This window comes from Streptomyces sp. NBC_01352, from assembly GCF_036237295.1.
GTDB lineage: Bacteria > Actinomycetota > Actinomycetes > Streptomycetales > Streptomycetaceae > Streptomyces > Streptomyces plumbiresistens.
In genome coordinates this window covers 4,575,552-4,689,517 of the sequence record NZ_CP108354.1, presented here as the reverse complement: position 1 = coordinate 4,689,517, position 113,966 = coordinate 4,575,552, and the positions used below count along the sequence as shown (strand labels likewise).

Sequence of the window (113,966 nt, the reverse complement as noted above, 5' to 3'; positions counted from 1 at the left end):
CCGTCGCTCGATGATCGTCCCGGCCATGCTGGGCCACACGATCGCGGTGCACAACGGCAAGACCCACATTCCGGTGTTTGTCACCGAGTCGATGGTCGGCCACAAGCTCGGCGAGTTCTCGCCGACGCGCACCTTCCGGGGTCACGTCAAGGACGACCGGAAGTCGAAGCGCCGCTAACGCGGGGTGGAATGACCATGACAGACACTGGAAGGACAACCATGGAAGCCAGGGCCCAGGCGCGGTACATCCGCGTTACGCCCATGAAGGCCCGCCGCGTGGTGGACCTTATCCGTGGCATGGACGCCACGGAGGCTCAGGCGGTCCTGCGTTTCGCCCCGCAGGCCGCGAGCGTGCCGGTCGGCAAGGTGCTTGACAGCGCCATTGCCAACGCCGCACACAACTACGACCACACCGACGCCGGCAGCCTCGTCATCTCCGAGGCGTATGTCGACGAGGGTCCGACCCTGAAGCGGTTCCGTCCGCGTGCCCAGGGCCGCGCCTACCGGATCCGCAAGCGGACCAGCCACATCACTGTGGTCGTCAGCAGCAAGGAAGGAACCCGGTAATGGGCCAGAAGGTTAACCCGCATGGGTTCCGGCTCGGCATCACCACGGACTTCAAGTCCCGTTGGTACGCCGACAAGCTGTACAAGGACTACGTCAAGGAAGACGTCGCCATCCGTCGGATGATGACGTCCGGCATGGAGCGCGCCGGCATCTCCAAGGTGGAGATCGAGCGCACCCGTGACCGCGTCCGTGTGGACATCCACACGGCCCGTCCGGGCATCGTCATCGGCCGCCGTGGCGCCGAGGCCGACCGCATCCGCGGTGACCTCGAGAAGCTCACGGGCAAGCAGGTCCAGCTGAACATCCTCGAGGTCAAGAGCCCCGAGACCGACGCTCAGCTGGTTGCCCAGGCCGTTGCCGAGCAGCTCTCCTCCCGCGTCTCCTTCCGTCGCGCCATGCGTAAGAGCATGCAGGGCACGATGAAGGCCGGCGCCAAGGGCATCAAGATCCAGTGCGGTGGCCGCCTCGGTGGCGCCGAGATGTCCCGTTCGGAGTTCTACCGCGAGGGCCGTGTGCCCCTGCACACGCTCCGCGCGAACGTGGACTACGGCTTCTTCGAGGCCAAGACGACCTTCGGCCGCATCGGCGTGAAGGTCTGGATCTACAAGGGCGACGTCAAGAACATCGCCGAGGTCCGCGCCGAGAACGCTGCTGCCCGCGCCGGCAACCGCCCGGCCCGTGGTGGCGGCGGCGCCGACCGCCCGGCCCGTGGTGGCCGTGGCGGCGAGCGTGGCGGTCGCGGTCGCAAGCCGCAGCAGGCTCCCGCCGCCGAGGCCCCCAAGGCCGAGGCTCCGGCGGCTGCCGCTCCGGCTGAGAGCACCGGAACGGAGGCCTGACCGAAATGCTGATCCCCCGACGGGTCAAGCACCGCAAGCAGCACCACCCGAAGCGCCGTGGCCAGGCCAAGGGCGGTACGACGGTCGCGTTCGGCGAGTACGGCATTCAGGCCCTCACGCCGGCGTACGTGACCAACCGCCAGATCGAGGCGGCCCGTATCGCGATGACCCGCCACATCAAGCGTGGTGGCAAGGTCTGGATCAACATCTACCCGGACCGCCCGCTCACGAAGAAGCCTGCCGAGACCCGCATGGGTTCCGGTAAGGGTTCGCCGGAGTGGTGGATCGCGAACGTGCACCCGGGCCGGGTCATGTTCGAGCTGTCCTACCCCAACGAGAAGATCGCCCGTGAGGCCCTGACTCGCGCAGCCCACAAGCTGCCGATGAAGTGCCGGATCGTCAAGCGCGAGGCAGGTGAAGCGTGATGTCGGCCGGTACCAAGGCGTCCGAGCTGCGCGAACTGGGTGACGAGGAGCTTCTCGCGAAGCTCCGCGAAGCCAAGGAAGAGCTGTTCAACCTCCGCTTCCAGGCGGCGACGGGTCAGCTCGAGAACCACGGTCGGCTGAAGGCCGTCCGTAAGGACATCGCGCGGATCTACACCCTGATGCGTGAGCGCGAGCTGGGCATCGAGACGGTGGAGAGCGCCTGATGAGTGAGAACAACGTGACTGAGCAGACTGCAGAGGCCCGCGGCTTCCGCAAGACCCGTGAGGGTCTCGTCGTCAGCGACAAGATGGACAAGACCGTCGTCGTCGCCGTCGAGGACCGCGTCAAGCACGCGCTGTACGGCAAGGTCATCCGCCGTACGAACAAGCTCAAGGCGCACGACGAGCAGAACGCTGCCGGCGTCGGCGACCGCGTCCTCCTGATGGAGACGCGTCCGCTGTCCGCCACGAAGCGCTGGCGCATCGTCGAGATCCTCGAGAAGGCCAAGTAATTCTCCTGCGGGCAAACTCGCAGGACAGTTCCGCCAGGCTCCGGGAGCCGCTCGCTGAGCGGCTCCCGGGGAACCGGCAGACAAACAGGAGATAGACGTGATCCAGCAGGAGTCGCGACTGCGTGTCGCCGACAACACTGGTGCGAAGGAAATCCTTTGCATCCGTGTGCTCGGTGGCTCCGGTCGCCGCTACGCGGGCATCGGTGACGTCATCGTCGCCACCGTCAAGGACGCGATCCCCGGTGGCAACGTGAAGAAGGGTGACGTCATCAAGGCGGTCATCGTTCGCACCGTCAAGGAGCGCCGCCGTCCGGACGGCTCGTACATCCGCTTCGACGAGAACGCCGCCGTCATTCTCAAGAACGACGGCGACCCTCGCGGCACCCGTATCTTCGGCCCGGTGGGTCGTGAGCTGCGCGAGAAGAAGTTCATGAAGATCATCTCGCTCGCGCCGGAGGTGCTGTAAGCATGAAGATCAAGAAGGGCGACCTGGTCCAGGTCATCACCGGTAAGGACAAGGGCAAGCAGGGCAAGGTCATCGCGGCCTTCCCCCGTGAGGACCGTGTCCTGGTCGAGGGTGTCAACCGGGTCAAGAAGCACACCAAGGCCGGCCCGACCGCCAAGGGTTCGCAGGCCGGTGGCATCGTCACGACCGAGGCCCCTGTTCACGTGAGCAACGTTCAGCTCGTCGTGGAGAAGGACGGCAACAAGGTCGTCACGCGTGTCGGTTACCGCTTCGACGAAGAGGGCAACAAGGTTCGCGTTGCCAAGCGGACGGGTGAGGACATCTGATGACGACCACCACCACTCCGCGTCTGAAGACGAAGTACCGCGAGGAGATCGCGGGCAAGCTGCGTGACGAGTTCAAGTACGAGAACGTCATGCAGATCCCCGGTCTCGTCAAGATCGTGGTCAACATGGGTGTCGGCGACGCCGCCCGTGACTCGAAGCTCATGGACGGTGCCGTCCGTGACCTGACCACCATCACCGGTCAGAAGCCGGCCATCACCAAGGCCCGCAAGTCCATCGCGCAGTTCAAGCTGCGTGAGGGTCAGCCGATCGGTGCCCACGTCACGCTTCGTGGCGACCGCATGTGGGAGTTCCTGGACCGCACCCTGTCGCTGGCGCTCCCGCGCATCCGCGACTTCCGCGGCCTGTCTCCCAAGCAGTTCGACGGTCGTGGCAACTACACCTTCGGTCTCACCGAGCAGGTCATGTTCCACGAGATCGACCAGGACAAGATCGACCGCGTCCGGGGTATGGACATCACCGTGGTCACCACGGCGACCAACGACGCTGAGGGCCGTGCGCTCCTTCGTCACCTCGGCTTCCCCTTCAAGGAGGCGTGAGCGAGATGGCGAAGAAGGCTCTGATTGCCAAGGCTGCTCGTAAGCCCAAGTTCGGAGTACGTGGCTACACGCGCTGCCAGCGCTGTGGTCGTCCGCACTCCGTGTACCGCAAGTTCGGCCTGTGCCGCGTGTGCCTTCGTGAGATGGCTCACCGTGGCGAGCTGCCGGGCGTGACCAAGAGCTCCTGGTAGTCCCGTACTTCGGGATTTCAGGAACTCTCGGTAAGTAAAGGGCGGTGTCAGGCGCCCACCCCTTCGTGGCTTAGGCTAGGAGGGTTGGGCGCTTGGACGCCCATACGACTTACTACGCCGTAGGTCCACCGCGCCGCACCCGCCCCGTCTCGGATCGGGGAGAGGGATGGCGCACCAGGAAACCCCGGCGAGAGAGGCCGAAGGCCAATTCATGACCATGACTGATCCGATCGCAGACATGCTTACGCGTCTGCGGAACGCGAACTCGGCATACCACGACTCCGTGACGATGCCGGCATCGAAGATCAAGTCGCACATCGCGGAGATCCTCCAGCAGGAGGGCTTCATCACGGGCTGGAAGATCGAGGACGCCGAGGTCGGCAAGAACCTCGTCCTCGAGCTGAAGTTCGGCCCGAACCGTGAGCGCTCCATCGCGGGCATCAAGCGGATCTCCAAGCCCGGTCTCCGGGTGTACGCGAAGTCCACCAACCTGCCGAAGGTGCTGGGCGGCCTGGGCGTGGCGATCATCTCCACGTCGCACGGGCTCCTCACCGACAAGCAGGCCGGCAAGAAGGGCGTAGGCGGAGAAGTTCTCGCCTACGTCTGGTAGCGGAAGGGAACGGAGGAAACAGCTATGTCGCGCATTGGCAAGCTCCCCATCACGGTTCCCGCCGGCGTGGACGTCACCATCGACGGCCGTACGGTTTCGGTCAAGGGCCCCAAGGGTTCTTTGAGCCACACCGTCGCTGCGCCGATCGACATCGCCAAGGGTGAGGACGGCGTGCTCAACGTCACCCGCCCCAACGACGAGCGTCAGAACAAGGCCCTGCACGGCCTGTCCCGCACGCTGGTGGCGAACATGATCACCGGCGTGACCCAGGGTTACGTGAAGAAGCTCGAGATCAGCGGTGTCGGTTACCGCGTACAGGCCAAGGGATCGAACCTCGAGTTCGCTCTGGGCTACAGCCACCCGATCACCGTCGAGGCGCCCGAGGGAATCACCTTCAAGGTGGAGAACCCGACCCGCTTCCAGGTCGAGGGCATCGACAAGCAGAAGGTCGGCGAGGTTGCGGCCAACATCCGCAAGCTGCGCAAGCCCGACCCGTACAAGGCCAAGGGTGTCAAGTACGAGGGCGAAGTCATCCGCCGCAAGGTCGGAAAGGCGGGTAAGTAAGCCATGGCATACGGACAGAAGATCCTCAAGGGCGACGCCTACAAGCGCGCCGCGATCAAGCGCCGCCACATCCGGATCCGCAAGTCGATCAACGGTACGGCGGAGCGTCCTCGTCTGGTCGTGACCCGCTCGAACCGCCACATCGTTGCCCAGGTGATCGACGACCTCAAGGGTCACACCCTTGCGTCGGCGTCCACCCTGGACACCTCGATCCGCGGAGCGGAGGGCGACAAGTCCACGCAGGCCAAGCAGGTCGGCGCCCTGGTCGCCGAGCGCGCCAAGGCCGCCGGTGTCGAGGCTGTCGTATTCGACCGTGGTGGCAACCAGTACGCCGGGCGCATCGCTGCCCTGGCGGACGCCGCCCGCGAAGCCGGGCTCAAGTTCTGAGCCGCTTCCGTAGCTAGCGGAAAGAGAGAGGTAATCCAATGGCTGGACCCCAGCGCCGTGGAAGCGGTGCCGGTGGCGGCGAGCGGCGGGACCGGAAGGGTCGCGACGGTGGCGCTTCTGCTGCCGAGAAGACCGCGTACGTTGAGCGCGTTGTCGCGATCAACCGCGTCGCCAAGGTTGTGAAGGGTGGTCGTCGCTTCAGCTTCACCGCGCTGGTCGTGGTGGGCGATGGTGACGGCACCGTGGGTGTCGGTTACGGCAAGGCCAAGGAGGTGCCGGCCGCCATCGCCAAGGGTGTTGAGGAGGCCAAGAAGCACTTCTTCAAGGTCCCCCGTATCCAGGGCACCATCCCGCACCCGATCACGGGTGAGAAGGCTGCCGGCGTCGTGCTGCTCAAGCCCGCGTCTCCGGGTACCGGCGTTATCGCCGGTGGTCCGGTGCGTGCCGTGCTCGAGTGCGCCGGTATCCACGACATCCTGTCGAAGTCGCTCGGCTCGTCGAACGCGATCAACATCGTGCACGCGACCGTGGCGGCCCTGAAGGGCCTGCAGCGTCCCGAGGAGGTCGCGGCCCGCCGCGGTCTGCCGCTCGAGGACGTCGCTCCCGCGGCTCTGCTGCGTGCGCGTGCCGGGGCTGGTGCTGCGTAATGGCTCAGCTCAAGATCACGCAGACGAAGTCGTACATCGGCAGCAAGCAGAACCACCGTGACACCCTGCGCTCCCTTGGTCTCAAGGGGATCAACACGCAGGTCGTCAAGGAGGATCGTCCCGAGTTCCGCGGCATGGTGCACACCGTCCGCCACCTCGTGACGGTCGAGGAGGTCGACTGATCATGGCGGAGAACAACCCGCTCAAGATCCACAACCTCCGTCCCGCCCCGGGCGCCAAGACCGCCAAGACCCGTGTGGGTCGTGGTGAGGCGTCGAAGGGTAAGACGGCCGGTCGTGGTACCAAGGGCACGAAGGCCCGTTACCAGGTTCCGGAGCGCTTCGAGGGTGGCCAGATGCCCCTCCACATGCGTCTCCCGAAGCTCAAGGGCTTCAAGAACCCGTTCAAGACCGAGTACCAGGTCGTGAACCTCGACAAGCTGGGCGAGCTGTACCCGGAGGGTGGCGAGGTCACCGTCGAGGGTCTCGTCGCCAAGGGTGCCGTTCGCAAGAACAGCCTCGTCAAGGTCCTCGGCCAGGGCGAGATCTCCGTGGCGCTGCAGGTGACGGTCGACGCCGTCTCCGGCTCCGCCAAGGAGAAGATCACCGCTGCCGGCGGTACCGTCACCGAGCTCGTCTGATTCCCTCGGACGTCTCGCTGACTTGAACGACCCCGACCGGGGATACCTCTTTTGTGGGTATCCCCGGCCGAAAAAGGCCCGCCGATATTTCGGCGGGCCTTTTTCATATGAGGCGCGTCATGAGGTGCGTCATGAGACGTGTCACCGCACGCGTCTCCGCACAGTTCGGCCGCTTTCGTAGAGGTGATTCATGCGAAATGCGGCGGTGTGTGAGGAAGAGACGATTCCCGGCCGTGGCGGAGCGCCGGTCCCGGGCGGCCGTCGTCGGGTTCGTCCGCTTCTTGCAAGGGGGTCGGCACTGTTAGAGTCCTGTGGTCCATCCATAGCTAGTGGTGACAGGTGTCTGTCTCCCTCAGCACTGTTGGGCGACCGTCTACTGGCTTTCAAGGCCTTGTCAACGACTAGCCTCCCTGCTCTGCGTGCGGGGGGCGCAGGAGGCTCCGTGCTCACCGCGTTCGCCCGGGCGTTCAGGACGCCCGACCTGCGCAAGAAGCTGCTCTTCACGCTCGGCATCATCGTGGTCTACCGAGTCGGCACGCATGTACCGATCCCGGGTGTCGACTACAAGAACGTACAGACCTGCATCGACCAGGCCAGCGCGAACCAGGGTCTGTTCGGGCTGGTCAACATGTTCAGTGGTGGCGCGCTGCTGCAGATCACGATTTTTGCGCTCGGCATCATGCCGTACATCACGGCGAGCATCATCCTGCAGCTGTTGACCGTCGTGATTCCGCGCCTGGAGGCCCTCAAGAAAGAGGGACAGGCGGGTACCGCGAAGATCACGCAGTACACCCGTTATCTGACGGTGGCGCTCGCCGTCCTGCAGGGCACCGGCCTGGTGGCCACCGCCCGCAGCGGTGCGCTCTTCAGCGGTTGCCCGGTCGCGACCGACATCGTGCCGGACCGCTCGATCTTCTCCACGATGACCATGGTCATCACCATGACCGCCGGCACCGCCGTCGTCATGTGGCTCGGTGAGCTCATCACCGACCGCGGTATCGGCAACGGCATGTCGATCCTGATGTTCATCTCGATCGCCGCGACCTTCCCGTCCGCGCTGTGGGCCATCAAGCAGCAGGGCTCGCTGGCCGGCGGCTGGATCGAGTTCGGCACGGTGATCCTGGTCGGCCTGGTCATGGTCGGCCTGGTGGTCTTCGTCGAGCAGGCCCAGCGCCGTATCCCGGTGCAATACGCGAAGCGGATGATCGGCCGCCGTTCCTACGGCGGTACCTCGACCTACATTCCGCTGAAGGTCAACCAGGCGGGTGTGATCCCGGTCATCTTCGCGTCGTCGCTGCTCTACATCCCGGCGTTGATCGTGCAGTTCTCCAACTCCAGTGCCGGTTGGGCGACCTGGATCGAGAAGAACCTCGCGGATACGGCGGCCACGCCGCACATCATCCTGTACTTCTTCCTCATCGTGTTCTTCGCCTTCTTCTACGTGGCTATCTCGTTCAACCCCGAGGAAGTCGCCGACAACATGAAGAAGTATGGTGGCTTCATCCCGGGCATCCGGGCTGGCCGACCGACCGCTGAGTACCTGTCCTACGTACTCAACCGGATCACCTGGCCGGGTTCGCTGTACTTGGGGCTGATCGCTCTCGTGCCGACGATGGCGTTGGCTGGTTTCGGGGCAAACCAGAACTTCCCGTTCGGCGGGACCAGCATCCTGATCATCGTGGGTGTGGGTCTCGAGACGGTGAAGCAGATCGAGAGTCAGCTTCAGCAGCGCAATTACGAAGGGTTCCTCCGCTGATGCGTATCGTCCTCGTCGGGCCGCCGGGTGCCGGTAAGGGAACGCAGGCCGCGTTCCTCGCCCAGAACCTGTCGATCCCGCACATCTCCACGGGCGACCTGTTCCGGGCCAACATCAGCCAGCAGACGGAACTCGGCAAACTGGCGAAGTCCTACATGGACGCGGGCAACCTGGTCCCTGACGAGGTCACCATCGGGATGGCCAAGGACCGCATGGAGAAGCCGGACGCCGAGAACGGCTTCCTTCTCGACGGCTTCCCGCGGAACGTGTCGCAGGCCGAGGCGCTGGACGAGATGCTGCAGGACGAGGACATGAAGCTCGACGGGGTCCTGGACCTCGAGGTCCCCGAGGAAGAGGTCGTCAAGCGCATCGCCGGCCGTCGTATCTGCCGTAACGACTCGGCGCACGTCTTCCACGTGACGTACAAGGCGCCGAAGCAGGACGGCGTCTGTGACGTCTGCGGCGGCGAGCTCTACCAGCGCGACGACGACTCCGAGGAGACCGTCCGCAAGCGGCTGGAGGTCTACCACACGCAGACCGAGCCGATCATCGACTACTACAAGGCGCAGGGCCTGGTGGTCACGATCTCGGCGCTCGGCAAGGTGGAGGACGTCACCGCGCGGGCCATGGAGGCCCTGAAGCGCGAGGACGCCGCGTAGCCGTTCTCCGTACATCCTTCTTCGTACGTGTCGCCGTAGCCGCGGTTCCCTTCCCAGGGGGCCGCGGCTGCTGCGTGGGTGCACGTATCGTTGAAGGCGCCCGTCACACCTCCGGTCCGAGAAAGGCCCCCGCCCCCATGGTGCAGATCAAGACCCCCGAGCAGATCGCCAAGATGCGTGAGGCGGGGCTGGTCGTGGCCGCCATCCACGCGGCGACGCGTGAGGCCGCGGTGCCCGGGGCCACGACGAAGGACCTGGACCAGGTCGCGCGCAAGGTGCTCGCGGAGCACAACGCGAAGCCGAACTTCCTCGGATACGGCGGCTTTCCCGCGACGATCTGCACCTCGGTGAACGAGGTCGTGGTCCACGGCATCCCGTCCGACGAGGTCGTCCTCAAGGACGGCGACATCATCTCCATCGACTGCGGCGCGATCATCGACGGCTGGCACGGCGACGCCGCGTACACCGCCTTCGTGGGCTCCGGGCACGCTCCGGAGCTGATCGAGCTCTCCCGGGTGACCGAGGAGTCGATGTGGGCCGGCATCGCGGCCATGAAGCAGGGAAACCGGCTCGTGGACGTCTCCAAGGCCATCGAGACGTACATCCGGCGCCAGCCGAAGGCCGGCGGCGGTCGCTACGGCATCATCGAGGACTACGGCGGCCACGGCATCGGCACCGAGATGCACATGGACCCGCACCTGCTGAACTACGTCGACCGGCGCCGCGGCAAGGGCCCCAAGCTGGTCCCCGGCTTCTGCCTCGCCATCGAGCCGATGGTCTCCCTGGGCACCCCGAAGACGGAGGTCCTCCAGGACGACTGGACGGTCATCACCACCGACGGCACCTGGTCCTCCCACTGGGAGCACTCCGTCGCCCTCACGGAGCAGGGACCGCTGGTCCTGACGGCCCCGGACGGCGGCAGGGCGAAGCTCGCGGAGCACGGGATCACGGCGGCGCCGGACCCACTGGCCTGAGCGCGTTCCGGGATGCAGGGTCCTGTCTTCCCAGGCCGACGCGTGCTTAGAGATCTCCGGCTCGGGGCAGACTCTCTCGATTCGTCATTCCGGGTGCGCTGACGTAGACTGACTCGTCGGCTCTCGTGCACCCGCATGTCCGCATGCGCCCGTAAGGGACGCAAAGGGAGTCGATCAAGGTAGTCGATTCGAAGGGCGAAGCGTGGCCAAGAAGCAAGGTGCCATCGAGATCGAGGGCACTGTCGTCGAGTCTCTTCCGAACGCCATGTTCAAGGTCGAGCTCCAGAACGGCCACCAGGTCCTGGCGCACATCAGCGGCAAGATGCGTATGCACTACATCCGTATCCTCCCTGACGACCGGGTCGTGGTGGAGTTGTCTCCGTACGACCTGACGCGTGGCCGGATCGTCTACCGGTACAAGTAGATCTTGCCTTTGCCCCGTTCCGGCGGGGTGGTGGCACTGACCCGGAGAACCTCACCCCATGAAGGTCAAGCCGAGCGTCAAGAAGATCTGCGACAAGTGCAGGGTGATCCGCCGTCACGGTCGGGTCATGGTCATCTGCGAGAACCCGCGCCACAAGCAGCGCCAGGGCTGACGCACGACCCACCCTCTGCTCTCCGCAGAACTTCGCGCGACGCGAGCTGAACATGTTCATACGCAGGACCCAGGCATCGCGAGCGATCGCCTGATACCCCCGGTTCGGAGGCCGGGGACCCAGTTCGTACCTCGTACGGCGGCTGGGAGCAGGTTCTGTGGAAGACCTCCGAAGATCAACTGGAGCCATTGAATGGCACGCGTTTCCGGTGTTGACATCCCGCGCGAAAAGCGTGTGGAGGTCGCCCTGACCTACGTGTTCGGCATCGGCCGGACCCTTTCCCAGCTCACGCTGGCCGAGACCGGCATCAACCCGAACACCCGGGTTCGCGACCTCTCCGAGGAGGAGCTGGTCGCGATCCGCGAGTACGTCGACAACAACATCAAGACCGAGGGTGACCTCCGTCGCGAGGTCCAGGCCGACATCCGCCGCAAGGTGGAGATCGGCTGCTACCAGGGTCTGCGTCACCGTCGCGGTCTGCCTGTCCGCGGTCAGCGCACCAGCACGAACGCCCGCACCCGCAAGGGCCCGCGTCGCGCCATCGCCGGTAAGAAGAAGCCGGGCAAGAAGTAGTCCTCAGCGGACGCTTGAACAAGCGGTCTTCGCTGTAGGACCGACCACCTCCCGTAGGAGTTATAGATGCCCCCCAAGGGTCGTCAGGGCGCTGCCAAGAAGGTGCGCCGCAAGGAAAAGAAGAACGTCGCTCACGGCCACGCGCACATCAAGAGCACGTTCAACAACACGATCGTCTCGATCACGGACCCCTCGGGCAACGTGATCTCCTGGGCCTCCGCCGGCCACGTCGGCTTCAAGGGCTCGCGCAAGTCGACGCCCTTCGCCGCGCAGATGGCCGCCGAGTCGGCCGCCCGCCGCGCGCAGGAGCACGGCATGCGCAAGGTCGACGTCTTCGTGAAGGGCCCGGGCTCCGGTCGCGAGACCGCGATCCGCTCCCTCCAGGCCACTGGCCTCGAGGTCGGCTCCATCCAGGACGTCACCCCCACCCCGCACAACGGCTGCCGTCCGCCCAAGCGCCGCCGCGTCTGAGGCTCGGTCGTCTTGAGGTTGCGGGCGGTACGGCTCTTCGGAGGCGTGCCGCCCGTACCCTTGCAGAAGTAACAACATCGGGCTCCGCCCGGTGAGCAGGGCGTCAAATAGCGGGCGCCCCTGACTGAAGGATCCCCACATGCTGATTGCTCAGCGTCCGTCCTTGACCGAAGAGGTCGTCGACGAGTTCCGCTCCCGGTTCGTGATCGAGCCGCTGGAGCCGGGCTTCGGCTACACCCTCGGCAACTCCCTGCGTCGTACGCTCCTCTCCTCGATCCCGGGTGCGGCGGTCACGTCCATCCGTATCGACGGCGTTCTGCACGAGTTCACCACCGTGCCGGGCGTCAAGGAGGACGTCACCGACCTGATCCTCAACATCAAGCAGCTGGTCGTCTCCTCGGAGCACGACGAGCCGGTCGTGATGTACCTGCGCAAGCAGGGCCCGGGTCTGGTCACCGCCGCCGACATCGCGCCCCCGGCCGGTGTCGAGGTGCACAACCCCGACCTCGTCCTCGCCACGCTCAACGGCAAGGGCAAGCTGGAGATGGAACTGACGGTCGAGCGTGGCCGCGGTTACGTCTCCGCCGTGCAGAACAAGCAGGTCGGTCAGGAGATCGGGCGTATCCCGGTCGACTCGATCTACTCGCCGGTTCTCAAGGTCACCTACAAGGTCGAGGCGACCCGTGTCGAGCAGCGCACCGACTTCGACAAGCTGATCGTCGACGTCGAGACCAAGCAGGCCATGCGTCCGCGTGACGCCATGGCGTCGGCCGGCAAGACCCTGGTCGAGCTGTTCGGTCTGGCCCGTGAGCTCAACATCGACGCCGAGGGCATCGACATGGGCCCGTCCCCCACGGACGCCGCCCTTGCCGCTGATCTCGCCCTGCCGATCGAGGAGCTCGAGCTCACCGTTCGGTCGTACAACTGCCTCAAGCGCGAGGGCATCCACTCCGTGGGTGAGCTCGTGGCGCGTTCCGAGGCGGACCTGCTCGACATCCGCAACTTCGGTGCGAAGTCGATCGACGAGGTCAAGGCGAAGCTGGCCGGCATGGGCCTGGCCCTGAAGGACAGCCCGCCCGGATTCGACCCGACCGCCGCCGCCGACGCCTTCGGCGCCGACGACGACGTGGACGCGGGCTTCGTGGAGACCGAGCAGTACTGATCGGCACCACCTCCGGGGGTCTCGCTGAGGCCCCCGGATCTTCGACGGGCGACCGCCCGCTCGGATACTGACCCCGGTACCTGATACGGCCGGGGCAGACACCTAGGAGAAACACCATGCCGAAGCCCACCAAGGGTGCCCGTCTGGGCGGCAGTGCCGCGCACGAGAAGCTGCTTCTCGCGAACCTCGCGAAGTCGCTGTTCGAGCACGGCCGTATCACCACCACCGAGGCGAAGGCGCGCAAGCTGCGTCCGTACGCCGAGCGTCTGGTCACCAAGGCGAAGAAGGGCGACCTTCACAACCGTCGTCAGGTGCTCCAGGTGATCACGGACAAGAGCATCGTGCACACGCTCTTCACCGAGATCGGCCCGCGCTACGAGAACCGCCCGGGTGGCTACACCCGCATCACCAAGATCGGTAACCGCCGTGGCGACAACGCGCCCATGGCTGTCATCGAGCTGGTCGAGGCGCTGACGGTCGCGCAGCAGGCGACCGGCGAGGCCGAGGCCGCCACCCAGCGTGCCGCCAAGGACGCCGAGGCCGCCACCGAGGCTCCGGCCGCCGAGGAGACCAAGGTCGACGTGACCAAGGCCGACGAGGCTGTCGAGGACGCGGCTCCGGCCGAGGAGTCCAAGGACGCCTGAGGTCGAACCCTCGCGTTGAGCGGGTCCGCCCCCTGCGGGGCGGGCCCGCTTTCACGTTTTTTCAAAGGGATGCAGCGCTGAGAGGATCTAGGGGTGAGTGACGAAGTACAGCCCGGGTTCGTACGGGTGCGTTTGGACCTCTCGTACGACGGGACCGCGTTCTCCGGGTGGGCCAAGCAGGCCGGGGGCCGGCGGACCGTACAGGGGGAGATCGAGGACGCGCTGCGGACGGTGACGCGGTCGCGCGACACGGTGTTCGAGCTGACCGTGGCCGGGCGCACCGATGCCGGGGTGCATGCCCGGGGCCAGGTCGCCCACGTCGATCTGCCTCGGGAGGTCTGGGCCGAGCAGCACGGGAAGCTGCTCAAGCGGCTCGCCGGGCGGCTCTCCAAGGACGTACGGGTGTGGGCCCTGCGGGAGGCGCCCAGCGGCTTCAACGCGCGCTTCTCCGCGGTCTGGCGGCGGTACGCCTATCGCGTGACCGACAACCCCGGAGGCGTCGACCCCCTGCTGCGGAGCCACGTGCTCTGGCACGACTGGCCCCTCGACGTCGGCGCGATGAACGAGGCCGCGGAGCGGCTCCTCGGGGAGCACGACTTCGCCGCCTACTGCAAGAAGCGCGAAGGCGCGACCACCATTCGTACGCTCCAGCAGCTGAGCCTGGAGCGCGGGGCCGACGGGATCATCACCGCCACGGTCCGCGCCGACGCCTTCTGCCACAACATGGTGCGGTCGCTGATCGGCGCGCTGCTGTTCGTGGGGGACGGGCACCGGCCGCCCGACTGGCCGGGCAAGGTGCTGGCCGCAGGCGTACGGGACTCCGCCGTGCACGTCGTACGGCCGCACGGGCTGACGCTGGAGGAAGTCGGCTACCCGGCCGACGAGTTGCTGGCCGCGCGGAACATCGAGGCGCGGAACCGGCGGTCTCTGCCGTCGGGGGGCGGGTGCTGCGGCTAGCGTGACCGGCGGCCCAGGCGCGCAGGTGGCTGCGCGCCTGCGTCACTCGTTGGCCGCCTCCGAAGCCTGGGCCTCGCCGCGTCGACGGATCTGGCGGAACGTGAACTCGCCGAGGTCGTCGCCGGTGGTGAAGACGGCGGTGTCCTTCGTCGTCACGTCCTTGCCGTTGGTGAAGCCGGCGATCGTGAAGTAGGCGTAGCGGCCGTAGGAGTTGGTGGTCGAGCGGCAGACCGCGGAGTTGCAGAACTCCTTGACGCCGTCGCCGGCCAGGGACGCGACGATGCTCTTGGTGTCGGCGTCCTTCTTGGCCTTGAGCGCCTGTGCCTCGGTGTCGAAGACCGCCACGCCGACCGTGACCGCGACGCCGTCCTTGGTGTAGGTGACGCGCATCAGGCGGGTGCAGTCGTTGTCGTTGAGGACCTTCACAAGGGTGCCCTTGGCCGCCGCGGCGCAGTTCTTGGTGTCGGCCGTCGCGCCCTTCTTGTAGACGGTCGTGCCCATGGTCAGCTGCGTGCCCGGGAACAGGATGTTCGGGCCGATCGGGGCCGTGTCCTTGTTCTTGCTGGACACGAACTCCTTCGGGTCCAGCGGCGGCGGGGCGCTGGTCGGCTCGAACGACGGCTCCGCGGTCCCGGTCCCGCTCGGAATGTCGGCACTGTTGGGAAGAGTGGACGGCCGGCCCGATCCCTCGGGGTCGCCGTCCGCCGACACCACGGCCATCGCCACGGCCGTGCCGATCGCCAGCGTGGCCAGTGCGCCGCCGCCGATGAACAGCAGCCGGCGCCGCTTGGCGCGCGTCTCGGAGGCCTCGGCGAGCGCTGCCCAGTCCGGGGCGCCGCCGGAGTCGCCGCCGTTCCACGGCTGCTGGGATTGCGGTGTCCAGGGATCCCACTGGGACTGGGGTCCCCCCTGCTGCCCATAGCTCATGAGCCGCATCTTAGACGGCGGAAGCGGTGCGCCGGTCCGCCTCAAGGGGCTCTGGAACACCAGGCGTTCGCTCGGCGGGCGAGCACAAAGGCGACATCTCCGGGTGGTTGGTGCGAAGGGTGACCCGGGAGTGGGGGATGCTGTCGGTGCCGGTACTTGGCGCCCTCGCGGCGCGTACGGCCCGCTGACCTCGGACGGCGGGATGGGCGACGCCATCGTCGCCCGGGCCGCGCGCCCCCGGGCGACGGCTGTGTCTGTGTGCCCTGCGTCTCCATGACGGCTCCTGATGTCCGATCGGTGCAGGGCATTCCAGGGTTGCGTCACGCTGTGTGCGCAGGCGTTCACGGTGGCGCACCACGGGAGGACCCGGGGGTGTGGGGGGCGGGTAGAATCGGTTCGGACGGCTGCAGTCGCCTCGTTTTGACCCGTACGGGCCAGCGCAGGTATCCTGCTTCTTCGTTGTGTATTGGCTTGCTCATTCTCACGGGACGGGCCCTTACACCGGTCCACCGGGCCGATGACCAGCGACCCCACGCACGCGGTATGCGTCGCCGCCGTGGGCCCAGGCTGTCGTGATCGTTTCGGTGACCTTGTTTAGGACCATTCACTCGAAGCGAAGGCTACGAACCGTGCGTACGTACAGCCCCAAGCCCGGCGATGTGACGCGCCAGTGGCACGTCATCGACGCTCAGGACGTTGTCCTGGGTCGTCTCGCCACCACCGCCGCCACGCTTCTGCGGGGCAAGCACAAGCCGATCTACGCCCCTCACGTCGACACCGGTGACTTCGTCATCATCATCAACGCCGACAAGGTGCACCTCTCCGGCAACAAGCGGACCCAGAAGATGGCCTACCGCCACTCGGGCTACCCGGGTGGTCTGCGCTCCGTCCGTTACGACGAGCTGCTCGACAAGAACCCCGAGAAGGCCGTCGAGAAGGCCATCAAGGGCATGCTCCCCAAGAACACTCTGGGCCGTCAGATGCTCTCGAAGCTGAAGGTCTACAAGGGTGACCAGCACCCGCACGCCGCCCAGCAGCCGGTGCCGTTCGAGATCACCCAGGTCGCGCAGTAAGTCCGGCCACCCCTAAGACCGAACAGAATCTGAGGAGAATCGTGGCCGAGACCACCGTTGAGCAGCCGGTCGAAGAGACCGAGACCGAGCTCGTCGACATTGACAGCTACACCACCGAGTCCGAGGTCCCCGTCGAGGGTGAGTACACCTCGGAGTCCCTCGCCGGCCGCTTCGGCGACCCGCAGCCGGCCGCCGGCCTGGGCCGTCGCAAGAACGCCATCGCCCGCGTCCGGATCGTCCCGGGCTCCGGCAAGTGGAAGATCAACGGTCGCACCCTTGAGGACTACTTCCCCAACAAGGTGCACCAGCAGGAAGTCAACGAGCCCTTCAAGGTGCTCGAGCTCGAAGGCCGCTACGACGTCATCGCCCGCATCGCGGGTGGCGGTGTCTCCGGTCAGGCCGGTGCGCTCCGTCTCGGTGTCGCCCGCGCGCTGAACGAGGCCGACGTGGACAACAACCGCGGCGCCCTCAAGAAGGCCGGCTTCCTCCGTCGCGACGACCGTGCGGTCGAGCGCAAGAAGGCCGGTCTCAAGAAGGCCCGCAAGGCCCCGCAGTACAGCAAGCGCTAAGCTTCGCTGCCTGCTCGTACTCGCGGTACTACCAGCAGTACGCAGTACGTCCGAACGCCCCGGCGGCACGCCACAGTGCCGTCGGGGCGTTCGTTTATCACAGCCATGGGCGTATAACGGCACAAGACGTTCAAGGGCTTGTGTGATCGCGTGATCTCCGAAAGTGACGCTTTATCCAGGAGGACAAGTGGGACGACTCTTCGGCACGGACGGCGTGCGCGGTGTCGCCAACGCGGATCTGACGGCCGAGATGGCGCTCGGCCTCTCCGTGGCCGCGGCGCACGTACTGGCCGAGGCGGGCACCTTCGAGGGCCATCGGCCGACGGCCGTGGTCGGACGGGACCCGCGCGCGTCCGGGGAGTTCCTGGAGGCCGCGGTGGTCGCGGGCCTCGCCAGCGCGGGCGTCGACGTCCTGAAGGTGGGCGTGCTGCCCACCCCGGCGGTCGCCTACCTCACGGCCGAGCTCGGCGCCGACCTCGGTGTCATGCTCTCCGCCAGCCACAACGCCATGCCCGACAACGGCGTGAAGTTCCTCGCCCGCGGCGGGCACAAGCTCGACGACGAGCTGGAGGAGCGGATCGAGGCCGTCTACGAGGAGCACCGCACCGGCGCCCCCTGGGACCGGCCGACGGGCTCGGGCGTGGGGCGCGTGCGGACGTACGACGAAGGGGCCGAGAAGTACGTCTCCCACCTCGTCGGCGTTCTCCCGAACCGGCTCGACGGGCTGAAGATCGTCCTCGACGAGGCGCACGGCGCGGCCGCCCAGGTCTCGCCCGAGGCGTTCACCCGGGCCGGCGCCGAGGTCATCACCATCGGTGCCGATCCCACCGGGCTCAACATCAACGAGGGCTGTGGCTCCACCCACCTCGGCCTCCTCAAGGCCGCGGTCCTCGAACACGGTGCCGCGTTCGGCATCGCGCACGACGGGGACGCGGACCGGTGCCTCGCCGTCGACCACACCGGTGAGGAGGTGGACGGCGACCAGATCATGGCCGTACTCGCGCTTGCGATGCGGGAGCGTTCCGCACTGCGCTCCGGCACCGTTGTCGCGACGGTCATGTCGAACCTCGGGTTCAAGCTGGCGCTGGAGCGGGAGGGGCTGAAGCTCGTCCAGACGGCGGTGGGGGACCGGTATGTGCTCGAGGAGATGAAGGAGCACGGGTACGCGCTGGGAGGCGAGCAGTCCGGGCACGTGATCATCCTCGATCACGCGACCACCGGGGACGGCACGCTGACCGGGCTGCTGCTGGCCGCGCGGGTCGCGGAGAGCGGGCGGTCGCTCAGGGAGCTGGCGGCTGTGATGGAGCGGTTGCCGCAGGTGCTGATCAATGTGCCGGATGTTGATCGGTCGCGGGTCGGTACGTCCGCGGAGTTGGCGACGGCTGTTGCTGACGCGGAGCGGGAGCTTGGGGCTACTGGGCGGGTGTTGCTGCGGCCTTCCGGGACCGAGCCGTTGGTTCGGGTGATGGTCGAGGCGGCTGATATTGATCAGGCTCGGTCTGTGGCCGGGCGGTTGGCCGATGCGGTGAAGTCGGCGCTGGGTTAAGGGGCGTTCGTTCAGGGGGTGGGGGGTTCTGTTGTGTGCGGGCTGCGGGTTCGTTGTGGCTGGTCGCGCAGTTCCCCGCGCCCCTGAGGGCGTAGCTCAACTCCGGCGTTTCAGAGTGCTGTTCGTTTGCGCTGAGTGGACCAGAGCCACTTCTGGAGCATGAGGGTCAGGGTGCCGGCCAGGATGATGCCGAAGAGGTTCAGGAGGAGCTGTTCCGAGGAGCGCCAGGCCTGGTTGGTGTCGCTGTAGATCAGGGCCACGGCCGCGTTGGCGGCTGCGGGGACCGTCGTCACGGAGATGGCTACGCCCACCAGGGCGCCGGACTTGGCGGAGGTCAGGGAGAGGGTGCCGGCGGCTCCGGCGAGGACGGCCACGACGAACGAGAACCAGTCCGGGGCGTAGATGAAGCCGGTGTTGGGGCGGTCGGCCTCCAACAGGTCCTTGGTGAACAGGCCGACGGCGTCCATGAAGAGACTGAAGCCGACCGTCACCGCCATCGCCACCGCGAACCCCACCAGCAGGGCGATCAGCGAGCGCAGTGCCAGGCGCGGCGCGCGCTGTACCGCGGCCGTGCAGATACCGGCCAGTGGGCCGAACTCCGGGCCGACCGCCATGGCGCCGACGATCAGGATCGCGTTGTCCAGGACCACACCGCAGGCCGCGATCATCGTGGCGAGCGTGATGAACGCGAGGTAGGTGACGGAGAGGGTCGACTCCTCGTGCGTCGCGTCCGTCAGGTGCTCCCACAGGACCGCGTCCGCGCCCTCGCCGGGTGCGTCGTCCTCGGCCCGGTCGGCGCGCTTGGACAGGGACAGGTCGATGTTCTCGACGGCGATGGAGCCGCAGTCCTCGAGGCCCAACCCCTGGAGTCCGGTGAGGAGTTCGTCTCCCGCCTCGCGGGCCACGTCGCACATCACCACGTCTCCGGCCGGGTCGCGGGCGGCGCCCGGCAGGACGACGAGGTGGGCGGTGCCGACCGTCTCCTCGATCAGGCGCACCACTTCGTCGGTCTTGCCGGACGGGGTGATCAGACGCAGATGCAGCATGAGGTCTTTCTAACAGGCCCCGGTTACGGCGTCACAGCTTGCGCAGGCTCAGGCGCTGGACCTTGTGGTCCGGGCCCTTGCGGATGATGAGGGTGGCGCGGCCGCGGGTGGGGGCCACGTTCTCGATCAGGTTCGGACGGTTGATGGTCCGCCAGGTCGTGCGGGCGTAGTCGAGGGCCTCCTCCTCGGACACCTGGGTGTACTTGCGGAAGTACGAGGAGGGGTTCTGGAAGGCGGTCGCGCGCAGCTTCTTGAAGCGGTTGAGGTACCAGCGCTCGATGTCCTCGGCGCGGGCGTCGACGTACACGCTGAAGTCGAAGTAGTCGGCGAGACCGACCCGGGTGCGGCCGTCCTTGCCGGGCAGGGCGGGCTGCAGGACGTTCAGGCCCTCGACGATCAGGATGTCGGGGCGGCGGACCGTGAGCCGCTGGTCCGGGACGATGTCGTAGATGAGGTGGGAGTAGACCGGGGCCGTCACCTCGTCCTTGCCCGCCTTGATGTCGGCGACGAAACGGGTCAGGGCGCGGCGGTCGTACGACTCGGGGAAACCTTTCCGCGACATCAGGCCGCGGGCCTGGAGCTCCTTGGTGGGCAGCAGGAAGCCGTCGGTGGTGACCAGTTCGACGCGCGGGTGCTCGGGCCAGCGGGAGAGCAGGGCCTGGAGGAGACGGGCGACCGTGGACTTTCCCACGGCGACCGAGCCGGCGACGCCTATGACGAACGGGGTGCCGGACTGGGAGCCCTGTTCGCCGAGGAAGGTGTTCAGCGCGCCGCGCAGGCCGTCGGTGGCCCCGATGTAGAGGTTCAGGAGCCGGGACAGCGGGAGGTAGATGTCCCGCACCTCGTCGAGGTCGATGACATCGCCGAGGCCGCGCAGCTTCTCGACCTCCTCGGCGGTGAGCGGCAGCGGCGTCTTCTCGCGCAGCGCACTCCACTCGGCTCGGGTGAGGTCGACGTAGGGAGTCGCCTCCGGCCTGTGCCGGTGGGCGCTCCGGGGCATCGGGGAGACCGGAGAGATCACAGTCCATTGTTACGGGCGTACGAACGGATGGCGGGGTGGGGTCCGTCACGCATCAGGATTCGGGGCGAACCGGGGCAAGACGGGGAATGTCAGTGGCGTGCGTCACAGTTGTGGGAAGGGTGGGCCCAGGCCGGGGTCCACGAACCCCGAGGGGTGACCCATGACGTATGCGATTGAGGCGGAAGGCCTGGTCAAGCGGTTCAAGGAGACAGAGGCGCTGGCCGGGGTCGACCTGGGGGCCCGCAAGGGCTCGGTGCTCGGGCTGCTGGGTCCCAACGGCGCGGGGAAGACGACCGCGGTGCGGATCTTCGCGACGCTGCTTCGGCCCGACGCGGGCCGGGCCCGGGTGGCCGGGCACGACGTGGTCCGGGAGGCCGGGGTCGTGCGCGCCATGATCGGGCTGACCGGGCAGTACGCGGCGGTGGACGAGAACCTGACCGGCACGGAGAACCTGCTGCTCATCGGCCGGCTGCTCGGTCTGCCGCGGCGGGAGGCCAAGGCGCGGGCGGGTGAGCTGCTGGAGCGTTTTCAGCTGACGGACGCGGCCGGGCGGGCCGTCAAGACCTTCTCCGGGGGCATGCGCAGGCGCCTGGACCTGGCGGCCAGCCTCGTGGGCCGGCCCAGCATCCTCTTCCTCGACGAGCCGACCACCGGCCTGGACCCGCACAGCCGCGGTGAGCTGTGGAAGATGCTGCGGGGCCTGGTCGCGGACGGCGCGACGGCCTTGCTGACCACGCAGTATCTGAACGAGGCCGATGTGCTCGCCGACGACATCGTGGTGATCGACAAGGGCCGGGTGATCGCCGAGGGCACGCCGGACCAGCTGAAGTCGCAGGTCGGCGGTCAGGTGCTGCAACTGCGGCCGGTGCTGGCGCAGGACCTCACGCGGGTGCACGCGCTCGTCGCCCAGGCGGCCGGTCCGCAGGCCCAGATAGAGGGCGGGACCATCACGGCGCCGGTGAAGGACCCCGAGCTGATGCCGGCCGTCGTGCGCACGCTCGACCGTGAGGGCATCGCGGTGGGCGAGCTGGCCCTGCGCCGCTCCTCGCTCGACGAGGTCTTCATGGCCCTGACCGGCCATCGCGCCGAACCGGGCGGGCCGGAGGGCAACGGCGGAGCGGCCGTGCGGGAGGACGACAGTGAGCTCCAGAAGGCGGTGGTGCGGCCATGACCGCCACCACCATCACGGCGCCGGTCACCGAATCCGGCCGCGTGCGGCCCCTCGACGGACTGCGGCAGACGTTCACCATGGCCTGGCGCAGCCTGGTCGCCGTCAAACACAACCCGCTCGAACTGGTCGACTACAGCATCACGCCGATCATGTTCGTGTTCCTGTTCACGTACGTACTGGGCGGGCAGATGGCCGGATCGCCCGAGGCGTATCTGAAGTACGCGCTGCCCGGGATCATCGTGCAGAACACCCTGTTCATGACCATGTACACGGCGATGGCGCTCAACACGGACCTCACCAAGGGCGTCTTCGACCGGCTGCGCAGCCTCCCGATAGCGCGGTCCGCGCCGCTGATCGGGCGGATCACCGCGGACCTGGCCAAGCATGTGTGGGCCCTGCTGCTGATGATCGGGCTCGGTCTGCTGCTCGGCTTCCGGATCACGGGCGGGCTCGATGGCTTCCTGCTCGGCACACTGCTGGTGGTGGTGTTCGCCGCGGCCGTGTCGTGGGGCGCGGTGCTGATCGGGATGCTCGCCGGCGACGCGGAGAAGGTGCAGGCGTTCGCGTTCACGCTCATCTTCCCGATCACGTTCACCAGCAGCGCGTTCGTCGTCGTGGACACCATGCCCGGCTGGCTCCAGGCGTGGAGCGACGTCAACCCGGTCACCCATCTGTCCGACGCCTTCCGCGGGCTGCTGCTCGGCGGGCCGGTGGCGGAGCCGGTGCTGTGGTCGCTGGTCTGGGCGGCGGGAATCGCGCTCGTCTTCTATCCGCTGGCGATGAGGGCCTATCGGGCGAAGGTATGAGCTCTCGGAGGGTCTCAGAGGGTCTCGGAGGGTCTCGGAGGGTCCGTAAGCCGCTGGGAATTTCCGATTTCGGGCAGGAAGTGCTGAGTTCCGGCGGTCGTCGGCCCCTAGGCTGCGGTCCATGTGCGGAATCGTGGGATACGTGGGGTCGCAGTCGGCGCTTGATGTCGTGATGGCCGGACTGAAGCGACTGGAGTACCGGGGGTACGACTCGGCAGGCGTCGCCGTGCTCGCGGACGGCGGGCTGGCGGCGGCCAAGAAGGCCGGGAAGCTGCTCAACCTGGAGAAGGAACTGGTCGACCGGCCGCTGCCGACCGGTGTGACGGGCATCGGGCACACGCGATGGGCCACGCACGGGGGACCGACGGACGCGAACGCGCACCCGCACCTCGACAACGCGGGGCGGGTCGCGGTCGTGCACAACGGGATCATCGAGAACTTCGCCGCCCTGCGGGCCGAGTTGGAGGAGCGGGGGCATTCGCTGGGCTCCGAGACCGACACCGAGGTCGTCGCCCATCTGCTCGCCGAGGAGTTCTCCGTGACCTCCGACCTGGCGGAGTCGATGCGGCTGGTGTGCTGGCGGCTGGAGGGCGCGTTCACGCTGGTCGCGGTGCATGCGGACGAGCCTGATGTTGTCGTGGGGGCGCGGCGGAACTCGCCGCTCGTGGTGGGCGTCGCAGACGGCGAGGCCTTTCTCGCCTCGGACGTCGCCGCGTTCATCGCCCACACGCGCTCGGCGATCGAACTGGGCCAGGACCAGGTGGTGGAGCTGCGGCGGGACGGGGTGACAGTCACGGGCTTCGACGGCCGTCCGGCGGACGTGCGCTCGTATCACGTCGACTGGGACGCCTCGGCCGCCGAGAAGGGGGGCTACGACTACTTCATGCTCAAGGAGATCGCCGAGCAGCCCAAGGCGGTCGCCGATACCTTGCTGGGCCGCATCGACGCGTCCGGCTCGCTGGCACTGGACGAGGTCCGTATCTCCGCCGGTGAGCTGCGGGAGGTGGACAAGGTCGTCATCGTCGCGTGCGGCACGGCCTTCCACGCCGGGATGATCGCCAAGTACGCCATCGAGCACTGGACGCGGATTCCGTGCGAGGTCGAGCTCGCGAGCGAGTTCCGGTACCGGGACCCGATTCTGGATGCCCGGTCGTTGGTCATCGCCATCTCTCAGTCCGGCGAGACCATGGACACCCTGATGGCCCTACGGCACGCCCGCGAGCAGGGCTCCAAGGTGCTGGCCATCTGCAACACCAATGGGTCGACGATCCCCCGCGAGTCGGACGCGGTGCTTTACACGCATGCAGGGCCGGAGGTCGCGGTCGCCTCGACGAAGGCGTTCCTGACGCAGCTCGTGGCCTGCTATCTGGTCGCGCTGTATCTGGGGCAGGTGCGCGGCACCAAGTGGGGCGACGAGATCAGTGCCGTGATTCGCGACCTGTCGCACATCTCCGGTGAGGTCGACCGAGTGCTGGAGACCATGGAGCCGGTGCGGGCGCTGGCGCGGTCCCTTGCGGGGAAGAGGACGGTGCTGTTCCTCGGGCGGCATGTGGGGTATCCCGTGGCGCTCGAAGGCGCGTTGAAGCTCAAGGAACTCGCCTACATGCACGCCGAGGGCTTCGCCGCGGGCGAGTTGAAGCACGGGCCGATCGCCTTGATCGAGGACGACATGCCTGTGGTGGTCGTTGTGCCGTCGCCTCGGGGGCGGTCCGTACTGCACGACAAGATCGTGTCCAACATCCAGGAGATCCGGGCGCGGGGTGCGCGGACGATCGTCATCGCGGAGGAGGGCGACGAGGCGGTCGTGCCGTACGCCGATCACCTGATCCGGATTCCGGCTACGCCGACCTTGCTTCAGCCGCTGGTGGCGACCGTGCCCTTGCAGGTGTTCGCCTGTGAGCTGGCCACGGCTCGGGGGAACGACGTGGATCAGCCTCGGAACCTGGCGAAGTCGGTGACGGTGGAGTAGGGCGGCCAGGTCAACTGTGTTCGTGCTGCTCGTCCCGGTACACCATGCGGGCGAGGCGGATCAGCCAGAACTCCAGCATGATCCCGGCGACGGCGGCAAAACCCATCGACGGTGATTCGTGGATCCCGTTGACGACGAGGGCGGTGAGGAGCACGGGCCACAGCACGGCCAGCGCGGTCAGGAAGAGGAAACGTCCCGTCACGTGCCCGGCCGGCTTCCGTTCCCTGGTTCTTCTCTGCGCCTGGGGAACGGGGGCTGCCTGCTCGCGGGGCTGAGGGATCTCCTGGGCGGTGCGGGCCGGCAGCGGGACGACCGCGGCGGCGGGGACGGCCGCGTCCAGCACCGCGATCCGCTCGGCCGTGACGTCCCCGAAGAGGGTCGGCTCCACGGCCACGCGGAAGCCGTCGATGCCGATCAGGCACCGGGCCCCGTCGGGGCGGGTGGTCATCGCGGCGCAGGCGTCGTACCGCACGGTGATCAGGCCGTCCGGCAGCGACAGGGTGACGCCCGTGGCGCCGATGACCAGCGTGACGTCGTCGTCCTCCAGCGACGGGTGCAGGGTGCCGGAGACCCCGGACGGCGAGTGGTGGGGGGCGGGGGTGAGGCCTGCCCAGTCGGCGCCCTGGGTCGGCACCTGGAGCAGCCCGGCGTCCCACGCCTCGCGGGCGATGTCGCGCAGGTCCTCAACGGTGACCGCCCGGAGTTCGGCCGCCTGCTGTTCGGCGGGCAGGATGGGGTGGCCGAGCAGCAGGCTGAGCGCGTACGACGGAAGCAGTGCCGCGCCGAGGTCGGGGGCGTCGTAGCGCTTGAGCAACTTGCCGCGCGCGGAGTGCAGTTCGGCTTGCTCGATGCGGCCCGCGCGCAGCCGGGCGAAGGTGTCCACGAATCCGCCGACCGCCGCGTCCTGCTTCTGCGGCAGCGCGTCGGCGTACGCGGTGAGGGTGGCGAAGTCGGCGTCACGCGGGGTGTAGTCGGCCTCCGCCGAGTACGAGTAACCGCCCTTCTGGCGCAGGTCCTGGAACAGGGCCCGGCCCAGGACCTCGGCGAAGACGGCAGCCGCGGTGGAGCGGCGCAGTACGGAGGTGAAGACGAGGTGGCCGTCGTCGCCGCGAATGTAGGCGGGTGTGACGGGCAGCGTGCTGGACGCGGCCGGTGGGGGGAAGCGGCGGCCGGCGGGCAGGGTGAGGTCCAGGCCGTCCGGTACGCGGTCGCTGGTGAGCCACAGCACGGCGTTGTCCCGGGTGAACCGGGTCTCGGCCCAGTGGCGTACCTGGTCGGCCGTCAGGCCGTGGGTGCCGAGCTCGTCGTAGCTCGACAGGCCGTAGTCCTGGGCTCCGTAACGCCAGAGAGGCATCCGGGACAACGGGCCGTTCCCCCGGCTGCCCGCCTCCGTGCGCAGGATCTCCTTCTCCGTCTCCAGACGGTCCATCGGCAGGTCGCGCAGGGCCGCGCAGACGCTGTTGAGGTACGTGACGACCTCGTCCTCGTCGCCGGTGACGTGGAAGAGGGTGTACGTGTCCGCAGTGGCGCCGTTGTAGTGCAGGTCGGACAGGCCGAGGCGGTACAGGGCGAGGTGCTCGACGAGGTGGGTGAGGCCGGTCGTGGCCAGGGTCTCGTCGGCGCGGCCCACGCGGAAGAGAAGACCTGCGGTGATCTCGCCGGGACGTGGGGTGAAGAGAGCGGGGATGCCGTGGACGGTGGTGTGGCCGACGATGCCGTCGAGGACACCGCGGCCGGTGCTCGCCGTCTGTTCCGTGGCTGTCGTGTCCTGCGTGGTCATGGTCGTCTCCTGCCTCAGGCTGTCGCCGACGCGGCCGTGCGGTACTGCGCGAACCGGCTCTTCCAGTCGGGCAGGTAACGCCAGAAGGACTCGGAGGCCGTGTCTCCCAGGGCGGCGAAGTGCCGTGCGGCGTCCCCCAGATGGCCACCGAGGGAGAAGGCCAGGGCGAAGGTGCTGTGGCCGTCGATCCGGTACCAGCCGCGGCGGTGGTCGGGGTGCAGCACGGAGATCTGGGCGGCGCGGCGCAGATCGTTGCGGACCGACACGTTCCGCAGGTACTCCGTGGCCTCGGCGCCCTTGAGGTCACCCCAGTGCTCGATGTGGGCCTCGGCGACCAGCACTCCGGCGTGCGAGCCGTCGGGTGCGGCGCTCGTGCACTTCTGGGCGAAGCCGTGCGCGGCCTCCCAGGAACCGCCCCACTTGGGGCACAGCTGCTGGAGCAACTGGGACTGCGCGCGGTAGTCCTGGGGGTGGTGTTCCGACAGCCGGTCGTAGCGCCGCCGGGCCTCGGACTGCCCCAGCTCCAGGCCACGGGCGGTCAGCAGCCGGGCGGTCCAGGCGGGGGCGTACGCGGGCTCCTCGGCGCACACCTCGATCAACAGCCGTTCCGCCTTGCGCAGCCAGCCGTGGAACAGGTCGGCCTGGTCCCGCGACACATCCTCGCCCCGGGCGCCGCCGCGGGCCTCCCAACCGATGCGGATGTAGCGCTCGGCGAGCAGCGTGCGCGGCAGCGGATCGGCGGGCAGGGCCTTCGCGGCCTTCTCCAGGTACCACTCGGCCCTGCCGATGTGGGCGAGGAGCCCGGAGGCGAAGGAGACGTCCTCGGCCGAGTCGATCCCCGCGAAAAAGGCCTGGGTGGCCGCCCAGTCGCCGTCCCACGCGGCGGTGCGCAGCGGCGCCAGCGCGGGCAGCGCGTCGAACGGGTCGGTCACCGGTCCCGATGAGCCGCCGGGTCTGCCGTCCTTGTCGGCCCCCGTGCCGACGATGCTCTTGCCCATATGGCCGCCCCCCATGGCGTATCCGTGCGCGGAGTGCCCGCAGGCTAGCAGGGAGAGGTGACGCGGGGTTACTGAGATACGGGGGTGACGAGGGTGCTCTTGAGGGCGTCCACGAAGGGGACGAAGACTCCGGTCGGGAAGGTGAGGGTGGCGCGGGTCGGGGCCTTTGAGTCGCGGATGGCTATGTGGGTGGGGGAGTTCGCGATCTCGACGCAGTCGTTGCCCTCACCTCCACCGGAGTAGGAGGACTTCTTCCAGTGGGTGGGGGTGGTCATGTCGTCCTCACAGTTCCTTGGCCAACTGGTGGATGAGGTCGCGTGACTGCTCCGGGGGGAGTGACGCTTCCTTCACCCTACGGAAGAGCGTTCGAAAGTGCTCCAGTTGGGCCTCGGAGTCGAGGAAGGCCGTGCCGTGCGGGGCGTCGCGCACCACGGTGTCCAGACGGGGGACCGTTCCGCCCAGGTGTACCAGGGTGCTCCCGGCTCCGGCGAAGTCGTCCAGGGCGAAGGGGATGACCTGAACAGTGACGTGATCAGCCTCGGACATCTCCAGGATGCGGGCCAGTTGGGCTTGCGAGGCGGTGCGTCCGGCCACCTTGATCCGGAGTGCGGCTTCGTGGATCACGGTCTCGTACGGGATGGGATCGGGGCCTTCGATGACCACCTTTCGTTTCATCCGGTGCTCCACCCGGAGCTCCACCTCGCTTTCGGGGAATTCCGGGTTCATGTAAGCGAAGAGGGCCCGCGCGTAGTCCGCCGTCTGAAAGAGCCCCGGCACGTGAATCACCGTCACGTCGTGGCGGAAGGTGGCGTGGTGATCAAGCTCGGCCAGGTCCTGATAAGCGGAGGGGAGGATGCCCCGGTACTCCTCCCACCAGCCTCGGGTTCGGTCGGTCGCCATGGCCGCCAGGGCATCGATCAATTCGGCATCTGAACAGGCGTAGTTGGCCGCGAGGCGGCGCAACCGCTTCTCGCTCACCCCCGCGAGGCCAGCCTCGATCTGGCTGATCTGCGCGGAGCTCACCCCGAGCAGTGCCGCCGCGTCACGGGTCGTGAGGCCCGCCGCGTCCCGCAGTTTCCGGAGCTCGACCGCCAGGCGCATCTGACGTGCCGTTGGTTCGCGCCTCAATGCCATCGCCTGCTCCTCCCAACGCGCCTGTATGCGCGACTCGTTCGGGGCTACGTTATGCGATCGGCTTGCGAAACTTAAACGGTTAGACCTACCGTCGGTGATGCGACGCACACGCTGCGAAACCCCCGGGGTACCGGAAGCGCACCGCCCCGTCCTGCCATGACGGCTGCGGCACTGCCACCGCCCGGCGTCCTCAACTCCCCATCATCCGAACGGAGTTCACCCATGCCCGAAAACGAAGCCGAACCGTGGGAGTACTGCCTCTACATCCCGAACGACCTGCGCGCTGTCACCGTCAGTCGCCGCACCCTCCGCCTGATCCTCACCATGCACGGACTGATCGGCCTCGTCGACGTCGCCGAACTCCTCGCCGCCGAGTTGGTCTCCAATGCCGTACGGCATACCAAGGGGCCAGCCGCCCTCCGGGTGTGCTGGTCGGCGGGGGTGCTGCGGATCGGGGCGTGGGACGCCGACCCGGTGCCGCCCGAACCGCCGAGGTCGCTGGAGCAGGGCGCCGAATTGGAGGAGGGGCGGGGGCTGGCGTTGGTGCGGGCGTGTGCCGACCTGTGGGGGTGGCATCCGCTGGCCAGGCAGGGCAACCGCGGCAAGTTCGTGTGGTGCGAGCTTGCCTCGGCGTGACGGGCGTTGGCTCAGTACTCGAACTCGCCGATCCAGGCTCCTTCGACCAGTGCTTGGGGCAGGTAGTCCGACCGAACCTCGGCCGGGAAGTCGGCGTCGTGCCCCAGGCACGCCATGGCCAGCGGGGCGAGTGCCAGGAGTCCCTCGCTGCTGGAAGCGCGGTCCTCGTCCGCGGTCCAGTACTCCTTGTGTCGGCGCACGGCATCGGCGAGTGTCGAGTTGAACTGCTCGCTGTCCTGGCGCAGGTAGCGGTAGAAGAGTTCGAGCGGGGGACAGAGGATCTTCAGCATGAGCTCGGGGCTGGCGATCACAGCCGTCTCCGGCTTGGTCCCGTCGACCGCGGCAACCAGCTTTTCGCTCACATTGCCGCGGTTGAGCCAGTAGCTCTGCAGCGCGTCGATCCAGTCGTAGATGTACTCGTCGTACTCCGCCCCCGACTCTCTAAGGAGGGAGATCGGAACAGCGCACAGTTGCGTCATCCGATCCTGCTCTCGGCAGATGACGGCGAGCCAGAAAGCCTTGAGCCAGTTTCCGGCATTCGCGCTGTACTGCGGACCTGAGGCGGGGATGGACCTCAATTTCCCGGCAATGCGCGCTTCGACGCGGGCGTCGGACGCGGTGGCTGAGGCGAACAGTGCGGAACCCACCTGCATCGCCGCCACCCACGCTCGCCAAGTCGGAGCGTACTCGGCCAACGGGTCGCGGAGGCATCGCGCTTCTGCCTCGGTGAGTGTCATGAGGAAAGCGTGATCGAAATTCCTCGAATCCGCATCGAGTTCATCGATGGCCTCAACGGCTCCGTCGTGGAGTAGTTCGCACCATCCTTCGGCATCATCGGCAGAGAAGTCGTGCCGAGTTACGATCACGGTCACCGTTCGGCTCCCTTTGCTGACGGTGTTCCGCCTTCGCTCGCTACTCGATTCAGATTCAGTACTCGATCTCGCCGATCCAGGCGTAGTCCAGGAGCGCCTTCGGCAGGTACTCGGACTCGACCTCCACGGACAGGCCCTGGTCCCGGGCCAGACAGGCCATGGCCAGCGGACCGAGGGCTACCAGGCTGTCGGCGCTGGTCGCCCGGTCCTCATCGGCGGTCCAGTACTCCTTGTGCCAGCGCAGTGCGTCACCCAGTGCCTTGTCGAACTCCGCGGAGTCCCGGCGGATGACGCGGTACAGGAGGATGAGCGGCGGGTACAGGACCTTCGCCATCAGATCCGCGTCCGCGTACCGCAGGGCCTCCGGGGCGGTGCCGTCGACTGCCGCGACGAGCTTTTCGCCCACGTCCGGCCGGCCGAGCCAGAAGCTCTGCAGCGTCTCCACCCAGGAGTAGATGTACTCGTCGAACACGGCGCCGGAGTCACGCAGCAACGAGACGGGCACCTCGGCCAGGGCCCGCAGGCGGTCGTTGTCGCGGCAGATCATCGCCAGGTAGAAGGCGGTGACCCAGGTGCCCGCGTTCAGATGCGACTCGGGACCGGTGGCGGGCAGCGTGCGTTCCCGCTCCTTGATCCGGCAGGTGACGGTGGTGCCCTCGGGGGCGGTCGCCGCGGCGAACAGCGCGGCGCCGGTCTGCATGGCGGTGACCCAGGCCTCCCAGGTCTCGAACTTCACCGCCTGCGGGTCGATCGCACAGTGCTGCTGGGCCAGGCTGAGCGCCGTGCTCAGCGCCTGGGGCCGCAGGACCGGCGAGTCGGCGAACTCGTCGAGGATCCAGCTCGCCGTCTCGCCGAGGGCGTCGAGAGTGTCCGGCACGTCGTCCGTCGGATACACGTGGCGGGGAACGGTCGTGGCCACTGACGCTCTCCTCTAGTCGAGCTTGTAGTTGATCGGGAACTGCTCCAGGGTGGCCCCGGCGTAGCTGCCGGTGTTCTCCTTGGCCTTGACCAGGACGTAGTCCAGCTTGCCATCCTTCCACGCACGCAGAAGGTCACCGGCGATGCGGACGTCCGCGGCCTTGCGGCTCAGCATCTCGGCGATGATCGTGTGGACGTACTCCGAGGTGCCCTGCCGGACCATCCAGCCCTTGGCGGGTCCGGCGCCCTGGCGCCAGATCAGGTCGCTCTGCGGCGCCTTCGCCTCGACGATCAGATAGCTGCCGTCCTCCCGCTTGTACAACTGGTCGAACATGTTGGCGCCGTTGGGCGTCTTCGGCAGTGTCACGGGCGAGTAGTCCGCGTACCGCTCCGGAACGACGTGGACGCGGGCCGCGTCCTCGCCGAGGCGCTCGGGGATGGCGCTGTTGTTCGGCGTACCGGCGAGCCGTGCGTCGTAGTCCTTCTGGGCCTGGGCGAGTGCGTCCTGAAGTGCCTGGTCGCCCGGGTTAGCCTTGGCCGCCTTTTCCGCCGCGGTGAGTTCCCCGGCGACCTGGCGGTCCTTCGCCACACCGTCGAGGTAGTCGGCCTGGGGCTTGTCGAGGGCGTTGGGGCTGATCGGCTCCGGGGCCATGCGCGGCGGCGGCTGCTTGGAGGGCATGGAGTCCCGGGCGATCCAGTTGCCGTCCGCGTCCTTGGCGAGGACGGGCAGGGCGTTGCCGTTCCCGTCGATCCCGTCGATGCTGTGCCGGTGGCCGTCCGTGCGGTAGTGGTCCTTGAACCAGTCCGGGTCGGTGTTGGCCTTGTGGAGCTGGTCGTCGATGATCTTCTGCTGTTCCTCGGGGGTCCGCGCCGGCTGCGACTCGTCGGCGGCACCCGCGCCCTCGTCCGCGGTGTTCGCGGGCGAGCCCGCGTCGTCGCCGGTCCTGCCCAGGTCGCCCAGGTCGTCGCCGATTCCGGGGAGGGCGTCGTCGCCGAACCGGGCGGCCAGGTCGTCGAGGGCGCTGGGGGAGATCGGACCCACGGGGCCGCCGGGGCCGCCGGGGCGCAGTCCGGTGTCCGCGCTGCCGGCGGCGGCGTTGTCCACGCTGTTGGCCGGGACGTGATTGCCCGGCCCGCCGGGAACGTTGTTGCCCGCCTGGGTGCCGGGAACCGCGTTGTCCACGCTGTTGGTCGGCAGGTTGCCCGCCACGCCCCCCGGGGTATTGCCGGCAACTCCGCCCGGCGTGTTGTCGGCGACTCCGCCCGGACCCTCGACACGGTTGCCGGGAGCGCCCACGTCATCGCCGACGCGGCCGACGTCGCCGACGTTGTCGAGGCTGTTGCCCAGGTTGATGTTCTGGGCGGCGTTTTCGGCGGCATGGGCGGGGGCGCCTGCCATGGCGGGTTCCCTGACCGGGGCGGGCGTGTTCGGGCTGTCGGCGCCGGCGGCCGGGGAGTTCGGGCTGTCCGGCTGGTCGACGACGTCGCCGGGGCCGTCCTTGGCCTGCTGAAGGACGTTGCCGTTCTCGTCGAGGAGGTTGCCGTCCGGGTCGTAGTAGCGCGCCGGGGCACCGTCCTCGGTGGGCAGCTTCGTAGAGCCCTCCGGCAGCACCGGGGTGTCGTCCGGCAGCTTGATGTTCCCGCCCGGCAGTTCCGTCGCGCCCGCCGGGATCGCCGCCCCCTCCGGCAACCGCACCGTCCCGTCCGGGAGTTTGAGCGCGCCCTCTGGCAGAGTGATCGCGTTCTCCGGCAGGGCGGGGATGTCGATGTTGCCGACGCCCTTCAGCGCCGCGCTGATGTCGCCGATCTTCGACAGGCCCGCGCCCGCGCCCTTGGCGATGTAGGTCATCGGGTCGATGACCTTGCCCGCCTTGCCGGCCGCCGAAAGCACCTTGGCGACCGCGCCCGCCTTGCCCGCACCCGCCACACCGGCACCCGCACCGCCCGTGAACACGGTCGTCAGGACGTTGAAGGTGACCGCACCGGCCGCACGGCCGGGGTTCTTGCCCCACTCGTCCCAGGCGACCAGCGCCTTGCCGGTCTCCTTCATCGCGGTACGCGAATCACGGATCCAGGACGGCAGCTTGTCGTCCGGAAGCGTCCAGAACAACGCCCCCGCACCGGGGATGGAGGAGATCACCAGACCGGTCGCCAGCTGCGCCAGACCCTTCCAGGCCTGGCCCATCGCGTCCCAGCCGCCGAAGCCCACCAGCGTGCCGAGGCCCTTGATGGTGCCCCAGATGCCGTCCACGATCAGGCCGTCCCAGACGAAGGACTTCACCCAGTGGCCGACCTCGTACCAGTGGTGCTTCTCCTCGACCGGATCGCCCCACGGCACCTGGGCGTTCTTCATGTCCTCGGCGTTGAACCCGTACTGGTCCGTGCGCTCGGAGCCGTCACCGGCGACCATCTGGGTGCCGCCCCACAACGCGGTGATCTTGTTGTGGGCGGTCCGCTCGGCGGCCCAGAACGCCGCCACCGTCGCGGTGATGTCGTCCCGGATCTGGTTGTGCTCCTCGACCTTGTCCCCGTTGTACTCCCACTCGTCGTCGTCCTTGACGGAGTCGACGAACGTCGTGGCCTGGGTCTTCAGTTGCTCCAGCTTGTCGACGAGCGGCCGGATCTCGGTGGCGTACGACGACAGGGCGGAGGACACCGTCTCGAGGTCGTCGGCGAACGCGTCCGCCCGGTCCTGGACCGGCTTCGTGGTCGCGAAGAGCTGCTCCGCCTCCGGAGCCGTGTAGTACGCCGACAGGCCCTGGAACTGGGAGTGGACGTCCCCGCCGGTCTTGCGGACGTTGCCCGCGTCCTTCTTCAGCTCCGCGTAGTCGGTCTCCAGTTGCGGCAGATTGCCAGTGAACTGCGGTATCTCCCCCGGTTTGAGCACGCCGGCCCTCGCCCCCCGTTAATCCCAGACGTCGTCGACTTGAGCATCTGTATCAATGGACGTATCGCGTCCGCAATGCGGTTCCAGCGTAGGAGCTGAACGGCTGTTCCGGGAGGGGTGTTGCTGTTGCGAGGGATGAGGGGGCCCTGACCTGTGTCAACGTTTGCGTCGGTGACGGCCGGCCGTCGGCAGTGACACGCGTGTCGGCCGAGGCGCCGGTCGTAAGGTGCTCGGCATGAGCATCATCGGGGTCGGGATCGACGTGGCCGAGATCGACCGCTTCGCGGCGGCGCTGGAGCGTACGCCCCACATGGCACAGCGTCTCTTTCTGCAGAGCGAGTTGCTGCTGCCGAGCGGTGAGCGACGGGGCGTCGCCTCGCTCGCGGCGCGGTTCGCGGCGAAGGAGGCGCTCGCCAAGGCGCTGGGTGCCCCGGCGGGGCTGCACTGGACCGACGCCGAGGTCTACGTCGAGGACAGCGGGCAGCCGCGGCTGCGGGTGACGGGGACGGTGGCGGCGCGGGCGGCGGAACTCGGCGTGCGGTCCTGGCACGTGTCGCTGAGCCATGACGCGGGGGTGGCCTCGGCGGTCGTCGTCGCGGAAGGGTGACGACGACCGCCGAGGTGTCCTGCCGTACGGGCCGTCAGCAGATCGACTGGCTGCTGTTGACCAGCGTGTTGTTGCGGAACGTGGTGTTCGTGCCGCAGGGGCTCTCCCTGATCGCGGAGTTGGTCACCGTCAGGTTCTGGATGAGGATGTCCGAGTTGTTGGGGAACTCGGAGCGGGCCGCGAGGCGGATCTCGCCGCCGCCGGTGACCGTGCCGCTCTGGGCGGCGAGGTTCACGTTGTAGCAGTTCTCGATCAGGACCGCGTTGTTGCCGGTGTTGGAGAGGGTCACCTTGTCGATGACCGCGCCGCCGCTCTCCGACACGCAGAAGACGCCGCGTCCGCCGCCTCGCGCGATGACCTCGCCGACGCGGATGTTGGTGGGGTAGCCGCTGCCGACCCGGCCGTTGCGGTTGGCCATGCGGAAGGCCGCGTAACCGGTGCCCGCGCCCGCGTTGTCCGCGTCGACCTTCGTGACCGTCGCGTTGATGGTCTGGTTCAGCAGCAGGCCCGACTCGCCGACGTTGCGGGCGGTGACCGTACCGACGGTCAGGCCGTCCACGCCGTACGTCTCGACCGCGTGGCTGGAGGCGCCGGAGACGTACGCGTTGTCGATGCGGACGTTGCGCGTCCACTGGGTGGTGTCCCCGCGGTTGTCGATGCGTACGCCGAGGCCCGCGGAGAGGCGCATGTCGAGCTGGCCGAGGACCACGTTCTGGACGTTGCGCAGGAAGATGCCGTAGAGCGGGCTGCCGGTGAGGTTGAGGTGCTGGACCTCGATGTCGCGGGTGCCGCGGGAGTACACCGGTGCCTGGTCGCCGGAGCCGGTGCCGGTGACGTTGATGGTGCCGCAGACGTCGAGGGCGGTGTAGCTCGGGAGCGAGATGCGCGAGCCCGCGGACATGGAGCCCGAGCCGCGCACGACGACCCGCTCCTTGGCGGTGCGGCCGGCGGTGAGGCTGTTGACCGCGGCCTGGACCGCCGCGCGCAGGTCGGTGCCGGTGTAGACGGTCGAGCTGCCGCGGCGGGCCGTCCAGGTGCTGCCGTTGAGGACGGCCTCGGCCTGGTAGGAGCCTTCGCCACAGGCGGCGGCCGCGGCCGGTGCGGGGGCGGCGGTGGCCGGTGCCGTGAGGGTGCCGACGGCGGTCAGGAGGGCGGCTGTACCGGCGGCGGCGATGAGTGCGGCTCTGCGTCCCATGGGGGTGCGTCCTCTCGTGGAGCCCGTAGAACTCGTGACGTCTCTGGGGCTCTCGTGGCTCTCGTCGAATCGATTCGACTGAATCGATTCATCCGGTGGGGGCCGGTGAGTTTGGCAAAGGGGTGGCAAAGGGTCAATGCCTGTGACGAGGTTCGTGCGGTACGGGGGAGACTCGACGGCATGCGTACTGCGTACAGCGTGGAGACGGTCAGGACGGCCGAACGGGAGCTGATGGCACGGCTCCCCGACGGGGCGTTGATGCAGCGGGCGGCGGCCGGACTCGCCGCCGCCTGCGCGGACTTGCTGGGGCGGGTGTACGGCAGCCGGGTCGTGCTGCTGGTCGGCAGCGGCGACAACGGCGGCGACGCGCTGTACGCCGGGGCCCGGCTGGCGCGTCGCGGAGCCGGGGTCACGGCGGTGCTGCTGGCGCCCGAACGGACCCACGCCGGTGGACTTGCCGCGCTGCGGCGGGCCGGTGGCGGCGTGGCGCCGAGCAGGCAGGCGGACGGCATCCCGGCCTTCCTGCGGGCCGCCGCCGACCTGATCGACCGGGCCGACCTCGTCCTCGACGGGATCGTCGGCATCGGCGCCAAGGGGCCGCTGCGGCCGGACGCGGCGCCCCTCGCCGCGCTGGCCTCGCGGGCCCGGGCCGCCGTCGTCGCCGTCGACCTGCCGAGCGGCGTCGACCCCGACACCGGTGAGGTCGACGGCGAGGCGATCCGGGCCGACCTCACGGTCACCTTCGGGACGCACAAGCCGGGACTGCTGGTCGATCCGGGGCGGGAGTACGCCGGTTCTGTCCGGCTCGTCGACATCGGGCTGTCGCTGCCCGGTGAGGCCGCGGTGGAGGCCTTGCAGCACGCGGACGTGGCGCGGTTGTTGCCGGTGCCGGGGGCCGAGAGCGACAAGTACCGGCGAGGGGTCGTCGGGATCGCCGCCGGGTCCGCGCGGTATCCGGGGGCCGCGGTGCTCGCGGTGTCGGGGGCGCTGCGGGGCGGGGCCGGGGCCGTGCGGTACGTCGGGCCTGCGGCGGATGCCGTCATCGCCCGCTTTCCCGAGACATTGGTGTCGGACCGTGGGCCTCGGAAGGCCGGGCGGGTGCAGGCGTGGGTCGTCGGGCCCGGGGCCGGGGACGACGCGTCGGCGGTGGCGGAGGTGCTGGCGGCGGACGTGCCCGTGCTGATCGACGCGGACGGGTTGCGGCTGGCGGACGTGGACGCGGTGCGGGGGCGTGACGCGCCGACGTTGATGACTCCCCATGCCGGGGAGGCCGCGGCGCTGCTGGGGGTCGCGCGGGAGGAGGTCGAGAGGGCTCGGCTGGACTCTGTGCGGGAGTTGGCGGGGCGGTACGGGGCGACCGTGCTGCTGAAGGGGTCGACGACGTTGGTGGCCGGGCCGGGGGGTGGGGCGGCGGCAGCGGTGCGGGTGAATGCGACGGGGACGTCCTGGCTGGCCACGGCCGGTAGTGGGGATGTGCTGTCGGGGCTGACGGGGTCTTTGCTGGCGGCGGGGTTGTCGGCGGTCGATGCGGGGAGCGTGGGGGCGTATCTGCATGGGCTGGCGGGGAGGTTGGCGGCGGACGGGGCGCCGGTGGGGGCGCATGATGTGGCGGCGGCCTTGCCTCTGGCGTGGCGGGATGTCGTACGGGGCTGAAGTCGTGCGGCGCTGAAGTCGTACGGGGCTGAAGTCGTACGGGGCTGAAGGGGTGCTCGGCGGTGGGGGTGCCCTTGGGGTGTTTCGCCCCCTCCGCCCCTTCCCTTCCCGTCCCTGGGGGCTGCGCCCCCAGACCCCGCTTTTCGGCCCGAAGGGCCTCGTCCTCAAACGCCGGACGGGCTGGAAGGTGCAGGCGCTCGGCAATAAGGGTGATCCCACCGCGCGGCAACCCCCTCCCCTCACACCCCCGCGATTCTCTGATCGCATGATCAGCAGACGTATCGCGCCTCGATGTCTTGCCGTGGTCCTCGCCGCAGCCGCAGCCGCCGCCCTCCCCGTCGGTGCCGCCTCCGCCGAGCCGGTGCCGCCCGCTTCCGGGGCCGAGGGCGAGCTGGTGCCTGGAGTTGCGCCGGGGCCTGGGTATCAGCCGTGGCAGATCGACACGCCTGATCAGGCGTTGCCCCCGCAGGTGTATGAGCCCAGCGCGGAGGAGGACGCGGTGGAGCCTCGGGGTGCGGTGGCGGGGACGTACGACCTCGTCGAGTTCGTGCCGCTCGCCGATGCTGTCGCTCGGGTCGCGTGCACCAAGTCCGCCGGGCCCTATCAGCGGCAGGTCGAGCGGTGGCTGAAGCGGACGGTGGACGGGAAGCAGTCGGCGGGGGACTGCAAGGCGATCCGGGCGTTCCAGGTCAAGGAGAAGATCAAGCCGGCGATCGGGTTCGCCGGGCCCGTCACCTGGGCGCGGATGCAGCTCATCTCCGCGAGGAAGAACCCGAATGCCGCCAAGAAGTGTCCGGTGCGGTCGTACCGGGTCGCTTGTGTCGATCTCACGCGGCAGCTGACCTGGGTGCAGAAGGGCGAGAAGGTCGTGTACGGGCCGGTGCCGATGAGGAGCGGGCGGGCGGGGTACCGGACCCGGGCCGGGTGGCACACGATCTACTGGCGGCACAAGAACCATGTGTCGACGCTCTACAACCAGCCCATGCCTTACTCCCAGTTCTTCAGCGGCGGTCAGGCCTTCCACGCCGTCTACGGCAGCATCTTCACCACGGTCGGTTCCATGGGCTGCGTCAATCTGCGCCTGGGCGACGCCCGCAAGCTGTGGGGAGTGCTGAAGAAGGGTGATCGGGTGTACGTGTGGGGGCACAGGCCGGGGACGTAGGCGTCCGGCGGTCCTGTCGGACCCCTCTGAGACACTGGGGGCGCGATGAATGAGACAGCACCTGCCCCGACCGCACCGCTGCGTGCCCGCGCCGAGATCGACCTGGCCGCGCTGCGGGCCAACGTGCGGACCCTGCGTGCCCGCGCGGCGGGGGCGGCCGTCATGGCCGTGGTGAAGTCCGACGGGTACGGGCACGGGGCCGTGCCGTGCGCTCGCGCGGCCGTGCGGGCGGGGGCGACCTGGCTGGGTACGGCGACGCCCGAGGAGGCCCTCCAGCTGCGGGCCGCCGGGCTGACCGGGCGCATCATGTGCTGGCTCTGGACGCCCGGCGGGCCCTGGCAGGCGGCCGTCGAGGCCGACCTGGACGTGTCGGTCAGCGGGATGTGGGCCCTCAGGGAGGTCACCGAGGCGGCTCGCCGCGCCGGTACTCCCGCACGCGTGCAGCTCAAGGCCGACACCGGGCTGGGGCGGAACGGCTGCCAGCCGGGTGAGGACTGGGCCGAGCTCGTCGGGGAGGCGCTGAAGGCCGAGGGCGAGGGGCTGATCCGGATCACCGGGCTCTGGTCGCACTTCGCCTGCGCCGACGAACCCGGGCATCCCTCCATCGCCGCCCAGCTCACCCGGTTCCGGGACATGCTGGCCTACGCGGAGGGGCAGGGGGTGCGGCCCGAGGTGCGGCACATCGCCAACTCGCCGGCCACGCTCACGCTTCCCGAGGCCCGCTTCGACCTCGTACGGACCGGGATCGCGATCTACGGCATCTCGCCGAGCGCCGAGATCGGCGGCCCGGCCGACTTCGGCCTGCGGCCCGTGATGACGCTGTCGGCGTCCGTCGCACTCGTCAAGCAGGTGCCGGGCGGCCACGGCGTCAGTTACGGGCATCACTACGTCACGCCGGGCGAGACCACCCTCGGACTCGTGCCCGTCGGCTACGCGGACGGCATCCCGCGGCACGCCTCCGGGTCCGGCCCGGTCCTGGTCGGCGGCAAGTGGCGCACGGTCGCCGGGCGGGTCGCGATGGACCAGTTCGTCGTCGATCTGGGCGGTGACGAGCCCGAACCGGGCGCGGAGGCCGTGCTGTTCGGGCCCGGCGACCGCGGGGAGCCCACCGCCGAGGACTGGGCGCAGGCGGCGGGGACCATCGCGTATGAGATCGTCACCCGGATCGGAACGCGCGTTCCCCGCGTCTATGTGAATGAGGAATGAGGAACGAGCCGGGTAACCGCAGGAGCGCGGAAGCACAGCAAGCCCGGCATCATCCAGCACCATTCGGCAACTCCTGTGTCATCCGGCGCAGCGAACCACCAGTCAGTCCGGCGAAGAGGAGCGGTACGTGAGCGAGAGCAGTGCGGAGGTCGTCGCGGACGCCGCCGCGGCCGTCGCCTCCGCCACGGGGGCGGCCGGGTGGCGCCGGGCGACCGGCATCGCGGGCGCCGCCATAGGAGTGGTCGCCGCGGGCGCGGCCGCCGGAGTCGCCATAGAGCGGCTCACCGTCGGCCGCGGCATGCGCAAGAAGGCACGGCTCGCGCTCGACTCGACCGGGCCGTACGGCGCCTTGCGGGGCATGCCCGGCAAGGCGTACGCCGACGACGGCACCGAGCTGTACTACGAGGTCGACGACGTGGAGCCGGAAGGCGGCTCGGCGCCCCGGCGCCGGCGGCTCTTCGGCCGCAAGGCGCCCCTGCCCGTCACCGTCGTCTTCAGTCACGGCTACTGCCTCAGCCAGGACTCCTGGCACTTCCAGCGCGCCGCCCTGCGGGGCGTCGTACGGACCGTGCACTGGGACCAGCGCAGCCACGGCCGGTCCGCGCGGGGCGTGGCCCAGGTGCAGGACGACGTGCCGGTCAGCATCGAGCAGCTCGGCCGCGACCTGAAGGCCGTCATCGACGCCGCCGTGCCGGAGGGGCCGATCGTGCTGGTCGGGCACTCCATGGGCGGCATGACCGTCATGGCCCTCGCCGACCAGTACCCCGAGCTGATCCGCGAGCGGGTGGTGGCGGCCGCCCTGGTCGGCACGTCGTCCGGGCGGCTCGGCGAGGTGAACTTCGGTCTGCCCGTCGCCGGTGTGAACGCCGTACGGCGGGTGCTGCCCGGCGTACTGAGGGCACTGGGGCAGCAGGCCGCCCTGGTGGAGAAGGGGCGCCGGGCCACCGCCGACCTGTTCGCCGGGGTCATCAAGCGGTACTCCTTCGCCTCCCGGGACGTCGACCCGGCCGTCGTCCGGTTCGCCGAACGGATGATCGAGGGCACGCCGATCGACGTGGTCGCCGAGTACTACCCGGCGTTCAACGACCACGACAAGACCGAGGCCCTCGCCCTCTTCACGGACATGCCGGTGCTCGTGCTGGCCGGAGTGGGGGACCTCGTCACGCCCAGCGAGCACAGCGAGGCCATCGCCGACCTGCTGCCGGACGCCGAGCTGGTGCTCGTGCCGGACGCCGGGCACCTGGTCATGCTGGAACACCCGGAAGTGGTCACCGACCGCCTCGCCGACCTCCTCACCCGCGCGGGTGCCGTACCCGCAGGCGCTACCGTGAATGGCTATGGAAGCACCAGCAGCGCCGCACGACCCGGCTGACACCGAGCTGACCGTCACCTCCCCCGACCAGATGCGCGAGCTGGGCCGCCGCCTCGCCAAACTGCTGCGCGCCGGCGACCTCGTGATGCTCACCGGGGAGCTGGGCGCGGGCAAGACGACGCTGAGCCGGGGGCTCGGCGAGGGGCTCGGCGTCCGCGGGGCTGTGACGTCCCCGACCTTCGTGATCGCCCGTGTGCATCCGTCCCTCGGGGACGGGCCGCCGCTCGTCCACGTCGACGCGTACCGCCTGGGTGGCGGGCTCGACGAGATGGAGGACCTCGACCTCGACGTCTCGCTGCCCGAGTCCGTGATCGTCGTGGAGTGGGGCGAGGGCAAGGTCGAGGAGCTGACCGACGACCGGCTGGAGGTCCTGATCCACCGGGCCGTCGGAGATACGACCGACGAGGTGCGGCACGTGACGCTGACCGGGCTGGGGGAGCGGTGGGCGGCGGTGGATCTGAGCGTGCTCGCCGCCTGACCGCACGGGTTGATGAATGTTCCGACAAGACGTCGGCAAGATGTTGCGTTGCGCGTCTTCGGCGTGGTCACATGGTACCCAGTCCGTAGTTAGGTCTACCTAACTACGCCCGCCCCCGAACTTCAGGAGGCGTCCATGTCGGCCACCGAGAACAAGCCGGAGCCGCGGCCCTACGCGGTCGTCGCCGGGGTGTCCATGCGCGATCTGCTGGCGTCCTGCGCGGCCGCGACTGCCGTGTCCACGCCGCCGCGCCTGCCCGATCCCGAAGCGCTGCGGCCGCGGGCGGAGCACCGTAAGGCCGCCTAGCGGATCACGACGACCCGCACGCCGATCGTCGCGAACTTCCACATCGCGTCGCCGTCCGCCCGGGACTCCCGGACGCCGCCCGCCTTGACCGTCGGTGCGGGCGCCGGCGTGGAGCCGTCCACCGCCGCGCTGAAGCCGACCGGTACGCCCTTCACGGTGGTGAAGCGCACGACGTGCTCGACGGGGATGCCGTCGGTGCCGGTGACCCGGTTCGAGCGGGACGTGACGGCGTAGGTGCCCGGGGCCGGGGCGACGGTGCCCGGGGTGACCTTGAAGGTGCGGCTGACCTTGTCGCCCCGGCCGACCAGCCACACCCGGTCGTCGTCCACCGAGTACACGACCCGTTCACCCGTACCGGAGCGCTCGGGCAGCGCGGCGGGGTCCCGCACGGCCCGGGGTGCCTTCGAGGCGGCCGCCGCGAGCGCGCCGCCGGCGTCGGGGCCGCCGAGGTCCGCGGGGACGCCCGCCGAGGCCTGGTAGGCGAGGAAGCCGACCGTCGCCAGCGCCGTCACGGTGAGCCCGGCCACGATTCCCGAGCTGCTGACTGCCACCGTCGTCCACCTCAGCCTTGTGTAGTACGTCCCGCTTTGCCGCGACGGTAGCAGCAGGTGACGGCCCGATCTGTACGGCCGTGCCCGCGGCGCGGGAGCCGTAGGCTGTTTGCGTGCTCTTGCTCGCTCTGGATACCGCCACCCCCGCCGTCACCGTCGCGCTGTACGACGGCACGGACGTCATCGCCTCGTCGAGTCAGGTCGACGCGCGCCGGCACGGTGAGCTGCTGCTGCCGGCCGTCGACCGTCTGCTCGCCGAGGCCGGTCTCACGCTGGACGCCGTCACCGGTGTCGTCGTCGGCATCGGCCCCGGCCCCTACACCGGGCTGCGCGTCGGCCTGATGACCGCGGACACCTTCGGGCTCGCCCTCGGTGTGCCCGTGCACGGTGTGTGCACGCTCGACGGCCTCGCGTACGCGGCCGACATCGAGAAGGGCCCCTTCGTCGTGGCGACCGACGCCCGACGCAAGGAGGTCTACTGGGCGCAGTACGCCGACTCCCGCACCCGCCTCACCGACCCCGCGGTCGACCGGCCCGCCGACATCGCCGAACGGGTCGCCGGACTGCCGGCCGTCGGCGCGGGCGCGCTGCTCTACCCGGACACCTTCCCGGTCGTGCACGAGCCGGAGCACGTGTCCGCCGCGGCGCTCGCGCGGCTGGCCGCCGAGAGACTGGCGGCGGGCGAGGAACTTCCCGCTCCCCGGCCGCTGTACCTGCGCCGCCCCGACGCCCAGGTCCCCAAGAACTACAAGGTGGTCACCCCCAAGTGACCGACACCGTGACCCGCACCATGACTCCTCGACTGCGCGAGATGCGCTGGTGGGACATCGACCCCGTGCTCGAACTGGAGCGGGACCTCTTCCCCGAGGACGCCTGGTCGCGGGGGATGTTCTGGTCGGAGCTGGCCCACTCCAGAGGGCCCGAGGCGACCCGGCGGTACGTCGTCGCCGAGGACACCGGCGGGCGGCTCGTCGGGTACGCGGGACTGGCCGCCTCCGGAGACCTGGCCGACGTACAGACGATCGCCGTCGCCCGCGACCACCAGGGCACCGGACTCGGCGGACGGCTGCTGACCGACCTGCTGCAGGCCGCGACCACCTTCGAGTGCGCCGAAGTGATGCTGGAGTGCCGGGTGGACAACCTCCGCGCCCAGAAGCTCTACCAGCGCTTCGGGTTCGAGCCCATCGGTTTCCGACGCGGCTACTACCAGCCGGGCAATGTGGACGCCCTGGTGATGAAACTGACCGACCCTTCGACTTCCCTGCAAGGAACCGAGATCCATGGCTGACGAACCGCTCGTCCTCGGCATCGAGACTTCCTGTGACGAGACCGGCGTCGGCATCGTCCGGGGCACCACCCTGCTGGCCGACGCCATCGCCTCCAGCGTCGACGAGCACGCCCGCTTCGGCGGTGTCGTACCGGAGGTGGCCTCCCGGGCCCACCTCGAGGCGATGGTGCCGACCATCGACCGCGCGCTGAAGGAAGCGGGGGTGAGCGCGAAGGACCTGGACGGCATCGCGGTCACCGCCGGTCCGGGGCTCGCCGGCGCCCTGCTCGTCGGGGTTTCGGCGGCGAAGGCGTACGCCTACGCGCTCGGCAAGCCGCTGTACGGCGTCAACCACCTGGCCTCGCACATCTGCGTGGACCAGCTGGAGCACGGGGCGCTGCCGGAGCCGACCATGGCGCTGCTGGTGAGCGGCGGCCACTCGTCCCTGCTGCTCTCCTCGGACATCACCTCCGACGTACGGCCGATGGGCGCGACCATCGACGACGCGGCGGGCGAGGCCTTCGACAAGATCGCGCGGGTGCTGAACCTCGGCTTCCCGGGCGGTCCCGTCATCGACCGCTACGCCCAGGAGGGCGACCCGTCGGCCATCGCCTTCCCGCGCGGTCTGACCGGCCCGCGCGACCCGGCGTACGACTTCTCCTTCTCCGGGCTGAAGACGGCCGTGGCCCGCTGGATCGAGGCGAAGCGGGCGGCGGGGGAGGAGGTGCCGGTGCGGGACGTGGCGGCGTCCTTCCAGGAGGCGGTGGTGGACGTGCTGACCCGCAAGGCGGTCCGGGCCTGCCGCGACGAGGGCGTCGACCACCTGATGATCGGCGGCGGCGTCGCCGCCAACTCCCGGCTGCGGGTGCTGGCCCAGGAGCGCTGCGAGGCGGCCGGAATCCGGTTGCGGGTGCCGCGGCCCAAGCTGTGCACGGACAACGGGGCGATGGTGGCGGCGCTGGGCGCGGAGATGGTGGCGCGGGGCCGGGCCGCGTCGAGCTGGGACCTGTCGGCGGACTCCTCGCTGCCGGTGACGGAGCCTCATGTGCCGGGGCACGACCACGTTCACGAGGTCAGCAAGGAGAACCTGTACTCGTGACGGTGGCGTTGATGTGGGAGGCGAAGGCGGCCGAGGGGCGGGGCGGGGAACTGCTCGCCTGGGCGCGGGCGCAGGACCTGGCCGAGGCCCCGCTGCGGCGGGAGACCTTCCGGGCGCCGGGGGACCGGGTGCTGGTCATCACCTGGTGGGATGCCGCGTACGACGCCGAGTTGCCCGAACTGCCGGAACCGGACGGCGAGTTGGTCACCCGGGCGGTGCATCGCTGGCGGTTCGAGTCGGTGGGCGACTGATCGGGGCGCGCGAGGCGAGGGCGCCGGGCGGCCGGAGAGGTACAGGCTGCCGTGTCCGAAGGCCGCGCCCCGGGCGCCGAAGCGGTCCTCCCAGGAGCGCAGTACCGCCGACGGCTCGTCCGCGCCGATGCGGTGCGCCCCGCCCGTCCAGTGGATCGCGGCCGGTGGGTCGGAGGCCCGTTCGAGGCACGTGCCCGGGTCGCGCCCTCGTTGCCGGTGTCGCGTGGCTGCCAGCTTGCCGTCGCTCGTCCACACCGGGCGGCCTGATCGGCCGTATGAGTCGGCTCGGCTCGCGTGGCCAGCGCGCCCGGGGTGCCGGTGGCCTGTGGCGTACCGGCACCCCGCAGCCGCGCGTCAGTCACCGGGGACGGCCGCCGACACCTTTGCCGCCTCCGTCTCGCACCGCAGTCGGCGCTCCACGCCCAGTTCCCGCACCGGCCCGGTCAGCGTCAGCCGTGCCACATGCCGTATCTCCGTGCTGGACGCCCCCAACCGCAGCTCCAGTGCTCCCGGTTCGACCACGCGACGCCCCCGGCGGTCGGTGAACGCCGACAGGTCGGCGTGGAAGCGGAAGGTCACGCGGCTCGCCTCGCCCGGCTCCAACTCCAGCCGCCGGTAGCCGATCAGCCGTACGTCCGGTCGCGTGACGCTCGCCACCGGGTCGTGCAGATACAGCTGGACGACCTCGGCGCCGGCGCGGTCGCCCGTGTTGCGGACCGTGACCGACACGTCGTACGAACCGTCCGTGTCCACTTCCGCCTGCGGGCCGCCCGTGAAGTCCTCCCAGGTGAACGCGGTGTACGCGCGCCCGTGCCCGAACGGGTACAGCGGCGTCGGGTCCAGGTTGCTGACGTCGGCCTTCAGACCCAGCGGCGGCTGGAGGTACGTCCACGGCTGGCCGCCGGGGACGCGCGGGACGCTCACCGGGAGGCGGCCCGAGGGGTTCACGCGACCCGACAGGACTCCCGCCACCGCCGGGCCGCCCTCCTCCCCCGGGAAGAACGCCTGGACGACGGCGGCGAGCCGGCCGTCCCAGCGGCCGAGCGCGTAGGGGCGGCCGGTCAGCAGGATCAGGACCACCGGGACGCCCGTCGCCACCAGTGCGTCCAGCAACTCGCCCTGGGCGCCGGGGATGTGCAGGTCCGACGCGTCGCAGCCCTCGCCCGAGGTGCCCCGGCCGAACAGGCCCGCCCGGTCGCCGAGCACGGCCACGCAGACGTCCGCCTCGGCCGTCCGGGCCACCGCCTCCTCGAAGCCCGAGGTGTCCGGGTCCGAGACCCCGCAGCCCTCCGCGAACGTGACCTTGGCGTCCGGGAGTTCGGCCCGCAGCGACTCCAGCAGGGTGGGGATCTCGACGCCCATCGGCACCTCGGGGTGGTGCGTGAGGACGTGGGACGGGAAGGAGTAGCAGCCGAGCATCGCCAGGGCGTCGTCGGCTCGCGGGCCGACCACCGCGATGCGGGTGTCCGGGGCCAGCGGCAGCAGGCCGTCCGGGTTGTCCAGCAGGACCACCGACTCCTCGGCCAGACGGCGGGCCAGGGCGCGGTTCGCCGCCGAGTCGAGGGTGATCCGCCCGGCCGGCTCCGGGTCCCAGTCCTCGTCCAGCAGGCCCAGTTCGCACTTCTGGAGCAGGACCCGGCGGGCCGCCCGGTCGATCAGGGACTCCGGGACCGAGCCCGCCCCGACCGCCTCCAGCAGTGGTGTGCCGTAGCACTTGAGCGTCGGCAGTTCCACGTCGACGCCCGCCGCCAGCGCCGCGTGCGCCGCCTCCGCCTCGGTCTCCGCCACCCGGTGCAGGGTCTGCAGGAAGCCGATGCCGAAGTAGTCGGCGACCACCGTGCCGGTGAACCCCCACTGTTCCCGCAGGAGTTCGGTCAGCAGGCCGGTGTCCGCGTGGGCTGGGACGCCGTCCGTGTCGTTGTACGCGGCCATCACCGAACGGGCGCCGCCCTCGCGCAGGGCCAGCTCGAACGGCGGGAGCGTCACATCGGCGAACTCCCGGATCCCGGCCCGCACCGGGGCCTGGTTGCGGGCGCCGGCCGAGGAGGCGTACCCGGCGAAGTGCTTGAGCGTGGCGACGACCCCGGCCGATTCGAGGCCGCGGACGTAGGCGGCGCCGACCGTGCCGACCAGATACGGGTCCTCGCCGATGGTCTCCTCCACCCGGCCCCAGCGCAGATCCCGTACGACGTCCAGGACCGGGGCGAGGCCCTGGTGGACGCCGACCGAGCGGAGGTCCTGGCCGATGCGGCGGGCCATCTCCTCGACCAGCTCGGGGTCGAAGGTCGCGCCCCAGGCCAGCGGGACGGGGTAGGCGGTGGCCTGCCAGGCCGTGAAACCGGCCAGGCACTCCTCGTGGGCGATCGCGGGGATGCCGAAGCGGCCGGCCCCGGCGATACGGCGCTGGGCGCGGGCCAGTGCCTGCGCGCCCAGCGCCGGGTCCACGGGGGCCGTGCCGAAGGGGCGGGTGAGCTGGCCCAGGCCGTGGGTGATCAGCTCGTCCCAGTCGTAGTCCGCGGTCATTTCGCGCTGGAGGGGCGCGACTTCGCCGCCGTCCGTCGCGGTGGCGCCCACCCACACGCCGTAGAGCTGGGCGGTCTTCTCCTCCAGGGTCATCCGGGAGAGGAGGTCGTCGACGCGGGCGGCGGCGGGCAGGGCGGGGTCACGCCAGGGCGCGGTGGTCATGAAACTCCTGTCGGGGTGAATGGCCCTCTCGCGAATGTTTCGAGATGTAAGTCGAATGTTTTGGGAACCTAGGCCGGTGCGAGGGGTTCGTCAAGAGGTCGCGCAGGGATACGATCGCCGCCATGACACCCCCGGAGCCCGCAGAAACCCGGACGACAACCCCGACGGCCGGACGGTCCGCACAGACCGCGACGCTCGCCGAGATCGCCCGCGAGGCCGGCGTTTCGGCGCCGACAGTTTCGAAGGTCCTGAACGGACGTGCCGATGTCGCCCCGGCGACCCGCAGCCGCGTGGAGGGCCTGCTGCGCGCGCACGGCTATCGGCGCCGGCGTGCCGAGGCGAGCCGCTCGCCCCTGATCGACCTGGTCTTCCACGAGCTGGAGAGCGCCTGGGCGATGGAGGTCATCCGGGGTGTGGAGAACGTGGCGCGGGACGCCGGGCTGAGTGTGGTGCTGAGCGAGAGCGCCGGGCGGCTCACCCCCGGGCGGACCTGGGCCGACCAGGTCGCCGCCCGCCGGCCGCACGGCGTGGTCCTCGTGCTGTCCGGGCTCGACGAGTCCCAGCGCGCCCTGCTGGGCAGCCGCTCCATCCCGTTCGTGGTGATGGACCCGGCCGGCGACCCGGGCGCCGACGTGCCCTCGATCGGCGCCACCAACTGGCAGGGCGGCCTCGCCGCGACCCGGCATCTGGTCGAGCTCGGCCACACCCGCATCGGCGCGATCACCGGACCGTCCCGGATGATGTGCAGCCGCGCCCGTGTCGACGGCTACCGGGCCGCCCTGGAGACCGCCGGGCTGCCGGTCGACCCCGAGCTGATCGCGGCCGGCGACTTCCACCACGAGGCCGGCTACCGGCGGGGCCTGGAACTGCTGCGCCGCCCGGACCGGCCCACCGCCGTCTTCGCCGGCAACGACCTCCAGGCGCTCGGGCTGTACGAGGCCGCGCGCGAGCTGGGGCTGCGCATCCCGGAGGACCTGAGCGTGGTCGGGTTCGACGATCTGCCGGTGGCGCCCTGGGTGGGGCCGCCGCTGACGACCGTACGACAGCCCCTGACCGAGATGGCCGAGGCGGCCGCCAAGCTGGTGCTCGACCTCGGGCGGGCGGAAGGGACGCCGGCCGCCACCAGGGTCGAGCTGGCGACCAGCCTGGTGGTGCGGGCGAGTACGGGGGCTCCGCCGAGTTAGTCGTGTTTCCGCGTTGACGGGTGTGGTGAGGCCCCTCACACTGCTCCGAAGCCAATCGGTTGCACAACCGAAACTTTCGGAGGCACCCGCAATGAGATCTCTGAGACCAGGCTTATCCCTGACTTCCCTGGCATCCCTGACTTCCCTGGTGAGTGGCGTCGCGTTGCTCGGCGCGCTGCTGGTCACCGCCCCCGCCGCGCACGCCGCCGACGCGCCCCTGCGTGACCTCGCCGCCGCCAAGGGCAAGGTCATGGGCACGGCGGTCACCGGCTCCAAGCTGACCGGGACGTACGGCGAGATCGCCGCCCGCGAGTTCAACGCGCTGACCCCCGGCAACGCCATGAAGTGGGGCTCGGTCGAGCCGACCCGGGGCAGCTTCGACTGGGCCGAGGCCGACCGGATCGTCGACTTCGCGGAGGCCAACGGGCAGCAGGTACGCGGTCACACCCTGGTCTGGCACAGCCAGAACCCGGGCTGGCTGACGAACGGCACCTGGACCTCCGCCCAGCTGAGCCAGCTGATGAACGATCACATCGCGCTCGAAGTGGGCCGCTACAAGGGCCGGCTGGCCACCTGGGACGTCGTCAACGAGCCGTTCAACGAGGACGGCACCTACCGCCAGACCCTCTGGTACAACGGCCTCGGCGCCGACTACATCGCCCAGGCCCTGACCGCCGCCCGCGCCGCCGACCCGGCCGCCAAGCTGTACATCAACGACTACAACGTCGAGGGCGTCAACGCGAAGAGCACCGCTCTGTACAACCTGGTCAAGTCCCTGAAGGAGCGCGGCGTCCCGATCGACGGGGTCGGGCTCCAGGCCCACCTCATCGTCGGCCAGGTGCCGTCCACCCTCCAGCAGAACATCCAGCGCTTCGCCGACCTCGGCGTGGACGTGGCGATCACCGAGCTGGACATCCGGATGCAGCTGCCGTCGGACAGCGCGAAGCTGACCCAGCAGGCGGCCGACTACAAGGCGGTCGTCGGCGCCTGCGTGGCGGTGGCCCGGTGCGTCGGCGTCACGGTGTGGGGCTTCACCGACTCCGACTCCTGGATCCCGGACACCTTCCCGGGACAGGGCGCGGCGACGCCGTACGACGAGAACTACGCGCCGAAACCGGCGTACGAGGCGATCGCGCAGGCGCTCGGCGGCAGCCAGTCGACCGAGGGTTGCACGGCGACGTACAGCGTCACCAGTCAGTGGAGCACCGGCTTCACGGGGCAGGTGCGGATCGCCTGCTCCGGGGCCGCCCTGTCGTCGTGGAAGGCCGACTGGACGTACGGCGCGGGGCAGCGGATCACGCAGGCCTGGAACGCGACCTGCGCCCAGACGGGAACGGCGGTCAGCTGCTCCAACGCCTCCTACAACGGGACGGTGCCGGACGGCGGATCGGTGACCTTCGGGTTCAACGCGTCGTGGAGCGGGAGCAATCCGGTGCCGGTGGTGACACTGGGGTGAGACGGTCCTGAGAAGGTGAGAATTTCCGAAGAAAACCGTCTCCCACCCCCGTCCCTAACATTCTCCTAATAATTCGGACTTACGTTCCTACCCGTGACCGGACTTGACGAGAACGGCGACGAGGGCAGACGAAGAGGCCGACGGTCTGGAGCGCTCAAGGCCGTCGGTCTCACCCTCGCGGGCGCACTGGTGCTGGGCGCCGCCGCGGCGGGCTGGGCCTACTGGCACCTCAACAGCAACATCAAGAGCGTCGACATCAACAGCGCGCTCGGCGACGACCGCCCGGCGAAGGCGGTGACGACGCCCACCCCGTCCGGTACCGTCACGGCGTCCGCCGCCCCGCTGCCCACCAAGGCCCTGAACATCCTGGTCCTCGGCTCGGACTCGCGCAGCGGCGAGGAGAACCAGGCGCTCGGCGGCGGCGACAGCTCCGGCGCCCGGTCCGACACGGCGATGGTGGTGCACCTCGACGCGGGCCGTACGACGGCGACCGTGGTCAGCATCCCGCGCGACACGCTCGTCACCCGGCCGTCCTGCCCGCTGTCCTCCGGGGGGTCGACGGCGGTGGCGTACAACTCGATGTTCAACAGCGCCTACTCGGTGGGCGGTCCGGTCTGCGCGGTCAAGACGGTCGAGTCGATCACCGACGTCCGCATGGACCACTACATCGAGATCGACTTCGCCGGCTTCGCGAAGCTCGTGGACGCGCTCGGCGGGGTCACCGTCACCACGGACGAGGACATCGACGACGACGACAGCCACCTCAAGCTGGACGCCGGCACCCACGAGCTCGACGGCGAGCAGGCCCTCGCCTTCGCCCGCACCCGGCACGGTATCGGCGACGGCAGCGACCTCGGCCGCATAGGCCTCCAGCAGAAGCTGGTGGAGGCCCTGCTGGAACAGATCTCCTCGACGAACCTGCTGACCGACCCCGCCAAGCTCTACCGGGTCGCCGACGCCGTCACCGGCAGCCTCACCACGGACACCGGCCTGAACTCCCTGACCGAACTGATGCGCCTCGGCGAGAGCCTGCACGGCCTGTCGGCGGACCGGGTGACGACGGTGACGATGCCGGTGGTGACGGCGCCCTCGAACCAGTACCGGGTGGTGGCGGACGAGCCGGAGGCGCGCGAGCTGTGGGAGTCGCTGCGCTGAGCGCCGAGCTGTGTGCCCCGAGTGGTCGGGGAGGCAGACGGAGGAAGACTCCGCGAAGAAGTCCGTCGGGCATGTCGATCCGGGTGGCTCCCGTTCGACGCTGGGGTGAGAGGCCGGGAAGGACCCGGCCCGCACGGCACGAGGAGCCACCATGCCCCGTTACCTGTCGCTGGTGAAGGTCGACGAGAACACCGCGCCCGCCGAGGGCCCCAGCCCCGAGCTGATGCAGCGGATGGGGGAGCTGATCGAGGAGATGACCAAGGCCGGCGTCCTGCTGGACACCGCCGGGCTGACGCCGACCGCGCAGGGCAACCGGGTGCGGTGGGAGGGCGGGCAGCTGTCCGTCACGGACGGGCCGTTCACGGAGTCCAAGGAGGTCGTCGGCGGCTACGCGATCATCCAGGCCAAGGACAAGGCCGAGGCGATCGAGTGGACCAAGCGCTTCCTGAAGGTGCACGAGGAGCACTGGACGGTGACCTGCGAGGTGCGGGAGATCGCCGAGGGCTAGTGTCGCGGCAGGCAACGTTCGCCCCGTCGCGACGCCCGACACGCTCCCCCAGAGGGGGTGCCCCCACTCGCCGCACCGGCCGAAAGCCCAAGTACGTCCAGGCCCTACGCCTTCCGGCCGGCCGGCACGCCGAGAGCACGCACCGGACGCCGCTCCTTGACGGGCAGACGTCGCCTGCCACGGCACCAGGGGCTGCCGGCTGAGCGCTCCTTGGCGGCAGGCCTTCGCGGGTGTCTGATGGTGGGCTGTGACACCACAGCCCACCGCCGACCCGCGCGGAGCCGTCGAAACCGTCTTCCGTATCGAGTCGCCCCGGATCATCGCCGGCGTCGCCCGCATCGTCCGGGACGTCGGCATCGCCGAGGAGCTGGCCCAGGACGCGCTGGTCGCGGCCCTGGAACAGTGGCCGCGCGACGGCGTCCCCGACAACCCGGGCGCCTGGCTCATGGCCACCGCCCGGCACCGCGCCGTCGACCTGATCCGGCGCCGGGAGAACTACGCCCGCAAGCTCGCCGAGATCGGCCGGGACCTGTCGGACGCGGCCCCGCCGGAGGAGCCCGCCGACCCCGAGGACATCGACGACGACCTGCTCCCCCTGGTCTTCACCGCCTGCCACCCGGTCCTGTCCGCCGAGGCCCGCACAGCCCTCACCCTGCGTCTGCTCGGCGGCCTGACCACGGCCGAGATCGCCCGCGCGTTCCTGGTCCCGGAACCGACGGTCGCGCAACGCATCGTCCGCGCCAAGCGCACCCTCGCCACGAAGAACATCGCCTTCGAGGTGCCGTACGGCCCCGACCGCGAGGCCCGCCTCGGCTCCGTCCTCGACGTCATCTACCTGATCCACAACGAGGGTTACGCCGCCACCGTCGGCGACGACTGGCTGCGCCCGGGCCTGTGCGAGGACGCCCTACGCCTGGCCCGCGTCCTGTCCGGCCTGATGCCGAAGGAGCCGGAAGTCCACGCCCTGACCGCGCTGTTGGAGTTCCAGACCTCGCGATCGGCGGCCCGCACCGGCCCGTCCGGCGAACCCGTCCTCCTCAAGGACCAGAACCGCCGCCGCTGGAACCGCATGCTCATCGCCCGCGGCATCACCGCCCTCGGCCGCGCCGACGCCACCTCCACCGGCGCCCCGGGCCCGTACGCCCTCCAGGCCGCCATCGCCGCCTGCCACGCGATGGCGTACTCCTACGAGGAGACCGACTGGCGGACCATCACCACCCTGTACACCCTGCTCGCCGCCCGCGCCCCCTCCCCGGTCGTCGAACTCAACCGTGCGGTCGCCCTGTCGATGGCGGACGGTCCGGCCCCGGCGCTGGAGATCGTCGACGCCCTGGCCGCCGAACCGGCGCTGCGCGACTATCACCTGCTGCCGAGCGTGCGGGGCGATCTGCTGCTGCGGCTGGGCCGTACGGCGGAGGCTCGGGCCGAGTTCGTACGGGCGGCCGAGCTGACGCACAACACGCGGGAACGGGAGCTGCTGCTGAGGCGGGCGGCCGAGGCCGAGGCGTCCTGATCAGGCGGGATGCCCGAGCAGCATGGTCGGCGCCCCCGCCACCCGCGTCAGGAACACGGTCGCCGAGTTCCGCCCGTGCTGCTTGGGGAGGGCCTTGCGGCGCAGCTCCTCCGGCTCCACCGCCGACCCCCGCTTCTTCACGGTCAGGATGCCGACCTCCCGCTCCCGCAGCAGGGCCTTCAACTTCTTGACGTTGAAGGGGAGTCGGTCCGTGATCTCGTACGCGGAGGCGTACGGGGTCGGCCGCAGTTCGTCGGCCGTGATGTACGCGATGGTCTCGTCGACCAGCCCGCCGTCGAGGTCCTCGGCGACCTCGGCGACCAGATGGGCGCGGATGACGGCGCCGTCGGGCTCGTACAGGTACCGGCCGACGGATCGGACCCGGGGATTCGGCAGGCCCCGGCCGAGGAGCGTGCGCGGACCCGGCAGCAGGGTCGCCCGTACGGCGCCCGCCCCGGTCCCGAACCACAGCACCGCCTCCTTCACGTCCCCGCCGTCCGAGATCCACTCGGCCTCCGCGTCGGCGGGCACGGCCTCGTGCGGGATGCCGGGGGCGACCTTCAGGGCGGCGTGCGGTGCCTTGAGGGCGGTCCCGATCGCCCAGGACAGCGGCGGTGAGTACGCCTCGGGGTCGAAGATCCGGCCGCGCCCGCCGCGCCTCGCCGGGTCGACGAACACGGCGTCGTAGCCGGCGGTGTCCACCTCCGTCACGTCCGCCTCCCGCACCTCGATGAGGTCGTCGAGGCCGAGCACGTCGGCGTTCGCCCGCGCCACCGCCACGGTCGCCGGATCCCGGTCGACGGCGAGCACCCTGACCCCGGCCCGCGCGAGCGCGATCGCGTCCCCGCCGATCCCGCAGCACAGATCGGCCACCGACCGCACCCCCAGCGCCCGGAAGCGCTCCGCCCGGTACGACGCCACGCTCGCCCGGGTCGACTGCTCGACCCCGTTCGGCGTGAAGAACATCCGCCCGGCGTCCTCGGCCCCGAACTTCGCCTCCGCCCGCTGCCGCAGCCGCGCCTGTCCGAGCGCCGCCGACACCAGGTCGGCGGGGTGCTCGCGGCGCAGCCGGGTGGCGACGGCGAGTTCGTCGGCGGGGGCGGTGCCGCGCACCGCGTCGAGGAGGGCGCGGCCCTCGGGGGTGAGGAGGGGAGCGAGGTCGTTCACCGGCTCATTGTGGGCCAGTCGGTGGATGGTCTGCCCGCGGTGGAGGTGTCGCCCCGGGTTCGCGGGGGCGTCCTGCGAGGATCCCGCACCATGCGAACAGTAGGACAAAATGACAAAAGTCGGTCATGTGTGACGCTGAGGGGCGGCATCGCCGTGCTCGCCGTGGCTGCCCTCGTCTCCGGCTGTGCGCAGGGCGGTGACGGCTCCGACGTCGGGCCCGCCGCCGGCCAGCAAGGCGCGAAGGTGGGGCGCACGGCCGAGCTGCGCGCCGCGCACCAGGCCAGAGTGGCGGCGGCGAAACGCTGGGGCCTGAAGGAGGTCCCGCTCACACCCCCGCGCCCCCCTGCCGCCAAGTCGACGATCACCACCCGCAGGGGCTTCGAGGTGGACGGCCACCGCTACGACAGCCTCCCGCCGGTCTTCACCACCGTCCCCACCAAGCACAAGATCGTGTTCCTCACCATCGACGACGGTGCCGAGAAGGACCCGGCGTTCCTGCGGATGATGAGCGAGCTGAAGATCCCGTACACCGCCTTCCTCAGCGACTACCTGGTCAAGGGGGACTACGGGTACTTCAGGAAGATGCAGGCCGACGGGGTCGTCCTCAACAACCACACCCTCCGTCACCCCTACCTGCCCGGGCTGTCGTACGCCCGCCAGAAGCGCGAGATCTGCGGCATGCAGAAGGTCATCGAGAAGCGCTACGGCAAGCGCCCCACCCTCTTCCGCCCGCCCTTCGGCAGCTACAACGAGGCCACCCTGCGCGCCGCCAAGTCCTGCGGCATCAAGTACGCGCCCCTGTGGAACGAGGAGGTCTTCGTCGACCGCTGGGAGTACCGCGAGTGGGACCGGAAGATCCGCCCCGGCGACATCGTCCTCAGCCACTTCCGGGGCCGACAGGACTGGAAGGGCACGATGCCCGACATGATCCGCCGCTTCCTGAACAAGGTCACGCGGGAGGGGTACGCCGTGGCCCGCCTGGAGGACTACCTGTGAGGTGGCGGGCACTGGCGTCCGGAGCCCTCACAGCGGCCCTCCTCGCCGGCTGTGCAACCCAGACCGCCCAGCCCGCCGATCCCGCCGAACGGCTGGGCGAGAAGGCGACCGGGGGCGTGGGGACGTACGGGCCGCGCAGGGCGGGGCCGTACGGACCGAGCGGGGCGGGGTCGTACGGTCCGGAGGACACGGGCTCCTACAGCCCGGGGGGCACGGGCTCGTACGGTCCGGAAGGCGCGGGTGAGCGGCCGTACCGCCGCTGGGGGCTCGCGGCCCCTCTGGCCCCGGCTCCGAGACCGGCCGCCAGGCCCCCCGCCGCGCGCCCGGGTCTGCCGCCCGTCGTCCACCACGTCCGCACCCGCGACCGGGTCGTCTTCCTCACCTACGACGACGGCGCCGAGAAGGACCCGCGGTTCGTCGACATGGTGCGTGAACTGCGGCTTCCGGTCAGCATGTTCCTCACGGACAGCGTCGTGGGGCCGGGATACGGCCACTTCGCGCGCCTCCAGTCGGTCGGCGCGAGCATCCAGAACCACACGCTCGACCATCCCGCCCTGCGCGGACTGCCGTACGCCGGCCAGCGCGCCGAGATCTGCGGCCAGCAGGACAAACTCCGCTCCCGCTTCGGTATCCGCCCCCGCCTCTTCCGCCCGCCCTACGGCACGTACGACACCACCACCCTGCGCGCCGCCGCCGACTGCGGCCTCTCGGCGGTCGTCCTGTGGCGGGCCTCGGCGGAGAACGGCGACCTGACCTTCACCGAGGGCGAGAGCCGCCTGCGCCCCGGCGACATCGTCTCGATGCCCTCGCGCGAGCCGACCGGCGACACACTCGCCGAACGGACGACCCGGCTGCTGCGGCAGATCCAGGGCAGGGGGCTGACGGTGGGCAGGCTGGAGGACTACCTCTAGCTCGGCCTGGGTCGGCCCAGGTCGGTCTCCGCGCGTGAACGCCAGCTGAAAACCTCACCGCCGCGCCGCACCGCATTGGCACTCCGCTTGACCGAGTGCTAATCACAGTCATAGTCTCGGGTCTGGCACTCCCCCCTGGAGAGTGCCAACTACGCGACGGGCAGGTCCGGCACCCGCGACGACGGATCGACCTGGTCGCCACCTCAGACAGTTAACCCCGTGAGATCTCCGAAGGGGGAGGTCGGATCGTGACGACCACCAGCTCCAAGGTTGCCATCAAGCCGCTCGAGGACCGCATTGTGGTCCAGCCGCTCGACGCCGAGCAGACCACCGCCTCTGGCCTGGTCATCCCGGACACTGCCAAGGAGAAGCCCCAGGAGGGCGTCGTCCTGGCCGTGGGCCCCGGGCGCTTCGAGAACGGCGAGCGTCTTCCGCTCGACGTCAAGACCGGCGACATCGTGCTGTACAGCAAGTACGGCGGCACCGAAGTGAAGTACAACGGCGAGGAATACCTCGTCCTCTCGGCTCGCGACGTTCTCGCGATCATCGAGAAGTAATTCACCTCGCTTCGCCTCACCGCGAAGCACATTGCTTGAGCTGCGCCCCTGGCCCCCCGCGATCACTCATGAGCCGGGCGCCGGGGGCGCGGCTAATTTCACCTAGATTTCCGAGAGGGCTCACGCTCCCATGGCGAAGATCCTGAAGTTCGACGAGGACGCCCGTCGCGCCCTCGAGCGCGGCGTCAACAAGCTCGCCGACACGGTCAAGGTGACGATCGGCCCCAAGGGCCGCAACGTCGTCATCGACAAGAAGTTCGGCGCCCCCACCATCACCAACGACGGCGTCACCATCGCCCGCGAGGTCGAGGTCGACGACCCGTACGAGAACCTCGGTGTCCAGCTGGTGAAGGAGGTGGCGACCAAGACCAACGACGTAGCGGGTGACGGTACGACCACCGCCACCGTGCTGGCCCAGGCGCTGGTCCGCGAGGGCCTGCGGAACGTCGCCGCGGGTGCCTCCCCGGCCGCCCTGAAGAAGGGCATCGACGCCGCGGTCCAGGCGATCTCCGAGGAGCTCCTCGCGACCGCCCGCCCCATCGACGAGAAGTCCGACATCGCCGCCGTGGCCGGTCTGTCCGCCCAGGACAGCCAGGTCGGCGAGCTCATCGCCGAGGCGATGGACAAGGTCGGCAAGGACGGTGTCATCACCGTCGAGGAGTCCAACACCTTCGGCCTGGAGCTGGACTTCACCGAGGGCATGGCCTTCGACAAGGGCTACCTGTCTCCGTACATGGTGTCCGACCAGGAGCGTATGGAGGCCGTCCTCGACGACCCGTACATCCTCATCAACCAGGGCAAGATCTCCTCGATCCAGGACCTGCTGCCGCTGCTCGAGAAGGTCATCCAGGCGGGTGCCTCCAAGCCGCTGCTGATCATCGCCGAGGACGTCGAGGGCGAGGCCCTGTCGACCCTGGTCGTGAACAAGATCCGCGGCACCTTCAACGCGGTCGCGGTCAAGGCCCCCGGCTTCGGTGACCGCCGCAAGGCGATGCTGCAGGACCTGGCGGTCCTCACCGGCGCCACGGTCATCTCCGAGGAGGTCGGCCTCAAGCTCGACCAGGTCGGCCTGGACGTGCTGGGCTCCGCCCGCCGCGTCACGGTCACCAAGGACGACACGACCGTCGTCGACGGCGCCGGCAACTCGGCGGACGTCACGGGCCGCGTCAACCAGATCAAGGCCGAGATCGAGAACACCGACTCCGACTGGGACCGCGAGAAGCTCCAGGAGCGCCTCGCGAAGCTGGCCGGCGGCGTGTGCGTGATCAAGGTCGGCGCCGCCACCGAGGTGGAGCTGAAGGAGAAGAAGCACCGCCTGGAGGACGCCATCTCCGCGACCCGCGCCGCGGTCGAGGAGGGCATCGTCTCCGGTGGTGGCTCCGCGCTGGTCCACGCCGCCAAGGTGCTGGAGGGCGGCCTCGGCAAGACCGGCGACGAGGCCACCGGTGTCGCCGTCGTCCGCCGCGCGGTCGTCGAGCCGCTGCGCTGGATCGCGGAGAACGCGGGCCTCGAGGGCTACGTCATCACCGCCAAGGTCGCCGAGCTCGACAAGGGCCAGGGCTTCAACGCCGCGACCGGCGAGTACGGCGACCTGGTCAAGGCCGGCGTCATCGACCCGGTCAAGGTCACCCGCTCCGCCCTGGAGAACGCCGCCTCCATCGCCTCCCTCCTCCTCACGACCGAGACCCTGGTCGTCGAGAAGAAGGAAGAAGAGGAGCCGGCCGCCGGTGGCCACGGCCACGGCCACTCCCACTGAGGCACCAGGAGCTCGCACGAAGAAGCCCCCGCTCCCTCTGAGGGAGCGGGGGCTTTCCCCTTCGCGGGTCACGGGGTGTGATGCGCGGGTCATGGGAAGTGCTGGGGACTCACGGGGTCTGGGCGACTGCCCCCAACTGCTCCAGCAGCCCGGCCCGGTCGTACTGCCACCACCCCTCGCAGATGCTCCCGTCCCGGAACCGGTGCCAGGTCGTCCCGGTCATCGTGACCTCCTGCCCGGTGGCCGCGACCCCCAGGAACTCGCCCGTGTGCCGCCCGGTCCACGTCCACCGCGTGCACACCCGGTCCGCCTCGGCGACCTGGTCGTCCACCCGGAACGAGAAGTCGAAGGAGCGCCGCCAGCCGGCGTACTCCTCCCGCGCTCCGCGCAAGCCGAGGTCCTGCGGATTGGCGGGATCATGATCCACGTAGTCGTCCGTGCACCGCTCGAACACGGCCTCCGGCTCGCCCCGCCCGGCCTCCTCGAAGAACGCCCGCGCCACCCCACGGTTGAGCTGCTCGTCCCGCACCACGTCCAGATCGGTGAAGGTCGGCATCCCGTCGCACAGGGCGACCAGCTCCCGGAAGATCCGCTCGGTCTCGGGCAGATTGGAGTTCCGCATCGCCTCCTCGTACGACGGAAACTCCACGATCTCGACGAAGTGCGACGCGTCCGACAGATCCTTCCCGACCACCGCGTGCGTCGCGGTCCGTTTCCCCCGGGTCTGCTCGACCCACCTGTCCATCAGTCGGTTCATCTCGTCGAACCGACTGGTCCTGCAGTCGATGAGCTGCACAAAGGTCATGACACCACCTCCAGACCCCCCTGGGCCCGGCCGAACAGCACCATTCTCCCACCGTGACGCCCCGGCGCCTCCTGTCCGTTTGGCACGTCGTCGCCCCGGCCGTCGGCCGCGAACTCGCGGTACGTCTCCTCCTCGGTGACGGCTCGTGGCTCGACGCCCTCCCGGCCGTCATGCGCCTGGAACCGCGAGCGGTTTCCTGGGTCGTCGAGGTCCTGCGCGACCCTACTGCGGCCCGTACTTCCGCCCCGTCCGCGAACTGATCCCGCCCAGCAACCCCCGAGGCACCACCTTCACCACCCCCATCATCACCTTGTACCGAGGATCCGGAATCGACACGCTCTTCCCCCGCGCGAGGTCGTTGAGCGCCGCCGCCACCAGCTTGTCCGCGTCCAGCCACATCCATCCCGGGATGTTGTCCGTCCCCATTCCGGCCCGCTGGTGGAATTCCGTCCGCACGAAGCCCGGGCACAGCGCCATCAACCGCACCCCGCTGCCGGCCAGATCCTTCGCCGCCCCCTGGGTGAACTGCACGACCCACGCCTTGGACGCGCCGTACGTCCCGCGCGGCAGGAAGGCGGCCACCGACGCGACGTTGACGACGCCTCCGCGGCCCCGCTCGCGCATCGCCTCGGTCGCCGCCGAGGTCAGCCGGAGTACCGCCTCGCAGTGCACCTTGAGCATCATCAGCTCGTCGGCCATGGATACGTCGAGATAGCGGCCCTTGTTGCCGAAGCCCGCGTTGTTGACCAGCAGGTCGACGGGGTTTCTGCGGTCGGCCAGCCGGGCGGCGACCGTCTCGATGCCGTCGTCGGTGGCCAGGTCGGCCGTGACGACCTCCGCCTCGATGCCGTGCCGGTCGTGCAGTTCGGTCGCCTGTTCCCGCAGCCGCTTGGTGTCGCGGGCGACCAGGACGAGGTTGTGCCCGTCCGCCGCCAGCCGTCGCGCGAAGGCGGCACCGATGCCCGCGGTGGAACCCGTGATGAGAGCCGTTGTCATGGCGCCAGGTTAATGACCCGGACTGTGCGCGTCCGCTCCCTGGACAGGGCCTTTTGGCGCCTGAAGGGCGGGCGAGCGGCAGCCCCGTTGAGTGTTCGTCAGGCTCCGTGCTTCTGCACGTACTTCCGCGCCCACTCCCGCGCCTCCGAGTGCAGCGCCTCGCCCGCCGCCAGCAGCCGCGGCTGCAGGTACCGCTCGGTGGTGATCGCCCGGAACACCAGGGCCACCGTCACGTCGTGGTCGGGCCGGTGGACGATCTCGACGGGGTCCCCGGCGCGGATCTCGCCCGGCTCGATCACCCGCAGGTACGCACCCGAGGCTCCCTTCTGCGTGAACCGCTTCACCCACCGCTGCTCACCCATGTGCCCCTGGAAGGTGAGGCACGGAATCCGCCCGCTGCTGACCTCCAGCACCACCTGCGACCCGACGCGCCAGCGCTCGCCGATCAGCGCGCCGGAGACGTCGATGCCCTCCGTCGTGAGGTTCTCCCCGAACGCGCCGTTCGCGAGCGTGCGCCCCAGTTCGCGTTCCCAGTCGTCCAGGTCCTCGCGGGCCACCGCGTACACGGCCTGGTCGTTGCCGCCGTGGTGCCGGGTGTCGCACACGGTGTCCCCGGCCAGCCCGCTGGCCCCGACGCCCTTGGGCCCGGGCGCGGCCACCTTCACGGGCTCGTCGGTCGGCCGCTTGTCTATGCCGGTCAGACCCTCCGGCTGGTCCGTGTACGGCACGGCCTTCGCGCGGCCGAGATTCACCGAGAGAAGCTTCATGAGCGCACGGTAGGCGAACCCACCCCAAAGTGTCGACAGAGTTTTCTGCGAGAGCCCCAAGCTCCGCTTATGCTCAAAGGGTGATCGAGGCCCGTCATCTCCGCGTGCTGCGCGCCGTCGCCACCACCGGCTCCTTCTCGGCGGCGGGGCGCGAACTGGGCTGCACCCAGCCCGCCGTCAGCCAGCAGATGAAGGCCCTGGAGGCGTCCGTCGGCACGCCCTTGCTGATCCGCAGCGGACGCGAGATGCGGCTGACCCAGGCCGGCGAGGCGCTGGTGCGGCATGCCGCCGGGATCCTCGCCGGGCTCACCGCGGCCGAGGAGGAGGTCGCGGCCATCGCGGGCCTGCGCGCCGGGCGGGTCCGGCTCGTCTCCTTTCCCAGCGGCAGCTCCACCCTCGTACCGACGGCCCTCGCGGCCCTGCGCGCCGAACACCCGGGGACTCGTGTCTCGCTGGAGGAGGCCGAACCGCCGCAGTCCGTCGCCCTGTTGCGCGAGGGCGACTGCGATCTGGCACTCGCCTTCCGGTACGAGGGGGCGGCGGGCGCCGAGGAGTGGGACGACCTCGTCGTACGGCCGCTGCTGACCGACCGGCTCGTCGCCCTCGTGCCCGAGCGGCACCGGCTCGCGCGCGCGGAATCCGTCGCCATCGGCGAACTCGCCACGGAACCGTGGATCGCGGGCTGCCCGCGCTGCCGCGGCCAGCTCGTCGAGGTGTGCGAGAGCGCCGGTTTCACCCCCCGCATCGACTTCGCGACCGACGACTATCCGGCGGTGGTGGGCCTGGTGGGCGCCGGCCTCGGCGTCGCCGTCCTGCCCCAGCTCGCCGTCGAGTCCGTACGGCCGCGGGGCGCGCGCACGGTGACGCTGGAACCGGCGGTCCGGCGGGAGATCGTCGCGCTCACGCTGCCCGACCTGGCCCAGGTGCCGGCGGTGGCGGCGACGCTCGACCAGCTGGCGCGCGCGGCCAACCGTTGACGCGGGGCAAAAACAGGGGCACGCCTGCGCGTGCCCATCCTGCAGAAACGTTCCTTCAGTTGGTCGGTCGCTCAGTCGTTCAATTGCTCGAAGGGCCGTCCCCGGCTGCCGCCGACGCCGACACCAGCCGGTGGCGGGCCCGCCCCATGAGCTCCTCGCGCTCGTCCTCGGTCAGCCCGCCCCAGACGCCGTACGGCTCTCTCACCGCCAGCGCGTGCGCCGCGCACTGCGCGCGGACCGGGCACCTCATGCAGACCTCCTTGGCCGAGTTCTCGCGAGCGCTCCGGGCCGCGCCACGCTCACCCTCCGGATGGAAGAAGAGCGAGCTGTCCACCCCGCGACAGGCGGCCAGGAGCTGCCAGTCCCACAGGTCCGCGTTCGGTCCGGGAAGGCGGGAGAAATCTGCCATTGCGTGACCCCTTGTAGCCGTTCTGGGCGGATACGGTGTCCACGACCGTACATCTACGATCTAAGGAGATGAAAATATGACTCATTGCGAATCTAGCCTCAGACACCAGCAAATGGGAAGAAATGGGTCTGAATGGGGCACGGCTTGTGGCGAAACGTTGTGGGTCCGCCGCACATGTCTGCACCGTGTCCGCGCCCTCACGTAGAGTGCCGAAGATGGCACACGGCCCCGTAACTCTTTCGAGTGACCGTCGTTGAGAGGGCGGAGGCGGTTGAAACAACAAGAGCTCGGGCAGGCGTCCGAGACGGTCGACCGCACAGGTGACGATTTCGTACCAGCCTGGAGGCTCAAGGTGACGTGCATCAGCTGCGGAGGACGGCCATGACATCCGTCCTCGTCTGCGACGACTCCCCGCTTGCCCGAGAGGCGCTCCGCCGCGCGGTCGCGACCGTGCCCGGCGTCGAGCGCGTGACGACCGCGGCCAACGGCGAGGAAGTCCTCCGCCGCTGGGGCGCCGACCGCTCGGACCTGATTCTGATGGACGTACGCATGCCCGGACTGGGCGGCGTCGAGACCGTCCGGCGGCTGCTGTCCGCCGACCCCGGAGCGCGCATCATCATGCTCACCGTCGCCGAGGATCTGGACGGCGTGGCGCTCGCGGTCGCCGCCGGCGCCCGCGGCTACCTGCACAAGGACGCCTCGCGCGCCGAGTTGCGCGCCACCGTGACGCAGGCCCTCGCCGACCCGACCTGGCGGCTGGCCCCGCGCCGGCTGCGCTCCGCCGAGATGGGCGCCGCGCCGACGCTCACCGCGCGCGAGATCCAGGTCCTCGAAGGCATGAGCCACGGCCGCTCGAACGCCGAGATCGGCCGCGAGCTGTTCCTCTCCGAGGACACCGTCAAGACCCACGCCCGACGGCTCTTCAAGAAGCTCGGCGCCTCGGACCGCGCGCACGCCGTGGCGCTCGGTTTCCGCTGGGGCCTGGTGCGCTAGGTCCCCCGCGTGGGTTGTAGCGGGGGTGCGGAAATCCCCGCCTGCCTCATGGTGGGCGGGGGTGACGACGGGGCCCGCCGGGTGCCCGCTGCCCGTTTCGGCGCGGATGCCGCATCCTTGAGGGTGTGGAGTTCCTCGGGGACGAGTCGATCGAGCGGGAGGGGAGGGCGCAAGGGATGAGTTCCGGCGCACCTGCTCATAACGCTTCGGTGCACAACGACCAGGGCGATGCCACGCATCGGACGCCGCCAAGGCACCATGGACCGATGCGCGACGACGAGGCGGGCACTGCCCCAGGGGCGATCGGTGCGCTCGTCCACCGCGCCGTAGACGGGGACGAGCAGGCCACGCACGACCTGCTCGCCCATGTCCACCCCTTGGCGCTGCGCTACTGCCGTACCCGTCTGTCCCGTCTCCCGGGCGACGCCCGGCACTTCGTCGAGGACCTCGCCCAGGAAGTCTGCGTGGCGGTCCTCCTCGCCCTGCCGCGCTACCGGGACACCGGCCGCCCCTTCGAGGCGTTCGTCTTCGCCATCGCCGCGCACAAGGTCGCCGACCTCCAACGGGCGGCGATGCGGCACCCCGGCTCGACGGCAGTCCCCTCGAACGAGATGCCGGAACGGCCGGACGACTCGCTCGGCCCGGAAGAGCGGGCGCTGCTCAGCAGCGACGCCGAATGGGCCAAGAAGCTCCTGGCCAACCTGCCCGAGAACCAGCGGGAGCTGTTGCTGCTGCGGATCGCGGTGGGCCTCACGGCCGAGGAGACCGGCCAGATGTTGGGAATGTCACCCGGAGCGGTCCGGGTCGCCCAGCACCGCGCCCTGAGCAGGCTGCGGGCGCTGGCCGAGCAGTAGCCCTCCGCCGGGCGCCGCCGCCGATGAACGGGCGTCCACCGGAGTCCGTACGAACATACGAAGCCCGGAGTCACCCGGCACCGTGGAATTCGGGAGGTGAGCTTCCCGTTAGCATGGACATCCGCACCGATCAAGGCCATTTGGGGAAGGTGTCATGACTGCCAACGTCGACGGAGTGCCCGGAAAATTCGCGACACTCGGGCTGACCTACGACGACGTGCTGCTGCTGCCGGGCCCGTCGGACATGGCACCCGACGAGATCGACACCGCCTCGTACGTCTCCAAGAACGTGCGGGTCAACATCCCGCTGCTGTCCGCCGCCATGGACAAGGTCACCGAGTCGCGCATGGCGATCGCGATGGCCCGCCAGGGCGGCGTCGGCGTTCTGCACCGCAACCTCTCCATCGAGGACCAGGCCAACCAGGTCGACCTGGTGAAGCGCTCCGAGTCCGGCATGGTGGCCGACCCGATCACGATCCACCCGGACGCCACGCTCGGCGAGGCCGACGCCCTGTGCGCCAAGTTCCGCATCAGCGGTGTCCCGGTGACCGACGGCAACAAGAAGCTGCTCGGCATCGTCACCAACCGCGACATGGCCTTCGAGACCGACCGTACGCGCCGGGTGCGCGAGGTCATGACGCCGATGCCGCTGGTCACCGGCAAGGTCGGCATCTCCGGTGTCGAGGCCATGGAGCTGCTGCGCAAGCACAAGATCGAGAAGCTTCCGCTGGTCGACGACGGCGGTGTCCTCAAGGGCCTGATCACGGTCAAGGACTTCGTGAAGGCGGAGAAGTACCCGAACGCCGCGAAGGACGGCGAGGGCCGCCTGCTGGTCGGCGCCGCGGTCGGCGTGGCCGGTGACGCCTTCGAGCGGGCCCAGGCCCTGATCGAGGCGGGCGCCGACTTCATCGTCGTCGACACCGCGCACGGCCACTCCCGCCTGGTCGGCGACATGGTCGCCAAGATCAAGTCGAACTCGACGGGCGTCGACGTCATCGGCGGCAACATCGCCACCCGTGACGGCGCCAAGGCGCTCATCGACGCCGGTGTCGACGGCATCAAGGTCGGCGTCGGCCCCGGCTCCATCTGTACGACCCGGGTCGTCGCCGGCATCGGCGTCCCGCAGGTCACCGCCATCTACGAGGCGGCCCTCGCCGCCAAGGAGGCCGGTGTCCCGGTCATCGGCGACGGCGGCCTGCAGTACTCCGGCGACATCGCCAAGGCCCTGGTCGCGGGTGCCGACACTGTGATGCTGGGCTCGCTGCTCGCGGGCTGCGAGGAGTCGCCGGGCGAGCTGATGTTCATCAACGGCAAGCAGTTCAAGTCGTACCGCGGCATGGGATCGCTCGGCGCCATGCAGTCCCGCGGCGACCGCAAGTCCTTCTCCAAGGACCGCTACTTCCAGGAGGGCGTCGCCTCCGACGAGCAGCTCGTCCCCGAGGGCATCGAGGGCCAGGTGCCCTACCGCGGCCCGCTCTCCTCGGTCGTCCACCAGCTGGTCGGCGGCCTGCGCCAGTCGATGTTCTACGTCGGCGGCCGGACCGTCCCCGAGCTCCAGGACAACGGCCGGTTCGTCCGGATCACCTCGGCGGGTCTCAAGGAGAGCCACCCGCACGACATCCAGATGACCGTCGAGGCACCGAACTACAGCCGCAGCAAGTGACCCGCACGCGCGCGTGAAGCAGGCCGAGGGCGGCTCCGGAGCATCCGGGGCCGCCCTTGTCGTACCCGTCGGCGATACTGGAAGACGCTGAAACGCATCAGGGAAAGGCCACACACGTGACTGAGATCGAGATCGGGCGCGGCAAGCGCGGCCGCCGGGCGTACGCCTTCGACGACATCGCCGTCGTCCCCAGCCGCCGTACGCGGGACCCGAAGGAGGTCTCGATCGCCTGGCAGATCGACGCCTACCGATTCGAGCTGCCGTTCCTGGCCGCCCCCATGGACTCGGTCGTCTCCCCGGCCACCGCGATCCGCATCGGTGAGCTCGGCGGCCTCGGCGTGCTGAACCTCGAGGGCCTGTGGACGCGGCACGAGGACCCGCAGCCGCTGCTGGACGAGATCGTCGGCCTGCCGGTCGAGGCCGCGACCCGCCGCCTCCAGGAGATCTACGCCGCCCCCATCAAGGAAGAGCTGATCGGGCAGCGCCTCAAGGAGGTGCGCGACTCGGGCGTGGTCACCGCCGCCGCGCTCTCCCCGCAGCGCACCGCCCAGTTCTCCAAGGCGGTCGTGGACGCGGGCGTGGACATCTTCGTCATCCGCGGTACGACGGTCTCGGCGGAGCACGTCTCCGGCTCGCACGAGCCGCTGAACCTGAAGCAGTTCATCTACGAGCTCGACGTCCCGGTGATCGTCGGCGGCTGCGCCACGTACACCGCGGCCCTGCACCTGATGCGCACCGGTGCGGCCGGCGTCCTGGTCGGCTTCGGCGGCGGCGCGGCGCACACCACGCGCAATGTGCTCGGTATCCAGGTCCCGATGGCGACCGCGGTCGCCGACGTGGCCGCTGCCCGCCGTGACTACATGGACGAGTCCGGCGGCCGGTACGTGCACGTGATCGCCGACGGCGGCGTCGGCTGGTCCGGCGACCTGCCCAAGGCCATCGCCTGCGGCGCCGACGCGGTGATGATGGGCTCCCCGCTGGCCCGCGCCACGGACGCGCCGGGCAAGGGCCACCACTGGGGCATGGAGGCGGTGAACGAGGAGCTGCCGCGCGGCAAGAAGGTCGACCTCGGCACGGTCGGCACCCTTGAGGAGGTCCTCGCGGGCCCGTCCCACACTCCGGACGGCTCGATGAACTTCTTCGGAGCGCTGCGGCGGGCGATGGCGACCACCGGGTACAGCGAGCTGAAGGAGTTCCAGCGCGTCGAGGTGACGGTGGCGGATTCGGTGCACCGGCGCTAGTCGGTACGACGTGAAGGGGCCGCCCACTATCAGGTGGGCGGCCCCTTCCGGTGCGTACCGGGTACGTGTGGCTGCGTGCAGGCTGCGTACCGGGTGTGTACGGGTGCGTCGTCGTTACGCGGCGGCCTTCTTGGCGCCGGAGAACGCGGCGAACGCGCCGACGCCGAGGAACACGAAGGTCAGCAGGTCGGCCTCTTCGCTCCAGGCCTTGGTCACCACGTCGAAGTGGTCCGTGAAGATCGTCATCACGGACATGCCGCTCGCGTCGGCGCCGATCATGGCGATGCCGATGAGCTGGCCCGCGTAGACGGCCCCGAGCGACAGGACCGCGCTCACCACGGGCAGCACCGGGTGGGAGCCGCCGAGCTTGCCCGCGGCGAGGCCGATGAGGAAGCCGACGCCGACGGCCGCGTAGCCGATCTCGTACTCGGTGGCGCCGACGATGGCGCCGTAGATGCCGGCGGTGACCAGGGCCGCGACGACGGCGACGACCAGGCCGAGGGCGACGTTGCCGCGGGCCGGGGCGGGCGGCGCCGGGGGAGGCGGCATGGCTCCCGGCTGCTGGGCGTACGGGTTGCCCTCGGTCGGCTGCTGGGCGTACGGGTTGCCCTCGGCAGGCTGCGGCGGTGGCGTTGACTGGGCCATGACAGAAATCCCCCCATGTCCCTCGCGGGACCGGTGAACGAGCGGTGTGGTGCGCGCACGAACGTGCGACGGACTCGCGCACGCATATGCGACGAGTCGCCGAAGAGTAGCAGGCACCCCTGCCCGGTTCACCCGGAAATTCGCCCTCAGATGCGGTGGGCCGCCCCGGTCGGCGTCGCCCCTCGCGTGTCCAGCAGCAACTGGGCCTTCACCGACAGGCCCTGGAGGTCGTACGTGCGGTGATTCTGGAGGAGGATCGTGAGGTCGGCGTCGGCGGCGGCCTCGTAGAGGGAGTCCGCGCGGGGGACGGGGCGGTCCAGGACGTTCCAGGACGGGATGTGCGGGTCGTGGTAGCTGACGGAGGCGCCGAGCTCCATCAGGCGGGTCGCGATCTCCTGGGCGGGGGTGGACTGCTGGTCGGCGAGGTCGGGCTTGTAGGTGACGCCGAGGAGGAGGACGCGGGCGCCGCGCGCCGACTTGCCGTGTTCGTTGAGGAGGGCGGCGGCGCGCTGGATGACGTAACGCGGCATCTGGTGGTTGACCTGCTGGGCGAGTTCGACCATGCGCAGGGTGCGGCCGGCCTGGGCGGTGAGGTCCTGGGGGACGGCGTGGCCGCCGACGCCGGGGCCGGGGCGGAAGGCCTGGAAGCCGAACGGCTTGGTCTCCGCGCAGCGGATGACGTCCCAGAGGTCGACGCCCAAGTCGTGGCACAGGACGGCCATCTCGTTGACGAGGGCGATGTTGACGTGCCGGTAGTTGGTCTCCAGGAGCTGCACGGTCTCCGCTTCGCGCGGTCCACGCGCGCGTACCACCTTGTCGGTGAGGCGGCCGTAGAAGGCGGCGGCGGACTCGGTGCAGGCGGGGGTGAGGCCGCCGATCACCTTGGGGGTGGTGGCGGGGGTGAAGTCGCGGTTGCCGGGGTCGACGCGGCTGGGGGAGTAGGCGAGGTGGAAGTCGCGGCCCGCGCGCAGCCCGGAGCCCTCTTCGAGGAGGGGGCGCAGGAAGTCCTCCGTGGTGCCCGGCTGGACGGGCGACTCCAGGATGACCGTGGTGTGCGGGCGCAGGTGTGCGGCCAGGGTGCGGGCGGCCGTCTCCACCTGGGTGAGGTCGAGTCCGCCGTCCGCTCCCCGTGGGGTGGGGGAGCAGATGACGGCGGTGCGTACCCGGCCGAGTTCGGCGGGGGAGGTGGTCGGCCGGAAGCCCCCCGAGAGCATCCGGCGCAGTTCGGCGGGGCTGAGGGAGCCGGCCTCGGGGCCGGTGCGGTAGCCGAGCGTGGGGATGCCGGCGGCGACGGCGGCCTGGGCCAGGGGCAGTCCGTAGGGGCCGAGTCCGATCACGGCGAGATCTGCGGGCATGGCGTGGGCCGTCCTTCCCAGTAACCGAAGCGGGACAGGTGCGCAAGCCCTGTGGACAGGATGGGCGAGCGCAATGTCAGACTAGGAGTAAATATGACCGATATGCGGGATTGGTGACGTGTGTCTTTGCGTCGGTCGGTGAGTGTTGTTCCGCGGGTCCGTGAAAGTTGTCCACAGGCTGGGGGTCCCTGGTGGCTGAACTCGGGCAAGCCGGTCAGAATTTGGGCATGAGGGAAACGAACCGGGCCACTCCTCAGGGGTGACACCGGCACGACCGACAGCGGGAGGCAGCGGTGAGGACAGCGACACTGGGCCCGGCGCAACGCGCCGAGTCACTCGCATCAATGGCCGAGCGCGAGCTGGACGTGCTGGTGGTGGGCGCGGGAGTGGTCGGCGCGGGCACCGCGCTCGACGCCGTGACCCGGGGCCTGTCCGTCGGCCTGGTCGAGGCGCGTGACTGGGCGTCGGGCACGTCGAGCAGGTCCAGCAAGTTGATCCACGGCGGCCTGCGCTATCTGGAGATGCTCGACTTCGCGCTGGTCCGCGAGGCCCTGAAGGAGCGCGGCCTGCTGCTGGAGCGGCTCGCGCCGCATCTGGTCAAGCCGGTGCCCTTCCTGTACCCGCTTCAGCACCGGGGCTGGGAGCGGCTGTACGCCGGTTCGGGCGTCGCTCTCTACGACGGCATGTCGATGGCCCGCGGACACGGCCGGGGCCTGCCCGTACACCGGCACCTGAGCCGCCGTCACGCCCTGCGGATCGCGCCCGCCTTGAAGAAGGACGCGCTGGTCGGCGCCTTGCAGTACTACGACGCCCAGATGGACGACGCCCGCTTCGTGGCGACCCTGGTGCGTACGGCGGCGGCCTACGGCGCGAAGGTCGCCAACCGCGCGCGCGTGACCGGATTCCTGCGCGAGGGCGAGCGCGTGGTCGGCGCCCGGGTGCAGGACGTCGAGGCGGGCGGGGAGTACGAGGTCCGCGCCAAGCAGGTCGTGAACGCGACCGGTGTGTGGACCGACGACACCCAGGCGATGGTGGGAGAGCGCGGGCAGTTCCACGTCCGGGCGTCCAAGGGCATCCACCTGGTCGTGCCCAAGGACCGGATCACCTCCTCGAGCGGCCTGATCCTGCGCACCGAGAAGTCCGTCCTGTTCGTCATCCCGTGGGGCCGTCACTGGATCATCGGTACGACGGACACCGACTGGGACCTCGACAAGGCGCACCCGGCCGCGTCCAGTGCCGACATCGACTATCTCCTCGAGCACGTCAACTCGGTGCTCTCGGTGCCGCTGACCAGGGACGACGTCCAGGGTGTGTACGCGGGCCTGAGGCCCCTGCTGGCCGGCGAGTCGGACGCCACCAGCAAGCTGTCGCGCGAACACACCGTGGCGCATCCGGCGCCCGGGCTCGTGGTGGTGGCCGGCGGCAAGTACACGACGTACCGGGTGATGGCCAAGGACGCGGTGGACGAGGCGGTGCACGGGCTCGACATGCGGGTGGCCGAGTGCGTGACGGAGGACGTACCGCTGCTCGGCGCCGAGGGGTATCGGGCGCTGTGGAACGCGCGAGCGCGGATCGCCGCGCGGACGGGGCTTCACACGGTGCGCGTGGAACACCTGCTGAATCGGTACGGCGCGCTGGCGGAGGAGGTGCTCGACCTCATCGCCTCGGACACCTCGCTCGGCGAACCCCTCCAGGCGGCCGACGACTATCTGCGCGCCGAGATCGTGTACGCCGCCTCGCACGAGGGTGCGCGGCACCTGGACGACGTGCTGACCCGGCGCACCCGCATCTCCATCGAGACCTTCGACCGGGGCACCCGCAGCGCCCGCGAGGCCGCCGAGCTGATGGCACCAGTGCTCGGCTGGGACAAGGACCAGATCGAGCGCGAGGTCGAGCACTACGAGAAGCGGGTGGAGGCGGAGCGGGAGTCGCAGCGGCAGCCGGACGACCTGACGGCGGATGCGGCGCGGCTGGGGGCGCCGGACATCGTGCCGCTGTAGGGCTTTGTCGCTGTAGGGCTTCCGGCTGGGGTGACTGGGTCCCGGCCATCACCCCGGACCCACCGCGCCCATGTCACCCGAACGGGTGTCGCGAACCGGGATCTTCGTTCGGAACCCGGCCGTTCTACGAGGTGCGGGGGCAGAACTCGGCGGCGAGCAGCCGGGATTCGAGGCCGGGATCTGCCATCGCCGTCGTGTTCACGCGGAAGGTGAGGACACGGCGGCCGCCCGCCGTGGCTGCGGTGCGCACGTAGCTGCCGGTGATGCGGCCGTTGTGCCCCCACACCGTCGTGTCGCACGGCAGCTTCACCGGGTAGAGGCCCATGCCGTACGAGCCGTGTGCGGTGCGGGTGTCGAGCATCTCGCGCAGCCAGTGCGGGGGCAGCAGCCGTCCGCCGAGCAGGGCGGCGTAGAAGCGGTCCAGGTCGGCGAGCGTGGTCACCAGCTCGCCCGCGGCGCCGGCCACCCGCGGGTCGAGTTCGGTGACGTCGGTTCCGTCGGCGGCGTAGGCGCGGCCGTGCGGGGAGGGGAGAGCCGTGCGAGAGCCAGGGAAGGAGGTGCCCGTCAGACCCAGCGGAGCGATGACACGGCGCTCGGCCTCGGCGGCGTACGAGCGACCGGTGACCTGCTTGACGACCAGGCCGAGCAGGACGTAGTTGGTGTTCGAGTAGGAGTAGCGGCCGGGGTCGGCCGGGGGGTGGGTGAGTGCGATGCGTACGGCTTGAAGAGGGGCGACGGGGACGACGCCGCCGGTGTCCGCGGTGAAGTCGTACAGGCCGCTGGTGTGGGTGAGCAGGGCACGCAGGGTCAGCGCGCGGCCGTCGTTGCCCGCTCCCCGCACCAGACCGGGCAGGTGCTGCTCCACGGTGTCGGACAGTTTCAGCCGGTGTTCGGCGGCCAGCTGCAGGACGACCGTCGCGATGAAGGTCTTCGTGATGCTGCCGGCCCGGAAGTGCTGGGCGCGGGCGATGCCCGGACCGCTCTCGACGTAACGGGTGCCTGTCTCCTCGCGGGCCAACAGGGCTGCGGCGGGGGCGCCACCCCGTGTGACCAGCAGCGGAAGGACGGCGTCCGTGGGCGGGGCGGTGGGCGGCGAGGAGGCCGCGGAACCCAGGGCGAGCAGGACCAGGCACACGGGCAGGGCCGACAGCGTCCGTAGCGGTGGCATCGCGCGTGTCCTCCCTTGTCGCGGCCCATCATGCAGGGCGGTGGAACGGGAGGTTCACCGGGGCACCGTGTGAAGGGCCACAGGTGCGGTCAGGGGCACCCTGGGCGTTGGGCACTTGTCGGGTGAGGGACAATGGAGGCTCTGTCAGGGCGGGTTGCATGAGGGGACGCATGTCGGAGGCGGAGCGGGCGGGGACATCCCGTCAGGAGACTCGTCAGGACAACCACGAGCGTCTCCTCGCAGGGCGGTACCGGCTGGGAGGGGTGCTCGGCCGCGGTGGCATGGGCACGGTGTGGCGCGCCGAGGACGAGACCCTGGGGCGGACGGTCGCCGTCAAGGAGCTGCGGTTCCCGTCGAACATCGACGAGGACGAGAAGCGACGGCTGATCACGCGCACGCTGCGCGAGGCCAAGGCGATCGCGCGGATCCGCAACAACAGCGCGGTGACGGTCTTCGACGTGGTCGACGAGGACGACCGGCCGTGGATCGTGATGGAGCTCGTCGAGGGCAAGTCGCTCGCCGAGGTCATCCGGGAGGACGGCCTGCTGGAGCCCAGGCGCGCCGCGGAGGTCGGTCTGGCGGTCCTCGACGTCCTGCGGTCCGCGCACCGCGAGGGCATCCTGCACCGTGACGTGAAGCCGTCGAACGTGCTCATCTCCGACGACGGCCGGGTCGTGCTCACCGACTTCGGCATCGCCCAGGTCGAGGGCGACCCGTCCATCACCTCGACCGGCATGCTCGTCGGCGCGCCCTCCTACATCTCCCCGGAGCGGGCCCGTGGGCACAAGCCGGGACCGGCGGCCGACCTGTGGTCGCTGGGCGGGCTGCTGTACGCGTCGGTCGAGGGGGCGCCGCCGTACGACAAGGGGTCGGCGATCGCGACCCTCACCGCGGTGATGACCGAGCCGCTGGAGGAGCCGAAGAACGCCGGGCCGCTGAAGGACGTCATCTACGGCCTGCTCAACAAGGATCCCGCCAAGCGGCTCGACGACGCGGGCGCGCGCACGATGCTCAACGCCGTGATCCACGCACCCGAGCCGAAGCCGGCCGAGCCGGAGCCGGCTCCGGACGCGACGAAGGTCGTGCCGCTGCCCCCGCAGCCCGAGGAGCGGGCGGACCGGGGCACGCGGGGCGAGGAGGCCGGCGAGCGGTTCCGCGGAGCCCTGCGTTCCGTGCGGAAGGCCGCCGGGGCGGCGGGTGCCGTGGCGGCCTCCGCGGCCGCGTCCCGGACCAAGTCCGGGGAAGGTACGACCGATTCGGGTTCGGGTTCGGGCGCCGGTTCGAAATCGGGTTCGGATTCCGGTTCCGGTTCCGGTTCGAGGGACAGCGGTACCGCTGTCTCTGGGGCCGGTGGTGCTGCGTCGGGTACGTCGGGGTCCGGAGCGGGTGGACGTACGGCGGACTCCGCGGCCGGCGGTGGTGCGGCTGCGACGAGTGCCGGCGCGGCCGGTTCCTCGAAGAAGGCCGCGTCGAGCGGGACCGCGGGCTCGGGCTCGGCTTCCGGTGGGGTGCCCGGTCCTCGTGACCCGGGTGCGCTGGAAGGCGGTACGGCCGCGGGTGGCGCAGGAGCCAACGCGTCGACGGGTGGGCGCAGTTCCGGCTGGCCCGTGATGACGCCGCCGGATCTGCCGCCGCGGCCCGTGCCGAGGGCGCCGCTCACCGATGTGGTGCCGCGACGGACGCTGGTGATCATCGCGGTGGTCCTGGCGCTCGCCGTGATCGGCACCGTGCTGGCCCTCACCTTCGGTGACGACGGCGGCTCGGACGGGGCCGAGGGCAGTGGCAGCAAGGTGTCGGCCAGTGCGAGCGCGAGTGCCGACACCAAGGAGGACGAGAGCGGCGGTACGCGTACGGACGGCTCGTCGACCGAGTCCGCGGCCGCGGGGGCCGGGAGCACGGCGAGCCCCGACGCGAGCGCGTCCGGCGGCAGTGGCTCGGCCGAAGGCTCTTCCGGTTCCGGCGGCGGCGCCGCGGTGAAGACGACGCACCAGGGCAGCCAGGGGTACTCGATCGGGCTGCCCGAGGGATGGAAGTACGCGTCGACGGGATCGGCGGGGGACCGTTTCACCGGGCCCGACGGGCAGAAGCTGCTCGTGGCCTGGACGTCCACGCCGAAGGGCGACCCGGTGGCGGACTGGAAGAGCCAGGAGAGCTACATGACGCGCTCTCAGTACAAGAGGATCCGAATAGAGGAGGTGAACTACCGCGGCTGGAACACGGCCGACTGGGAGTTCACCTACTCGGAGAGCGGCACGAAGTACCGGACGATCGACCGGGGGTTCGTCGTCAACAACCAACTCGGATATGCGCTGATGTACACGGCGAAGGACGCCCAGTGGGGCAGCGCGCTGCGCGAGGGGACCTGGCAGACGCTGGCGGAGACGTTCGAACCGAAGTCGTGAGGCGGCGTGGGGCGGGGCGGGGTGTGATCGACACCCTGTTCGGTTTCTCGATTGAGACCTGAGATCTGGAATCCCCTCTTTGCGAGTTGCCTCCGGCACGTATCGTGAGTGCTTGCGGACCGTACGCATCCAGGTATGGGTACAGAACGGGCCGTGAGGCGAACGGAATTGACCAGCCGGGCGGCCGGGGGAGGCAACGTGGACGACTATGCGGGACGGGTACTCGCCGACCGCTACCGCCTGCCGCTGCCGCCCTCCGACGAGTACGAACTCACCGAGAGCCGCGCCTTCGACACCTACAGCGGGCAGGAAGTCCTGGTCAGGCAGGTGCCGTTGCCCGAGGTCGTCGAGGCCGAAGTGCTCGACGCGGAGGGGTTGCCGGAGGGGTTCACGGCGCGGGATCCGCGGGCGGCCCGGGAGCGGGGAGCGCGGCGCGCTCCGGCGGGTGCGGCGGCCCGGCGGCCGACCGATCCGGCCGTACGGCGGGCCGTCGAGGCCGCGCAGGCCGCGGCCCGGATTCCCGACCACCCTCGGCTCGACCAGGTCTTCGACGTGTTCGCCGACGGCGGGTCGCTGTGGATAGTCAGCGAGTTGGTGCCCGCGCGGCCGCTGGCGGCGCTGCTCGCGGAGAAGCCGCTCTCGCCGTACCGGGCGGCCGAGGTGGCCTCCGACGTCCTGATGGCGCTGCGGGTGCTGCACGCGCACGGCTGGGTGCACCGGAACGTGACCGCTCGCACGGTGCTCGTCTGCGACGACGGCCGCGTGATGCTGACCGGCCTCGCGGTCGGCGCGGCCGAGGAAGCGCTGTGCGGATACGACCCGGTGCCGGCCGAGGCGGCGGCATGGGGCGCCGAGGGCGAGGAGTTCGGTGATCCGGCAGCCGCCCCGGCTGCTGCTGGGGGAGCCGGCGGTGCCGGCGGACCTGCTGGTGGCGGTAGTGCTGGTGGTGCCCGTGGAGTTGGCGGCGGGATGCCGGTCGGGCCCGGTGCGCGTGGAGTCGGCGGGGGTGTGCCGGTCGGGCCCGGTGGAGGTCCTGGAGTCGGTGGTGGCGGAGGCTTCGGCGGGGGCGATCCCGAGGCTGCTCGGCGGGCCGCCATCGAGGCACGGGAGGCCGGAGGACTGCCGGCTCCCGGCGCGGAGCCGGGAACCGCGAACGGGGTGGGAGCCTCGTCCGTGGTTGCCCGCAGGGACGTCGACGGCGGTACGGACATCCGGGCGGCGCGGGCCGGGGCGATCGCCGCGTATCGCGCGGGGGCTCGGGCCGCTGCCCGGGTCCAGGAGGCCCAGCAGAGCGGGCGGGCGGCACTGCCCGGAGCCCGCCCCGCACCCGAGGGCGACCCGGCCGCACACGCCAACGGGGCGGCGGGGTCGCCGTACGGCGCCGGCAACGGTGCGCAGCCTCCGTACCCGGCGGCGAACGGTGGTCAGCAGCAAGCTCCGTACCCCGGCGCGAACGGTGTGCAGGATCAGGCCGGGCGCGTTGCTCCGGGGCAGATAGCCGATCCCTACGGTGTGCGGGCCACGTCCTGGCACGGGGCCGCGCCTCGGGGTGGCGTCGGCGGGCTCACCGCGCCCGGTGCGATGCCCACCGCCCCGTCCGGGGGGCTCGAGGCGACCGCGCCCGGCGTCCCGGCCCCGTCGCCCTACGGCGCCGCGGCGCCGGTCTCTCACGGCTCTCCCGCTCCCGCGCTGCCCGGTGCCTCCGCACCGCCGCCCGGCCGTTGGGACGAGCCGGCCGCCGGTGCGCCCGTGCGGCGGGGGCCGGCCACCGCGTTGGCCGCCGAGCGGGCTCGGCACGCGCGGATGGCCGTGGTGGGGCCCGTGACGGAGCGGTGGGCGCCGGAGCAGGCCGGGCCCGTGCACGAGAACTGGCAGCTGGCGGCGCCGATCGGGCCCGCCACCGACCTGTGGGCGCTCGGGGCGCTGCTGTTCCGGGCCGTACAGGGGCATGCGCCGTATCCGGAGGAGTCGACGGCCGAGCTGGTGCAGTTGGTGTGCGCGGAGCCGCCCGCCTTCGCCGAGGAGTGCGGGCCGCTCAGGCCGGTCGTCGAGTCGCTGCTGCGGCAGGACCCGACCGAGCGGCTGGACTTCGAGGAACTGCGGGGCTGGCTGCGCTCGTTGGTGCGTTCGGCGCCCGAGCCGGAGGCCGGCGCGCACGTCGTCGCCGCGCCGCCCGTCGGCACCAGCCGGCTGCCCGTCGTACGCCGTCGGGGCGAGCTGGTGCGCAGGCGGCGGGCCGGGCTGCCCGCGACGAGTGCGCACGGGCGGCACAAGCGGGCGCGGGAGGAGGCCCGTTCGCCTAGCAGCCTCGGGCGGAACCTGCTTCTGGTGATCCTGCTGGTGCTGGCCGCGGGGGTCGCGTACGCCATGTTCTTCATGCCGAAGGCCGACCCGAGTGACCAGAGTGCCGGGGACCGGACCGGGACCGCCGGTGAGGTGAGCAACGCGCCCGAGCAGTCTCCGGAGGCGAGCAGCGAGCCGCGGCCCGACCAGACCTCGCCCGGGTCTCCCCAGAGCAGTCCCTCGACGTCCGCCGGTGCCACCGGGACGCAGACCGGCGGGCCCGAGGTCGCCGACGGCTTCACCCTGCGCAAGGACACGGCGGGCTTCCAGGTCGCCGTGGCCAACGGCTGGGAGCGCACGGCGGAGAACGGGCGCGGGCAGGTGGTGTACGCGCACGGGAACTTCGAGCTGATCGTCGTACCGGGGCGGGACAGCGCGGCCGAGGACGGCAGCGATCCCATGGTGTACCAGCGGGAGAAGGAGCCCGAGCTGCAGCCGTACCGCGACTCCAGCTGGGCCACCGCGACCGGGCTGAAGACGATCCAGGTGGGCGGACGGACCATGGCCGAGGGCCAGTTCACCTGGACCGGCGACGACGGGCGCGAGCTGTTCGTGCGCAATCTCGCGATGCTGGTCGACGGGAAGTACCACGTGGTGCAGGTGCGCGGACCGGAGGCCGAGCGGGACGAGGTGACGCGGCTGTACGAGCAGGCGGCGGAGACCTATCAGGTCACCGGCTGAACTCCGGGCCACGAGGGGACGGCTGACGGACGCTTTCCGCTGCCCGTTGGTTCACTTTCGCCTCTCGAAGCGACAACCGTCACAGTGCGGTCACCTTGACGCGCTCCTGGTTCCTTTCGGTGCTGACGGGTCCTTAGTCTGACCCTGTCAAGAGCATTGCGGGGCAACGTGAATCAGATGCAGGGGCAGCTCCTCGCGGGGCGTTACCGGCTCGCCGACCCGATAGGCAAGGGCGGCATGGGCCGGGTCTGGCGTGCCCACGACGAGGTGCTGCACCGGGCCGTCGCGATCAAGGAGCTGACCGCCGCGCTCTACGTCTCCGAGGGCGACCGGACCGTCCTCCTCGCCCGCACCCGGGCGGAGGCGCGCGCGGCCGCCCGGATCAACCACTCCGCCGTCGTCACCGTGCACGACGTGCTCGATCACGACGGTCGGCCGTGGATCGTGATGGAGCTGGTCGAGGGCCACTCGCTGGCCGACGCGGTCAAGGAACAGGGACGGGTCGAGCCGCGGGAGGCCGCCCGTATCGGACTGTGGGTGCTGCGGGCGCTGCGCGCCGCGCACGCGGCCGGCGTCCTGCACCGCGACGTGAAACCCGGCAACGTCCTGCTCGGCCGGGACGGCCGCGTCCTGCTCACCGACTTCGGCATCGCGCAGGTGGAGGGCGACACCGCGATCACCCGTACGGGAGAGATCGTCGGCTCGGTCGACTACCTCGCCCCCGAGCGGATCCGCGGCCACGACCCGGGAGCGTCGTCCGACCTGTGGGCGCTCGGCGCCACGCTGTACACGGCCGTCGAGGGCAGGTCGCCGTTCCGCCGCACCACGCCCCTGACCACCATGCAGGCGGTCGTCGACGAGGAGCCGACCGAGCCGCGGTACGCCGGTCCGCTCGGCCCGGTCATCGCCGCCCTGCTGCACAAGGAACCCGCCCTGCGGCCCGACGTGTCCGAGGCCGAGCAGATGCTCGCCGAGGCGGCGGAGGGGCGGCGGCCGAGCGCGGCGCAGGCGTACGTGCCGACGCAGCACGTGGGGGTCGGGCCCGGGTCCCCGTACGGGACGGGGCCCCACACCGGAGCGGGCGTCGGGGCGTACGGCGGGACGCACAGTGGTGTGCACGGCGGGACGCACAATGGTGTGCACGGTGGCACGCACAGTGGTGTGCACGGTGGGGCGAGCACGCCGGTCACCGGGACGCCGTATCCCCCCGCTACCAGGGCGACCAGTGTGACGCCCGTCGGCGGACCGGCGCATCCTGCCGCCGCCGCGCCGCCGGCCCCGTCCAAGCGCCGCCGGCTGCGCACCCTCGCTCTTGTCGTCGCCCTCGCCGCGATCATCGGCGGGAGCGCGGCGGTGTGGGTGCAGCGGTGGGACGAGGGGCGGCAGCAGGCGGCCGACGTCGGGGCGAGCGCCGTGCCGAGCCCCGAGGACACCGGCACGGGTACGACAGCCCCGGAGGGCTCCGTTCCGGAGACCTGGGTCTCCGTCGACGACCCCGCGGGGTTCGGTCTCTCCCTGCCCAAGGGCTGGAAGAGATCGGTCTTCAGCAGCAAGGGCGGCATCGAGCAGATCGACTACTCACCCGACGGCGGCAAGCACTTCGTCCGCATCGCCGTCGACGACTCGCCGGACTTCAGCGACCCGTACGCGCACCAGATCGACCTGGAGGAGCAGCTCCTGGATCTGGTCGACTACAAGCGGGTGACGCTGGAGAGGAACCTCTACCGCGACCGCGACGGCTCCCTGTGGGAGTACACGTGGACCGCGCAGGCCAAGGACACGCCGTTCCCCGGGCCGCGCCGCGCGATCGAGGAGACGTACTTCGCTCGGGACGGCGTCGAGTACGCCATCTACATGTCGTCGCCGGCGAAGAGCTGGGCGAAGACGCGCAAGCAGTTCACGACGGTGCTGCAGGGGTGGCGGCCGGGGACCGGCTGACGTGCGCCCCTGAGGAATGGCCGGTCGCCGACCCGGAAGGTGTCCGTCCGGTGCGGCATCATGAGGCGCATGGGGACCGAGGGGGACAACGTCCGTGTGATCGCGGGTCGTTACCGGCTCGAGGAGCGGATCGGGCGCGGTGGCATGGGGGTCGTCTGGCGGGCGACCGACCGGTTGCTCGGCCGGCAGGTGGCGGTCAAGGAACTCCCCCTGGACGACACACTCTCCCAGGAGCAGGCCCGTCGGCAGCGCGAAGGCACCCTGCGCGAGGCGCGTGCGGTCGCGCGATTGGGCCACCCGCACATCATCGTCGTCCACGACGTGGTCGAGGACGACCAACGTCCGTACATCGTCATGGAGTTGATCGACGGCGTCTCGCTCGCCGACCGGATCGCGGAGCACGGCCCGGTCGACGTCATCGAGGTCGCCCGGATCGGCATCGCGCTGCTGGGCGCGCTGCGCGCCGCGCACGCGGCCGGGGTTCTGCACCGTGACCTCAAGCCGGCCAACGTCCTGCTGGAGGACGGCGTAGTCCGGGACGGCGTCGCGCAGGACGGCAGCGGCCGCGCCGGACCCGGCCGGGTCGTCCTCACCGACTTCGGCGTCGCCCAGGTCGCCGGCGCCAGCACGCTCACCGAGACCGGGACCTTCGTCGGCTCGCCCGAGTACACCGCGCCCGAGCGGATCTCCGGGGCGGGGACCGGGCCCGCCTCCGACCTGTGGTCGCTGGGCGCGCTGCTGTGCACCGCCCTCAGCGGTGAATCGCCGTTCCGGCGCGACTCGTTGGGCGGCATCCTGCACGCCGTGGTCTCCGCGGAGATACGGCCGCCCGCGCAGGCCGCGCCGATCCTGCCCGTCGTACGCGGGCTGCTGGAGCGGGATCCCCGGCGGCGGCTCGGCGCGGGGGAGGCGGAGCGGATGCTGCGGGACTTCCTGGACACGGGGCGTACGCCGGAAGGAGGCGGCGCCGGGGAGCGCCCCGCGTACTCCATACGCCGCGTCCTGGTCACGGCGATGCTGGTCACCGCGATGGCGGGGGCGGGTGTGTCGGCGGCGGCGCTGCTGATGGAGGGGGGCGGGGACGGGGGTGTGGTGCCTACGAGTTCGGCGCCGGAGGGGCCCGGGTCCTCTGTCGGTACGCGTAGCAGGTCCCCCTCGCCCAGCCCCTCGGTCTCTCGTTCCGGCTCCGGCTCCGCCGACGTCTCCACGACCGTTTCCACAACCTTCTCCACAACCGTCTCCACTCCCACGAACCGTGGATAAAGGGGAGATAAGTAGCGACCTGCGTCACGGGTCTGTGACCGGAAAGCACCAGAGGTGGAAGCGGAAGCGCTTGGCGCGATATGGATGGACCCATGAGCAGCAACGGGGGAGCCCCTTACGGATCCGAAGAGCCAACGAGTTTTGGTCTGCAACCGCCGAACCCGCACGCGGCGGTGCCGCACCCCGGCAACCCGTACGCGGCACCCACGCAGGTCGTGCCGCCGCAGGCCCCGCCTCCCCAGGATCCCGGCACCGGTCGCCTGATCGCCGGTCGTTACCGGTTGCTCGCCAAGCTGGGGCACGGTGGCATGGGGACGGTGTGGCGGGCCAAGGACGAGACGGTGGACCGCGAGGTCGCCGTCAAGGAGCCCCGAATACCGGACCATCTTCCCGAACGCGAACGCGCCAACGCCTTCGAGCGGATGCGCAGGGAGGCGCGTGCGGCGGCCCGGCTCGATCACCCCGCTGTCGTGAATGTGCACGATGTCGCGGTGGTGGACGGCCAGCCGTGGATCGTCATGGAGCTGGTGCGGGGCCGTTCGCTGGGTGACGCGTTGCAGGAGGGCACCCTCGGGGCCCGGGACGCGGCGAGAATCGGCCTCGAGGTGCTGGGCGCACTGGAGGCCGCGCACGCCGCCGGCATCCTGCACCGTGACGTCAAGCCGGACAACGTCCTGCTCGGTCGGCACGACCGGGTCGTCCTCACCGACTTCGGCATCGCCCAGATCGAGGGCGAGACCAACCTGACCGACACCGGCGGCTTCGTCGGTTCGCCCGAATACATCGCGCCGGAGCGGGTGTTGGGCCAGCGCCCCGGTCCGTCCAGCGATCTGTGGTCCCTCGGTGTGGTCCTGTACGCGGCGACCGAGGGCGTCTCCCCGTTCCGCCGCAGCAACACCCCGGCGACCCTGCAGTCCGTCCTCAACGCGACACCCGCGCCGCCCGCCGCGGCGCAGGGCCCGCTCGCCGAGGCCATCAACGGCCTGCTCCAGAAGGACCCGGCCCGTCGCCCGAACGCCGCGCAGGTCCGCGACCTGCTGGAACGCACCGCGAACCCGCCCGCTCCGGCTCCCACCCAGGTCGTCCAGGTCACCGGTGGCGTGGCCACGGGGGCGGGCGGTATCCGGCTCGGCCGCAAGACCCTGCTCGGCCTCGGTGCCGCGGTCGTCGCGGCGGCGGTGGCGGCGTACCTGGTGATCGCGGATCCCTTCGCCGGGCCGCTGCCGGACGGCTGGAAGACGGAGCAGGTCAAGGACGTGGCCGCGACGCTGTCCGTGCCCAAGGGCTACAAGAAGTCCGTGCCCGACCGGGAGACCGACAAGGGCCACTGGGTGACGTACACCGATGCGAGCGGCGCCATCTGGATCAGCCTGAGTCTCGAGAAGAAGGCCGAGGACACGAGCAGCGAGATCGCGGGGTCCGCGGCCGCCGAGATGTACGACGACGACGGCGAGTTCAAGCAAAGCGGCAGCTACCAGCTGGACATGCCCGCCGAGAAGCTGAAGACGAAGCCGGGCGACGCGACCTACCAGGGCAAGAAGGCCGCGGAGAACACGGTCGTCTACACCACCGACGACACCCAGAACCCCCGCCCCCGCGAGCTGCGGATCTTCTACTACAAGAACACCGCCGGCGACATGTACAAGCTCTCCGTCGGCTACCCGGGCAGGGGTGACTTCACGGAGCGCGGGCGCGAGGTGGCCGAGACGGCGATCGCCAACCTGGACGTCGGCAAGCTGTAAGCGCGTAAGCCGGTTTGCGCCAAGAGCTCGCCCCGGCTGCCGGTGATCGGTGCCGGGGAGGGTTCACCCCGCGTACATGTCCCGTCGGCAATCGCTTCACCGGCTGCCGATGGGTGACGGTTTGATCCATTCGTCGATTACTCACCGCGTGTGGCTGATTCCGTACCACCGAGCACTCTCCGGCGCCCTCGTCGATCAAGCCACTCTTGACGTGTACAGCTAAGGGCGGCTTAAAGTCCTCGCACTTTCTGTGACGGGTGTGACTCCTGGGTGGGGACTGTGGAGTCGGGGGGCGGGGGAAATGAGTGCGTCCAAGGGGCGTTCCGGCAGATCGAGCCGGACGCGCAGACCGTTGCTGGCGGCCGTCGCCGGAGCCGTCCTGGCAGGTGTCGTACAGCCTGCCGCCTTCGCACCGTCCGCGGCCGCCGCGCAGCCGACGGCCCAAGTGGCGGCGGGCAAGGACGCGGTGCCGGCCGGCAAGGGCGCACCCAAGTCGGCCGTCACGCCGCAGGCGGCGCAGGAGGCCGCCGAGGCCGGTGGCTCGAACGTGGAGATCACGTCCCTGCGCAGCGAGTCGGGCGAGGTGTACGCCACTCCGGACGGGCAGTTGGAGGAGGTGCAGCACCTCAGGCCGGTCCGTACCCGGAGCGACGGGCAGTGGAAGGCGATCGACAACACCCTGGCCGCGCGGTCCGACGGCACGGTGACGCCGAACGCCTCCGCGGTCGGCATCGCCTTCTCCGGCGGGGGCGCGGGACCGCTGGTCACCCTCGAACGCACCGGCAAGGAGCTGTCGTTCTCCTGGCCGGCCTCGCTGCCCGCCCCGACACTGGACGGCGACACCGCGACGTACGCCGACGTCCTCCCGGACGTCGACCTGAGGATGCGCGCCACCGCGGACGGGTTCGCGCAGCTGCTGGTGGTGAACACACCGGAGGCGGCGAAGAACCCGGCGCTCGCCGAACTGAAGCTGGCCGTCGACTCCCCGGGGCTGGATCTGCGGGCCACGGGCTCCGGCGGTCTGGAGGCGGTCGACGAGGCCATGGGCGGCGTGGTGTTCCAGGCGCCGCAGCCCGTCATGTGGGACTCCGGGACGCAGGCGTCGGCGGCTTCGGGTTCGACGGCTGCGGGCTCGGCGGCCTCGGGTTCCACGGCGCTGGGTTCGACGGCTGCGGGCTCGGCGGCCTCGGGTTCCACGGCGCTGGGTTCGACGGCTGCGGGCTCGGCGGCCTCGGGTTCCACGGCGCTGGGTTCGACGGCTGCGAATTCCACAGCTTCAGATTCGACGGCTGCGGACTCGACGGCCTCGGGTTCCACAGCCTCGGGTTCCACAGCCTCGGCCTCCACCGCCCGCACGCTCACGGCCATGTCCCCATCCGCGTCCACATCCAAATCCGCATCCACGTCCGCGTCCGCATCTACGGCGGTATCCCCTTCCACGGAGGACGCCGCCGAAGGCCCGGGCGACGCCGCCAAGGTCGCCCCCATCGACGTGGACGTCGCCGCGGACGGCAGCGAGCTGCAACTGACTCCTGACCAGGGCATGTTGACCGACCCGGAGACCACGTTCCCGGTCTACATCGACCCGCAGACCTACACCCCGAAGGCGGGGGAGTGGACGATGGTCTCGCGCTACTGGGCGTCCTCGCCGCAGTGGCGGTTCAACGGGGACTCCGACGCCGGCATGGGCTACTGCGGCTGGGACTACTGCGCCCCGTACGACGTGAAGCGGCTCTTCTACAAGTTCCCGACCTCCAAGTTCTCGGGCAAGTCGATTCTCAGCGCGACGTTCGTGGCGCGTGAGACGTGGTCCGGGTCCTGTGACGGGCGGTCGGTCCAGCTGTGGCGGACGAAGTCCTTCAACTCGGACACCACCTGGAACAGTTCGGACGACAACTGGCTGGACCACCTCGACTCCCGGGACGTGGCCAAGGGCTTCAACTCGACGTGCCCCGGCGGGGACGTGGAGTTCGATGCCACGGCCGCCGTGAAGTACGCGTCCTCGCACGACTCGGCGTACACCTCGTTCGGTCTGCGGGCCGCCAACGAGGACGACAAGTACGCCTGGAAGCGGTTCACGGACGACGCGTATCTGCGGGTGAAGTACAACCAGGCGCCGAAGCAGATCGCCATGAAGCAGCTGTCGATGCAGCCCGGCGGCCTCTGCAAGAAGCCCGCGGACAAGGTGTCGATCCGTTCGCTCCCGAAGATCACGGCCAGTGACGTGAAGGACCCCGACGGCGACCGGGTCAGCGTGCAGTGGCAGGTGTTGTGGGACGCGGGCAGCGGGCTCAAGGCCCAGTGGACCTCGGCGCGGATGACCCCGAAGGCGTCGGGATCGGACTTCAGCACGACCCTGGTCGAGACGCTGCCCAACGGCAAGAAGATCCCGAAGAACAAGACGGTGGCCTGGGTCGCCCGGGCCGTCGACCACGACGAGGGCAAGTTCTACGCCTCCTCGCCGTGGTCGAGCACGGGATCGGCGACGAGTTGCTACTTCGTCTGGGACACCACCGTGCCGGTCGGCCCCTCCATCGCTTCGGGCGACTACCCCGCGGCCGACGACACCGATCCGAACGACCCCGTCTACGACGGAGTGGGCCGCTACGGCACCTTCACCGTGGACACCCCGGACACGGACGTCGTGAAGTACTGGTACGGCGTCAACGCGGACGCCTCCGCGGCCAACGAGGTGGCCACCTCCGCGGGCGCGGCCAGAACGGTCAGCTTCCGGCCCACCCGCTCGGGCACCAACTTCCTGTACGTGCAGGCCGTCGACTCGGCCGGCCGGGTCAGCGAGCCCTCGCGCTACGCGTTCCGCGTGAAGTCGGGCCAGCCGACCCGCGCCGAGTGGAACCTGGACGAGGCCGCCACCGCCACCCAGGCCGAGGGCGGCGCCGGCACCCGGACCGTGGACGTGATGGGCGGCGCGACCCTCGGGGCCCCCGGCAAGCTGGGCACCGCGGCGTCGTTCGACGGCGTGGACGACTACCTGGTGTCGGACATCCCGACCGTGGACACGTCGGGCAGCTTCTCGGTGGCGGCCTGGGTGAAGCTGGACAGGATGCCGGACACCGCGGCGGTGATCGCGGCCCAGCCGGGCAACAACTCGCCGGGGTTCGAGCTGTACTACTCCAAGGGCTACGACCGCTGGGCGTTCAACCAGTACTCGGCGGACACCACCACGGCCACTCCGGTACGGGCGATGCAGGCGGCCGCCGGCGGAGTCAGGGCCGGTGATTGGGCGCACCTGGTCGGCACCTACAGCCCCGGCTCCGACTTGCTGTCCCTCTACGTCAACGGCGCGCTGGCCGGGTCTGCCACCTACTCCACTCCGTGGGACGCCCGGCGCGGCCTGCAGATCGGGGCGGGCAACCTGAACGGCAACGTGACCACCCACTTCCCGGGCACGATCGACGAGGTCCGCATCTTCGAGAAGCCCCTGTCGGCCAACGAGGTGAGCGGCCTCTACACCACCAACTCCATCGGCAACGGCCGCCCGGCCCGCGCGGTGTTCCCGCTGGACGAGCCGGCCACCGACGCCGACGGCGCCGTGACAACGCAGGTGACGGGTCGCGCGGACGTGCACCCCGCGGTGTTCAAGGGCGGGGCGAAGCCGGGCCAGCCAGGCCGCGCGGGCACCGCGCTGACCCTGGACGGCGTGGACGACCACGCGGCCACGGCCGGCCCGATGTTCAACAACCAGCGGAGCTTCTCCGTGGCGGCCTGGGCGAAACTGCCCAGGACCAAACCCACCAAGGCCGCCGTGATCGCGAGCCAGGCCGGCACCGTGAAACCGGGCTTCGAGCTGTACTACTCGGCGACCTACGGCTGGACGTTCAACCAGTACTCGGCGGACACCGCGGAGGGCACCCCCATCCGGGCCACCCAGGGCGACACCGCGCTCGCCCCGGGCGGTGAATGGACGTACGTCGTGGGCTCCTACGACGGTGTCAGCGACGACCTGCGGCTCTACGTGCAGGGCAAGTGGGTGGCGACCACCAAGGTCACCGCGCCGTTCTACGCCGGCGGCGCGCTGCGGATCGGGGCCGGCAGCTCCGGTGCCGACGCGACCAGCTTCTTCCCCGGCCAGATCTCGGACGTCCAGCTGTACGACCGTGCCCTGTCCGCCCCTGAGATCGCCGCGATGTTCGACAGCCGGCCGACGGTGGAGGGGCGCTGGAAGCTGGACGCCGCCTCGGGCAGCCCGGCCGCCTCGCCGGACGACCTGGTCCGTGAGGACCACACCGCGCGCCCGCTGACCCTGGGCGCCGGGGCGAGCATCGACCAGTCCGGCAGCAGCAACATGGTCGGCGACGGCGGACTGCTGCTGAACGGCGCCGCCACCGGCTACGCCGCCACCGGCGCCTCGCCCGTCGACACCGGCAAGAGCTTCACGGTGACCGCGTGGGTCACCACACCCGCCCGGCCGCAGAAGGCCGTCACGGTGATGAGCATGGCCGGGACGAACGCCAACGGGTTCGCGGTGCGGTACGTGCCCGACGCGTCCGATCCCGCGAACGCGGGCCGCTGGCAGCTGGTCATGGCCGGCGCCGACGCGACGTCGGCGACGGTCTCGACGGCCGAGCACTCCGTCTTCCAGGGCACGGACGCCTGGGACCACATCGCCGTCGTCTACGACGCGTTCGAAGGCCAGATGCGGCTGTACATCAACGGCCTCACCCAGGTCCGGCCGTGCGCGGACGACAACGACGACGGGGACGCCGACGACCCGAACTGCACGGAGCAGGTGTCGTGGGACTCCGCGGTGCTGCCGTTCGCGGCGGGCAAGGGGCTCCAGCTGGGCCGCACCAAGACCGGCACCAGCACGTGGGGCGAGTACTGGAGCGGCGCCATCGACGACGTCTGGGCCCTCCAGGGCGCGGCGAGCGACACGCAGATCGTCGCCCTCGCGAGCCGGGACTACACGGGCCTGCCCACGATCCCCGGTCCGTGAGCAGCGGTCCCACCAGCGGTATTCGGTTCAGCGTTTCAGCCGGCGGTTCCCATCAGCGGTTCGGGCCAACGGTTTCAGTCAGTGGTTTCAGTCATTGGTTTCAGTCAGTGGTTTTCGGGGTGAGGGCGGGGAATGACGGCCACAGCACGCAGGCGGGGCAGATACGTACGGGCGAGAATCGCCCTGGTGGTGGCCGCGGTGATGGTCGCCACCACGGTGGAGGCGACCGTCACCCAGGCCGCGGAGCCGTCGGGCAGCCTCCCGAAGGTGCCGGCCTCCGAGAAGCCGGTGTCCGGGCACGGCGTGAAGATGCTGCCCCGCAAGGGCGACGGCGAGCCGAGGGTTCCCGAGCAGGCGCCCAAGAAGGCCTGGCCGGGCGCCGGTTCGGCGACCGTGAGTGTGCCCGCGGCGGCGAAGTCCGGTGCCAGGGCCGGGGCGAAGTCCGCCCCGGTGCGCGTGCGCGCGGGTGACCTGCCGGTCTCCCTCACCGCGGCGCCGCAGCAGGACAAGGCCGCCTCGACGCCGCTGACCGGCAAGGCCGTCGTACAGGTCCTCGACCGGCGGACCGCCGAGCGCGCGGGCGTCGACGGCATGGTCTTCTCCGTCCGGCGCCAGGCGGGAGCCACGGGCGACCGGGTCGGTGTCAGCGTGGACTACTCGAAGTTCGCCCAGGCGTACGGCGGCGCCTACGCGTCCCGTCTGAAACTGGTCCGCCTGCCGGCCTGCGCCGCCACCGACCCCGGCTCCGCGAAGTGCTCCACCCCGGTCCCGGTCGCCGCGGACAACGACCCCAAGGCGCAGACCCTCACCGCGTCCTCCCTCGCGCTGCCCGCGACCGACAGCGCCCCCATGGTCCTGGCGGCCACCGCCGCCGCCTCCAGCGACCACGGCGACTACAAGGCCACCCAGCTGTCCGCGTCCTCGACGTGGAACACCAACCTGAACACGGGCGACTTCAGCTGGTCCTACGGCATGCCCGTGCCCGACGTGCCCGGCTCCTTCACCCCGCAGCTGGGCCTGGCCTACTCCTCCGGCGGCATCGACGGCCGCACCGCGAACAGCAACAACCAGGCCTCCTGGACCGGTGACGGCTTCGACCTGTGGCCCGGCTTCATCGAGCGCAGCTACAAGCCGTGCGCCGACGAAGGCGTGAAGAACTCCGCCGGCATCAAGGTGGGCGATCTGTGCTGGGCGTACGACAACGCGACCCTGTCGTTCAACGGGCACTCCGGGGAACTGATCTCCACCGGCACGAACAGCTTCCGTATCAAGGGCGACGACGGCACCAAGGTCGACCGGATCTACGGCTCCGACACCAACGTCCGTGCCAACGGCGCCCGTGACGACGAGTACTGGCGCGTCACCACCACCGACGGCACCCGCTACTACTTCGGCTACAACCGCCTCCCGGGCTGGGCCTCCGGCAACGCGGAGACCAACTCGGCCTGGACGGCACCGGTCTTCGGCAACGACAGCGGCGAGCCGTGCAACGCCGCCGCGTTCGCCGACTCGTGGTGCCAGCAGGGCTGGCGCTGGAACCTCGACTACGCGGTCGACGCGCGCGGCAACTCCATCGCGTACTACTACGACAAGGAGACCAACCACTACGGCCGCAACCTCAAGCCGGAGGACGAGACCCCGTACGTCCGCGGCGGCGCTCTGAACCACATCGACTACGGCCTGCGCAACACCACCAACTACTCGGCCAAGGCGCTGGGCCGGGTGGACTTCACCTCCGCCGAGCGGTGCCTGCCCGAGACGGGCGTGACCTGCGCGGCCGCCACGATCGACGACAAGTCCTTCTACTGGTACGACACTCCCTGGGACCTGAACTGCAAGTCCGGCACGGACTGCACCAGTTCGCCCTCACCGTCGTTCTGGACCCGCAAGCGGCTGACCGGCGTCACCGCGAGCACCCTGAAGGCGGACGGCACCTACGCGCCGGTCGACACCTGGAAGATGGACCACCGCTGGGGCATGTCCGACATCGCCTACCAGCTGCTGCTCACCTCCGTCGAGCACACCGGCAGGGCCGTCACCCCCGAGATCACCCTGCCGAAGGTCACCTTCGGCTACGACCAGCGCTCCAACCGCCTCGACATCGCCGGCGACGACACGGCTCCCTTCATCAAGGAACGCCTGTCGACGATCGCCGACGAGTCCGGCGGACAGACGGACGTCACCTACTCCACGGCCGTCTGCGACGCGTCGAACCCGCCGACCCCCGAGACGAACTCCACGCGCTGCTTCCCGGTGTTCTTCACGAGGGAGGGCGACGAGAACCCGACCCGGCAGTGGTTCAACAAGTACGTCGTCGACGCGGTCACCCAGACCGACCGCACCAAGTCCTCCCCGGACATGGTCACCCGCTACAGCTATCTCGACGGGGCGGCCTGGCACTACGACGACGATGACGGCCTGACCAAGGAGAAGTACAAGACCTGGTCCGCCTGGCGCGGCTACGCCCACGTCCGGGTGCTGACCGGCGGCCAGGACCCGGTCGGCATGAAGGCGCAGACCGACCACTACTTCCTGCGCGGCATGGACGGCGACCGGGCCGGCCCGTCCGGCGGCACCAAGTCGGTGACCGTTTCCGACGACAACGGCGGCACCATCACCGACCACGCCTCAGCGGCCGGCTTCGAGTACAAGACGGCGAGCTACAGCGGTCCCGGCGGCAAGATCCTGGAGAAGAGCGTCAACACGCCCTGGCACCGCCAGACCGCGTCGCGCGTCCGCTCCTGGGGCACCACCACCGCCAACCTGACCGGTACGGCCGCCACCCGCACCTGGACCTCCCTGGACGACGGGGCGGGCACCAAGTGGCGCACGACGTACAAGACCAACACCTTCGAGAACACCGTCGGCCGGGTCGTCCAGACCGACGACTTCGGCGACGAGACCACCTCGCAGGACAACCAGTGCACCCGCACGACCTACGTCGACAACACCACCGACTGGATCCTCGACGCCCCGTCCCGCGCGGAGACGGTCGCGGTCAAGTGCGCCGACACCCCCGACCGCACCAAGGCCGTCATCTCGGACGTCCGCACCGCCTACGACGGCCAGGCCTACGGCACGGCACCCACCAAGGGTGACGCCACCCGCACGGCGACCCTGACCAAGCACGACGGCACGACCGCCAGCTACCTGGAGTCCGAGTCCACGTACGACACCTACGGGCGTCAGCTGACCGACAAGGACATCTCGGCCACCGTCACGGCCACCGAGACCACGGCACCGGCCCGCACCGCGCGCACGGACGGCCGTACCACCACCACGGCCTACACGCCGGCCACGGGCTTCCCGAAGACGTCGACGGTCACCACGCCGCCCGCCACCGCGGGCACGGCGGCCACCGCGCAGGTCACCACGACCACCTACGACAGCCTGCGCGGCCTGCCGGTCACCGTGCTCGACACCAACAACAAGCGCACCGACACCACGTACGACGCCCTGGGCCGCAACCAGAAGATCTGGCTGCCGAACCGGTCCCAGGCCAACGACGACACCCCGAACTACCAGTTCACGTACACCATGGACGGCAGCGGCCCGGTCGCGGTCGGTACCCGGACGCTGAAGAACGACGGCACCCAGCAGACGACGTACCAACTCCTGGACGGCTTCCTGCGCGAGCGCCAGACCCAGGCCCCGGGACCGTCCGGCGGCCGCCTGGTCGCGGACACCTTCTACGACGAACGCGGCCTGGTCGCCAAGCAGTTCGCGCCCTACTACAACGACGAAGCCGCCCCCTCCCCGGGCCTGCTCCAGCTGGACAACGCGCTCTCCGTGGAGACCCAGACCTGGAACACCTTCGACGGCCTGGGCCGCGTCACCATGTCCCAGCAGATCGCGGGCAACGGTGACCACAGCACGGTCCTGTCGACGACGCGGACCGACTACGGCGGCGACCGGGTCTCGGTGACCCCGCCCAAGGGGGCCACGGCCACCACGAGCGTCACGGACGCCCGCGGCAACGTCACCGACCTGCTGCAGTACCAGGCCGCCACCCCGACGGGCGCGTACGACCAGACCCACTACGACTACACGCCCACCGGAAAGCTGTCCAAGCTCACGGACCCCTCGGGCAACAGCTGGAGCTACACCTACGACCAGCGCGGCAACCAGACGCTGGCCACGGACCCGGACAAGGGCGACACCAAGTCCGTGTACGACGACCGCAGCCAGCTGGTCTCCACCACCGACCACCGCGGCCGGAAGGTCACTCATCTCTACGACGGGCTCGGCCGCGAGCTCGAGACCCGCGAGGGGGAGGCCACCGGGCCGCTGCTGACCCAGCAGGTGTGGGACCCCACCGGATTCGAGGGGCAGCTCGCCACTTCCACCCGCTATGTCGGCGGGGCGAGCGGGCTCGCGTACAAGACCACGTACAGCATGTACGACAACCTGTACCGGCCCCAGCGCACCGCGGTCGCCATCCCCTCCGTGACGGGGGAGGAGGCCCTGGCGGGCACCTACCTGTCGAGCACCGTCTACAACCTCGACGGCACCGTCCAGTCCAAGAGCTACCCGGCGGCCGGCTCCCTGGCCTCCGAGATCCTCACCCCGACCTACGACGAGATCCAGCGGCCCAAGACCCTCGGCGCGGGCGGTGGCGTCACCTACGTCACCGACACCACCTACAGCTACACGGGCAAGCCGCTGCAGTTCACCTACCAGTCGGCCGGCGCGAAGAAGACGCAGGTCACCAACTCCTACCAGTGGGGCACCCAGCGGCTGTCCAACAGCCGCCTCGACCGGGAGGACGTGGCCGGCACCGACCGGTCCGCGACCTACGCCTACGACGAGGCCGGCAACGTCACCTCGATCTCGGACGTGTCCCGCTCGGGCACCGACACCCAGTGCTTCCAGTACGACCACCTGACCCGCCTCAAGGAGGCGTGGACCCAGGGCAGCACGAGCTGCTCCGCCACCCCGAGCGCCTCGGTGCTCGGCGGCCCGGCCGCGTACTGGCACTCGTACACCTACGACAAGAGCGGCAACCGCACCGGCGAGACCCGGCACGACACGGCCGGCGACACCGCCAAGGACGTCAAGCGCACCTACCGCTACCCGGCGGCCGGAGGCGCCCGCCCGCACGCGGTCACCAGCATCGACACCACCGGCCCCACGGGCACGGCGACCGACAGCTTCACCTACACGGCCACCGGTGACACCGAGACCCGCACCATCGGCGGCACCAAGCAGACCCTCGAATGGGACGCCGAGGGCCACCTCTCCAAGGTCACCGAACCGGCCGGCAGCGGCACGAAGACGACGTCGTACGTGTACGACGCCGAGGGCCAGCGCCTGATCCGCCGTACGGACGCGGAGACCACCGTCTACCTCGGCGCCACCGAGCTCACCCTCACCAAGGGCGCCACCGCCGACAAGGCCACCCGCTACTACGACCTCGGCGGCGGCAACCAGGCCATCCGCACCGACGACAACAAGCTCGCCTTCCTCATCGGCGACCACCACGGCACCTCCGAGATCGCCGTCAACGCCACCGACCTGACGATGCAGCAACGCCGCTCGACCCCCTTCGGCGGCACCCGCGGCAGCCCGCCCGGCAGCTGGCCCGGCGAGAAGGGCTTCGTAGGCGGTACCCAGGACACGACGACCGGCCTGACCCACCTGGGGGCGCGGGAGTACGACCCGGCCACGGGCCGCTTCCTGTCCGTCGACCCGCTCCTGAACACGAACGACACGCAGTCCCTGAACGGCTACGCCTACAGCAACAACAACCCGGTCACTTTGAGCGACCCCGCCGGAACCGAGATCGGCTCCCGGCCCAACTCCTGCCAGTACTCCCTGGACAACTGCTCCAAGGAGGTCCAGGAGTCGGTCGGCTACAACCCGGTCACCAAGCGGGCGACCGCCAGCCAGCAGACCGTCAACGTCGGCAAGGCACGGGCGATCAAGCAGACGCCCGTCATCCAGGTCGTCAAGAAGGTCGGCTGGGAGCTGTTCAAGGACTTCATCGGCTGGAACGACTTCAAGGGCTGCATGGGCGGCAGCGTGTCGTCCTGCGCCACGCTGATCATCGGGGCGATTCCGTGGACCGCGATGTTCAAGAAGGGCGCCCAGCTCATCAAGGGCGCCTGGAAGATCGCCAAGGCGGTGAAGAAGTGGCGCAAGGAGCAGAAGTGGGCCGACGACATCCTGGAATCGGCGGCGTCCTGCGAGGTCAAGCACAGCTTCCTGCCGGGCACGAAGGTCCTGCTGGCCGACGGCACGACGAAAGACATCGAGGACGTGAAGACAGGTGACGTAGTCCTGGTCACCGACCCGGAGACCGGAAGGACGGTCGAACGGAAGGCCGTCCGCACGATCACCACGGAGGACGACAAGGACTTCACGGTCCTCACCGTCGCCACCAGGACCGGCCCTTCCACCATCACGGCCACGGACACCCACCCCTTCTGGGTCCCCGACCTGAGGAAGTGGGTCGACGCCGGCGACCTCGAGCCCGGCCAGCACCTGCGCACCAGCGCGGGCACGTACGTCCAGATCTCGGCGGTCGCGCACTACACGAAGCGCCAGCGCACGCACGATCTCACGATCGACGAGATCCACACGTACTACGTGCTGGTGGGGGACAGCCCGGTTCTCGTCCACAACGACAACTGTGGTGTCTCCAGGGGGTCGGGCGCGGGGTCGGAGGATCCGTCGTCGCTGCCTGACCTCTACGATCCGGACACCGGTGGATACAACGCCCCTCGCGGCCGGGGCGAGCCGCTCGAGGAGACCGGCCAGTCCCGCCGGGCAGCGGAGGAAGTGGCCGAGGAAGCCGGCACGCGAGCGACCACGGTGGCCAGAAGCCCGGGAGCGGCGCAGAAGATGATCGACGGAGCTGTACCTCCGGGAGCACACGGTCCCGCCGAAGCAGCCGTCGCAGGATCTATCGTCGTGGCCAAGGGGGTCCAGATGTTCAGGAGATGGTGGAATGGGCGAGGCAAGTGACGCGGCACGTGCCGTCGTCGCGCAGTTCACGCGCGACGGGTTCGTCGCAGCGGAGAGCGCGGAGCGTGCCGAGTTCGAGGTCTGGGATCGGCTGACGGCGGGACGGGTCCTGCTCGTGGCCGTCCAGACGCTCCTTCGGCTGCGCGGAGAGGACGGCCCGGCGGACCTCGGCCGTCCGGTGCCGGGACTGGACGAGGAGGAAGCGGGGCTGGTGGTCAGGACCCTGCTGGGGGACGCCGTGGCGGCTCCCGAGACCTCGCGGCGCGGCCTGATCACCCTGGATCGTCTGCTGGAACTGATGGCGTCCCTGATCGAGGAGGAGTCGCTGTCCGAGGACGAGGTCGACTCCCTGCTGGAGGTCGCGGAGGAGAGCTGCCGTGCCGTCGGACCGTGGGACGAGAGCGACGACCGCCGGCCGCGGGACGGCGAACTGGTCGATTTCGGGGGCCTGTTGGTGCCGACCGAGCCCGGAGTGGAGATCCGGCCCATGACATCCCGTGACGGTTCCGTCGTGGCGGTCACCGTCGTTCGAGGCCGGACGGCGATCCAGCTCCAGGCCTTCCGGGCGCTCTCGGACACGTCCTGGGCGACCATCCGTGAGCAGCTGTCCCGGACGATGCGTAGTCAGGGCAGTTCCGTCGAGGAGCGCGCCGGCCGTGCGGGAACCGAACTGCAGGCCGTCGTGCGGATCCAGGGCCCTCCCGGCAAGGACCGCCAGACCACGCGGGTCCTCGGCTTCGACGGCCCGGGCTGGGTCCTCCGCGGCTTCGTGACGGGAGTCGGGGCGGAACCCGACAGCACCGAGGACTGGCCCTACACCACGTTCCAGAGGACCGTCGTCCGCATGTCCGCCGCTCCTGAGAGCACCGACACGTTGATTCGTCTACGCCGGCCGCAGCCGGAGGGCGGCTGAACGCCGCGAACCGGGAGCCGCGTCGACAAGCGGCCACCCCGCAAGGTACTCATGGGGCATGAGCAACGACGGTGACTCCGGAGGCGGCAAGGGCCGGATAGTCGGAGGGCGTTACCGGCTGGTCGAGCGGATCGGGTCCGGGGGGATGGGCACCGTGTGGCGGGCCGTCGACGAGCTGGTCGGGCGGGAGGTCGCCGTCAAGCAGCCGCGGTTGCCCGGGGATCCTGAGGACGAGAGTCATCAGAGGGCGGCCCACCGGCTCTACCGCGAGGCTCGCGCCGCCGCCCGGGTCGACCATCCCTCCGCCGTCACCATCCATGACGTCGTCGCGGAGGAAGAGGACGGACTCCCCTGGATCGTCATGGAGTTGGTCCGCGGCGAGTCCCTCCACGAAGTGCTCCAGCGCGGGCCGCTCGAACCCGCCGAGTCCGCCCGCATCGGCCTCGCCGTCCTCGGCGCCCTGCGTGCCGCGCACTCCGTCGGCATCGTGCACCGGGACGTCAAGCCCGCGAACGTCCTGCTCGGCCCGCACCATCGGGTCGTCCTCACGGACTTCGGCATCGCCCACATCCAGGGCGAGGAATCCCTCACCGTCAGCGGCGAGTTCATCGGATCGCTGGAGTTCATCGCACCCGAGCGGATGTCCGGCCGGGGCGGCCCCGCCGGCCCCGCCTCCGACCTGTGGTCGCTGGGCGTGCTGCTGTACGCCGCCGTGGAGGGCTGGTCCCCGTTCCGCCGTACGACCCTGGAGTCCACCCTCGCCGCGATCCTCGCCGCCGACACGCCGGAGCCCAAGCTGGCCGGTCCGCTCGGGCCGCTCGTCGTGCGGCTGCTGGACAAGGAGCCCGAGCGGCGGCCGGGCGCGGCGGAGGTCGCCGTGGCGCTGGAGGCGGTGGCGGAGGGGTGGCCGATGCCGGGTCCCTCCGGGGTGGGGGAGCAGGACGCGTCGGGGCTCAGGGAACTGGCGGAGGACACCGGGACGATCGGGCTGGGGATGGCCGTACGGCCGCCCGACCCGACGCCCGAACCACCCGCACCCGAAACCCCCGTATCCGCATCCGTTCTCACAACTCCCGCACCCGCGCCGGAGACCACCGCTGTCCCGAAGCCGGCCTCGAAGCCCAAACGCCGCTTCCTCCGCCGCCCGGCCATCGCCGCCCTGCTCGCCGCCGTCCTCGTCGGCGGCATATGGCTGGGCACGTCCACCTATTTCACGGAGACCGAGAGCGGCTCAGCCGCCGAACTGACCCCCCGCCACAGCCCAGGCACCCCAACCCCAACCCCCACTCCCACTCCCACCGCCTCCTGGACGACCCACCGCGAGCCGGCCATGAACGCCACCCTCGCCCTCCCCGCCGCCTACAAGGAGACCGCCCGCGAAGGCAGCGCAGACGATCCGCCCCGCTTCGTCGTCTACGACCTCGACGACACCATCCAGCTCCGCCTCACCCAGTGGGACAAGGCCCCCCGCTCCCCGATGGCCCAGGCGCAGGCGGCACAGGACACCTGGGGCAGCCGTAACGCGGACGCGAGCACGCAGAAGACCCGCACCAGCTTCCACGGCTACGAGGCGGCGCTCGCGGACACCACGTACGACTGGGACGGGCGCCCCACCCGGGTCATGCAGCTGATGATCCGCACCCCCGACAGCCGCATGTACGAGCTGCGCGTGGACATGCCCAAGGGAACGGCGGACGAGAAGAAGGGCACGGCGGTGTTCAAGTCGGCCCGTGGCCGTCTCGAGATCGGAAACGACACAAGCGACGGAAGCGGCTGAGCTCCCGGCGGCAGCCACCGGCCAACGCCCTGATCAGCGCATTCCCCGCCAGCGGCCACTGGCACTGTGTGAGCGGTCGGTGAATCACTATTACCGACGGGTACACAAAGCCTTCCCCACGTCATACCCTGCGGCTCATGACCGACGCGCAGGCCCCGGCCAAGACCGGTACGAACCCCATCGCCCCCGCCCCCGAGGGCGCCCGCACCGCAGCGGACGTGGTCACCCCGGAGCTGGTCGCCCAGCTCACCAAGGGCGTGGCCGGCTCCGGCCGGACCGCGAACCACACCCCGTTCACCGGCGAGAAGCTGGCGGACCTGCCCGAGTCCACGCCCGAGGACGTGCAGAAGGCCTTCGAGGCCGCGCGCAAGGCGCAGGCGGTGTGGGCACAGACGCCGATACGGCAGCGCGCCGCCGTTCTGCTCCGCTTCCACGACCTGGTCCTCGAACGCCAGGCCGAGGTCCTCGACCTGATCCAGCTGGAGACCGGCAAGGCCCGTCTGCACGCCCACGAGGAGGTGCAGGCCGTGGCCATCGCGGCCCGGCACTACGGCCACAGGGCCACCGCGTATCTGAGGCCCAAGCGGCACACCGGCGCCGTCCCGACGCTCACCAAGGTCACCGAACTGCGCCACCCGCGCGGTGTGGTCGGCCAGATCGCCCCCTGGAACTACCCCCTCGAACTCTCCGTCGGCGACGCGCTCCCCGCCTTCGTCGCGGGCAACGCGGTCGTGATGAAGCCGGACACGGAGACCTGCCTCACCGCGCTCTGGGCCCGCGACCTCCTCGTCGAGGCCGGTCTGCCCGCCGACGTCTTCCAGGTCGTCCTCGGCGAGGGCCCGGTCATAGGCCCCGAAGTCGTCAAGCACGCCGACTACGTCTCCTTCACCGGCTCCACGCGCACCGGCCGCGAGGTCGCCCAGGGCGCCGCCGCCCGCCTGATCGGCGTCTCCCTCGAACTCGGCGGCAAGAACGCGATGCTGGTCCTGGAGGACGCCGACATCGAGAAGGCGGCCGCGGGAGCCGTCCGCGGCTGCTTCTCCTCTGCCGGTCAACTCTGCATCTCCATCGAGCGGTTGTACGTCCACGAGTCGATCGCCGACGCGTTCGTGGAGCGCTTCGCCGCCCGCACGAAGGCGATGCGGCTCGGTACGTCCCTCGCCTACGGCGCCGACATGGGCTCCCTGGTCGGCGAACGCCAGCTGGAGACCGTCACCCGGCACGTCGAGGAGGCCGTCGCCAAGGGCGCGAAGGTCGTCGCCGGCGGGGTGGCCCGCCCGGACATCGGCCCGTACTTCTTCGAGCCGACCATCCTCGACGGCGTCGAGGCCCCGATGGCCGTCTGCGCGGAGGAGACCTTCGGCCCGGTCGTCTCCATCTACCGCTTCAAGACGGAGGACGAGGCGGTCGAGCACGCCAACTCGACGGCGTACGGCCTGAATTCCTCCGTCTGGACGAAGGACGGCCGCCGCGGCCGCGACATCGCCGCCCGCCTGCGCACCGGCACGGTCAACGTCAACGAGGGCTACGCCGCCGCCTACGGCAGCCTCCAGTCCCCGATGGGCGGCATGAAGGACTCCGGCCTCGGCCGCCGCCACGGCTCCGAGGGCATCCTCAAGTACACCGAGGCCCAGACGGTGGCCCATCAGCGGCTGCTGCCCCTGGCCCCCTCGCTGGGGATGGACGACGAGAAGTACGCGCAGTTCATGAGCCGCAGTCTCCGCCTGATGAAGGCATTCCGGTTCCGCTAGACACCACCCGGTTCTCAACGAGGAGAGCACGTGCCCCAGGACACCTACGACTACGACGTCATCGTCGTCGGATCAGGCTTCGGCGGCTCGGTGACCGCCCTGCGCCTGACGGAAAAGGGCTACACCGTAGGCGTCCTGGAGGCCGGCCGCCGCTTCACCCGCGAAACCCTCCCCAGGAACTCCTGGGACCTGAAGAACTACCTCTGGGCCCCCAGGCTCAACATGTACGGCATCCAGCGCATCCACCTGCTCGGCAACGTCATGGTCCTGGCCGGCGCGGGCGTCGGCGGCGGCTCCCTCAACTACGCCAACACCCTCTACGTACCGCCGAAGCCGTTCTTCGAGGACGCGCAGTGGCGGGACATCACCGACTGGCAGGAGGAGCTGGCGCCGTACTACGACCAGGCGCGGCGCATGCTCGGCGTACGCCTCAACCCGACGATGACCCCGTCCGACGTCCACCTCAAGGCGGCCGCCGAGCGGATGGGCGTGGGCGACAGCTTCCACATGGCGCCGGTCGGCGTGTTCTTCGGGGACGGCGAGGACGCGGACGGCGCCACGAAGGCCGAACCCGGTGACGAGGTGGCCGACCCCTACTTCGGCGGCGCGGGCCCGGCCCGCAAGGCCTGCAACGAGTGCGGCGAGTGCATGACCGGCTGCCGGCACGGCGCGAAGAACACCCTCAACGAGAACTACCTGTACCTCGCCGAGAAGGCGGGCGCGGTCGTGCACCCGCTGACCACGGTCGTCTCGGTCACGGACGACTCGCGGGGTGGCTACGCGATAGCCACCCTGCCGACCGACGCGCGCCGCAAAGCGAAGGGCCGGACCTTCACGGCCCGCCGGGTGGTCCTCGCGGCCGGCACCTACGGCACGCAGACCCTGCTGCACCGGATGAAGGCGGGCGGCCAACTGCCGTATCTGTCCGAGAAGCTGGGCGAGCTGACCCGTACCAACTCCGAGGCGCTGGTCGGCGCGCAGACCAGCGACCGCCGCTACCGCAAGGCGACGGGCGAGCGGAAGGTCGACTTCACGCGCGGGGTGGCCATCACCTCGTCCATCCACCCGGACGAGAACACCCACATCGAGCCGGTCCGCTACGGCAAGGGCTCCAACTCGATGGGCGGCCTGTCGATCCTCCAGGTGCCGTACGCCGAGGGCTCCTCCCGGGTCCTGGCCTGGCTGCGGAACGCGGCCCGCCACCCGGCACTGGTCCTGCGTTCCCTCTCCAACCGCCGCTGGTCGGAGAAGACCATCATCGGCCTGGTGATGCAGTCGCTGGACAACTCCCTGACGACGTACCTGAAACCGGACGGCGTGGGCAAGGGCCTGCTCACGGCCCGCCAGGGTCACGGCTCCCCGAACCCCAAGCAGATCAGGGCCGCCGCGGAGGGCGCGGCGGCGATCGCCGCCGAGATCAACGGCTTCGCCGGCTCCAACGTGGGCGAGCTGATGGGCACCCCGCTCACCGCGCACTTCCTCGGCGGCTGCCCGATCGGCGCCTCCCGCGACACCGGCGTCATCGACCCGTACCACCGCCTCTACGGCCACCCCGGCATCTCGGTCGTCGACGGCTCCGCGGTCTCCGCCAACCTGGGAGTGAACCCCTCCCTCACCATCACCGCCCAGGCCGAGCGCGCGATGTCGTACTGGCCCAACAAGGGTGAGGCGGACCCGCGTCCGGCACAGGGCGAGACGTACGAACGCCTCAAGCCGGTCGAGCCCAGGTCCCCGGCGGTCCCGGCGGACGCCTTCGGCGCGCTGAAGCTGCCGTTCCTGGGGATACCGGCGGTGCCGCCGCGGAAGTAACCGCCCATGGCAAAGAGAAGGACCTGCACCCCCCTCCGAGCGCAGGTCCTTCTCTGTTTCTTGCGACAAGCCCTGTTGGGCCCTACTGGGCCCTACTGGGCCCTTACGCCACGGCCCCGGCCTTCCGGCGCCGCACCACGAACACCGCGCCCGCACCGGCGACGACCGCGACGCCGCCCAGGAGGCCGATCATCGGCAGCGTGGAGCCGGCACCGGTCTCGGCGAGGGTGCCGGTGGCGGAGACCTCGTTGACGTCCGTGAGGTCCGTCTTGCCACCCTGCGGCTTGGCGTCGTTCGGGTCACCGGCGTCGGAGCCGGCGGCGAGGATGTCGAAGACGTAGACCCAGCCGTTCGGGTCGTCGGCGACCCAGCAGCCCTCGTCGTCCGCGTACTCGGCGAGGCCGCCGGTCAGGCCGAGCGAGTCCGGCACCTTGCCGCTGACACTGAGCCGCAGCTTGTACGAGATCGACTGGCCCGCGCCCAGCGAGAACGAGGGGAACGTGCCGCCCTCGCCCGCGGCGTCCGCGATCGTGTCCCAGGAACCGGTGGACTTGTTGAAGACCTGGACCTTTATCTCGCCGGAGTAGTCCGCCGCGTCGTCCCAGCCCCACGCGGCGACGCCGATGAGCGGCTTGATGTCCTTGATCTCGTCGTCACCGCGGTTGGACACGTTGAACGCGAAGCCGGTCCACCCGCTGCCGGCGACGATCGTCTCGGGCAGCCCGGACAGGCTGCTGCGGACGTCCTCGCTGAGTTCGGCGGTGCTGTTGCCCTCCTCGTCGACACAGAGCTCCGGGTCCTCGGGCGCGCTGGCGCTGGCGCTCGGCGAGGGGGAGGCGGCCGGGGAGCTCTCACTGCCGGCCGGGGTGCTCGTGTCCGCGGCGGGGGAGCTGGTGTCCGTGGCCGGGCTGCTGGTGTCGGCGGCGGGGGAGCTGGTGTCCGTGGCCGGGCTGCTCGTGTCGGCGGCGGGGGAGCTCGTGTCCGCGGCCGGGCTGCTGGTGTCCGCGGCGGGAGAGCTGGTCTCCGTGGCCGGGCTGCTCGTCGTCGTGCCGGGGGTCTCGCCGTCCGTCGCGAACGCGGTGGGGGCGGAGAGCAGGGCGAGCGGGGCTATGACGGCCGTCGCGGCCGCTGCGGCCATGGCGCGGCGAAGCTTCATGAAGACCTCGAAAATCCGGTGTGCCGCGGGCGGCAACACGCTTGGGAGGCCTCCGCGTGTGGGGCGCGGGTGTGGCCCTTGGTTCGCATGGTTTGATCCGCGAAGCCTGTGAATGGTTGCCCTCGTCCTCACAGGATTTTTATGTGACCTGGATCACCGGTCGAGCGGATTCGGAGCTGACGTACGCTCAGCTGCTCGGAAATCCACTCGCAGAAAGGCGTCCGGCACCGTGGCCGACAGATCGTCCGAAGAGCCGAGATCCGGATCGGGTGAAGGGGGCGACTCCAGTAACACCAGCAACTCCTCCGCCGTACCCGACGAGGTGTGGGAGAAGTTCGTCCAGGACAGCGAACGCGAGATACGTGCCGAGGCGCCGAAGGAGCCGTCCGCCCGCGCCCGCATGGTGACCGAGCGGCTGCGGCAGCAGGAGGCGCGGGGGGAGCTGCCCGAGGGCTGGCGCACGGGTCCGGCCTGGCAGGAGACGAACGGGCGTACCACCCGGCGCCGCCGGCTGTGGGCGGTCATCGGCATACCCGTCGCCGTCGCCGTGGCCGTCGTGGCGATGAAGCCGTCCCTGCTGCCGGGCGACCCCTTCGGCACGGGGACACCGGACACCGCCGCCGCTTCGCCCCTGGGCGAGGAGACCGCGGCCCCGACCGCACCCCCGGCCGCCACCGACGCCGAAACCCCCACCCTGGACGAGCCGTTCGCCGGTTCCCCGGCGCTGGAGTGGGCCGACGGTGCCGCCGGCATCGTCCTGCCGGAGGCGAAGGCGGTCGGCGGGCTATCGAAGGACCGGGTCGGGACGGCGCTCCGGCTGACCAAGAAACTGCTGGTCGGAGCCAACCTGGACCCGAAGACCGTACGTGGCGGACGCCCCGATGCCGCCCTCGCGGTCCTCGACCCCAAGCAGCCGGAGTTCGTCGACGGCCTGAACCGGTCCCTGCGCGCGCCCGACGAGGAGCACGACCCGCTGGACCTGCTCACCCGCTTCGACCCCGCCGAGGTACGACTCGTCGGCGACGTGATCAAGACGCGTGGCCGGATGACGTTCGAGAAGGGCGACCAGGACGGGGTGGCCGTGCGCGCCGACTACACCTTCGTCTACCCGGTCGTCCGCACCGACGGTTCCACCGAGGTCACCCGCACCATCGTGCGCCGCGTCCTCGAAGTCGAGCTCCTCGACCCCACCCGCTATGTGTCCACCCCCGACCGCCTGAACGTCCTGCGCTACGACCGGGACGTCGGCAACACGGCCTGCGACATCCATGACGGCTATCTGCACCCGCAGTTCTCCTCGGACGCCGTCTCGGACGAACCGCCGAACGGGCCGCTGGTGGACCCGTACGACCGCAGCCGCGAGATCGGGTCCGGCGGGGGGTGCGGGACGGTGTCCCGCACCTGACGCCGGGCGCCGACTGCGGTCCGCTCGGCGCCGGGCATGCGAAGGGCCCCGCAGGCCGAAGCCGCGGGGCCCTTCTCTCGTCAGCACCGACGTCAGGGCAGCGTCGGTGCCTGGGGAGCGGCGCCGGGGGGTTGCGCCGCTTGCCTGTGTGCTCCGGGTCGGCGCCCCGGCGCATGCGGGGCGCACGGTTGGTCTCGACCTTTGGCAGTACGGCAGTGCACGTGAATGCAGTTGTCTACGGGGGGACTTGGGGGCTTTTCAGGCATCGTGCTGGATGGATGCCGCCGCCGCAACCGTTTGACTCAGACTTGGACATTTTGACTCGGACATTTTGATTTGGACGTCCCGCCGGTCGGCTCCGGGCGTCCCCGGAGCCGACCGTTCTCTTGGGTGACCGGACCAGCTGTCCCCTGCCGTCCGGTCACTTGTCCGGAGCGAGGTCCCACGACGCACAGCACGATCCGTACGTCTCATCGCTCCAGCGAGCCACGCGTGGTTCTTTCGGGCCCGCCCCTGGCTGGCACGGACACCACCACCAACGAAGGGCCTCGCGTCCCGGTCACGCGCCGTACGGGTGAGAGGTGGCCCGAACTCAGATACGACCCCGGCACAGTTCGAGGAGCGTCATCGCGAGGGACGTACCGGGCTTGCCCAGCGCGTCCCTGTAGTGGCTGAGGACGTCCATCTCGCGGGAGAGATTCACGCGCCGGCCGCCGGAGGAGATCCGCGCCTCCTGGATGACGGCGGACACGGCCATCCGTTCCTGGATCAGACCGATGATCCGGTCGTCCAGCGCGTCGATGCGCTCACGCGCGCCGGAGATCACATCGGCGGCCTCGGGGGTACGGGCGCCGGTCACGTCGGTGGCGGTCATGTCGGGGCTCCTCATTCGGTGGGATGGCGTGGGGACGGTCGAGGTGCCCCGGAGCGACAGGACCCGGGAAACGACAGGCGCCCCGGGCCTTGTCGGCCCGGGGCGCCTGGGAAGTCGCTTGTCAGTAGCTCAAGCAGCACGACCATGGCAGCCGGCGGGCCGGGTGCCATAGGTAAAGAGGAAGGTCGGGTGCGTGAGCATGGGCCCCAGTATGCCACGGCATCTTTTCCGCTGGCCGAGGTCCCACGTCCACCCCGTTAGAATCGGTAACCACAGACCCCGCCCGACCGCCGGAAGGCACCCCGTGTCATCAGCGACCCCCGCTGCCACCGCCCCCGACACCGTCCTGGTCGTCGACTTCGGCGCGCAGTACGCCCAGCTCATCGCCCGTCGCGTCCGCGAGGCCCGGGTCTACAGCGAGATCGTGCCGAGCACCATGCCGGTCGCGGAGATGCTCGCCAAGAACCCGGCGGCGATCATCCTCTCCGGCGGCCCCTCCTCGGTGTACGCCGACGAGGCGCCCCGCCTCGACCGCGAGATCTTCGAGGCCGGCGTCCCCGTCTTCGGCATGTGCTACGGCTTCCAGCTGATGGCGCAGACCCTCGGCGGCACCGTCGACAACACCGGCGCCCGCGAGTACGGCCGTACGGAGCTGCACGTCTCCAGGTCGTCCTCCACCCTTTTCGAGGGCACCCCGGACGAGCAGTCGGTGTGGATGTCGCACGGCGACGCCTGTTCCGCCGCCCCCGAGGGCTTCTCCGTCACGGCCTCCACGGACGTCGTCCCGGTCGCCGCCTTCGAGAACGACGAGAAGAAGCTGTACGGCGTCCAGTACCACCCCGAGGTCATGCACTCCACGCACGGCCAGCTGGTGCTGGAGCACTTCCTGTACCGGGGCGCCGGCCTGACCCCGAACTGGACCACGGGCAACGTGATCGAGGAGCAGGTCGCCGCCATCCGTGAGCAGGTCGGCGACCGGCGTGCCATCTGCGGTCTGTCCGGCGGCGTGGACTCCGCCGTCGCCGCCGCCCTCGTCCAGAAGGCCATCGGCTCCCAGCTGACCTGCGTGTACGTCGACCACGGCCTGATGCGCAAGGGCGAGACCGAGCAGGTCGAGAAGGACTTCGTGGCCGCGACCGGCGTACAGCTGAAGGTCGTGGACGCGGAGGATCGGTTCCTCTCTGCTTTGAAGGGAGTCTCCGACCCCGAGGAGAAGCGGAAGATCATCGGGCGAGAGTTCATCCGGGTCTTCGAGCAGGCGCAGGCGGAGATCATCGCGGACGAGGGTCCGGCGGTCGAGTTCCTCGTCCAGGGCACGCTCTACCCCGACGTGGTCGAGTCCGGTGGCGGTACGGGCACCGCCAACATCAAGTCCCACCACAACGTGGGCGGGCTGCCGGAGGACCTCGAGTTCCAGCTGATCGAGCCGCTGCGCAAGCTGTTCAAGGACGAGGTCCGGATGGTCGGCCAGGAGCTCGGACTGCCGGACGAGATCGTCCAGCGCCAGCCGTTCCCCGGCCCCGGCCTGGGCATCCGTATCGTCGGCGACGTCACCAAGGAGCGGCTCGACCTGCTGCGCGAGGCCGACGCCATCGCCCGCGAGGAGCTCACCGCGGCCGGCCTCGACCGGGACATCTGGCAGTGCCCGGTGGTCCTGCTCGCGGACGTCCGCAGCGTCGGCGTCCAGGGCGACGGCCGCACGTACGGCCACCCGATCGTCCTGCGGCCCGTCTCCTCCGAGGACGCCATGACGGCCGACTGGTCGCGACTGCCGTACGACGTCCTCGCGAAGATCTCGACGCGGATCACGAACGAGGTCGCGGACGTCAACCGCGTCGTGCTCGATGTGACGAGCAAGCCGCCGGGCACCATCGAGTGGGAGTAGGACCCGGGGTCACGTCCGCTTGAGCGTGCGCACCGGTTCTCCGGGCTTCCAGACCTGGACGACCAGGTACCTGTCGTCCTCGACGTAGGTCCGTACGACCTCCGTCAGCTCGGTGCGGAAGAGGTGGAGCGGCTCCGGCGGTTCCACCTCTTCGACGTATCCGGCCTTGGTCTGCGGATCGTCCACCTCGATCGCCCGACCGCTGATCCGGACGTCGCCGCCGCCCATGCCGGTGCCGTCCCCGGGGTTCGCCTGGAGCGCGAACCGCGGGTCGCGGCGCAGGTCGAGCGCCTTGAGCGAGTCCGGCATCATGCCCAGCCACAGCTCACCGTTCAGGAAGCGCACCTCGAGGCCGGTGGTGCGCGGCGAACCGTCCTTGCGGAGGGTCGCGAGGATGTGGTGGGTGTAGGCGCCGAAGCGTTCTTCGACGGTTTTCGCCAGGTCGGGTTCCGCGGAGGAGAAAGCTGCCCAGTTCATATCAGCCAGTGTTCCGCCGATACCCGACATCTTCTGTCGGGTATCGGCCGGGTGCGTCATCTTTACCCACCAGCGCTGTTCTCCTGCGCTGACCGACGGTAACTTCCGCCCCGTACACCCACCCAGTGCTGGAGGACGACACATGCACGGGACGCCCGAAGCCGGGCCCACTCCACCCCAGCCGCTCCCCACCGACCGGCTCCGCTTCGCCATGCCGCCGATGCACGAATCGGTCGACGACGAACGCCGGCACCGCAAGGAACGGCTCGCGGGCGCGCTGCGGATCTTCGGGCGGCTCGGCTTCGAGGACGGGGTCTCGGGGCACATCACCGCCCGTGATCCGGAGTACAGCGACTGTTTCTGGGTCAATCCGTTCGGGCTGCCGTTCAAGCACGTCACCGTGAGCGACCTGGTCCTCGCCAACTCCGACGGCCAGGTGATCGAGGGCCGCTACCACGTCAACCAGGCGGCCTTCACCGTGCACGTCCAGGTGCACGCCGCCCGCCCCGACGTCGTCGCGGTCGCGCACTGCCACTCGGTGCATGGCCGCGCGCTGTCGGCCCTGGGGGACTTCCTGGACCCGATCACGCAGGAGAGCTGCGCGTTCTACGAGGACCACGCGCTCTACGACGCCTACACCGGCGTCGCCGTCGACGCCGACGAGGGCCGGCGCATCGCCACCGCCCTCGGTACCCGCAAGGCGCTCGTGCTGCGCAACCACGGGCTGCTGACGGTCGGCGACTCGGTGGACGCGGCGGCCTGGTGGTTCCTGTCCTTGGAACGGTCCTGCCAGGTCCAGCTCACCGCGAAGGCGGCCGGACGGCCCGTCCTGATCGACCACAAGGCGGCCGTGGCCACCCGGGAGCAGCTGGGCGGCGACCTGGTGGCGTGGATCAACTACCAGCCGATGTGGCAGGACATCAGCCGCAGCGAGCCCGATTTGCTGAGCTGACGCCTCAGAACCCTCCCGGAAACCTCTCAGAACCCTCGTAGGACGGCGGCCTTCGTCATCGCGAACTCCTCGTCCGTCAGCACCCCGTCCCGGTGCAGCTCGCCCAGCTCCCGCAGCCGCCTCAGGAGGACGTCGTGATGGTCGGCCTGGGGCGGTACGGCCGCCGTCAGCGGGCGCCGGGCGGCCTGCTCGCCGTTCTCGACGGCGACGCGGGTGGAGGGGTGCGGCAGGCGGGCCGTGACCGCGGTGGCGACGAGGGCCGTGAGCAGGTCGCGGCGGGCGCTGCCCCACAGGTCCAGGGCGTACGGGTCCTTCTCCGGCGGCAGCTTGGAGAAGGTCGTCTCGCGGGTCACGAAGCGCAGGAAGCCGTCCTCGTAACCGGAGTTGGGCAGCCACTCGACCTGGAGGAGATCGCCGAGGTCGATGATGCGGGGGCCGGTCGCCCGCTTGACCCGGTCCGAGGTGTCCGCCCAGTCGATCCGCACCCGGGTGCCGTCGAAGGAGACCGTGCCGTCCGAGGAACGGACCGAGACCGGGACCGGCGGGCCGGGCAGGAGGTAGGCCTTGGTCGGCTCCGTGGGGATCTGGTCCAGGAGCAGGGAACGGCGGATCTCCTCGGCCACGTACTCCGCGACTCCCGCCCGGTCCACCTCCACCAGCAGCCGGTACGGATCGGCCGGGTCGGGCAGGCGGCCGCCCGTCGCGTGCAGGAGCGGGTCGGCGCCCTCGCGCAGCCGCATGCGCAGCCGGCCGCGCTTGCGTTCGGGCTCGAAGGCGACGCCCGAGATGGCCTCCAGGGGCACGGCGATCTCGCCGTACGTCTGCCGGAACAGCGGCACGGAGCGGTGGAGTCCCGGCGTGATCCTGACCGTGCTCCCGTCGAAGGCCCAGGTCCCGTCGCGCTGGATGATCTCGGCCATGGGGAAATTCTCGCAGCCGGGTCAACACGGCGAACCGGCCTTCCATCGCCCTGACCGGACCTGCCCCGCACGGGGCGTGTTGCGTAGGGCACAATTCGCTGTCATCGCACGTGAGTTGTGAGGCACAAAAAAGCGGGGAAGGCGGGCGTCGGGCGTGGCGGTGCAGGAGGCGAGACAGGGCGCGGACTCGGGCGCGCACGGGAGCATCCACGGAGGTGGCTGCACCTGCGGGGACTGTCCCCACGGGGCGCGGGCGGGACACCGTAGGGCGGTCGCCGAATTCCTGCTGAAACGCGACGAGTTCGCGGCCGGGCAGGGGCTGCCGGCGGCGGTGGCGCACTCGGCCTCCGCCTCCCGCCAGTGGGTCTCGGAGGAACTGACCCAGTCCGCGGACCTCGTCGCCGAACGCGGCCGGGCCGAGGGCGAGGCCTGGCTGGCGCGACTGTGGCGCCGTACGGCGGCGGTGGTGTGGGCGCTGGTCGTCCTGCTCCTCCTCGTGCAGTCGCTCACGGCCATCGGCGCGGGCTGGACCTCCGCCCGCACCGCAGGACTGCTCGCCGCCCTGGTGGTGGCCGGCGCGCTGACGGCGGCCTCGTGGTTCCACCGGGCGCGCGGCGGCGCGCTGGCGCCGCTGATCGGTGAGGACAACCGTCTCTCCACCTCCCGGGCGGTCGCGGTCGGCTGGGTGCTGTTCGTCGCCTACGCCGTGCTCGTGCTCGTGGGCCGCCTCGCGGCGGCGTCCGAGCAGACGGAGCGCGACGCGCTGCTCGCCGGATTCGAACTCGCCCGGGCGGCGGGCGTGGTGACCGTCCTCGCCGTGGTGTGCGGGATCGCCGTCCTGGTACGGCGCGTGGTCGGGCTGCGGGTGCTGGGCCAGCGGCTGCAGAAGGTACGGGCCGACCGGCCGAGGGCGGCCGACCTGCTCACGGACGACGCGGGCCGGGGCACCTTCGCCGACATCCAGTACGTCGTCATCAGCGCCGTCGCCCTCCTGTTCGCCGCCGTGCGGCTGGCCCGGCGCCCCGACCAGCTGCCGGACCTGCCCTGGGGTCTCGCGGTGGTGGTCCTGGTGTCCGCCGCGACCTACGTCGCCGGGAAGTACGCCGAGGGCGGGCGGCCGGTGATCCTCTCCGTCGTGCGCGCCCGGGAGGCCGGCGACCTGGACGGGCCGATCCGCACCGGCGACGACATCGAGATCCGCGGCGCCGGCTTCGTGCCGCCGGGGGCGCAGGGCGCGGACCGGCTGTCCCGGATGGTCGTACGCATCGGCCCGGTCAACGTGCACGTCCCCCTGGTCCCGGTGACCGGCGGCTTCAGCAACCCCACGGACGCCGTACTGACCGTGCCGGTCCCGGCCGATGTGGAGCCGGGCCGGGTGGAGGTGCAGGTGGTGACGGCGGCGGGCGTCGAGACGAACCGGTACGCGATCGACGTCACGGACTGATCCGTGCGGGTGTGCCATCCGTGGTCCTTTCGGTGTCGGTGTCCGTGTCGGTGTCGGTTCGCTGTCGGTGTCGTGGGCATGGCTCAAGCCGGTCAAGTCGGAGAAACTGGTCGCGACAGGGACGCAACCGGTCGCGTCGGGATTGAGCGGGGCCTCCCTGTCGTACGTATCGTCACCTGAGGGGTCAGGCACGGCGGGCGAGAGGCGGCTAGCAGCTATGACTCACGGCATTCGTACGGACATGCACTCCCCTTATGCGAACGGCGGCCCGGACTGGCGCGACACCGCCACCCGCTATGCACTCATTCCGCTCCGCGTCTTCCTCGGCGTCACCTTCATCTACGCCGGCCTGGACAAACTCACCGACAGCGCCTTCATGAGGGATTCCGGCTCCGGCTCGGTCGGCGACCTGATGCGCACCGTGCGCGACTCCTCGGCCATCCCGGAACTGGTCGACCTGTCCCTGAAGAACCCCGTGGGCTTCGGCTACGCCATCGCCTTCGGTGAACTCGCCGTCGGTATCGGCATCCTCATCGGCCTCCTCGCCCGGCTGGCCGCGGTCGGCGGCGCACTGATCTCGCTCAGCCTGTGGCTCACGGTGAGCTGGGCCACCGACCCGTACTACTACGGCAACGACCTCGCCTACCTCATGGCCTGGATCCCCCTCGTCCTCGCCGGCGCCCCCGTCTACTCCCTGGACGCAGCCCTACGGGCACGGCGACGACGGCGGTTCGGGGACTACCGGTAGCTCCCGTACGGCGCGCGGGGTCGTGAGGCACCGGTAGCTCCGGCAGGCGCGGGGCGCTGTTGCTGACGGGCGGGACCGGGCGAGGACGCGGGCGGGGCGCTTGCCGCGCGGCCCCCCGTCAGCTCGGCTCCACCGGTTCCATCGGTTGCGGCCCGGCGGGCTTCGTACGGCCCACCGCGCGGCGTCTGCGTATGGCCCGGGTCAGGGCTCCGACCGCACCCGCCAGGCAGAGGCCGCCGATGACGACCGGGATGACCACGAACCACGGGGTCTCCCAGGCGTCGCCCGCGTCACCGGCGTAGATGACGCCCGCGAGGATCAGGAAGGACCCGGCGACCAGCCTTCCCGGCTGGAACTCATGACGCAGCACGGCTCACCTCCGCCTGTCCGATGCCGACCCTGAGATCGAGGTCCAGCGTGCCGGTGCCCGTGCCGCCGGCCGTCGGTGCCAGGGTCACCTCCTTGTGCTTGCCCGGTGCCACGTCCACGTCCTTCTCGTCGTCGCCCGGCAACTGGATGTCGCCCACCCCCACGTCGATGCTCAGCTTCACGGTCACGTCCGCGGGCACGATGATCAGCAGCCGGCCCATGCCCACGTCCGCCTCTGTGGCCACCGTCTGCCCCTTCTTCAGGTCCAGCCGGCTCAGGTCCAGGGTGCCGACGCCGGTGCCGACGTTGTAGTTCTGCTGGACGCCCGCCACCGTGGCCGGCCGCCAGTCCGTGCGCTCCCAGTGGGTGTTGATGTCCGCCGGCAGGGCCGCCGACCCGGCGAGCAGCCCCGCCGTCACGATCGCCAGGAAGATCGACCCCGCGCCCGTACGTCCCAGGAACGCGCTGACCGCTATTCCCACGCCGAGGACGATGAGCGCGCAGGCCAGCCCGGTCTGCAGGCTGGTGCCAAGGGCGCGTTCCTCCCACGTCAGGCGGGTGCCGAGACCGCCCGCGAGCAGGGCGAGCAGGAACACCCACCCGCCGATCCAGCGGGGGCCGCGCGGTTTGGGCGGCGGGGCGTACGGCGTGCGTATGCCCTCGCGGCCGCGCCAGGAGGCGCCCATGCCGATGTTGACCGCCGCCGAGATGTCCCGGACCCGGGAGTCCTCCGGACCCCAGAGATAACCGGTGCCGCCCACATGTGTGCCGTCCTTGACGATGGGGTCGCGCCACCAGGACGGGTAGGCGATGGGGACCGGCGGTGCCTGGGCCTCCGGCGGGGCGTCGGCGACGGCCTGGGCGGCCAGTGGGTCGGTGTCGGGGGCGCCGCGGTGCCGCGACCAGTACCCGGCGCCCGCGAGGAGCAGGGAGAGGACGACGGCGAAGGCCAGCACCCCGCCGTTGTTCAGCAGCGTCAGGAACACCCCGCAGCCGACCAGCGCGAACAGCACGGCCGTCAGCGCCTGGCCGTCCACGCGGCCCGTCAGCAGCTTGCGCACCTCGTTCTCGTCCTCGTCGGCATACGGGACGAAGAGCCACACGAAGCCGTAGAAGATGAGGCCTATGCCGCCGGTCGCGGACAGCACCGCGAGGGTGATCCGGAAGATCACCGGATCCATGTCGCACTGCCGCCCCAGCCCGGCACACACGCCCGCGAGCATCTTGTACCGCCGGTCGCGCCGGTACTTGTGGGGCAGCTCGGCCGCGCCCGCCTCCGCCGCGGCCGCCTCTCCTTCTCCCTCCGCGCCCGCCCGCACGTGCGCGCGCGAGGCCGCGCCCGGGCCGGCCGGGGCGCCCGCGTGCGGCTCCGCCCCCGCGGCGGGCACGGCATCCTGCGGCCCGGCGCCCGGTCGGGGGCGCGGGCCGGAGCCGGGTCCCGGACCCGTCGCGGCGTGGTCGTGATCTGTCATGGCTCCATGGTGACTGCCGCGCCGCCGCCGCGGCAGTCGGAACGACCCTGGCCGGACCCTGATATCTGCCCTGAGCCGGCGCCGGGGAAGCGTTCGACGGACCCGCCCGTCGAAGATCAGGGGAGTCTCGGGGGACAACCCTGATGCCCGCGCCGTGCCGCCGTGTGACCATCGATGGCATGCCGGAAGCCGCAGCAGCGCCACTCGTCGAACCGCGGCCGCCGCGCAAGCTCTACCGCAGCAGTGACGGACGCTGGCTCGGTGGCGTGGCGCGGGGGCTCGCCGGACATCTCGGCCTGCCCGTGATCTGGGTGCGGCTCATGTTCGTCGGCCTGTTCCTGGCGGACGGCCTCGGCGCTCTGTTGTACGCCGCGTTCTGGTTCTTCGTTCCGCTCGGCGTCGGCGGCGTCGGCGGCCAGAAACCCCCGTCCCTGGTCGCCACCGAGACCTCGGCGGACGGCCGCCGCAGACTCGTCACGCGCCGGCCGGACAAGGGCCAGATCGTGGCCCTGCTCCTCATGGTCGTCGTGGCCATGGTCTTCGTCGGCAATGTGAACCTCGGCAACGGCGCCAAGGCCTACCTCTGGCCGGTCGTCCTCGTCGGCGCGGGCGTCGCCCTCGTGTGGCGCCAGGCGGACAACGCCCGCCGGGCTCGCTGGGTCGAGGCCGGCCGCCGCCGGCGCACACTCACCCTGCTGCGTGCCGTGGCCGGCGTCCTGCTGGTCACCGCCGGCGTCTCCGGCATCTTCGTCCTGCAGGGCTCCGCCGCCCACCTCGGCTCGGTCCTGCAGGCGGCCCTCGCGGTCCTCGTCGGCATAACGCTCCTGGCCGGTCCCTACCTGGTGCGCATGACCCAGGACCTCTCCGAGGAGCGCCTGATGCGCATCCGCGCCCAGGAGCGCGCCGAAGTCGCCGCCCATGTCCACGACTCGGTGCTGCACA

At 70.4% G+C, this 113,966-nt stretch carries 104 protein-coding genes (2 of these 104 cut by a window edge); 77 read left to right on the top strand and 27 right to left on the bottom strand.

The features are described 5' to 3' along the window. The 26 genes from rpsS to truA form a co-directional block, all read left to right on the top strand. Positions 1–178: the 3' portion of a 30S ribosomal protein S19 gene (rpsS, locus tag OG252_RS21625; RefSeq protein WP_003948639.1), read on the top strand. The gene continues 104 nt to the left of window position 1, outside the view; the window shows 178 of its 282 coding nt (coding positions 105–282); its start codon lies beyond the left edge, outside the window; the stop codon is at positions 176–178. Between the two features lie 41 nt (positions 179–219). After that, positions 220–567, top strand: a complete 348-nt coding sequence (gene rplV, locus OG252_RS21620; protein WP_006604878.1) for a 50S ribosomal protein L22 — start codon at positions 220–222, stop codon at positions 565–567. Beyond that, positions 567–1,403: a 30S ribosomal protein S3 gene (rpsC, locus tag OG252_RS21615; RefSeq protein ID WP_030619145.1), complete on the top strand. Its 837-nt coding sequence runs from the start codon at positions 567–569 to the stop codon at positions 1,401–1,403. Before rplV ends, rpsC begins: the two co-directional genes overlap by 1 nt. A 5-nt stretch (positions 1,404–1,408) precedes the next feature. Then, positions 1,409–1,828 carry a 50S ribosomal protein L16 gene (gene rplP / locus OG252_RS21610; protein WP_004927269.1) on the top strand — a complete coding sequence of 140 codons (420 nt, stop codon included), beginning with the start codon at positions 1,409–1,411 and terminating at the stop codon, positions 1,826–1,828. Continuing rightward, the gene (rpmC, locus tag OG252_RS21605; protein WP_003998824.1) at positions 1,828–2,052 is read left to right on the top strand and encodes a 50S ribosomal protein L29; all 225 of its coding nucleotides are present in this window, start codon (positions 1,828–1,830) and stop codon (positions 2,050–2,052) included. Before rplP ends, rpmC begins: the two co-directional genes overlap by 1 nt. Next, complete coding sequence (gene rpsQ / locus OG252_RS21600; RefSeq protein ID WP_010354232.1) at positions 2,052–2,339, top strand: 30S ribosomal protein S17; 288 nt, start codon at positions 2,052–2,054, stop codon at positions 2,337–2,339. The genes rpmC and rpsQ overlap by 1 nt, the downstream gene beginning before the upstream one ends. Before the next feature lie 97 nt (positions 2,340–2,436). Further along, complete coding sequence (gene rplN, locus OG252_RS21595) at positions 2,437–2,805, top strand: 50S ribosomal protein L14 (protein ID WP_003992364.1); 369 nt, start codon at positions 2,437–2,439, stop codon at positions 2,803–2,805. Between the two features lie 2 nt (positions 2,806–2,807). After that, positions 2,808–3,131, top strand: a complete 324-nt coding sequence (gene rplX / locus OG252_RS21590; RefSeq protein WP_329338029.1) for a 50S ribosomal protein L24 — start codon at positions 2,808–2,810, stop codon at positions 3,129–3,131. Then, positions 3,131–3,688: a 50S ribosomal protein L5 gene (gene rplE / locus OG252_RS21585; protein WP_266435027.1), complete on the top strand. Its 558-nt coding sequence runs from the start codon at positions 3,131–3,133 to the stop codon at positions 3,686–3,688. The genes rplX and rplE overlap by 1 nt, the downstream gene beginning before the upstream one ends. 5 nt (positions 3,689–3,693) lie before the next feature. Next, positions 3,694–3,879 (top strand): type Z 30S ribosomal protein S14, encoded by a 186-nt coding sequence (locus OG252_RS21580; RefSeq protein ID WP_003948630.1) that lies wholly within the window; start codon positions 3,694–3,696, stop codon positions 3,877–3,879. A gap of 211 nt (positions 3,880–4,090) precedes the next feature. Further along, the gene (gene rpsH / locus OG252_RS21575) at positions 4,091–4,489 is read left to right on the top strand and encodes a 30S ribosomal protein S8 (protein WP_007494756.1); all 399 of its coding nucleotides are present in this window, start codon (positions 4,091–4,093) and stop codon (positions 4,487–4,489) included. 24 nt (positions 4,490–4,513) lie between these two features. Beyond that, the gene (gene rplF, locus OG252_RS21570; RefSeq protein WP_217237694.1) at positions 4,514–5,053 is read left to right on the top strand and encodes a 50S ribosomal protein L6; all 540 of its coding nucleotides are present in this window, start codon (positions 4,514–4,516) and stop codon (positions 5,051–5,053) included. 3 nt (positions 5,054–5,056) lie between these two features. Further along, positions 5,057–5,440 carry a 50S ribosomal protein L18 gene (gene rplR / locus OG252_RS21565; RefSeq protein WP_266435021.1) on the top strand — a complete coding sequence of 128 codons (384 nt, stop codon included), beginning with the start codon at positions 5,057–5,059 and terminating at the stop codon, positions 5,438–5,440. 38 nt (positions 5,441–5,478) lie between these two features. Next, a complete protein-coding gene (gene rpsE, locus OG252_RS21560) occupies positions 5,479–6,087 on the top strand; it encodes a 30S ribosomal protein S5 (protein ID WP_266435019.1) in 609 nt (202 codons plus the stop codon). After that, a complete protein-coding gene (gene rpmD / locus OG252_RS21555; protein ID WP_005481207.1) occupies positions 6,087–6,269 on the top strand; it encodes a 50S ribosomal protein L30 in 183 nt (60 codons plus the stop codon). Before rpsE ends, rpmD begins: the two co-directional genes overlap by 1 nt. Positions 6,270–6,271: 2 nt before the next feature. Beyond that, positions 6,272–6,727, top strand: a complete 456-nt coding sequence (gene rplO, locus OG252_RS21550) for a 50S ribosomal protein L15 (RefSeq protein ID WP_266435016.1) — start codon at positions 6,272–6,274, stop codon at positions 6,725–6,727. Positions 6,728–7,169: 442 nt separating this feature from the next. After that, complete coding sequence (gene secY, locus OG252_RS21545; RefSeq protein WP_266435014.1) at positions 7,170–8,483, top strand: preprotein translocase subunit SecY; 1,314 nt, start codon at positions 7,170–7,172, stop codon at positions 8,481–8,483. Next, the gene (locus OG252_RS21540) at positions 8,483–9,142 is read left to right on the top strand and encodes an adenylate kinase (protein ID WP_266435011.1); all 660 of its coding nucleotides are present in this window, start codon (positions 8,483–8,485) and stop codon (positions 9,140–9,142) included. Before secY ends, OG252_RS21540 begins: the two co-directional genes overlap by 1 nt. A 137-nt stretch (positions 9,143–9,279) precedes the next feature. Continuing rightward, the gene (map, locus tag OG252_RS21535) at positions 9,280–10,116 is read left to right on the top strand and encodes a type I methionyl aminopeptidase (RefSeq protein ID WP_266435009.1); all 837 of its coding nucleotides are present in this window, start codon (positions 9,280–9,282) and stop codon (positions 10,114–10,116) included. Positions 10,117–10,318: 202 nt separating this feature from the next. Beyond that, positions 10,319–10,540, top strand: coding sequence for a translation initiation factor IF-1 (infA, locus tag OG252_RS21530; protein WP_003948620.1), 222 nt, complete (start codon positions 10,319–10,321; stop codon positions 10,538–10,540). A 58-nt stretch (positions 10,541–10,598) separates the two neighbouring features. Next, entirely contained in the window at positions 10,599–10,712 is a 114-nt protein-coding gene (gene rpmJ / locus OG252_RS21525) for a 50S ribosomal protein L36 (RefSeq protein WP_003998809.1), read from the top strand. Positions 10,713–10,904: 192 nt separating this feature from the next. Beyond that, positions 10,905–11,285, top strand: a complete 381-nt coding sequence (gene rpsM / locus OG252_RS21520) for a 30S ribosomal protein S13 (RefSeq protein WP_266435005.1) — start codon at positions 10,905–10,907, stop codon at positions 11,283–11,285. A 66-nt stretch (positions 11,286–11,351) separates the two neighbouring features. After that, positions 11,352–11,756, top strand: coding sequence for a 30S ribosomal protein S11 (gene rpsK / locus OG252_RS21515; RefSeq protein ID WP_003956432.1), 405 nt, complete (start codon positions 11,352–11,354; stop codon positions 11,754–11,756). A 139-nt stretch (positions 11,757–11,895) separates the two neighbouring features. Beyond that, a complete protein-coding gene (locus tag OG252_RS21510) occupies positions 11,896–12,918 on the top strand; it encodes a DNA-directed RNA polymerase subunit alpha (protein WP_019055532.1) in 1,023 nt (340 codons plus the stop codon). Between the two features lie 116 nt (positions 12,919–13,034). Next, positions 13,035–13,562, top strand: coding sequence for a 50S ribosomal protein L17 (gene rplQ, locus OG252_RS21505; RefSeq protein WP_266435001.1), 528 nt, complete (start codon positions 13,035–13,037; stop codon positions 13,560–13,562). A 93-nt stretch (positions 13,563–13,655) separates the two neighbouring features. Then, the gene (gene truA / locus OG252_RS21500) at positions 13,656–14,519 is read left to right on the top strand and encodes a tRNA pseudouridine(38-40) synthase TruA (protein ID WP_329338022.1); all 864 of its coding nucleotides are present in this window, start codon (positions 13,656–13,658) and stop codon (positions 14,517–14,519) included. A gap of 42 nt (positions 14,520–14,561) precedes the next feature. On the opposite strand, the gene OG252_RS21495 is transcribed toward truA, so the two are convergent. Further along, on the bottom strand, positions 14,562–15,446 hold the full coding sequence (locus OG252_RS21495) for a hypothetical protein (protein ID WP_329338020.1): 885 nt from the start codon (positions 15,444–15,446) through the stop codon (positions 14,562–14,564). A gap of 629 nt (positions 15,447–16,075) precedes the next feature. Between OG252_RS21495 and rplM the strand changes: the two genes are divergently transcribed. From rplM to glmM, 3 genes are all read left to right on the top strand, one after another. Next, the gene (rplM, locus tag OG252_RS21490; RefSeq protein WP_266434995.1) at positions 16,076–16,519 is read left to right on the top strand and encodes a 50S ribosomal protein L13; all 444 of its coding nucleotides are present in this window, start codon (positions 16,076–16,078) and stop codon (positions 16,517–16,519) included. Between the two features lie 41 nt (positions 16,520–16,560). Continuing rightward, positions 16,561–17,088, top strand: coding sequence for a 30S ribosomal protein S9 (rpsI, locus tag OG252_RS21485; RefSeq protein WP_266434993.1), 528 nt, complete (start codon positions 16,561–16,563; stop codon positions 17,086–17,088). 187 nt (positions 17,089–17,275) lie between these two features. Then, positions 17,276–18,634, top strand: coding sequence for a phosphoglucosamine mutase (glmM, locus tag OG252_RS21480; protein ID WP_266434991.1), 1,359 nt, complete (start codon positions 17,276–17,278; stop codon positions 18,632–18,634). Between the two features lie 110 nt (positions 18,635–18,744). On the opposite strand, the gene OG252_RS21475 is transcribed toward glmM, so the two are convergent. Both OG252_RS21475 and coaA read right to left on the bottom strand, forming a co-directional pair. Continuing rightward, positions 18,745–19,680 (bottom strand): DUF389 domain-containing protein, encoded by a 936-nt coding sequence (locus OG252_RS21475; protein WP_266434989.1) that lies wholly within the window; start codon positions 19,678–19,680, stop codon positions 18,745–18,747. Positions 19,681–19,711: 31 nt separating this feature from the next. Continuing rightward, a complete protein-coding gene (gene coaA, locus OG252_RS21470) occupies positions 19,712–20,680 on the bottom strand; it encodes a type I pantothenate kinase (RefSeq protein ID WP_266434987.1) in 969 nt (322 codons plus the stop codon). A 181-nt stretch (positions 20,681–20,861) separates the two neighbouring features. Here coaA and OG252_RS21465 point away from each other — a divergent pair, with 181 nt between their 5' ends. The 3 genes from OG252_RS21465 to glmS all read left to right on the top strand — a co-directional run bounded on the left by OG252_RS21465 (position 20,862) and on the right by glmS (position 24,647). Then, positions 20,862–21,872: an ATP-binding cassette domain-containing protein gene (locus OG252_RS21465; protein ID WP_266434984.1), complete on the top strand. Its 1,011-nt coding sequence runs from the start codon at positions 20,862–20,864 to the stop codon at positions 21,870–21,872. Further along, positions 21,869–22,678, top strand: a complete 810-nt coding sequence (locus tag OG252_RS21460; protein ID WP_266434982.1) for an ABC transporter permease — start codon at positions 21,869–21,871, stop codon at positions 22,676–22,678. The genes OG252_RS21465 and OG252_RS21460 overlap by 4 nt, the downstream gene beginning before the upstream one ends. 121 nt (positions 22,679–22,799) lie before the next feature. Beyond that, complete coding sequence (gene glmS / locus OG252_RS21455) at positions 22,800–24,647, top strand: glutamine--fructose-6-phosphate transaminase (isomerizing) (RefSeq protein WP_329338015.1); 1,848 nt, start codon at positions 22,800–22,802, stop codon at positions 24,645–24,647. Positions 24,648–24,657: 10 nt separating this feature from the next. Here the strand turns inward: glmS and OG252_RS21450 are convergent, their stop codons facing one another. Genes OG252_RS21450 through OG252_RS21435 form a run of 4 tightly spaced genes read right to left on the bottom strand, consistent with a single transcriptional unit; the run spans position 24,658 to position 28,559 of the window. Continuing rightward, positions 24,658–26,427, bottom strand: a complete 1,770-nt coding sequence (locus OG252_RS21450) for a M16 family metallopeptidase (RefSeq protein WP_329338013.1) — start codon at positions 26,425–26,427, stop codon at positions 24,658–24,660. 14 nt (positions 26,428–26,441) lie between these two features. Next, positions 26,442–27,440 carry a hypothetical protein gene (locus OG252_RS21445; protein WP_329338011.1) on the bottom strand — a complete coding sequence of 333 codons (999 nt, stop codon included), beginning with the start codon at positions 27,438–27,440 and terminating at the stop codon, positions 26,442–26,444. A gap of 53 nt (positions 27,441–27,493) precedes the next feature. Continuing rightward, the gene (locus OG252_RS21440; RefSeq protein ID WP_329338010.1) at positions 27,494–27,700 is read right to left on the bottom strand and encodes a DUF397 domain-containing protein; all 207 of its coding nucleotides are present in this window, start codon (positions 27,698–27,700) and stop codon (positions 27,494–27,496) included. A 7-nt stretch (positions 27,701–27,707) separates the two neighbouring features. Continuing rightward, a complete protein-coding gene (locus tag OG252_RS21435) occupies positions 27,708–28,559 on the bottom strand; it encodes a helix-turn-helix domain-containing protein (RefSeq protein ID WP_266448169.1) in 852 nt (283 codons plus the stop codon). Between the two features lie 222 nt (positions 28,560–28,781). Here OG252_RS21435 and OG252_RS21430 point away from each other — a divergent pair, with 222 nt between their 5' ends. Beyond that, positions 28,782–29,195 carry an ATP-binding protein gene (locus tag OG252_RS21430; protein WP_329338008.1) on the top strand — a complete coding sequence of 138 codons (414 nt, stop codon included), beginning with the start codon at positions 28,782–28,784 and terminating at the stop codon, positions 29,193–29,195. Between the two features lie 11 nt (positions 29,196–29,206). Here the strand turns inward: OG252_RS21430 and OG252_RS21425 are convergent, their stop codons facing one another. From OG252_RS21425 to OG252_RS21415, 3 genes are read right to left on the bottom strand one after another with little or no spacing between them, the layout of a single operon-like run. Further along, a complete protein-coding gene (locus OG252_RS21425; RefSeq protein WP_329338007.1) occupies positions 29,207–30,067 on the bottom strand; it encodes an immunity 49 family protein in 861 nt (286 codons plus the stop codon). A 55-nt stretch (positions 30,068–30,122) separates the two neighbouring features. Beyond that, complete coding sequence (locus OG252_RS21420) at positions 30,123–30,986, bottom strand: immunity 49 family protein (RefSeq protein ID WP_329338006.1); 864 nt, start codon at positions 30,984–30,986, stop codon at positions 30,123–30,125. Between the two features lie 12 nt (positions 30,987–30,998). Further along, positions 30,999–33,872, bottom strand: a complete 2,874-nt coding sequence (locus OG252_RS21415) for a hypothetical protein (protein WP_329338004.1) — start codon at positions 33,870–33,872, stop codon at positions 30,999–31,001. 235 nt (positions 33,873–34,107) lie between these two features. Here OG252_RS21415 and OG252_RS21410 point away from each other — a divergent pair, with 235 nt between their 5' ends. Further along, the gene (locus OG252_RS21410) at positions 34,108–34,479 is read left to right on the top strand and encodes a holo-ACP synthase (protein ID WP_266434963.1); all 372 of its coding nucleotides are present in this window, start codon (positions 34,108–34,110) and stop codon (positions 34,477–34,479) included. A gap of 34 nt (positions 34,480–34,513) precedes the next feature. On the opposite strand, the gene OG252_RS21405 is transcribed toward OG252_RS21410, so the two are convergent. Further along, a complete protein-coding gene (locus OG252_RS21405; RefSeq protein ID WP_329338001.1) occupies positions 34,514–35,674 on the bottom strand; it encodes a hypothetical protein in 1,161 nt (386 codons plus the stop codon). A gap of 180 nt (positions 35,675–35,854) precedes the next feature. On the opposite strand from OG252_RS21405, the gene OG252_RS21400 reads away from it, so the two are divergent. The 6 genes from OG252_RS21400 (at position 35,855) to OG252_RS21375 (ending at position 41,851) form a co-directional block, all read left to right on the top strand. Beyond that, complete coding sequence (locus tag OG252_RS21400) at positions 35,855–37,327, top strand: NAD(P)H-hydrate dehydratase (RefSeq protein ID WP_266434959.1); 1,473 nt, start codon at positions 35,855–35,857, stop codon at positions 37,325–37,327. A 265-nt stretch (positions 37,328–37,592) separates the two neighbouring features. Then, the gene (locus OG252_RS21395; RefSeq protein ID WP_329337998.1) at positions 37,593–38,489 is read left to right on the top strand and encodes a L,D-transpeptidase family protein; all 897 of its coding nucleotides are present in this window, start codon (positions 37,593–37,595) and stop codon (positions 38,487–38,489) included. Between the two features lie 45 nt (positions 38,490–38,534). Next, positions 38,535–39,695: an alanine racemase gene (alr, locus tag OG252_RS21390; RefSeq protein WP_329337996.1), complete on the top strand. Its 1,161-nt coding sequence runs from the start codon at positions 38,535–38,537 to the stop codon at positions 39,693–39,695. Positions 39,696–39,822: 127 nt separating this feature from the next. Then, positions 39,823–41,067, top strand: a complete 1,245-nt coding sequence (locus OG252_RS21385) for an alpha/beta fold hydrolase (RefSeq protein ID WP_266434953.1) — start codon at positions 39,823–39,825, stop codon at positions 41,065–41,067. Then, entirely contained in the window at positions 41,033–41,545 is a 513-nt protein-coding gene (gene tsaE, locus OG252_RS21380) for a tRNA (adenosine(37)-N6)-threonylcarbamoyltransferase complex ATPase subunit type 1 TsaE (RefSeq protein ID WP_329337994.1), read from the top strand. Before OG252_RS21385 ends, tsaE begins: the two co-directional genes overlap by 35 nt. A 135-nt stretch (positions 41,546–41,680) precedes the next feature. Next, on the top strand, positions 41,681–41,851 hold the full coding sequence (locus OG252_RS21375; RefSeq protein WP_266434949.1) for a hypothetical protein: 171 nt from the start codon (positions 41,681–41,683) through the stop codon (positions 41,849–41,851). On the opposite strand, the gene OG252_RS21370 is transcribed toward OG252_RS21375, so the two are convergent. Continuing rightward, a complete protein-coding gene (locus OG252_RS21370) occupies positions 41,848–42,402 on the bottom strand; it encodes a hypothetical protein (protein WP_329337991.1) in 555 nt (184 codons plus the stop codon). The genes OG252_RS21375 and OG252_RS21370 overlap by 4 nt on opposite strands. Before the next feature lie 113 nt (positions 42,403–42,515). Here OG252_RS21370 and tsaB point away from each other — a divergent pair, with 113 nt between their 5' ends. Genes tsaB through OG252_RS21350 form a run of 4 tightly spaced genes read left to right on the top strand, consistent with a single transcriptional unit; the run spans position 42,516 to position 45,019 of the window. After that, positions 42,516–43,172, top strand: coding sequence for a tRNA (adenosine(37)-N6)-threonylcarbamoyltransferase complex dimerization subunit type 1 TsaB (tsaB, locus tag OG252_RS21365; RefSeq protein ID WP_329337989.1), 657 nt, complete (start codon positions 42,516–42,518; stop codon positions 43,170–43,172). A gap of 20 nt (positions 43,173–43,192) precedes the next feature. Further along, entirely contained in the window at positions 43,193–43,690 is a 498-nt protein-coding gene (rimI, locus tag OG252_RS21360) for a ribosomal protein S18-alanine N-acetyltransferase (protein ID WP_266448166.1), read from the top strand. Further along, complete coding sequence (gene tsaD / locus OG252_RS21355; RefSeq protein WP_266434943.1) at positions 43,683–44,768, top strand: tRNA (adenosine(37)-N6)-threonylcarbamoyltransferase complex transferase subunit TsaD; 1,086 nt, start codon at positions 43,683–43,685, stop codon at positions 44,766–44,768. Before rimI ends, tsaD begins: the two co-directional genes overlap by 8 nt. Continuing rightward, positions 44,765–45,019, top strand: a complete 255-nt coding sequence (locus OG252_RS21350; protein WP_329337987.1) for a hypothetical protein — start codon at positions 44,765–44,767, stop codon at positions 45,017–45,019. The genes tsaD and OG252_RS21350 overlap by 4 nt, the downstream gene beginning before the upstream one ends. A 354-nt stretch (positions 45,020–45,373) precedes the next feature. Here the strand turns inward: OG252_RS21350 and OG252_RS21345 are convergent, their stop codons facing one another. After that, positions 45,374–47,704 (bottom strand): glycoside hydrolase family 3 N-terminal domain-containing protein, encoded by a 2,331-nt coding sequence (locus tag OG252_RS21345; RefSeq protein WP_329337985.1) that lies wholly within the window; start codon positions 47,702–47,704, stop codon positions 45,374–45,376. 122 nt (positions 47,705–47,826) lie between these two features. Between OG252_RS21345 and OG252_RS21340 the strand changes: the two genes are divergently transcribed. From OG252_RS21340 to OG252_RS21320, 5 genes are all read left to right on the top strand, one after another. Next, complete coding sequence (locus OG252_RS21340) at positions 47,827–48,888, top strand: LacI family DNA-binding transcriptional regulator (protein ID WP_329337983.1); 1,062 nt, start codon at positions 47,827–47,829, stop codon at positions 48,886–48,888. A gap of 91 nt (positions 48,889–48,979) precedes the next feature. Further along, on the top strand, positions 48,980–50,344 hold the full coding sequence (locus tag OG252_RS21335) for an endo-1,4-beta-xylanase (RefSeq protein WP_329337981.1): 1,365 nt from the start codon (positions 48,980–48,982) through the stop codon (positions 50,342–50,344). Positions 50,345–50,437: 93 nt separating this feature from the next. Next, positions 50,438–51,499, top strand: coding sequence for an LCP family protein (locus tag OG252_RS21330; RefSeq protein ID WP_329337979.1), 1,062 nt, complete (start codon positions 50,438–50,440; stop codon positions 51,497–51,499). A 151-nt stretch (positions 51,500–51,650) separates the two neighbouring features. Further along, positions 51,651–52,007: a YciI family protein gene (locus OG252_RS21325; RefSeq protein WP_266434923.1), complete on the top strand. Its 357-nt coding sequence runs from the start codon at positions 51,651–51,653 to the stop codon at positions 52,005–52,007. Between the two features lie 247 nt (positions 52,008–52,254). Next, on the top strand, positions 52,255–53,520 hold the full coding sequence (locus OG252_RS21320; RefSeq protein ID WP_329337977.1) for an RNA polymerase sigma factor: 1,266 nt from the start codon (positions 52,255–52,257) through the stop codon (positions 53,518–53,520). On the opposite strand, the gene OG252_RS21315 is transcribed toward OG252_RS21320, so the two are convergent. Further along, positions 53,521–54,687 carry a THUMP-like domain-containing protein gene (locus OG252_RS21315; RefSeq protein WP_266434919.1) on the bottom strand — a complete coding sequence of 389 codons (1,167 nt, stop codon included), beginning with the start codon at positions 54,685–54,687 and terminating at the stop codon, positions 53,521–53,523. Between the two features lie 90 nt (positions 54,688–54,777). Here OG252_RS21315 and OG252_RS21310 point away from each other — a divergent pair, with 90 nt between their 5' ends. The 4 genes from OG252_RS21310 to groL all read left to right on the top strand — a co-directional run bounded on the left by OG252_RS21310 (position 54,778) and on the right by groL (position 58,907). Next, a complete protein-coding gene (locus OG252_RS21310; RefSeq protein ID WP_329337974.1) occupies positions 54,778–55,683 on the top strand; it encodes a polysaccharide deacetylase family protein in 906 nt (301 codons plus the stop codon). Continuing rightward, positions 55,680–56,594: a polysaccharide deacetylase family protein gene (locus OG252_RS21305; RefSeq protein WP_329337972.1), complete on the top strand. Its 915-nt coding sequence runs from the start codon at positions 55,680–55,682 to the stop codon at positions 56,592–56,594. The genes OG252_RS21310 and OG252_RS21305 overlap by 4 nt, the downstream gene beginning before the upstream one ends. A gap of 248 nt (positions 56,595–56,842) precedes the next feature. Then, complete coding sequence (gene groES / locus OG252_RS21300; protein ID WP_003998759.1) at positions 56,843–57,151, top strand: co-chaperone GroES; 309 nt, start codon at positions 56,843–56,845, stop codon at positions 57,149–57,151. 130 nt (positions 57,152–57,281) lie between these two features. Further along, positions 57,282–58,907, top strand: coding sequence for a chaperonin GroEL (gene groL / locus OG252_RS21295; RefSeq protein ID WP_266434913.1), 1,626 nt, complete (start codon positions 57,282–57,284; stop codon positions 58,905–58,907). A gap of 109 nt (positions 58,908–59,016) precedes the next feature. Here groL and OG252_RS21290 read toward each other — a convergent pair whose 3' ends face one another. After that, a complete protein-coding gene (locus tag OG252_RS21290) occupies positions 59,017–59,712 on the bottom strand; it encodes an ester cyclase (RefSeq protein ID WP_266434910.1) in 696 nt (231 codons plus the stop codon). 53 nt (positions 59,713–59,765) lie between these two features. On the opposite strand from OG252_RS21290, the gene OG252_RS21285 reads away from it, so the two are divergent. Then, entirely contained in the window at positions 59,766–59,972 is a 207-nt protein-coding gene (locus tag OG252_RS21285) for a hypothetical protein (protein WP_329337969.1), read from the top strand. On the opposite strand, the gene OG252_RS21280 is transcribed toward OG252_RS21285, so the two are convergent. Both OG252_RS21280 and OG252_RS21275 read right to left on the bottom strand, forming a co-directional pair. Continuing rightward, positions 59,935–60,708 (bottom strand): SDR family NAD(P)-dependent oxidoreductase, encoded by a 774-nt coding sequence (locus OG252_RS21280; protein ID WP_266434908.1) that lies wholly within the window; start codon positions 60,706–60,708, stop codon positions 59,935–59,937. The two genes, OG252_RS21285 and OG252_RS21280, sit on opposite strands and share 38 nt — an antisense overlap. 98 nt (positions 60,709–60,806) lie before the next feature. Beyond that, entirely contained in the window at positions 60,807–61,475 is a 669-nt protein-coding gene (locus OG252_RS21275) for an MOSC domain-containing protein (protein ID WP_329337966.1), read from the bottom strand. 80 nt (positions 61,476–61,555) lie between these two features. On the opposite strand from OG252_RS21275, the gene OG252_RS21270 reads away from it, so the two are divergent. Next, the gene (locus tag OG252_RS21270; RefSeq protein WP_329337964.1) at positions 61,556–62,452 is read left to right on the top strand and encodes a LysR family transcriptional regulator; all 897 of its coding nucleotides are present in this window, start codon (positions 61,556–61,558) and stop codon (positions 62,450–62,452) included. Between the two features lie 79 nt (positions 62,453–62,531). On the opposite strand, the gene OG252_RS21265 is transcribed toward OG252_RS21270, so the two are convergent. Continuing rightward, on the bottom strand, positions 62,532–62,861 hold the full coding sequence (locus OG252_RS21265; RefSeq protein ID WP_266434902.1) for a WhiB family transcriptional regulator: 330 nt from the start codon (positions 62,859–62,861) through the stop codon (positions 62,532–62,534). Positions 62,862–63,242: 381 nt separating this feature from the next. Here OG252_RS21265 and OG252_RS21260 point away from each other — a divergent pair, with 381 nt between their 5' ends. The 4 genes from OG252_RS21260 to OG252_RS21245 all read left to right on the top strand — a co-directional run bounded on the left by OG252_RS21260 (position 63,243) and on the right by OG252_RS21245 (position 67,612). Further along, positions 63,243–63,854, top strand: coding sequence for a response regulator transcription factor (locus tag OG252_RS21260; RefSeq protein ID WP_003948568.1), 612 nt, complete (start codon positions 63,243–63,245; stop codon positions 63,852–63,854). A 266-nt stretch (positions 63,855–64,120) separates the two neighbouring features. Continuing rightward, the gene (locus tag OG252_RS21255) at positions 64,121–64,708 is read left to right on the top strand and encodes a sigma-70 family RNA polymerase sigma factor (protein WP_266434900.1); all 588 of its coding nucleotides are present in this window, start codon (positions 64,121–64,123) and stop codon (positions 64,706–64,708) included. A 154-nt stretch (positions 64,709–64,862) separates the two neighbouring features. Further along, entirely contained in the window at positions 64,863–66,371 is a 1,509-nt protein-coding gene (gene guaB / locus OG252_RS21250; protein WP_329337961.1) for an IMP dehydrogenase, read from the top strand. 116 nt (positions 66,372–66,487) lie between these two features. After that, the gene (locus tag OG252_RS21245) at positions 66,488–67,612 is read left to right on the top strand and encodes a GuaB3 family IMP dehydrogenase-related protein (protein ID WP_266434896.1); all 1,125 of its coding nucleotides are present in this window, start codon (positions 66,488–66,490) and stop codon (positions 67,610–67,612) included. A gap of 114 nt (positions 67,613–67,726) precedes the next feature. Here OG252_RS21245 and OG252_RS21240 read toward each other — a convergent pair whose 3' ends face one another. Further along, entirely contained in the window at positions 67,727–68,257 is a 531-nt protein-coding gene (locus OG252_RS21240; RefSeq protein WP_329337958.1) for a hypothetical protein, read from the bottom strand. A 146-nt stretch (positions 68,258–68,403) separates the two neighbouring features. Then, the gene (locus tag OG252_RS21235; protein WP_266434892.1) at positions 68,404–69,612 is read right to left on the bottom strand and encodes a nucleotide sugar dehydrogenase; all 1,209 of its coding nucleotides are present in this window, start codon (positions 69,610–69,612) and stop codon (positions 68,404–68,406) included. 293 nt (positions 69,613–69,905) lie between these two features. Here OG252_RS21235 and OG252_RS21230 point away from each other — a divergent pair, with 293 nt between their 5' ends. After that, positions 69,906–71,612, top strand: coding sequence for a glycerol-3-phosphate dehydrogenase/oxidase (locus tag OG252_RS21230; protein ID WP_329337956.1), 1,707 nt, complete (start codon positions 69,906–69,908; stop codon positions 71,610–71,612). 124 nt (positions 71,613–71,736) lie between these two features. On the opposite strand, the gene OG252_RS21225 is transcribed toward OG252_RS21230, so the two are convergent. After that, positions 71,737–72,780, bottom strand: a complete 1,044-nt coding sequence (locus OG252_RS21225) for a serine hydrolase domain-containing protein (protein ID WP_266434887.1) — start codon at positions 72,778–72,780, stop codon at positions 71,737–71,739. Positions 72,781–72,950: 170 nt separating this feature from the next. Here OG252_RS21225 and OG252_RS21220 point away from each other — a divergent pair, with 170 nt between their 5' ends. From OG252_RS21220 to OG252_RS21170, 11 genes are all read left to right on the top strand, one after another. Next, entirely contained in the window at positions 72,951–75,182 is a 2,232-nt protein-coding gene (locus tag OG252_RS21220) for a serine/threonine-protein kinase (protein ID WP_329345175.1), read from the top strand. Between the two features lie 198 nt (positions 75,183–75,380). Then, positions 75,381–78,206 (top strand): protein kinase, encoded by a 2,826-nt coding sequence (locus OG252_RS21215; protein WP_329337953.1) that lies wholly within the window; start codon positions 75,381–75,383, stop codon positions 78,204–78,206. Between the two features lie 177 nt (positions 78,207–78,383). Next, entirely contained in the window at positions 78,384–80,144 is a 1,761-nt protein-coding gene (locus tag OG252_RS21210; protein ID WP_329337950.1) for a serine/threonine-protein kinase, read from the top strand. A 69-nt stretch (positions 80,145–80,213) separates the two neighbouring features. Continuing rightward, positions 80,214–81,407: a serine/threonine-protein kinase gene (locus tag OG252_RS21205; RefSeq protein WP_329337948.1), complete on the top strand. Its 1,194-nt coding sequence runs from the start codon at positions 80,214–80,216 to the stop codon at positions 81,405–81,407. A 92-nt stretch (positions 81,408–81,499) separates the two neighbouring features. After that, on the top strand, positions 81,500–83,149 hold the full coding sequence (locus OG252_RS21200) for a serine/threonine-protein kinase (protein ID WP_329337947.1): 1,650 nt from the start codon (positions 81,500–81,502) through the stop codon (positions 83,147–83,149). Between the two features lie 301 nt (positions 83,150–83,450). Beyond that, positions 83,451–88,106, top strand: a complete 4,656-nt coding sequence (locus tag OG252_RS21195; RefSeq protein ID WP_329337945.1) for a LamG-like jellyroll fold domain-containing protein — start codon at positions 83,451–83,453, stop codon at positions 88,104–88,106. Positions 88,107–88,238: 132 nt separating this feature from the next. Further along, the gene (locus OG252_RS21190; RefSeq protein ID WP_329337943.1) at positions 88,239–95,072 is read left to right on the top strand and encodes an RHS repeat-associated core domain-containing protein; all 6,834 of its coding nucleotides are present in this window, start codon (positions 88,239–88,241) and stop codon (positions 95,070–95,072) included. Beyond that, positions 95,056–95,985 (top strand): DUF3710 domain-containing protein, encoded by a 930-nt coding sequence (locus OG252_RS21185; RefSeq protein ID WP_329337941.1) that lies wholly within the window; start codon positions 95,056–95,058, stop codon positions 95,983–95,985. Before OG252_RS21190 ends, OG252_RS21185 begins: the two co-directional genes overlap by 17 nt. Before the next feature lie 58 nt (positions 95,986–96,043). Beyond that, positions 96,044–97,762 carry a serine/threonine-protein kinase gene (locus tag OG252_RS21180; RefSeq protein WP_329337939.1) on the top strand — a complete coding sequence of 573 codons (1,719 nt, stop codon included), beginning with the start codon at positions 96,044–96,046 and terminating at the stop codon, positions 97,760–97,762. 137 nt (positions 97,763–97,899) lie between these two features. Then, on the top strand, positions 97,900–99,513 hold the full coding sequence (locus OG252_RS21175; RefSeq protein ID WP_266434871.1) for a succinic semialdehyde dehydrogenase: 1,614 nt from the start codon (positions 97,900–97,902) through the stop codon (positions 99,511–99,513). Positions 99,514–99,543: 30 nt separating this feature from the next. Then, positions 99,544–101,322 (top strand): GMC family oxidoreductase, encoded by a 1,779-nt coding sequence (locus OG252_RS21170; RefSeq protein ID WP_329337936.1) that lies wholly within the window; start codon positions 99,544–99,546, stop codon positions 101,320–101,322. Between the two features lie 103 nt (positions 101,323–101,425). Here the strand turns inward: OG252_RS21170 and OG252_RS21165 are convergent, their stop codons facing one another. After that, entirely contained in the window at positions 101,426–102,478 is a 1,053-nt protein-coding gene (locus OG252_RS21165; RefSeq protein WP_266434867.1) for an LPXTG cell wall anchor domain-containing protein, read from the bottom strand. 229 nt (positions 102,479–102,707) lie between these two features. Between OG252_RS21165 and OG252_RS21160 the strand changes: the two genes are divergently transcribed. After that, positions 102,708–103,883, top strand: coding sequence for a hypothetical protein (locus tag OG252_RS21160; protein WP_329337934.1), 1,176 nt, complete (start codon positions 102,708–102,710; stop codon positions 103,881–103,883). 592 nt (positions 103,884–104,475) lie between these two features. Here the strand turns inward: OG252_RS21160 and OG252_RS21155 are convergent. Further along, positions 104,476–104,757, bottom strand: coding sequence for a chorismate mutase (locus OG252_RS21155; protein ID WP_307676814.1), 282 nt, complete (start codon positions 104,755–104,757; stop codon positions 104,476–104,478). A gap of 304 nt (positions 104,758–105,061) precedes the next feature. Between OG252_RS21155 and guaA the strand changes: the two genes are divergently transcribed. Continuing rightward, positions 105,062–106,642: a glutamine-hydrolyzing GMP synthase gene (guaA, locus tag OG252_RS21150; RefSeq protein ID WP_329337930.1), complete on the top strand. Its 1,581-nt coding sequence runs from the start codon at positions 105,062–105,064 to the stop codon at positions 106,640–106,642. 9 nt (positions 106,643–106,651) lie between these two features. On the opposite strand, the gene OG252_RS21145 is transcribed toward guaA, so the two are convergent. Beyond that, positions 106,652–107,119 carry a pyridoxamine 5'-phosphate oxidase family protein gene (locus tag OG252_RS21145; RefSeq protein ID WP_329337928.1) on the bottom strand — a complete coding sequence of 156 codons (468 nt, stop codon included), beginning with the start codon at positions 107,117–107,119 and terminating at the stop codon, positions 106,652–106,654. Between the two features lie 142 nt (positions 107,120–107,261). On the opposite strand from OG252_RS21145, the gene OG252_RS21140 reads away from it, so the two are divergent. Next, positions 107,262–108,071, top strand: coding sequence for a class II aldolase/adducin family protein (locus OG252_RS21140; protein ID WP_329337926.1), 810 nt, complete (start codon positions 107,262–107,264; stop codon positions 108,069–108,071). A gap of 26 nt (positions 108,072–108,097) precedes the next feature. Here the strand turns inward: OG252_RS21140 and OG252_RS21135 are convergent, their stop codons facing one another. Beyond that, the gene (locus OG252_RS21135; RefSeq protein WP_266434856.1) at positions 108,098–108,991 is read right to left on the bottom strand and encodes a DUF4429 domain-containing protein; all 894 of its coding nucleotides are present in this window, start codon (positions 108,989–108,991) and stop codon (positions 108,098–108,100) included. 154 nt (positions 108,992–109,145) lie between these two features. Between OG252_RS21135 and OG252_RS21130 the strand changes: the two genes are divergently transcribed. Both OG252_RS21130 and OG252_RS21125 read left to right on the top strand, forming a co-directional pair. Next, the gene (locus tag OG252_RS21130) at positions 109,146–110,435 is read left to right on the top strand and encodes a hypothetical protein (protein ID WP_329337924.1); all 1,290 of its coding nucleotides are present in this window, start codon (positions 109,146–109,148) and stop codon (positions 110,433–110,435) included. A 217-nt stretch (positions 110,436–110,652) separates the two neighbouring features. Further along, complete coding sequence (locus tag OG252_RS21125) at positions 110,653–111,183, top strand: DoxX family protein (RefSeq protein WP_329337922.1); 531 nt, start codon at positions 110,653–110,655, stop codon at positions 111,181–111,183. A 118-nt stretch (positions 111,184–111,301) separates the two neighbouring features. Here OG252_RS21125 and OG252_RS21120 read toward each other — a convergent pair whose 3' ends face one another. Together OG252_RS21120 and OG252_RS21115 are read right to left on the bottom strand one after the other, a co-directional pair. Continuing rightward, positions 111,302–111,553: a hypothetical protein gene (locus OG252_RS21120; RefSeq protein WP_329337920.1), complete on the bottom strand. Its 252-nt coding sequence runs from the start codon at positions 111,551–111,553 to the stop codon at positions 111,302–111,304. Continuing rightward, positions 111,540–113,024: a PspC domain-containing protein gene (locus OG252_RS21115; protein ID WP_329337918.1), complete on the bottom strand. Its 1,485-nt coding sequence runs from the start codon at positions 113,022–113,024 to the stop codon at positions 111,540–111,542. Before OG252_RS21115 ends, OG252_RS21120 begins: the two co-directional genes overlap by 14 nt. Positions 113,025–113,203: 179 nt before the next feature. On the opposite strand from OG252_RS21115, the gene OG252_RS21110 reads away from it, so the two are divergent. Continuing rightward, positions 113,204–113,966 carry the 5' portion of an ATP-binding protein gene (locus OG252_RS21110; protein WP_266434846.1) on the top strand. The gene runs 530 nt beyond the window's last position, so 763 of the gene's 1,293 nt are visible here — the first part of the coding sequence; the start codon lies at positions 113,204–113,206; its stop codon lies beyond the right edge, outside the window.

What these genes read in the sequence shown, in the direction of transcription:
- OG252_RS21180 (WP_329337939.1), top strand. Translation starts at nt 96,044, where the DNA reads ATGAGCAACGACGGTGACTCCGGAGGCGGCAAGGGCCGGATAGTCGGA.
- OG252_RS21275 (WP_329337966.1), bottom strand. Translation starts at nt 61,475, where the DNA reads ATGAAGCTTCTCTCGGTGAATCTCGGCCGCGCGAAGGCCGTGCCGTAC.
- rplQ (WP_266435001.1), top strand. Translation starts at nt 13,035, where the DNA reads ATGCCGAAGCCCACCAAGGGTGCCCGTCTGGGCGGCAGTGCCGCGCAC.
- rpsE (WP_266435019.1), top strand. Translation starts at nt 5,479, where the DNA reads ATGGCTGGACCCCAGCGCCGTGGAAGCGGTGCCGGTGGCGGCGAGCGG.
- OG252_RS21220 (WP_329345175.1), top strand. Translation starts at nt 72,951, where the DNA reads ATGTCGGAGGCGGAGCGGGCGGGGACATCCCGTCAGGAGACTCGTCAG.
- rpsQ (WP_010354232.1), top strand. Translation starts at nt 2,052, where the DNA reads ATGAGTGAGAACAACGTGACTGAGCAGACTGCAGAGGCCCGCGGCTTC.
- OG252_RS21205 (WP_329337948.1), top strand. Translation starts at nt 80,214, where the DNA reads ATGGGGACCGAGGGGGACAACGTCCGTGTGATCGCGGGTCGTTACCGG.
- OG252_RS21375 (WP_266434949.1), top strand. Translation starts at nt 41,681, where the DNA reads ATGTCGGCCACCGAGAACAAGCCGGAGCCGCGGCCCTACGCGGTCGTC.
- OG252_RS21405 (WP_329338001.1), bottom strand. Translation starts at nt 35,674, where the DNA reads ATGGGACGCAGAGCCGCACTCATCGCCGCCGCCGGTACAGCCGCCCTC.
- rpsC (WP_030619145.1), top strand. Translation starts at nt 567, where the DNA reads ATGGGCCAGAAGGTTAACCCGCATGGGTTCCGGCTCGGCATCACCACG.
- rplF (WP_217237694.1), top strand. Translation starts at nt 4,514, where the DNA reads ATGTCGCGCATTGGCAAGCTCCCCATCACGGTTCCCGCCGGCGTGGAC.
- OG252_RS21255 (WP_266434900.1), top strand. Translation starts at nt 64,121, where the DNA reads ATGCGCGACGACGAGGCGGGCACTGCCCCAGGGGCGATCGGTGCGCTC.
- OG252_RS21145 (WP_329337928.1), bottom strand. Translation starts at nt 107,119, where the DNA reads ATGAACTGGGCAGCTTTCTCCTCCGCGGAACCCGACCTGGCGAAAACC.
- OG252_RS21115 (WP_329337918.1), bottom strand. Translation starts at nt 113,024, where the DNA reads ATGACAGATCACGACCACGCCGCGACGGGTCCGGGACCCGGCTCCGGC.
- OG252_RS21395 (WP_329337998.1), top strand. Translation starts at nt 37,593, where the DNA reads ATGATCAGCAGACGTATCGCGCCTCGATGTCTTGCCGTGGTCCTCGCC.
- OG252_RS21185 (WP_329337941.1), top strand. Translation starts at nt 95,056, where the DNA reads ATGGGCGAGGCAAGTGACGCGGCACGTGCCGTCGTCGCGCAGTTCACG.
- rimI (WP_266448166.1), top strand. Translation starts at nt 43,193, where the DNA reads ATGACTCCTCGACTGCGCGAGATGCGCTGGTGGGACATCGACCCCGTG.
- OG252_RS21435 (WP_266448169.1), bottom strand. Translation starts at nt 28,559, where the DNA reads ATGGCATTGAGGCGCGAACCAACGGCACGTCAGATGCGCCTGGCGGTC.
- groL (WP_266434913.1), top strand. Translation starts at nt 57,282, where the DNA reads ATGGCGAAGATCCTGAAGTTCGACGAGGACGCCCGTCGCGCCCTCGAG.
- OG252_RS21125 (WP_329337922.1), top strand. Translation starts at nt 110,653, where the DNA reads ATGACTCACGGCATTCGTACGGACATGCACTCCCCTTATGCGAACGGC.
- OG252_RS21265 (WP_266434902.1), bottom strand. Translation starts at nt 62,861, where the DNA reads ATGGCAGATTTCTCCCGCCTTCCCGGACCGAACGCGGACCTGTGGGAC.
- rplO (WP_266435016.1), top strand. Translation starts at nt 6,272, where the DNA reads ATGGCGGAGAACAACCCGCTCAAGATCCACAACCTCCGTCCCGCCCCG.
- OG252_RS21195 (WP_329337945.1), top strand. Translation starts at nt 83,451, where the DNA reads ATGAGTGCGTCCAAGGGGCGTTCCGGCAGATCGAGCCGGACGCGCAGA.
- OG252_RS21290 (WP_266434910.1), bottom strand. Translation starts at nt 59,712, where the DNA reads ATGACCTTTGTGCAGCTCATCGACTGCAGGACCAGTCGGTTCGACGAG.
- OG252_RS21340 (WP_329337983.1), top strand. Translation starts at nt 47,827, where the DNA reads ATGACACCCCCGGAGCCCGCAGAAACCCGGACGACAACCCCGACGGCC.
- OG252_RS21580 (WP_003948630.1), top strand. Translation starts at nt 3,694, where the DNA reads ATGGCGAAGAAGGCTCTGATTGCCAAGGCTGCTCGTAAGCCCAAGTTC.
- OG252_RS21450 (WP_329338013.1), bottom strand. Translation starts at nt 26,427, where the DNA reads ATGACCACGCAGGACACGACAGCCACGGAACAGACGGCGAGCACCGGC.
- glmS (WP_329338015.1), top strand. Translation starts at nt 22,800, where the DNA reads ATGTGCGGAATCGTGGGATACGTGGGGTCGCAGTCGGCGCTTGATGTC.
- rpsH (WP_007494756.1), top strand. Translation starts at nt 4,091, where the DNA reads ATGACCATGACTGATCCGATCGCAGACATGCTTACGCGTCTGCGGAAC.
- OG252_RS21440 (WP_329338010.1), bottom strand. Translation starts at nt 27,700, where the DNA reads ATGACCACCCCCACCCACTGGAAGAAGTCCTCCTACTCCGGTGGAGGT.
- OG252_RS21400 (WP_266434959.1), top strand. Translation starts at nt 35,855, where the DNA reads ATGCGTACTGCGTACAGCGTGGAGACGGTCAGGACGGCCGAACGGGAG.
- rpsK (WP_003956432.1), top strand. Translation starts at nt 11,352, where the DNA reads ATGCCCCCCAAGGGTCGTCAGGGCGCTGCCAAGAAGGTGCGCCGCAAG.
- OG252_RS21475 (WP_266434989.1), bottom strand. Translation starts at nt 19,680, where the DNA reads ATGCTGCATCTGCGTCTGATCACCCCGTCCGGCAAGACCGACGAAGTG.
- OG252_RS21240 (WP_329337958.1), bottom strand. Translation starts at nt 68,257, where the DNA reads ATGGCCCAGTCAACGCCACCGCCGCAGCCTGCCGAGGGCAACCCGTAC.
- OG252_RS21200 (WP_329337947.1), top strand. Translation starts at nt 81,500, where the DNA reads ATGAGCAGCAACGGGGGAGCCCCTTACGGATCCGAAGAGCCAACGAGT.
- rpmC (WP_003998824.1), top strand. Translation starts at nt 1,828, where the DNA reads ATGTCGGCCGGTACCAAGGCGTCCGAGCTGCGCGAACTGGGTGACGAG.
- tsaE (WP_329337994.1), top strand. Translation starts at nt 41,033, where the DNA reads ATGGAAGCACCAGCAGCGCCGCACGACCCGGCTGACACCGAGCTGACC.
- rpsM (WP_266435005.1), top strand. Translation starts at nt 10,905, where the DNA reads ATGGCACGCGTTTCCGGTGTTGACATCCCGCGCGAAAAGCGTGTGGAG.
- rpmJ (WP_003998809.1), top strand. Translation starts at nt 10,599, where the DNA reads ATGAAGGTCAAGCCGAGCGTCAAGAAGATCTGCGACAAGTGCAGGGTG.
- OG252_RS21135 (WP_266434856.1), bottom strand. Translation starts at nt 108,991, where the DNA reads ATGGCCGAGATCATCCAGCGCGACGGGACCTGGGCCTTCGACGGGAGC.
- OG252_RS21280 (WP_266434908.1), bottom strand. Translation starts at nt 60,708, where the DNA reads ATGACAACGGCTCTCATCACGGGTTCCACCGCGGGCATCGGTGCCGCC.
- tsaD (WP_266434943.1), top strand. Translation starts at nt 43,683, where the DNA reads ATGGCTGACGAACCGCTCGTCCTCGGCATCGAGACTTCCTGTGACGAG.
- guaB (WP_329337961.1), top strand. Translation starts at nt 64,863, where the DNA reads ATGACTGCCAACGTCGACGGAGTGCCCGGAAAATTCGCGACACTCGGG.
- OG252_RS21430 (WP_329338008.1), top strand. Translation starts at nt 28,782, where the DNA reads ATGCCCGAAAACGAAGCCGAACCGTGGGAGTACTGCCTCTACATCCCG.
- OG252_RS21190 (WP_329337943.1), top strand. Translation starts at nt 88,239, where the DNA reads ATGACGGCCACAGCACGCAGGCGGGGCAGATACGTACGGGCGAGAATC.
- OG252_RS21460 (WP_266434982.1), top strand. Translation starts at nt 21,869, where the DNA reads ATGACCGCCACCACCATCACGGCGCCGGTCACCGAATCCGGCCGCGTG.
- OG252_RS21540 (WP_266435011.1), top strand. Translation starts at nt 8,483, where the DNA reads ATGCGTATCGTCCTCGTCGGGCCGCCGGGTGCCGGTAAGGGAACGCAG.
- OG252_RS21175 (WP_266434871.1), top strand. Translation starts at nt 97,900, where the DNA reads ATGACCGACGCGCAGGCCCCGGCCAAGACCGGTACGAACCCCATCGCC.
- OG252_RS21345 (WP_329337985.1), bottom strand. Translation starts at nt 47,704, where the DNA reads ATGACCACCGCGCCCTGGCGTGACCCCGCCCTGCCCGCCGCCGCCCGC.
- OG252_RS21335 (WP_329337981.1), top strand. Translation starts at nt 48,980, where the DNA reads ATGAGATCTCTGAGACCAGGCTTATCCCTGACTTCCCTGGCATCCCTG.
- OG252_RS21225 (WP_266434887.1), bottom strand. Translation starts at nt 72,780, where the DNA reads ATGCCACCGCTACGGACGCTGTCGGCCCTGCCCGTGTGCCTGGTCCTG.
- rplP (WP_004927269.1), top strand. Translation starts at nt 1,409, where the DNA reads ATGCTGATCCCCCGACGGGTCAAGCACCGCAAGCAGCACCACCCGAAG.
- OG252_RS21465 (WP_266434984.1), top strand. Translation starts at nt 20,862, where the DNA reads ATGACGTATGCGATTGAGGCGGAAGGCCTGGTCAAGCGGTTCAAGGAG.
- rplX (WP_329338029.1), top strand. Translation starts at nt 2,808, where the DNA reads ATGAAGATCAAGAAGGGCGACCTGGTCCAGGTCATCACCGGTAAGGAC.
- OG252_RS21410 (WP_266434963.1), top strand. Translation starts at nt 34,108, where the DNA reads ATGAGCATCATCGGGGTCGGGATCGACGTGGCCGAGATCGACCGCTTC.
- OG252_RS21235 (WP_266434892.1), bottom strand. Translation starts at nt 69,612, where the DNA reads ATGCCCGCAGATCTCGCCGTGATCGGACTCGGCCCCTACGGACTGCCC.
- OG252_RS21210 (WP_329337950.1), top strand. Translation starts at nt 78,384, where the DNA reads ATGCAGGGGCAGCTCCTCGCGGGGCGTTACCGGCTCGCCGACCCGATA.
- OG252_RS21140 (WP_329337926.1), top strand. Translation starts at nt 107,262, where the DNA reads ATGCACGGGACGCCCGAAGCCGGGCCCACTCCACCCCAGCCGCTCCCC.
- rplV (WP_006604878.1), top strand. Translation starts at nt 220, where the DNA reads ATGGAAGCCAGGGCCCAGGCGCGGTACATCCGCGTTACGCCCATGAAG.
- OG252_RS21310 (WP_329337974.1), top strand. Translation starts at nt 54,778, where the DNA reads ATGCGAACAGTAGGACAAAATGACAAAAGTCGGTCATGTGTGACGCTG.
- rpmD (WP_005481207.1), top strand. Translation starts at nt 6,087, where the DNA reads ATGGCTCAGCTCAAGATCACGCAGACGAAGTCGTACATCGGCAGCAAG.
- rplE (WP_266435027.1), top strand. Translation starts at nt 3,131, where the DNA reads ATGACGACCACCACCACTCCGCGTCTGAAGACGAAGTACCGCGAGGAG.
- OG252_RS21155 (WP_307676814.1), bottom strand. Translation starts at nt 104,757, where the DNA reads ATGACCGCCACCGACGTGACCGGCGCCCGTACCCCCGAGGCCGCCGAT.
- OG252_RS21260 (WP_003948568.1), top strand. Translation starts at nt 63,243, where the DNA reads ATGACATCCGTCCTCGTCTGCGACGACTCCCCGCTTGCCCGAGAGGCG.
- OG252_RS21165 (WP_266434867.1), bottom strand. Translation starts at nt 102,478, where the DNA reads ATGAAGCTTCGCCGCGCCATGGCCGCAGCGGCCGCGACGGCCGTCATA.
- OG252_RS21325 (WP_266434923.1), top strand. Translation starts at nt 51,651, where the DNA reads ATGCCCCGTTACCTGTCGCTGGTGAAGGTCGACGAGAACACCGCGCCC.
- OG252_RS21510 (WP_019055532.1), top strand. Translation starts at nt 11,896, where the DNA reads ATGCTGATTGCTCAGCGTCCGTCCTTGACCGAAGAGGTCGTCGACGAG.
- alr (WP_329337996.1), top strand. Translation starts at nt 38,535, where the DNA reads ATGAATGAGACAGCACCTGCCCCGACCGCACCGCTGCGTGCCCGCGCC.
- coaA (WP_266434987.1), bottom strand. Translation starts at nt 20,680, where the DNA reads ATGCCCCGGAGCGCCCACCGGCACAGGCCGGAGGCGACTCCCTACGTC.
- OG252_RS21445 (WP_329338011.1), bottom strand. Translation starts at nt 27,440, where the DNA reads ATGGGGGGCGGCCATATGGGCAAGAGCATCGTCGGCACGGGGGCCGAC.
- OG252_RS21495 (WP_329338020.1), bottom strand. Translation starts at nt 15,446, where the DNA reads ATGAGCTATGGGCAGCAGGGGGGACCCCAGTCCCAGTGGGATCCCTGG.
- rplR (WP_266435021.1), top strand. Translation starts at nt 5,057, where the DNA reads ATGGCATACGGACAGAAGATCCTCAAGGGCGACGCCTACAAGCGCGCC.
- map (WP_266435009.1), top strand. Translation starts at nt 9,280, where the DNA reads ATGGTGCAGATCAAGACCCCCGAGCAGATCGCCAAGATGCGTGAGGCG.